Raw genomic sequence first — 112,732 nt, 5'->3', positions numbered from 1 at the left:
TATCTGCTGACCGCGCATGGCCGGCTCGTCGGCGATCCCGTTTCCATCGAGCGAAAATATGCGTTGAGGGAGCTGCCCGACGACAAAGCGTATGTCGCAGTGGTACGAAGCGATTTCCTCGACGAACGGGTCGATCAGGAGCGGCTGGGCTTCAAACTGACGTCGGAACAGCGTGACTTGCTCGAGGCCATTATCCTTGGAGCGACCGAGGAATTTCTGAGAGATCATATCCGGACGTTACGAACGCGCCAGAAAAGGACGGTTGAGCGGCTGATCGCTGAGCATCCGCAGCTCGCAACTCAGTTTGCCGACCTCGATGAATATGTCATCGGCTTGTCGCCGGGAATGGACGACGAGCAGATTGGCCAAAATCTCTTTGTCCTACTGTACCGCGAAGAGGTCGAGTTGCGGAAGCGCATTGAGAAAATCGACCAGATGGCATCGCTGCAGCCCGAGGTTCGCGAGGAAGCCGAGGCAATCCTTGAGGAAATATCGAACCAAGAAAAGCATCGCCTCGCGGAGCTCGTAGTCAAGCGACATCAATTGCTCCAGATGGCGAACGTTCTGCTCAAATATGATGACGATGAGAAGAAGAGCTATCGCTATGAACGAGTCATCCACGAACTGATCTGCCCAATGGGAGAAATCTATCGCAGCGGCGACGGCGCACGCCACAATTTGTGGATGATCGATGACTCGCTGGCCGCCTATGATCTCTTCGCATCGGACAAAACGATCAAGTCGCTGACGAACGAGGCCGACTCCCGCAAGGAGCCCGATCTGATCTTCTTCAATCCGCTCGGCTTCCGTCGCGAGGGGACCGATGATCCGGTCGCGATCATCGAATTTAAACGGCCAGGGGACGAGAAGCCCAGCCAAGACCCCATCGCGCAGGTGCTCGGCTATATCGACGACTTGAGAGGGGCGAAGGTGAAGGACATTGACGGTGGAGTGGTTTCGAACATCGGAGATCACACGCCATTTGAATGTGTCATCGTCTGTGAGCTGACCGGAGCAGCGCGGAAACAGTTCGAGCGGTCAATTGCGCAGAATCCGACCCCCGATGGCGAAGGCTATTATGGCTGGTCGAGCCGTCATAATGCGCGCATCCGCATCATATCTTTCAGGAAAATGCTGCGCGACGCCGAGCTGCGAAATCAGGCTTTTTTTGACCAGTTGAAGCTCGGCAGCCCGTCGGCCGCTGCGCGGAAGCGAGCAGCCAAGCGCCGCGAGAAACAAACAGCTTCGTCTGCCAAGACAGGGGGAGAAAGTTGATTCAGACGTCCGACGGATTGGTATCTGATCCCCTATTGTCCCAGAACTTTTCGTCAACCTAATGAAAGATTGGGCAAATGAGCAAGGTGGTCCGGATATTGCTAGAGCAGGCCGATGCGATCGTACAGATTGTGGCCGAACTCTCGCCCACAATGCGGCGAAATGGCCAAAATCAGTTGCAATCCGTTAGCCGCCCCAAATCGGACTTAGCGAGCGATTGCGCGGCGCCTACCACCACCATACATCCCTTCCGCGCACGCAACGCGAGAATGGAGAAAAGGTATGATCGACCAGCGCGGCGAACTAGCGGAGGCCTATGATGAAGAGGAATGGGTCGACGAGCCTTTCGCCGATCCCGCCATCCGCGCCGAATATCGCGAAGCCCTCGGACGCTTCATTATGGCGCACAATGAGGTAGACTTCTGGATGAGCGGGCTCCTCACCAAGGCCGTCAAAATCCTCGATCCCGACGGTGGCCTTGACGAACTCGCGATGGGAGACTTCTCGCAGCGCGCCGCAAATCTGACGCTATTGATGAAGGTTGCGCCGCATCTCGCGCTCGGCAACGCCGGCGAAGGCCGCCTCGCCGAACTAAACGGCACGCGCAACATACTCGCACACGGCCATTTTGACCAGGATCCCTATGAGGGCACATTCGAGATCGTAAGCCGCCGCTACAAGACCCTGACCATGCGCCGGCTCAGCAATCTCAACAGCAAAACTATCAATGCGCAGGCCGAAGAGCTTGAGGCGATCGCGAGCCATATGTCGTCGGTCTTCGACTTCATCGACTGTCCGGTGCCGACCGAGTACATCACGGATCAGGTGATGCTACGGAGCCGCGAACTCTGGGAGCTGATTGAAGCTGAAAGGAAGGCCAAGCCGCCGACGCCTGCGGCTCCCCCACAGCCCGCGCCTGCGAAAGCCAGCGCGGCAAAAGGGTCCGAATGATGGCGGGTAAGAAGGCCGTGCACGCCCCCAAGCAGACACTCCCAGCGGGGGCCGCCCATTTTAGCCGCGCAGAGGTCAGCCATGGCAAATGAAAAGACTGACCGGCTCACAGAGGCCCTCGCCGAGCCGCGGGAAAACCTCGACACCGAGATCAAGAACTGGCTCGACCTTAAATCAAACGAGGATGACAAGGCAAATTTCGCGAAGGCAGCGCTCGCGATCGCCAACCATGGCGGCGGCCGTATCATATTCGGCCTTACCGAAACGCCGGAAGGGATGGTCCCGGCCCCGGATCGTCCGGCGACGCTCGACGGCTACAGGCCCGATCTCCTGAACGGCATAATCCACAAATATGCCGACCCCGCCTTCCACTGCGACGTTCATATGCGGCCCGGCCCGGGAGGCGAGATCTATCCCGTCGTGGTCATTCCCGGCGGCCACCGCGTTCCGGTCCGCTCCAAGCGCAGCGGGCCGCATGGCCAGATCGTCAAGGACAATAGCATCTATATCCGTCGGCCCGGCCCGAGCAGCGAAGTGCCGCAGAATTCGGGCGACTGGGACTTGCTCCTTGGCCGCTGCCTCTCGCATCGCCGGGATGAGATGTTCGATCAGATTCGCTCCCTTATCACCGGTGCGGTCCCGCCTGCCGAACTGCCCTCGGCTCCCGACCGGCTCGAAAGTTGGGTGGCCGCCTCGCTGGAACGCTGGACGACGCTCGCCGCGACACTTCCTGAGGATGCGCCGGAACGCTGCCCGCATGGCTTCATGTGGTACGCCTTCGAGCTGGGAGGCGACATTCGTAGCCTCTCGGCGTCGCAATTTGCTGAAGTGCTGCGCTCGGCGGAAGTGAACTTCAGCGGCTGGCCGCCCTTCTGGTATCCAACGCGTCGCGGCATTGCCCCCTATCCGTTAGACGGGATGGTGGAATGCTGGATCGGCGGCGATACGGAGGATGGGTTCGGAAATCATGGGTCGGGCAACGCGGACTTCTGGCGTGTTTCGCCCGATGGCCTCGCCTTCTTCCTTCGCGGCTATCGCGAAGACGATCTGGCAGGCGGCAAGAACATGCCGACCGAGCCCGGTTCTTGGATCGAGGTCGAATGGCCCACCGCGATCACAGCGGAAATACTCCTCTACGTGAAGAGCCTAGCTGAGAGACTGATCGAGGGGCCTGCATCGGTGCGGCTGCGGGCCGGCTACACCGGCCTCAATGGACGCACCCTACAAAGCATCACGGGCCGATATTTGCACCCGCGCATTTCCCGCCAAGACACGATCGACCTCGAGTCCAGCTTCGCCACCGAAGCGCTAGAACATAATCTGGCAGAGATCGTCCATCCATTCGTTGCGCCGCTGTACGCGATATTCGACTTTTTTGAGTTGCCAATGTCGGTCGTGACCGACGTGATCGGAAAGCTGCGACAGCGCAGTTACTGAACCACGATCTGAAAGGGAAAAATTGATGGACTGGCCGCAGTTAATGGGGGCGTTGATCGGTCTTGTTGGCGTCCCGCTCGGCATCGTCTTGGGCGAGGTTTTGAGGCGACGGCAGCGAGCCGAGCAATTCGCCGCTGCGATTTTCTCCAAGCGCCTTGAGGCATACGACAAGCTGATGGACATATTGAACGAAAGTCGCAGCGTCGCGAGCCACGTGATAAATAGCTCGACGCTGTCTTCGGACGAGCGTCATGATCTGATCTCGTCGGTTGTTGCCACCATCGCAGACCACGCAGACCGCAATATTCTCTATATTGACGAGGAACTAGGCGCCCATTGCGTCGCCCTTTTCATGGGCTCCGAAGAGGTTCACGACCAGCCCGGAGCGGAGCAGAAGGAGAGCATCAAGCGTCTTGATCGCGAATGGGTCGAAACTCGGAGGATGATTCTAGAGGATTCGGGCGTAGCCACGGTCAACCGTCTGTTCCGTGATATCAATCGTCCCCGGATCGAATCCCCTTTTATTGTTCGCATACGCGAATTGAAGCGCGATCTGAACCTTACAACATATTGAAGAACCGTTCTTTTTCATGGCTTATTGAGCCCGCAACTTGCACGCGCAAAACGGCGTCTGTCGGGACGCATTGTTAACTTCCCGTATGGCTTCACTCGAGGCGCTTCCTTCCGAAATCGACCCGCGAAGAATCCTGCATCCCGATAGCGGACCGACGTATCGCGCGGAAAATTCATAGGAACATCCTCTCCCAAAGGATGACCTCCCTTCGCCACGCCGCTATATAAGAACAGCGGCCCCACTCAGAAGGCTGCCTATGGGGCATGATTGAGCGACCAGGACGATATCATCGCGGCAGCGACGGCGGGGACCCTGCCCGAACTGTTCATCGAGCGGCTACGCGGTCACCGCACTGACGAGCTTGGCAAGGCGTTCCGTGCGACGCTCACTAGACTCCACAATGACGGTACTATTGACGTGCTCGAGCCCGCGCGTACGATCCAGACCTCCCCCATCGACCAGCACGACTTCTTCACGGTGATGCACGTCTATAGCGAGCTGATCCCGGAGCTCGATGCCAGCGTCCCCGATATGCTCGCCGCTGTCAAAGCCCTGTCAAAGCGCGCCGGCGAGGATTTGGCATCTGGCATGGCCAATGGCGGCTATCGGACGTGGGCCGAACAGGGCAGACGCGCCCGCGAGACGTTCGAGACTATCAATCCCGAGGATGGCGATGATGCCACTTTTGTATTTCTGGCGTTGCAGGCACTTGCCAAGGCAGAGCCCGATGCAGCGCTCGACCGGGCGATCCTTTTTGTCGGCGGCAATGCCGGACCGGCGCGCTCGGCTGCTGCCAAAGCGATTGGTACGTTCGATCTGATCGACGCCGTACGGCGCACCCGCGCCATTGAAGCCCTCGCCGCCAATGCCGAGAGCGCCGACGACAACAGCCTCGGTCAAATTCTCGCAGCAATCTGCGAGATCGCCAGAGCCCATCCCGACACCCACACACACGCCGCCGCGCTGATAGAATCCAATATCGATCGCACCGGCGACCATGCGATCCACCAGCTGTCGCTCGAACTGATGTTCCACGCCGACGAACTGCCGCCCGTGATAGTCAGACCCCTGACCGCGATCATGCACCGAGTTCCGATCGGCAATCGCGGTACAATTCGCGACATCGGCGCGGCGGCCGGTAAGCTCGCGGGCAAAAACCGGCTCGACGAAGCGCTGGCGCTGATTACGCCCTTGCTCTCACAGCATGAGGAACTAACCTCGCTGGAGCCGCTCGGCAGCCTCAATTATCATCTGCTGCAATCGCCTCCCGACCAGCTCGCGAAAACGATCGTCGCCTGGCTGCTGGCATGCGACGCCAATCTCGGCCGCGCAGCCATGGCACTGGTCGGCAATCATCATGGTGATAATCCGTTGATCCTCGACCCGGCAATCACCGCCGCCGCCCTCAGCGACCCCGAGCGTGTGCTGCTCGCGCATCGCGCGGTCGGCTGGCTGTTCGTCCACCCGGTTACCGCCGCGTCATTGCTGATCGGGCTGCTCGACGGTGCCGGAGATGCCGCCAAAGACAGCATCGCCGAACTGCTATTCGATCCGCTGCTGATCAATTTTTCCGGGTCCGTCGGCGACTGGATCGCCGATCAATCCAAAAGCCTGAGCCACCCCGCGCAGCCCATCCTCGCGGAGTTGACCACCCGCCTCGAGGCTTACATCGACGGCCTGCGTTCACCGGGCCGGATCAAGGAGCTGCGTCCGTCAGAGCGCGAACGGCTGATCGAAAACCATCGCCAGCACGAGTCGATGCGCCAAGCCTATAAGGCATCGGAGAAAAGCTCGATCCTCGCATCGCTCGCGACGCGGCAGGTGCTGCTCTACGGCGCGCGCTCGATCAGCTATTTCAAGGGGATGGGCGGCAAGCAACAGCGCAGCGAGACCAAGATGCACAGCTTCACACACAGCATCGAATCCCCGCGCCTGGATACCCTCGAGCCATTCGACCTCGACTACATGTTGCGCGTGTTCCGCGCGATGAAGACCGCTCCATGAAGCTCGTCATCCGGGAATATCTGGCGTCCCTGAAGGAGCGCGACGAACTCGACGCGGTGCTGCCCGATCTGCTGACCGAACTCGGCTTCACCGTCTATTCGCGACCGGCCAGGGGCACTAGACAATATGGCGTCGATGTCGCCGCAGTCGGCCCGGGCCAAGACGGTATCAGGCGCGTGCATCTCTTCTCAGTGAAGTCGGGCGATCTCGACCGCAATGAATGGAACACCGCTTCCCCTCAGAGTCTACGCCCCTCCCTCGACGAGATCCTCGACCATTATATCGGCAGCCGCATCCCGCCAGAATATGCTCAACTTCCGATCGCGATCTGTCCTACCTTCGGCGGGGCAATCGATGAGCAGGTTCGCGCCGAAGTGACCGGCTATATGACACGCAACACTACGGCTAGGATCAGCTTCGAGGAATGGAATGGCGACCGGCTGGCGCAGGTCATTCTCGACGGCATCTTGCGCGAGGGGCTGCTGCCGCCATCACAGCGCAGCCATTTGCGTAAAAGCGTGGCGATGGTCGAGGAGCCCGATGTCGCGCTCGACCACTTCCAGAAACTGCTTCGCGCGCTTGCCGACCAGCCGGGTGCGACGCCGCCAGCGCGTCTGAGCCAGGCACGGCTGATCAACATTTGTTTGTGGATCATGTTCGTCTGGGCGCGCGAAGCCGACAATGTCGAGGCGCCCTATAGAGCAAGTGAGCTGGCACTGCTCGAGGTCTGGCAATTGCTCAAGGCCGATATCGCCAGAACTTCAAGGGCTGGTGAAGCCGCGAGCTTCGTCATCAACGAGCTGGCCGAGCTGCATTTCACGATCTGGGACGCGCTGTTCGAGGACAAGATCCTACCCGCGGCCGACACCCGGCACGCCATTTCGAGCGCGGTCGAAAGCCACGCTTCGCTCGACGTCAATCTGAAGTTGTTTGATCTGGTCGGGCGGCTCGCGCTGCGCGGACTTTGGCTGGTGTGGCAACTGTCACCGCCACATGGCCCCACGGTCCTTACCAACGACTACCTCAACACGCTGCCGGCTGTCACATCCGCCACCACCAAAACCACCGTCAAAAAAATCGACACGCTCATCGAAAAGATGATGGCGATCGTCAGCAACAACCGCGCGCTCTTGTCACCAATTGGCGACTGGCAGGCGATAGATATCGGTCTTGCCTTCACTTTGCTTGCCTGCCGCCCGGGGGCACATGGGGCGATCGAGCAATGGGCCGAGGAGCTCGCCGGGCATTCGATATTCGCCTACAAGACGCATGGCCGTTATCCGATCACCAGTCGCTCCTACTGGGATCTGGTCGATCACCCCTCCGAGCGCAGCGACGACTATCGCCTCGCCTCAACGGAAGGCAGCATCCTCTATCCGATGCTCGCGCTATGGGCCGCCGCCCGTCACGAGCAACAGCTGTTCGACGAGCTCGCCAGCTTCAGTAAAGACTCGCTTAGCCACTGCACCTTCCAGACCTGGCTGCCCGACGAGGATAGCGAGGAACATCTCTATCTCGACCGCGAAAATCATGGCGCCGCGCTCGCAGGCATCCCGATCACAGCAGGAACCCAAGACACGCTCGACTTCATCCTTGCCGAAGCGAAGACCAACAAACATTATGGCCAGCTGTCAGCCGTAAAGCTCGGTCACTGGCCGATCGTGCTGACCGCCTGCCGTTCGCGTCGCTTGCCGGTCCCGCCGCAGGTCTGGCGCGAGCTCCTCCCCAGCATCAGCCAGCTAGCCACCCCTGCCACTTCTGACCCCACGGACATTCCGAAGACATGATCACGGATCTGCCGGTTGCCAATGATCTAAACGGCTCGGCGTTGGCCTTGCTCAACGCCAGCGAATAGCGCTCAATCTGGGCTGACCGGTGATGAGGCCACTTCGAGTTCAGCCTTCCCGTCGAAATAGACGCTTTAGTCCGCTCATTGGGAAGCCTCTGACCGGACCCTTTATTTCGACTGGCATCCCCTACTGACCATCCTTTTCCTCCGTTAGACGGACGAGGAGGCGGTCAGATACTTTGTCCGCCTCGTTACACGTAATTGTGACCTCTATCTCGAAAGGCTTCAGGTCCGCGTTGGCTTCGAACCGGACGAACAGCACGTGGGTGGGCTTTGCGCAATCGTGTTTTAGGACCGGAAAATGAAAATCGACAAATTGCCCGTGCCGGGCGATTTGCGCCGCGCCTTCGGCAAAACTATCACTACCCAATGAGATGGCTCGAAATTTCGTAACCACCTCGGGCCGCCTGCCCGGAGTTGGCCTCGCGGGGGCGTCTGGTTCAATTGGTTCAGACGGGACATTCGCTTCATTCATCAGCGTGACATAGCTCGGAAACTCGAGCCGGACGTCGATATTGGATGCCGGCAGGCTCCCCAGATTTGCCAAGGCGAAGGAAAGTTCGATGGTTCGGTCCTCAAGCTCGGCCCAAGCGCGATGCTTGACAAGGAAATCCTGATAGTCCCCGAAAAACGCCTCGAGGGCACGATTATAGTTTGCGACCGGCTCTTCTTCATAGACCCGCGGACCCGAACCACTTCGTTCGTCCGACGCCATATATTCGTCGAAGCCGAGCGGCGGAAACGACGTTCGGATCTCGGCGAGCGACAAAGGCTCCTCGACCGGCTCGGGCGAGACTGTGAGGCTCGCGCCGCCTTCAATAAACTGGAAGACAAGCTTGGGCCGGCGCGCCCGCTCGCGATCGAGCTCCCGGCGAAGCTCCCTGAGTTCGGCACGTTCGGCATCAATAGCATCCGGCAATCGATATTGTTCAGGCAATTGAATGAGCCTGATGGGCCGACCCCGCAGTTTCAGCGCCAAGCCGCTGTCGGCACTCACAATCGCCGCTCCGCCTCCAGATCTTGAAGACCAATCAAGGGCGCTGGCGATCAAATGATCGTCGGCGATGTCACGCGATAGCCGATGCTCGCGAAAATCAATCAGGGGTTCTTGTCCATCGAACACCAGCTTGACGTTCTCGCGAAGAGTAACCGGATCCTCCTCATCTAACTTTGAAGCTATCCAATTTACAGCGTCCTTCGCGCGATCGCGCAGCTTACCATTCGGATTATGGACTTTTGCTCGCTCCAACTCGCGCATCAAGACCGGCGTCACAATGATCGAACAGGAAGGGACGCTTGCAAGCCCGCACCAATCGATCTCGTCCAGTTTGCGGAAGTGAAGTATAATATTTGTGTCGACGAGAATATCCATAGGACGCCGAATATAAGAGAAAACGGGTTTCAGCACGCTAAAGATACGAAACATAGGAACGTTTTGTCCGACTGTGTTGCCGAAGCGACGATCGCTTTTCAGCATCGGCCATTACCGTCTGAACGGCTGGCATCAGACGCTAAGCCGCTACCCATCCATGTGTCGATCGAGCGACCGCTTTCGGGCGGCCGCGGATAGGGGCCGGAATGACTGACACTGGGCGCAATGCGGCCAATCCCGTATTCACACATATCCGCGCCACAGCTAAAGATTCTTCCCCGACTTAACCTGTGATTATTGCCAACGCGCATCGACAGCTTAGGAAGACCGCACTAATGTCTTCGTGCGACCCCGAAGGCAGAGGGGCATCTTTCGGTGGGCCACTTATCCACATCGAGAGAGGGAAGGGCTCTGCTCCGGCAGGGCCCTTTGCTTTGCGGCATCAGCCCGCGTCGCGGGCCGTCGCATCGAGAAGCGCGATACGCTCACGGCAAACAAGCTCGACCGTCTCCGCCAGCTGCGAGACACGCCCGCCGAGCCAATCGAGTTCCTCTTCCGAAATGCTGTAGTGCTTCGAATAGCGTGCCTTGATGTAGGCCTCCTTTAGCTTCTCGAAGCGAGCCCGATCGGCCTTCGTCTCGCGCGGCCAAACTTCGTGCAAGCGATCGTCAATTCGCTCAGCCTGCGTCCGAAGGAATGCGAGATTATGGACGTGCGGTGTGTAGAAATTGCAGACCAGCAAGGCGCAATGGTAAAAGCGCTCGGTGGCCTGATGCAAAGAGAATGCCGCTTCATTGAGACGACCTTTCCCGATGTAGAAGTCGCTACCCTCCTTGAACGCCGCCGCACTCGGCAACCACTCCTCAAAATACTCCCGCGCCATCTCCAGCGCCGCGTGCGGCGTCTTCGGCTGCGGCTCGGCCAGCTCGCTATCCTCGGCCTGATAGAGCGCGATCCCGTCGCGCGCGACGTCCATGAAGAAATAGCGCCCCTCGGAAAGCCCGCGGTTCACCTCGTCGAGGCTATGCACGATGAAGTTCACCGGCGTGCGGAGCGTCTTCGTTACCGATAATTCGCGAATAAGCCGGTCATCAAGCTTCGACCAGTAATCGGCGCGATCGGTCAGGCGCTTGTCGTTGACGATGATGAGCAGGTCGAAATCGGACTGATAGCCTTTGGCGGTGTGCGGCTCGTCGACCCAGCCGCCGCGCGCATAGCTGCCGTAGAGAATGATCTTCGAGATGCGGCCCTTCTTCTTCCAGCCCTGCGTGGCGAGCGCCAGCGCATCCTCGAACTCTTCGAAGACGATCTGCACCACGCGTTCGAGTTCGCGCTGCTTGTGCGGGGGAAGATGGTCTGTGCTGCTTTTCATCGTCGTCACCCTATCAAGGCGGCAGCATCCGCGCACCAGCATATTGCAGCCAATGCGGGGATAAGCCGCGTGAATCCCATGCGCCGGTCAATCCATGGGATTCCAGAGCAGAGCATAGACGTCGGGATTGTCCTGCCCGGCCGCGCGGCCGAGCGTCGCATAGAGGCGCCGCTGCCCGAATTCGGGCGCCTCGAACGCAACCGATACGTAGCGCCGCTCGGACGTCGCTGCGAGGCGGATCCATCCCGCGCCGATCTCGACGTCGCCCGAATAGACGCGGTAATCGGGCTGGACGTCCCTGCCCTTGCCGCGGTTCGTGCGGATTTCGATCGGCACCCGGATCGAGAGGGTGCGAAGTTCGCCGATAAAGCCTTCCTCGATCGTGCCGCTGACGAAGCCTATGGCTCCCATGATCTGTCTCCTGCCTTGTCCCGCGAGCCCGTCCCGCGGCGCAGGAAGGCAGCCGGGGCGCCGCCAGGCGCCGGCGCACCCGAAGGGCCGCAACGCGAGTGGAGGACGGGCGCAGCCCGTTGCGCCGGGGCCGCGCCCCGGCAGGCCCTTCAAGCGCGGGGCGGGACCGCTGTCAGGATCGACAATCAGCGGGGAGCTATGCGCCGCAGAAGATCGAGCGGGCCGACCGGCTAGAGCCGGCCAAGGCTGAACTGTACGTTCGAAAGCGCATCAGGGTGAGGCGCGAGCTAGGCTCGTGTCCGACCCGGCCAATGGCGGGCGCCGCCGTCCCGCCAGCCAAAGCTCGCGCCGACCAGCACGAGCAATGCCGCGATCGCCGTCGCACCGGCAACGAGCACCGACTGCTGCCCGCCGGCGGCATAGATGGCCGCGAGAGCCCAGAGGAAGACCAGCGCGAACGGCGGATTACCCTTCCCGCGCGCCAATGCCGCCGCGGCAAGGACGCCGCCGATGACGACGACCGCGGCGGAGATTAGCGGCGCGCTGTCAGGTCCGGCATCGACCCCGTAGTAGCGCAGGCTCGCGGCGACATTGACGATGGCGGCGGCGGTCAGCCACGCGGCCAGCGCCGATAGCGGCAGGACGGCACCCCAGCGCTCCGCGGCGGTGAAGCCGCCCGTCCAGTCGACGATCCGCCGATAAGCGGTCAAAATCGAAGCCAGCGAGGCGAAGATGATGATCGTCGATACCGCGTCGATGGCACCGAGCTGCACCCATGTGGCCCATAAGGCGTTGCCGAGGAAGGCGCCGGCCGCCGGCCAGCGAAGCGCCGCGAACAGCGAACTGCCGCGACCCGCTGCCGTGAACTGGAGGAGCGCGAAGACCAGGGATCCCAGATAGAGGGCGCCCCAGATCGAGAAGGCCCAGCCCGCCGACGTGATCAGCGTCCGGACAGTGTCGGAGCGATCGCCGACCGGTGTGCCGATCCCCAATGCGGGCAACAAGGCGGCCCCAATCTGCGCCAGCGCGCAAAGGAGGACGACAAGGCGCGACGGATCGGCGGCGCGTGCGGGCGTGGCGATGCTCTGGCTCATGACGGTTCAACCGGCGCAGCGCCGCATCGTTTCACCGCGCAGGTCGTTCGCAGATGGGCGGGATAAAGCCAATTTCTGCCGATCGGCAATGCGCGAACGCGGAACGTCGAACGATCTTTCCGGCTCCGGTCAGTCAGGAGCCGGTCTGCGCGCCTTCACCCGATGCCTCGCCCGCGGGCGCAGCGAGGATTTCGGGGGCGACGCCGTCGACCTCGACGAGACCCTCCTCGACGAGGACGCCGGTAATCCGCACTCGATTTTCGACATGATCGACGGGGGTACGGCGGAGGTCGAGCCGCCAGCGGCCGCCGACATCGCGGCGAAGCGCGAAGCCCCCCGCAACGCGCAGCAGCGTTCCCGTCTCGTCGATGCGTGATCCGATTCCGGCCATGGACGGTGCCTTAGCTCACTCTTCCGTGCCCCGCCAGCATCACCGCGCCACAAGGATCGACACATCTTCCGCCATCAGGCAGGAAAGTCGAGCGTGCAGCAGACGCCTTCGGGACGAAACTCGACCTCCGCGCTCCCGCCCTGCCCGCGCAGCGCCCGCTCGAGCATGCGGGTGCCGAAACCGGTGCGAAGCGGCGCCGCCACCGGTGGGCCGCCCTGCTCCTGCCAGTGGAGGCGCAGCCGGTCGCGGTTGTCGTGGTTCACGATGTCCCACCGGACATCGACCGTGCCGGCATCGCCCGACAAGGCGCCATATTTGACCGCATTGGTGCCGAGCTCGTGGAGCGCCATTGCCACGAGCAGGGCGCGCGAGGCCGGAAGTTCGGCATCGGGTCCCGACGCAGCGATGCGTCCCGGTTTCATCTTGTCGAAAGCGTGGAGCGCGCGCTCGATCATTTCTCCCGCCGAGACATTGCCCCAATGGCGTTCGGTCAGCAGATCGTGCGCTTCGGACAAGGCGCGCACCCGGGCCTCGAACGATTCACGCTCGGCGGGCGGGGCTTCCCTGAAGGTCTGCGCCGCGATCGCCTGCACCATCGCGAGCGTGTTTTTCACCCGGTGGCGCATTTCGGCGAGGGTTAGCTGAAGATGGTCCTCGGCCCGCGCGCGCGCCGCGATCTCGACCCGCGCCGCCTCGTGGAGATGGGCATTGTCCATCGCGACCGCGGCCTGCGCGGCGACCGCCTCGACCAGCTCCTCGACTTCGGCGCTGAACATGCCGGGCTCGTCATGCCCGAAGAAAAGGCCGCCGAGCACGGCGCCCGACCTCGAGACAACGGGAACGGCGAGATAGCTCACGACGGGCAGATGTCCTTTCGGCATGCCGTGATGCGGCTCGCTCCGGCCATAGCGGGGATCGAGACGGATATCGTCGGACCGGATCGTGCCCTCGCCGCGGAAGGTCGGATCGAAGACGGCGGTGTTGCGCGGCGTTCCGAAGCGCTCGAAGGCTTCGCGCGGCGCGCCCGAGAGCGAGAAGAGCTGATAGCTTTCGCCCGTGTCGTCGAGGACATTGTAGAAAAAGGCACCGTAGCGCGCGCCGCTGAGTTCGGTCGCGATGTCGGTCACCGCCTGCACGATGCGCTCGAGGTCGAGATCCTGCGAGACAAGCTGCGCGGCGCGGTTGAGCTGCCTCAGCCGCTCCGCCTGGCGCGCAAGCTGCGCGTCGATGGCCTTGCGCTCGCTAATGTCGCGCGCGATCTTCGAGGCCCCGATGATCGTGCCATCGGGTCGCCGAACCGGCGACACGGTGATCGAGAGATCGACGAGGCTCCCGTCCTTTCGGCGTCGCACCGTCTCGAAAGGCTGGACACGCTCGCCCGCCTTGATGCGCTCGATGATCGCGGTTTCTTCGCTATGCCGCTCTTCGGGGATGAGCGTCAGAATGGATTGGCCGATGATTTCGGCGGCACTATAGCCGAACAGGCGCTCGGCGGCGGGGTTCCAGCTGGTGATGATACCGTCGAGACCCTTGCTGACGATCGCATCGTCGGATCCTTCGACAAGCGCCGCCAGATGCGCGCCGCTTTCGAAACTCGACCCGCCCGGCGCAAGCCGGTCGTCTCCGGTTTGCGGTTCGATCACTTGACTGGCCTGCATCCATTAGCCCCCCGTCCTGGCACTTCCCGAAACGGGAATTTGATTTGCGAAGAAACCCTTGAACGGCCGATGCGTTCCGCAGACACTTCGCCCAGCGCCAAGCCATTCGCTCTGCTTCGCCAAAGTTCATCGATCTCCAGGACCCACGAGAAGAAGTTGCCGGACAATCCCACCCCAGCGGCCTGCACCGCACTCGTTGCCGAGGACGAATGGCTCGTCCGTATGGATATCGTGTCGGCGCTCGAAGACGCGGGCTTTGTCGTCGTGGAAGCCGAGTCGGCCGAGCATGCCCTGCTCCTGATGGGCGAAGTCCAGGCTCAGGTGCTGGTGACCGATATTCGTCTCGCCGGAGCCCTCGATGGCTGGTCGCTCGCCGAAGAATACCGGCGGGGTCACCCCGCGGGCGGCGTCGTCTATGCCTCGGCCAATGTGCCGCTTGCCGACCGGCAGGTCGACGACAGCGTCTTTTTCTCGAAGCCCGTTCTCATGAGCGCGCTCGTCGAAGCATGTCTTGGTTTGTGCGGCGATCAGGATAAGCGGCCGCGCTGATCGCAGTTTTGGAGCCTGGGGAGTTGCCCGGTGCGAGCGCTCGGCGCGACACTCGTTCGCTCTCACCACCTTGGCGGCGCCAGATAAGGCGCGCTTTTCAAGCCGCCGCCGGCCCCGGATGAAATGATGGCGGCGCGTTCGCATGATCGGGCGCGGTGCCGTGCAGCTTCCAGAGATTGGTTTCGCTCTTGCTCATCCGGACCAGCAGCCGGTCGCCCTCCCACAGTTCGACCTCGCTGCTACCACGTTCGTTGAGCGCGGCCTGGAACGCCTGATAAGGATCGTCGGCCCGGTATTCGATGCGGCGCGGGTCTGCTTCGCCGCCTTCGAGCAGCACGAGATGATAGAGGCGCATATCAGCTCCTTCCCGCCGTGAGCGAGCGCGACCCTGCTCCCGGCACAACGCATCGGCACACCGAACGCAAAAATCTGGAGCGCGGCAATTTGCCGAAACCAAAGGATGCGGACCATATCGGCTCCGCCGTCGAGCTTCCCTAGCAGATTTGGGCCGTGCTACCGAGAAATTCGTGTTGATCGAGATCAACCGGCGCGGCTTTCAGCGCTGATCTGCCATGACATGGCCCTCGCCTTCCCGCAGCCAGTTGTGAAGCCGCGTCGCAGCAGCAGCGCCATGGCCCGTCGCGGTGCTGATCTGGTCGAGCCCGGCGAGCACGTCGCCGGCGCCATAGACGCCGGGTATCAGCGGTTCGGCAAAGGCGTCGGCGGGAAGGCAGCGATTGGCATCGCCTTCGAGTCCCAGCCCCACGAGCAACTCGCTGCGCGGCTCGGACCCGAGCGCGGGATAGAGGGTGTCGAAGGTCAGCGGCTCCGCCACGCCGGCCAGCGCGACCTCGATGCGTCCGCCGCGATGTGCCAGACGCAGCAGCTGGCGCTTCTCGATCCGGACGTCGCTCGCCGCAAGCTCGGCATGCTGCCCGGACGTCAAGGCAACGCGCCATTTGGGAATGAGCGTCACATCGTCGCTATATTGCCTCAGGAACATGGCCTCGGCGGCGCCGTGGAGGTCCGAGCCGAGCACCGCAATCCTGCGGCCGCGATGTTCGAACCCGTCGCAGATCGGGCAGTAGCGCAGCGCGCCGGTGCGAACGGCTTCGTCGTGCTCGCCCTCGGCGAGCGCGGCCTCGTTGGTGACGACCCCGGTCGCGAGGATCAGCCCACGCACCGTCAAGCGGCCGCCGTCCGCCAACATCGCTTCGAAGAGATTGCTCTCCGCGCTCCGGGCGAGTCTCTCCACCCGGCCGCGTTCGATGATCGCGCCATAAAGCTCCGCCTGCCGGGTGAGGCGCGCGACGAGCTCGGCCCCCGATATGCCTTCCGGAAAGCCGGGCACATTCCAGGCCATCGGCGCGCCGAGCGCACGCGAGCGACCGTCGTGGAGCACGCGCACGCGGCGGCGGTAGCGCGCCAGATAAAGCGCCGCCGTGAGTCCCGCCGGCCCGGCGCCGATCACGAGCGCGTCGCAATCGGGTGCCCGGTGCGCGCTGCCGCCCTGCCCGTTGCCACCCGCCAGCGTCATCCCTGCTGCGGCCTGATATCGAAGGACGCGATGCGATTATCCTCGGTGAGCGCCGCCGCCAGCGTGTCGGCGCGCGTCTCGCCGTAGCCCGATGCGATCGCGGTGAAGCCGGGCGCGCCGCCGGCGCGGCGCTGCTCGACGGTGATCGCCTTCAGCCCATGTTTCGCAAGCAAGGCCACGACCTCCCCCGAAGCAATGCGCGTCCCCGCCCGATAATCGAGCGTGACATGCGCGATGCGCCGCTGCGGCGCGTGGCGATCGGTCCAGCTGACCGCCGCGAGCACCAGGAAGGTCGCGATGCCGCCGAAGATCGCCAGCTCGTAGAAGCCGACCCCGAACAAGATACCTAGCGTCGCGGTCATCCAGAGCGAGGCCGCCGTGGTGAGCCCGCGGACGTTGAACCCCTCGCGAAAGATCACCCCGCCGCAGAGGAAGCCGATGCCGGTAAGCACGCCATGCGCCATACGGACCGGGTCGATGCGGACGACCTCGGTCGGGGTGTCCGTCAGCCATTCCATCTGGTGGACGGCGGAGAGCATCAGCAGGCAGCAGGACAGTGCGACGAGAATATGGGTGCGAAGCCCCGCGGGGCTTGCGCGATACTCGCGCTCGCCGCCGATGATCGCGCCGGCGAGCACCGCGCCCGCGATCGGCCAGAGGAGGCCGGGGTCGAGCAGGTCGAGTTCAGACACCCCGCATCAGTCCCGGGACCAGCGGCGGAAGTTCGCGTGCAAGATAGCCGAGCGGCCCCATGGTCTCGGAGAGGCGCCGGCCCGCCTCGCCGTGCAGCCAGATGCCCCACGCCGAGGCCTGCAATGGCGAGAGGCCCTGCGCGCCGAGCCCGGCGATGAGCCCCGCCAATATGTCGCCCGACCCGCTCGCCGCGAGGCCGAGCCCGCCGCCGGCATAGGCGAGGCAGCGCCCCTCGGCGATGAGATGGCTCGCCGCGCCCTTCACCATGACCGCGGCGCCGAAGCGCTCGGCGGCCGCGCTCAGCGCGGCAAGCGGATCGGCGGCGACGACCTCCTTGTCGCTGCCCAGCAGCGCGGCGAGTTCGCCCTCGTGCGGCGTGAGCACCATGTGCGCGGCGCGCGCGCGGATCGCATCGCGATGCTCGGCAGCGGCGCGCAGCGCGAGCGCGTCGAGCAGCACGAACATGTCTTCAGGCAGTGACGACAGCAGGGCTCCCAGGAGTGTCCGCACACCCTCGGCATCGCTCATTGCAGGACCAAAGACGATGGCGTCATGGAGTGCCATTTCGGCGAGGAGCAGTTCGGCGCTGTCGGGCGCGATCTCGCCCGCGTCGGTCTCGGGCAGCGCCACCACGGCGCAAGAGGGACAAGCAATGCCGATCGGGATCGCCGCCGAGGCGATCGTCGCGATCGTCACCTTGCCCGCCCCCGCCCGGAAGGCCGCCTCGGCGGTAAGCAGCATGCCGCCCGGAACGCGGCGCCCGCCGCCGATGACGAGCACGCGGCCGCGGCCGTTCTTGTCGACATTGTCCTGGTGATCGGGGAGCGGGGCCGCCTTGAGCCAGGCAGTGTCGAGCGGGACCACATCAGCCACGCGCGGCCACCATCGCATCGGGTTCTCGGGTGACCGGGACATCATCCTCAATCGGCGCGGTGACATTGTAACGCGAAAGAACGAGATTGCCGTCGCGGCCCGCGCGCGGATCGAACCTATATTCGGTGATCGCGCAATTGGCGACGTCGCCCTCGCGGTCGATGGCAAGGATTTCCTTCTCGCCCAGATTCTCGATGATAGTGCGCAGGCATAGAACGACGACCTGGTGCGCGACGATCATCACTCGCCGCCCGCCATAATGAAGCGAGACGGTGTCGAGCAGCGAGCGCAGTCGCAGAATGACGTCGCACCAGCTCTCGCCGCCCGGGGGCCGATGATAAAATTTCCCGAGTGCGAGGCGAAATTCGGCCTGCTCGGGGTGCGCGTGCTCGATCCCGAGCCGCGTGAGGCCGTCGAGAATCCCGAACTCCTTCTCGCGCAGCCGCTCGTCGATGCAGATTTTCTCGTCCGCCGCGCAGCCGCCGGCGCCGCGGAATATCTCTGCCGTCTGCACCGCTCGGACATAGGGCGAGGCGAGCATGATTTCGGGACGGCCATCCTCTTCGCCTGCGGCGAACCAGGCGCCAAGCGCGCGTGCCTGCTCCTCGCCGAGCGGAGACAGCGGCACGTCGACGTCGCGGTGGTCGAGCGCGATGCGAAGCTCGCCCGCCGCATCGGCGGCATCGCGCGCGACATTGCCGGCGCTCTGGCCGTGGCGCACCACCCAGAGGAGCGAAGGCCAGCGCGGTGTCATCGAATTGTCTCCCTGCTCATCGCCGTGCTAACGCCTCGGGCGTCGCACTCGTTGCCTCGCGCATGCCATGCACGGCGCATGCGGTCAGTACAACGCCACAGTCTTGCCGCGCCCGACCATCTCCTCCCGCTCAGCCTTTGCTGTACCAGCGCGGCGCCTCCAAAACCTCCGCCCGGCAAAGCGACGCCGGAACTTCGTGCGGGTTCGGGCGATTGTGTGGCTTTGCCGGCGCCAGGCCGGCGAAAACCGACAGAGGAGATATCGATGAAGAAGCTGGTCGCCTTCGATCTCGACGGAACCCTTGCGGAGAGCAAGCAGCCGCTTGCCCCCGAGATGGGCGCAGCGCTCGCAAGGCTGCTCGGCGTGGCCGAAGTCGCCGTGATCTCGGGAGGCGACTGGCCGCAGTTCGACAAGCAGGTCGCGAGCCGGCTTCCCGCCGATGCGGACCGCGCAAGGCTCTGGCTGATGCCGACAACGGGAACGAAGCTCTACGTCTACCGCGCGGAGGGCTGGACGCCGCTTTACGCCGAGCTCTTCAGCGAAGAGGAAAAGGCACGTATCCTTGCGGCCTTCGACGCGTCGCTCGAGGCGACGGGCTTCGTTCCGCAGGAAGTCTGGGGCGAGCGGATCGAGGACCGCGGCAGCCAGATTACCTTTTCCGCGCTCGGCCAGCAGGCCCCGATCGACGCCAAGGAGGTCTGGGATCCGGATTTCGCGAAGCGCCGCGTCATCCAGGCCGATCTGCGGTCCCGGCTTCCGGGCCTCTCGATCAACATGGGCGGCGCGACCTCGATCGACATCACGCGCGAGGGTGTCGACAAGGGCTATGGACTGAAGAAGCTCAGCGCCGCGAGCGGCATCGCGCTCGGCGAGATGATCTTCATCGGCGATGCGATCTTCCCCGGCGGCAACGACTATCCGGCAAAACAGCTCGGGCTCGACACGGTGCGGGTGCGCGATCCGCAGGAAACGATCGCGGTGATCGAGGGCATCATCGCCTGCCTTGCCTGACAAGGCACAGGACCCGCAAAACCCCGGACTGTCCCGCTACCTCGGGCATGGCCGTCCTCCAGTTCAACTTCCCGCGCGTCGGCGGCGCGACGAGCCGAAGTTGACACGGAGCCGATCCCCAAAAGCGTATAACCTCGATCAATCGGCAGCGCCCCGGCGCAACAAGCATGGTGGGCACGGGGTTTCCCCATCGGCCCGTTCGGGGCCGATGGAAAGGATGCGTCATGGCACAGAATGACAAGAAAGACGGCAAGCAGCAGGGCAGCTCGTCCGGCAAGGGCAGCCAGCAGCAGCAGGACGGCGGCAAGAGCCAGTCGGGCGCGGGCAAGCAATCCGGCAGCAAGGATCAGGGCAAGCAAAGCCGCTGAGGCCTGCCCCTCCCGCGTGAAAGACCGGGCCGCGCCAGTCGCGGTCCGGTCTTACGTGCGGACTTGGGAAACGTGTAAACATCGCCGGGAGTAATCCGGAGAAGATCGAGGAGAGACGAGATGAAGATTTGGATGGGAGCCGCGGCGATCGCCGCGCTCGTCGCCGGATGCGGCGGCCCCGAGAGCAGCGAGGCGGACAGTTCGGCGCCCCCGGCGGACACCGCCACGGCCGCGCCCGAACCGGCGGCCCCCGCCGCCACGCCCGCTGCGAGCACCGCCGACTATATCGCCAAGGCAGGAGCCGGCGATCTCTGGGAAATCGAATCCTCGAAGGCACTGCTCGTAAAATCGAAGGATGCGAAGGTGCGGGCCTTTGCCGAGATGATGATCGATCATCATGGCAAGTCGTCGGCGAAAGTGAAGGCGGCGGCGACTGCCGCGGGTGCCGAGGCGCCGACCCCGAAGCTCGATGCCGACCAGGAGAAGATGCTGGCGGACATCAAGGGCGCCGATGCGGCGACGATCGACAAAATCTATCTCGGTCACCAGAAGACCGCGCATGACGTCGCGCTCGCGCTGCACCAGGGCTATGCCGCCTCGGGCGAAGCGGCGGCGCTCAAGCAGGCCGCCGCGGAGATCGTTCCCGTTGTCGAGGCGCACCGCGCCGAGCTCGGCAAGCTCGCCCCCTGACGCGCGACAGGCCGTTACATACCGGGTGACCGGGCGGGACCTTCCGCCCGGTCGTCTTTTGCATATCCTCGCCCATATTTTGCATACCCCTGCCCATGTAAGGACCCAGAATGACCGAACGGATCAGCCCGCGCAGCGGCGCCGCTTTCAAGCTCGCCAAGGGCGCGACGCTGTGCGTCATCGACCCCGAAGGCGGCCAGGTGAGCGATCTTCTTGCGTTCAGCGCCGCCGATCCGCGCGAGGTTATCTCGAACGGGCGGACTTTCGACTATGAAGAAACGATCCGCCTCACCACCGGAAACCGCCTCTGGTCGAACCGCTCGAACGCGCTGCTCGAGATCGTCGAGGACAGCTGCGGTCTCCATGATTTCCTGCTGACGCCGTGCAGCGAGGCGACCTTTCGCCATTTCTACGCCGACAAGCCCGTTCATCGCGGCTGCTTCGGCAATCTCGCCGAGGCGCTCGCACCCTATGGTATCGATGCCGACGCCATCCCGGTCGCTTTCAACCTGTTCATGAATGTCCCCGTCGACGGCGAAGGCAAAATCAGTGTTCTCCCGCCGACGACAAAGGCCGGCGACTTCATCCGCCTGCGCGCGCTCACCGACCTTGTCGTCGGGCTGACGGCCTGCTCGGCGTACGACAGCTGCGGCGGCAGCTTCAAGCCGATCGATTACCGGATCGAATGACAAGCCATTGGACTGGCCAAGGCCGACGACGCGCGGCGCAACCGCGCGCGGCGCCCTCCCCCTTTCCGGCAAACGGCCTAGCGGCTGCCCCCGACGGGGGCGTCGGCGCCCTTGCCGGGCGGCGGCGTGTCGGGCTCGGCGGCCCGCCCGCCCCCGCCCTGCGGGTCGCTGTCATAATCCTCGGCATTGCCCTTGCCGCCCGCGCCAGCGCCGCTGCCGCTGACCGGACCGCTGCCGGTGCTGCGGCGATGGCCGCGGTTGGCGGCGCCCGAGACGTCGCCCGCCTGCCGCTCGGCGGCGGGGTAGCGATCGGGGGTGGTCGTCCCGACATTTTCGCGCCGCTCGACGGGCTCCTGCGGGAGCGAGCCGTCGCCGACGGACGCGCCGCCTTTGCTGTCCTTCGCATCGGTCATGATCATCTCCTCTTTCGATAAGGGGCCGGACAGGCCCATCAGCCTTCCTTCCCCGACCCCGGTTCGGCGAGCTTGCGGTGCATCTCGGCCGTCGCCGCCTCGCTGAGCACGCCCGAGGCAAGGACCTGCGCCTTGTTCTTGAGGCCGTGGACGACGGCATGCTCGCCTGCGAGCAGCGCGTCCCAGCCCGTCTTCGCGACATCGGCGGGATCGTCCTTCTCCGACTGCCCCACCTTGGTATCGAGCATGCCTGCGCGCTCGAAGAAGCGGGTGTCGGTCGCCCCGGGTTTAAGGCAGGTGATCGTGACGCCGCTGTCCTTGAGTTCATTGCCGATCGCGGCGGCGAAGCTGTCGACGAAGGCCTTGGTGCCGTTGTAGACCGCCTGGAACGATCCCGCGAGATGGCCGGCGATCGAGCCTGTGATCAGCACCTTGCCCTCGCCGCGCGCGACCATTGCTTTCAGGACCGGTTGCAGCAGGAGCAGCGTGCCGGTGATATTGGTGTCGATGACATGGCGCCATTCGGCCACCGGCTGGTCAAGGAAGCCGTGCCCGAGGCCGTGCCCCGCATTGGCGACAAGTATGTCGACCGGCCTTCCGCGCGCCGCCGCGAGCAGCTTTTCGACCCCCGCCGGCGTCGCGAGATCGGCCTCGACCGCCTCGACCTCGATGCCCTCGGCGCGCAGGCCCGCGGCCGCATCGACGAGCGGCTCGTCGGCCGCGACGATCAAGTCGTAACCGTCCTTCGCCGCGAGCATCGCGATCTCGCGGCCGATGCCGCTCGACGCGCCGGTGACGATGGCAAGTTTGCGCTCAGGTATGTGCCATCTCCTGCCGGGCCTCGATGGCGCCCTTCTTCAATCCCGGCTTGAGCACGATCTTGGTGTAGAGGTCCTGCTCGTCGTGCCAGTGCCGGTACATCTCGGCGGCATCCTCGAGCGGCGCGTGGTGCGAGATCAGCGAGACCGTGTCGAACTTGCGCTCACGAATCATGTCGAGCAGCTCGCCCGAATAGCGCTGGACATGCGTCTGCCCGCTCTTGACGGTCAGCCCCTTCTCCATGAGCTGGCCGAGCGGGAATTTGTCGGCGAAACCGCCATAGACTCCCGGGATCGAGAGGCGCCCGCCCTTGCGGCAAGCGAGGATCGCCTGGCGCAGCGCGTGGATGCGTTCGGTCGACGAGAGCATCTTCACCTTCACCTGGTCGAGGATATTGTCGGCGGTAAAGCCGTGGCTCTCCATCCCGACGCAGTCGATGCACGCGTCGGGCCCGATGCCGCCGGTCATCTCGTCGAGCGCCTCACGGACATCGACCTGCGTGTAATCGAGGATCTCGGCGCCATGTTTGCGCGCGAGCGCAAGCCGCGTCGGGAAATGGTCGATCGCAATGACGCGCCCGGCGCCGAGCAACAGCGCCGACTGGATCGTGAACAGGCCGACCGGACCGCATCCCCACACCGCGACGGTATCGCCCGGCTCGATGTCGGCATTGACCGCCGCCTGCCAGCCCGTCGGCAAGATATCGGAGAGAAAGAGCACATCGTCGTCGGCGAGATCGTCCGGGATAACGACTGGACCGACGTCCGAATAAGGCACGCGCACATATTCGGCCTGCCCGCCCGCATAGCCCCCGGTTAGATGGGCATAGCCGAAGGCGGAACCCATCGCATGCCCCATCAGCAGTTCGGAGGCATCGCGTGTCTCGACGGGATTGGCATTGTCGCAGGCGCTAAATTGCTGCTTCTCGCAGAAGAAGCATTGGCCGCAGCTGATCGTGAAGGGCACGACGACGCGCTGGCCGCGCTTCAGCGTCGAGGAGGCGCCGGTTTCGACGACTTCGCCCATAAATTCGTGCCCGACGATATCTCCCGCCCGCATGCCGGGGATGTATCCGTCGTAAAGATGGAGGTCCGATCCGCAGATCGCGGTCGAGGTGATGCGCAGGATCGCGTCGCGCGGGTTGACGATTTCGGGGTCGGGTACGGTCTCGACGCTGATCTTGTGGCGTCCCTGCCAGGTAACGGCGCGCATGGGCTTCTCCTTCGGATGGGTTCGGTTCAGATATGCGGCTGGGTCGCATCTTCGGACGGACGCGCCGAGGGCGAGGCGTTGCTCGTCACCTCGCCGGTTTCCATCAGCTGCTTGAAGCGATGAAGATCGCGCCGCGCCTGCACCTCGGGTTCGCGCTGAAGCAGCTTCGCTGCCAAGCGTCCGACCTTTCCGGCGGGCGGATCATAGGCGAGAATCAGGCTGACATAGGTGCCGCGTCCCGCTGGCGCCTCGGTGAAGCGCACCTCGCCGCTGTTGGCCACGTCGGACTCGGGCGTGCTCTGCCAATAGATCGACGCATTTTCGTCGCGCTCGCTGATGCGGTTGACCAGCGTCACCTCGCGTCCGGCGGGCGCCTTGATCGTCCATCGCGAGACATCGTCTCCGAGATCATCGACCGCGACGACATTCTCCATGAATTCGGGGAAGCGCTCGGGAATCCAGGCGGCGTAGAGCTGGGCGCGCGGCCGGTTGATCAGGACCGATTTGCCGAAAAGCGCGCGCGACGAAGTCTTTTCGAGCGTCCAGTGCGGCGCATCGGTCGCAATAGGCGCGTCAGCCGGCGCCGTGGCCTGCCGGCGGCGCTGCCAGATCGCCGCGCCGGTGGCGAGCACCGCGATGCCGGCGCCCGCGGCGGCGAGCAGCAGTGGGTCGGACAGAGGCTTTTCACTTCGGAACATGGTTCATCTCCCGCCCAGGGTGCGGCCCGGACGTCTCGAGGGGTGCGGCGGCTGCGCCGACGCGAAGCAAGGAGGAGCGGCCCCCGCGGGGGCGACAGTCGACTGACGCTCGCTCCACGCGATTGTTCCGGCCCCCGTGGATTAAATCGGCGAACCGCGCGCCACCGCCGCCGAGCGACCTCTGCACCCCCTCATCCACCGGCCGACCACGCCCACCGCAAACAGCAGCTGCCGGGCGATAGATATTAGCTTCCTGAAACCGCGACATGCGTCCGCTCCCTTGCCGGCCTTCCGCCTCCGCTTGCCGGCGCCATCTCGTGCTGCGATGCGCGCGGCGGGCTCGCGGGCCAGGCCGCTCCGCCCAACGTGTCGCGCTTTTCAAACTCCGCCGCGCTCATGCGGAGCACGAGCCCGTCGGCATGGCAGTCGAAAAGCGTCGCCGGCACTGCGCGCAAGCTCTCGTCGACACCGCCCAGGCTGCCCGACGCCACGACGACATAGGAGAGACGGCCGCTCTCGCATTCGATCATCGCGTCGACCGTCTTTCCGATTTCCTCGCCGCGGATGTCGCTGACCGGCAGCCCCGCTAGCGCGCTCGCGGCGAACAGCGAGGGCGAACCGGCGTCGCGGCTTCGTTCGGCGGCACGACGCGCACCATCCTCATATCCGCGCTGGCGTCCGAGCCAGCGCCAGATACCGACGAGATTGACAAGGGTGAGAAAGAGATTGGTCGCGAGCAGGTTGGTCTGCCCGGAGGTAAATCCCACCGCCGACCAGGCAAGCGAGCCGAGAGTGAAGACAACGAAGCCCCAACCGGTGACACGCGCGCCCAGGTTGGCGGCGGTCATCATGGCGGCGATCATCGTCGCGGCGGGCGCGATCAGTCCGGCAGCATCTTCCAAAGACAGCGTCTCCCTGGCCGTGCGCCGCGCCGGTCGGCGCGGCTGCCAGCAAAACCCGCCGCCGCGGCCCGGCGTTCCCGTGCCGCCTCCCAAAGCAACATCGATCAATGCGATTTGCCGCGGGCGCGGGAAGGCGAAGCGCCGTGGGACAGAGGGCAGCGCCACCCCCCCCCCCGCAAAAAAGCGCGACCGGATGAGCCTCTGTGAAGGCGCCTAGGCTTGTTTGCCGGCGAGCTGTTCTTCGGCCACCGCGGCGGCCTCGATGAGGCTCTGACCGGTCCCGCGCGCAGCGGCGGCGGTCATCGTTGCGGCAATGCCGTCGGGCCCGTCGAGCATCACGACGCCATCCTCGGCGGTCGCAACGCCGGGCTCGGTTTCGGGACGCGGCGGGGTAGGCAGGTCAGTCGTCATCGTCGAAGCCTCTGGTCTTGGGACGTGAAAGTTTTGGAATTGTCGATATAGAGATAGGAAGGATCGAACTGTCCGCGCCGTGCGAGCTTCGCCGGATCGAGGATCTCGACCTTACCGTTGCGGAAGGTGCAAAGTCCCTCCTCGCGAAGATGGCGCACGACGCGGTTCACATGGACCGTTGTCAGCCCGCAGATCTCGGCGACATCGGCTTGTGTCAGCCCGAGATTGAACTGACGCCCGTCGCTGAGCCCCGCCGACTGCAGCCGGACGTCGGTTTCGCAAAAGAAATGGGCTACGCGCCCGACCGCATCGAGGCGGCCGAGCCGGAAAAGCCAGGCGCGGTGTATTGCGGCGTCGAGCAGGGTCGCGAACCAGAGCTTGCGCGTAAGTGCGGGCATTTCTTCGGTAATCGCGTCGAGCGCGACATGCGGGACGATCGCGATTGACACCTGGGTCATCGTCCCGACGTCATGATCAAGCCGCTTGAGCGGATAGGCATGGAGGTCGACGAAGTCGCCCGGAAGATGGATGGCGACGAGCTGGCGAAGGCCGTTCCGGTCGTCGAGGTAGCGCGACATGATGCCTTCGACCAGCAAGGTGCTCTGAGCGAGCCAATCGCCGGCGCGGGCGATGATCCTGCGTGCGTCGACGGTTTTCGTCTCGCTGATGGAAGCTTCGAGGCGCGCGCGCTCGCCGGCTTCGAGGCTTACCCCGCGACGGTCTCTCAAGAAGCGATCGGTTAACATGACTGACGTTCCCTGTGCGTCCGAAATGCATGGGCGGACCTGCCCAACTGCGATCGTCCGAAAGCCCGGCAAGCGCCCTCAAGGGAAGCGGAATCGTGATGATCGAGGTTAACTGCAAGCCCGGTTCAGCAACTTTCAAATCGCGAACTCGTTCCATTTGCGGGTTGGGAGGGCGCTACCTGTGCGCCCGCGAGCCCTTCTCATGCCGCCGCAACAACCCGAAAAGCGAGATCAGACATGGCCAAAGCTTCCGCCCCCGCTCCCACATCCTCCGGCAAAACAAAGCAGAAGCTGCGCCGCGGGCAGGATGCTGCATCGATCGCGGGCAAGGACATGGGCGGAGAATCGCCGCGCAAGGCAGCGCTCTTTCCTGCCGATGCTCCGATCACGCCAGCCTTTGGCGAGGACCGCGGCGATGGCGGCGAGACGCATCAGGCGGGCGGCGGCCATGAGGCGCTGACCACACAGCACGGCGTGCCGGTGGCCGACGATCAGAACAGCCTGAAGCAGGGCGGGCGCGGTCCGACCCTGCTCGAGGATTTCCACTTTCGCGAGAAAATCTTTCATTTCGACCATGAGCGTATCCCCGAGCGCGTCGTTCACGCGCGCGGCTATGGCGCCCACGGCTATTTCGAGCTGACCGACAGCCTCGCCGATGTCAGCCGCGCCGATATCTTCCAGCGCGTCGGCGAGCGCACCCCCGCTTTTGTTCGCTTCTCAACCGTCGCGGGCTCGAAAGGCTCGTTCGACCTTGCGCGCGACGTTCGGGGTTTCGCGGTCAAGCTCTATACGAAGGAAGGCAATTGGGATCTTGTCGGGAACAATATCCCGGTCTTCTTCATCCAGGATGCGATGAAGTTCCCCGACCTTGTCCACTCGGTAAAGCCCGAGCCCGACCGCGCCTTCCCGCAGGCGCAGTCGGCGCACGACAATTTCTGGGACTTCGTCAGCCTGATGCCCGAGAGCTTCCACATGATCATGTGGACGATGTCCGACCGCGCGATCCCGCGCTCATTCCGTACGATGGAGGGCTTCGGGGTCCACACCTTCCGGCTGATCGATGCTAAGGGCAGGTCGACCTTCGTCAAATTCCACTGGAAACCGAAGCAGGGGCTACAATCTGTCGTGTGGAACGAGGCGGTCAAGATCAACGGCGCCGACCCCGATTTCCATCGCCGCGATCTGTGGGATGCCATCCAGAGCGGGGACTTTCCCGAATGGGAACTCGGCGTGCAGCTTTTCGACGAGGAGTTCGCCGACCGCTTCGAGTTCGACGTCCTCGACGCGACCAAGCTCATCCCCGAGGAGCAGGTGCCGATCCGCACGATCGGGCGCCTCGTCCTCGACCGTGTCGTCGACAATTTCTTCGCCGAGACCGAGCAGGTCGCCTTTTGCACTCAGAATATCGTGCCCGGCATCGATTTCTCGAACGACCCGCTGCTACAGGGCCGCAACTTCTCCTATCTCGACACGCAGATCAAAAGACTCGGCGGTCCCAATTTCACCCATATCCCGATCAATGCGCCGAAGTGCCCGATGGCGCATTTCCAGCAGGACGGGCATATGGCGATGCGCAATCCCGTCGGCCGCGCCAATTACGAGCCGAACAGCTGGGGGCCCACCGGCGGCGGCCCGCGCGAGGATTCGGCGCGCGGCTTCTCCAGCTTCGCCGAAGAGGCCGACGGCGCAAAGCGCCGCATCCGCCCCGAGAGCTTCGCCGATCATTACAGCCAGGCCCGGCAATTCTATATCAGCCAGACGCCGATCGAGCAGAAACATATCGGCGACGCGCTGGTGTTCGAACTCTCCAAGGTCGAACGGCCCGATATCCGCTCGCGGACCGTGTCGCATCTCGTCAACATCGACCGCGGGCTTGCGGCAACCGTCGCGGACGGACTCGGGCTGCCGCTGCCCGCCCCCGCCAAGCCCGCGAAAAAGCCGCTGACCGACCTTCCCCCTTCCCGGGCGCTCAGTATCCTGCTCAACGGCCCCGCCAGCTTCGCCGGCCGCAAGCTCGGGATCCTTGCGACCGATGGCGCCGATGCGAAACTGTTCAAGACGCTGACCAAGGCGGTCGATGCCGCGGGCGCGGTCTGGCAGCTCGTCGCGCCGAAGATCGGCGGCATTACCTTGTCCGACGGCACGAGCGTCGCCGGCCGCCACAAGATCGATGGCGGCCCGTCGGTGCTGTTCGATGCGGTAGCGCTGCTTGCGAGCGACGACGGCGCGGGACTCCTCGCCGGCGATGCCGCGGCCAAGGATTTCGTGAGCGACGCCTTCGCACATTGCAAGTTCATCGGCTACACCGCCGAGTCAGCGCCGCTCCTTGCTGCCGCCGGGATCGCCGACAAGCTCGACGAGGCCTGCATCCCGCTGGACAAGCCCGGCGATGTCACCACTTTCCTCGACGCCTGCGCCGCGCTGCGGCACTGGCCGCGCGAGGCCGCGGTCGATCTCGACGCGAAGCCGAACGCGGCGAAGCCAAACGCGGCGAAGCCACCAGCAACGACCGGCAGCGACGCACCCGAGGCGAAACCGGGTTCGAAGGCCTCGCGGTAAAGCGATGCAAGGAGGAGAAGCTTGCCCGGGTTTCGCGGTCGACCGGCTCGTCTTCGGTCCCGATGACGTCGACCTGTCCCGCTCGCCGCTCGCAGGGCAGCTCGGGCGCGAGACCTATGTGCTCGGCGCGTTCAACCCCGGGTTGTTGCGGCTCGATAATGGCAATCTGCTGATGATGGTGCGGGTCGCCGAAGCGCTCCGCCAGCCGGTCGAGAACGGTCATGTCCATTCGATCCGGTGGGAAGCGGGCCGCTACAAGATCGATGCCTGGCCGCTCGAGCTTTGCGATACGGCGGACCCCCGAAAGTTCATGGTGCGCGGCGGCAGCTGGCGCGTCATGGCGCTGACCTCACTATCCTGGCTGCTTCCCGTCGAGCTGTCTCCCGACGGGCTCGGCGTGGTCGCGGTCCATTATGACAAGGCGGTCGATCCGGGCGCGGACTTTCAATGCTATGGCGTCGAGGACGCCCGCATCAGCCGCGTCGGCCAGCGCTGGCTGATGACGACCTGTTCGGTCAGCCCCGAGCGGCACTCGACGACGCTCTACAGCTCGCCCAACGGCCTCGACTGGACATTCGAGGGCATCGTCCTCGATCATCAGAACAAGGACATGCTGATCTTCGAGGGGCTGATCGACGGCCGCTACTGGGCGCAGACGCGGCCGCTCGGCGATCTCTACTTCGCCTATCCGCCGGGATCGGCGTGGCGCGCGGGACCCTCGATCAACCTCGCGACCTCGCCCGATGCCTTGCACTGGAAGCCCTATGAGGCGCCCGGCATCCGTCCGCACGCCGACACGGTCGCGACCGCGCGCATCGGCGGCGGCGCGCCGCCCATCCGCACCGATGCGGGATGGCTCACGCTCTGGCATGGGGTCGAACCCAAGGAGATCGTCGGCATTTACCGCACCTACTGGTCGCTCCTCGATCTCGACGATCCCTCGGTGGTGCTGCGCACCGATCATCGTCCGCTCCTCGAGGCGAACGCAGAGCTCACGCGTCCGCTCGAGGACAAACTCTATATTCGCGACGTGGTCTTCACGACCGGCATCGCCGACGGGGGCGATCACTATATCGTGGCCTCGGGCGAGGCCGACCTCGCCTGCCGTATCACCCATATTCCGAAGGCATGTTTCGGTGACTGACCAGCGCGTGAAGACGCGCCGCGACGTCCCGCTGACGCCCGATCTCGTCCGCGTTCGCAGCGACCTTGCCGCCGCCGCCCCGATCGTCTCGCACCGGCTCGGCGATCTTTCGCTCGATCTTGCGGCAGGCGAGGAAGCCCTCTGGCTCTTCGTCCGGCGCGCCGACGCCGGCGGCATCGCGCTGCGTGCAGCCGCCTGGCCGGGCGAGGCGAAGCTCCGGCGCGCGGAGCGCGCGGGCGGAGAACTCGCCCGTGTCCAAATCGAAAGTGCGCTCGGCGAGCATGAGGTCATTCTCGCGGCGCAAACCGGGCCGCTCCCCTGCCTCCGCCTTGCCTCGACGCTGCGGCCCTCGGCGCCGCTTCTGCTTCCGCAGGGGAAGCGCGATCTCTATCCGTTCGACGCGAACGGGGATCCGCTGGGGACGCGCGGCACCGTCGAGGCGGTGCAGCGCGGTCTCAACGCCGGTCTGCTCTACGGCGAACTTGCCGACCCTGCCTTCGGCACCTTCTTCTACTTCCAAAATTTTACCGCGCTCAATCCCTATTTCCGGGCGACGGGCACCAATCCCGAGGCCGCAGTGGGAGGCATCTGGCCCGAGCTCGGCTTCCGCCTTCCCGGCCGGACACCCCATATCATCGACGACGCCGCGCCGCTGGAGGGGGGCACAAATTATACTTTGAGCGATGCGCGGCTCGTCGTTCGCGGCGGCGCTCCGGCGGACGAGCGCGACAGCGCGCGGCGGTTCCTCCAGATGCTGGGCGCCGCCTATCGATCGATCGCCCTGCCTCCGACCGAATATCGCGACTGGCGGCGGCGAGCCGAGAAAACGGCGCGGGATCTCGGCACCGCACCGGAGGCGACGGTGCGCCATTATGGGCATCGCTACGTGCACCCTTATACGAACGCCGAATATCCCGACGCGATGGTGCAGATGTCGATCGTGCAGGCTCTGCACGAGTGGGGAAAATGGCGGGGCGAGCCTCACCCCCTCGAGGACGAGTTCAAGGCGGGACTCGGCAGGTTCTACGACAGAAAGCTCGAGACGCTTCGCCGCTATCTGCCCAATGTCGGGGACGACAAGGATGCCGACGCCGTCGATAGCTGGTATCTCTACCACCCGCTCTTGAACCTCGGAAAGCTCGCGCTCGACGGCGACGCGAAGGCGCGGCGGCTGTTCCTGAAGTCGCTTCCTTACGCCATCCGCGCCGCGCGGCACTTCGCGTACAAGTGGCCGATCCAGTACAAGATCGCCGATTTCTCGGTCATCACCGAAAGCGCCGGCGCCGATGGCCGGGGGCAGACCGATGTCGGCGGCATCTATGCCTGGGTAATGCTCGAGGCCTTCGAGCTGACCGACGAGAAGCGCTATCTCGACGAGGCATGCGCCGCAATCGATGCGGCGGTCGGCCTCGGTTTCGACATCAACTATCAGGCGAACCTGACCGCCTGGGGCGCCGCCGCCTGCATGCGGCTGTGGCGGGTCACCGGCCGCGATGTCTACCGTGAGCAGAGCTATGTCTATCTCGCGAGCTTCTTCCATCACACCGAGATCTGGGAAAGCGAGATCGGCCTTGCGGTCCACCACCGCAATTTCCTCGGCGCGACCTGCCTGCAGGACGCGCCCTATATGGCGATCTACGAATGTTTCGACAGCTTCGCCGCCTTCGAACATTATCTTGCCGACAGCGGGCCGGACGTCGAGCCCGCGGCCCGCATGCTGATTTCGGAATATTGCCGCTATGCGCTCGACCGGGCCTGCTATTATTATCCCGACGCGCTCCCCGCCGATGCCATCGCGGACGAACAGCGCCCCGGCAACGGTCATGTCGATCCCGCCCTCTCCTTCCCGCTTGAGGATCTCTATGCCGACGGTCAGCCCGCCGGCCAGGTGGGGCAGGAAATTTATGGCGCCGGCGCCGCCTTCATTTTCGCGACCCGCGCCTTTCACCGCATTGAGGAGGCGCCTTTCGACCTCTATTGCGATCATTTCGTCCGCGCCCTCGAACGGATGGGGCCGGCACGGCTGTCGCTTCGCCTCGATGGCGGCGAAAACTGCACCGCGCGGCTCAGTCTCGTCCGGAAGCGCCGGCGCACGCTTCCCGCGGTGCGCATCGCTGCGGCGGACGGCGACGCGATCCGCCCCGATTGCAAAAGCGACGTCCGCCTCGACTTCCTCGTTCCGGCAAGCGGCAGCCTTGTCGTCAGCTGGGATTGAGGCGGCCGCAGCCGGCCCCGGTCGCAAACTGCGCAACATTTGTTAATCGGCGCGATGCGGCGGCAACTTTGGCGCCGCCCCCCCGTTGCCCTGACAGGCTCCCGGATTTTCCCGCGAAGAAGGAGACAGATCATGGCACAGGCAATGACGGCACCCCGCCGTTTGTCGGGGTTTGGAAAACTTCTCGGTATCGGCGTCCTCGGGGCGCTTTTCTGGTTCACGCGCAAGCAGGGGCCCGTGGATACGAAGGCCGACAGCCACTCGGCCGCATTCGCCGACGGGGAAACGCATGCCGAAAATTTCGATCAGACCCGCTCGGCGGGGCCGGATGGCATGCGCGACGAGGTTCGGCGCGATTGGGACCGCGTCGACCAGGCCGCCGACGAATCCTTTCCGCAGCGACCCGCCGGCAACATATTGAGGCGATGACGATGAGCGCCCGCCTCCCGAACGACACCGCAGCGATAGCATCGGGCGCCGGTCCGGCGCCATCGCAAAAGTCGACGCTCATGCTGCACTATGAAGATGATGACATAGGCCTTGAGAAGCGCCTCCTCTTCGAAGCGGCCACCCCGGCGGCGGCGCTCGAAATCGCCGCGGGAGAAGCGGCTGGGCGCCACGCCCGCCTGTTCGTCGACGGCACGCCGCTCTGCAGCCTGCTGAAGGCCGACGAGGACAATCCCTATTGGATCATCGCCACGTCGGCGGGCCCACCGAACTATGCCCTCGACTCAGCATCTCCGTTTCCCGAGGATCTGACATGATCGATGAAGCAGACGCCCATACCGAGGCTCCCGAGATCAAGGGCCGCCGCGCGATCATCACCGGGGGCACGACCGGTATCGGCCGCGCGATCGCGGTTCTCCTCGCGAGCTATGGCGTGAAGGTCTTTATCTGCGGCCGTACGCCCGAACATCTGGACGACGCGTTGCAACGCATCCGCGAAGTGGGCGATGGCGACGGCATCAATGTCGATCTTTCGGTGGCGGAGGATGTCGACCGGTTTTTCGAAAGCGCCAGAAAGTTTCTGGGCGATATCGACATCGCGGTGATCAACGCCGCGGTGCCGGCGGCAGCGCTCGCCGACGCGGGCGAGAGCGAGGCGCGTTATCAGCTCGAGACCGACTTCACCGCCTATCTCGTCTGCGCCCAGGAAGCGGCGCGTTGCATGTCGGCAGGCAGCGACATCATCGTCATCGGATCGATGACGGCGGTTTCGCGCGGTCCCGGCAGTTCGGTCTACGTCGCGGCCAAAAGCGGCATTCAGGGCTTCGTCCAGTCGTTTCGCAAGGAACTCGCCGAGCAGGATATCAAGGTCGGGCTGATCGAGCCGGGGTTTACCGGCGCCGACTTCCAGTATCCCGAATTCCCGCCCGAAAAGCAGAAGGAACTGATCGGCAAGCATCAGATGCTCCGGGCCGAGGACATAGCTGTCGCTGCTCATTTCATGCTCGTCCAGCCGCGACGCACCGCGGTATCGCTCATCCGCGTCGAGACGCGGCTCGACCATCCCTGATATCCCGAAGGAGCCCTCCCATGTCCCTCAACCTATTCAAGAATGCGCGCGGCCCGGTCGATAATCCCGCCCTCCTGCTCGGTGCGGCAGCGGCAGGTTTCGCCATCGGCCTCGTCGCCAACCTCGGCCGAAAGGCAGCGGTGCAGAGCTTGACCGCGCTCAAGGGACAATGGGACGAGGGCCTGAAGGCCGAACACCGGCTGACGATGAAGCTCTTCGATGCGCTCGAAGCCACCGATGAGAGCGAAACGCGTAAGCGCAAGGCGCTCCTCGTCCAGCTCCAGCATGCGCTCGCGAAACATGCGTTCGAAGAAGAGAATGTCGTCTACCCGGCGATGCGCGACCATGGCCAGATCGAGGACGCCGACAAGCTCGTCCACGATCATGGCTATGTGAAGCAATATCTGTTCGACCTTTCCGAAATGGACGCTGCCGATCCCGCGTGGATAACCAAAGTCCTCGAATTTCGCGCCGAGATCGAAGCGCATGTCGAGGAAGAGGAGCAGCGTCTGTTCCCTCGCCTCAGGACGGCGCTGGGCGACGACGGCAACAAACATGTGACGGCAGTGATGAACAAGGCTGGATTTGCCGCAGCCTGAGCGCCATAGGCGGGCCTGAGGCTCGCCGGATCGCCATGTGTCGTGGTGCAGTGACGAAGGTGCGAGGGCCGTAACGAAACCCCAGGCAGACTTGCGAGTTGCCGAAGGTGGGAGAAGTTGGATGCCCCGTTATTATTTCCACAGCAGCAGCGGCCAGCGCGAGCTCGACGATGAAGGCGTCGACCTTCCCGATACGGCCGCGGCGCGGGTCGAGGCGGCACGCTATGCGGGCCATCTCCTCGGTGACAATCCCGAACTGATCAACGATGTCGATACGCTCCGGATCGAAGTGACCGACGAAGATGGCTGCCTTTGCTGCGCGGTGCTGATCGCGTCGGTCGATGCCCGGCGGAAGATCGAGCGTCCCGCGCCACCGAAATAGGCCGCCTCGTCTCCTAACTCATGCTCGCGAGCAGCCGATCGATCGGCGTCGTGGCAAAACCGATCGCGCTGTCCGAAATACCGTAAGGAATGAACAGATCATCGCCGACGCGCATCGCGCCGCAGGTGTAGACCACATTGGGCACATAGCCCTCGCGGTCGCTCTCGGCGGCCGAGAGGATCGGGCATTCGGTGCGCGCCAGCAGCTTGGTCGGATCGTCGCGGTCGAGGAGCGCCGCGCCCAAGCTGTATTTGCGCATCGCGCCGACGCCGTGGGTGAGGAGGATCCACCCCTCGTCGCATTCGATCGGGCTGCCGCAATTGCCCATCTGGACAAGTTCCCAGGCGAAGGCCGGCCGCATGAGGATCTGACCTTCGTCATCCCAGTCGGTGAGGCTGTCGGAGGCGATGATCGTGATATTCTTGCCGTCCTGCCGCGCGATCATCAAATATCGTCCGCCGACCTTGCGGGGGAATAAGGCCATTCCCTTGTGGCGCGCCGCGCGTCCCCGAAGCGGTTCGAGCGAAAAGCGCGAGAAATCGGTGGTCCGCAGCAATTCCGAGCCGATCGCCTGTCCCGAATAAGCGGTATAGGTACCGATATATTCTCTCCGGCCGTCGTCATGGACGAAGGGTAGGAGCCGCAGATCCTCGATACCGCCGCGCTGCGCCTCGGTCATCGGGAACAGGACGCTGTTCGAGATGGCGCTATCGGGTTGGCGGTGGACGGTGACCCGGTCGGCCGCCCCCAGCCGATGCCGGTCGTCGGCAACCGCCGCCATCGCGGGACCCGATTGCGGCCACAAAGTGAAGTCGCCGCCCTCTCCGATGATCCCCTCGCGGAACGCGACCGAGCTGATATGGCCCTCGCCGACCGCGCGCATCGACATGATGAAGCGCTGCTGATCAGGCGCGAGACCGCTCTGGTCGGGGTGCGGTACGACGCTCGGGTTCATGAGCGCGGCCGCGGCATAGCTATATTCGTGGCAGAAATAGGCGCCGATCAACCGGCGCTTGACCGGGGAGACACCCGCGGGCTCGAGCGCGAGATCCTCGGCCACCTCGGCGAAGCGCTCGTCGAAGATGCGCCCGATCTGCCAGTGGCGTTCGGAAAAATCCTTCCACACGAGCCCGAGATGCGCCTCGGCCTCCTCCTCGTCCATCGCGACGATGTCGGCAGCAAGCTGCGCCGCGCGCGAGGGCTCGGAGACGTTCGATTGCCAGGCGAGGTGGAAGGGCCTGAGCACGACCCGCGCGGGGTCGGCAGCAAGCTTCTCATGAAGAATGTGCAGCGGCGTGTGGTTCGGATTGCAGATCAACATCGCTCGCGCCGGTATCCTTCGCTGTCCCCCGCGTCCAGAATGTATCGGCCATCGCGCGGTGCGCAAGGTGAAAAGCCAGCGCGGACTCGGCCCCGACATTCGAGTTGACGCCGTGACGGGTCAGCCCGTCGCAGCAGCGCCCGGTCGCCGAGTTCGCGATCACCGCGCCGCGGTCGTTCGCGCCGAGGAACCAGCCATAGGCCCGCTCGGCGCGGTCGTGCCAGCGCAGCTTGCCCGTCATCCGGTACGCGGTGGCGGCGGCATCGACCGTCGCCCAGGCTTCGAGCGGCTGTTGGTCGAAGGGAAAAAGCTCGCCCTCGGCGCCGAAGCCTTCGCAGCCCATCGGGCGGAAATGTCCTTCGCTGCTCGTCTGGATGTCGCACAGCCAGTCGAGCGCCCCGATACCGGCCTCCTCGAGCGGGACCGAGCCGAGCCGCCGGCCTGCGCGCAGCAGCGCGTCGGCAAGCCGCGCATTATCATAGGCAAGCACGGACTCGAACCACTCCCAGCCGCTCCGCCGCGCGCTCTTCCAGAGCGCATGGAGAAAGGCGCCGCCGCGCTCGACAATCACGCGCGCCTCGCTATGCTCCGGTTCTCGCTCCAGCAGTTCATCGGCGCCGAGCAGCGCGAAGGCGATAGCCCGCGGGCTCTTGAGGCCGGCGGCGAGCGGCGCGGTACGCGTGAACAATTCCGCGCACCAGCTCCTGTGCTCCTGCGAGCGCGCGTGCGCCGCGCCATGGCCGAGCGCCCAAAGCGTGCGGCCGTTGCTGTCCTCGGAGCCTTCGTCCTCGAGCCAGCGCCGGTCATAGCCCATGAAGTTGCGGAAGCGGCCGCGGTCGGGATTCCAGCCGTGGTGGAGGAAGGCGGCGTAACGCGTGAAGAGCAGACCATATTCCTCCTCGCCGAGCGACGGGCTCGCGTTGACAAGCATCAGCGCGCGCGCATTGTCGTCGATGCAATAGCCATGGTTCCGGTCGGGAATGAGCCCCGTGCCATGCTGGAGAATTCCGACATCGTCCGACAGCGCGCGGATCGCGGCGAAGGAGGGAAACATCCGCCGCGGCTCACGCCGGGCAGGCGCCGCCGCCACATCTTCGATCAGCGTTGCGAAGCGCGCCGCGATCGCCGGCCAGGCGGTCAGCCGGCCGCGCGCATAGGCGCGCTCCTGCATGGCGCACCGTTCGCCGGGGTGCGCGAGCAGCAGCAGCACCGCCTCGGCGATCGCGTCGCTGTCGGTGCCGGCAAGCAGGATGCCGACATCCTCGGCGAGCAGCTCGCGCGCATGGACGAAGGGCGTCGAGACGACCGCGCGGCCGAGCGCCACGGCATAGGCGAGCGTGCCCGATGTGATTTGCGCGAGATTGGGATAGGGCGCGAGATAAATGTCGCACAGCTCGATCTGTTCGAGCAGTTCGGGCAGGTCGAGAAAGCGGTTCTCCCAGGCGATATTGTCCGCGACGCCGAGCTCTTCGGCAAGGTCGGCGAGGCTCTGCCGATAGGCCTCGCCCTCGGCAGCGACAAGATTGGGATGCGTCGCGCCGACAATGCGGTAGAGGATGTCCGGATATTGCGCGGCGATCGCCGGCAGCGCGCGGATCGCCGCTTCGAGCCCCTTGCCCGGGCCCAGAAGCCCGAAGGTCGAGACGATCGGACGCTCGCCAAGCCCCAGCCGCTCGCGCAGCGGCGAACGCTCAGAAAAGGCCCGGTCGGGGGTGCCATGCTCGATGAGCTCGATGCGCTCGGCCTTCGCGCCATAGACGCGGATCAGTGTGTCGCGACCGAACGCGCTCATCACGACGAGCTTCGCCGCCTTCGCGACGAGATGCTCCATCACGCGCCGCTGGTCGGCGCCGGGCTCGGCGAGGATGGTGTGGAAGGTGACGATCAGCGGCGCCGCCACCCGGTCGACGAGTCCCAGGACCAGATCGCCTGCCGGCCCGCCGAAGATGCCGAATTCATGCTGGAGCCAGACCGCGTCGGCGCCGCTCGCATTGATCGCCTCGGCGGCGGCGCGATAGGCGTCGGCGTCGCCTTCCCCGATGCCGGCAGCGGCGGCGGCATCGCTCGCATCGCCGGCCCGCACCGCCATCGCATAGACGTCTATCGCCATGTCGGGCCGGGCGGCTTTGAGATGATCGTAGATGTCGGCGGTGAAGGTTGCGATTCCGCACTGGCGCGGGCGGAAGCAGCCGATGAGCGCGAGCCGGCGCGTGCGCGCCGCAATCCCGGCGACGGGACCGGCATGGCGGCTCTCTTCATTGTCGAATGCGGTAAGGAAGCTGGTCTCGCTGTCGAATTTCATCGTCGTGCCTTCTGTCCGGTCCCCCCGAATGAAGATCAGGCGCGCGCATCAACCTATCCTTCATCCCAGCGAACTGGTCGATCAGGGAATGGCCGACCCCGAAGGGCGTGCCCGGTGTGGCAGGAGAAGCGTGTCGCCTGAAAGCCCAACGCGCCCCTCCGCGCACGGTTGCCGCCCCGCCCGCAACAATCGCCATGATCCATGTTAACCCCGGCAACCGGGCGTCAGCCGCTCGCGTTGGCAGCAGGACCCCAGCCAAGGACAAGCATGCCGCGCGCCCTCCTCCTCCCTTCCGGCCTTTCCCCTTCCGGCCCCACCATCTCCCTCCCCGCCGCCGCGTCCGCGATCGCTGTCCGGAGCGCGCTGTCGCTGCGCCATGCAAGGCCGGCGCCTTGACCTCCGCTTCGCTGCGGGTGCTCGAACGCTCGGTCTATGCGGGTCCCCACCTCTACGGCCGGCGTCCGATGATCCGGATCCGCGTCGATCTCGGGATGCTCGACCGCTATCCCAGCGATCGCTTGCCCGGCTTCGCCGAGGCGCTGCAAACGCTGCTGCCGGGCCTTGCCGACCATGGCTGCAGCTATAGCGAGGCCGGCGGCTTCCTCCGCCGGCTGGCCGAAGGTACGTGGCTCGGCCATATCATCGAGCATGTCGCAATCGAGCTGCAAACGTGGGCCGGCGCAGCGATCACCAGGGGCAAGACGCGCCGGGTGCGCGGCAAGCCGGGCCAATATGACATTCTCTACTGCTATGCCGACCAGACGAGCGGCCTTGCCGCCGGGCGCGCCGCGATCGAACTGGTGGACGCGCTACTTCCGTCCGCGCTGCAAGGGGCCGCAGGCCTCGACCGCATCGCCCCTGCGCTGGACGGCTCCCCGACCGACATAGCGACGCGGCTGAGCGCGCTTCGAACGCTCGTCCGCAAGAACAGACTTGGCCCCAGCACCGCTGCGCTCGTCGCCGAAGCGCGGCGGCGGCATATTCCGGTTTTCCGGCTCGACAAGGCAAGCCTCATCCAATTCGGCACCGGCCACCGCCAGCGTCGCATTCGCGCGAGCGTCACCGGCGCGACCTCGCTGATCGGCGCCGAACTTGCCGCCAATAAGCAGGCAGCGAAGGAGATGCTCGCGAGCATCGGCATCCCGGTGCCGCCCGGAGAAGTTGTGCGAACGATATCCGAAGCCGAACGCGCCGCCGCGAAGCTCGGGTGGCCGGTCGTCGTCAAGCCGCTCGACGGCAATCAGGGCCGCGGCGTGACCACGGGCGTCGCCGACGGCGCTGCGCTTCGCGATGCCTTCGTGCGCGCGCAGGCTATCGCACCGCGCGTCATCGTCGAGCGCCAGCTCAACGGCGCCGATCACCGCATTCTCGTCGTCGGAAACGACGTGGTCGCCGTCGCCGAGCGCATCGCCGCGCATGTCATCGGCGACGGCACGACAAGCATCGCGGCGCTGATCGAGGCTGTGAACGACGATCCACGCCGCGGCGCCGGCCATGAAGCGGTTCTCACCCGGATACGCGTCGACGCCGCGCTCGAAGCCTTTCTCGCCGAGGCGAACCACACGCTCGCGAGCGTGCCCGCCGCGGGCGAGACCGTCATGCTGCGCGGCGCCGCCAACCTCTCGACCGGCGGGAGCGCGATCGACCGGACCGATGCCATCCATCCCGACAATGCAGCGATCGCGATCGACGCCGCCGCCGCGCTCGGCCTCGACGTCGCCGGCATCGATATGATCGTCCCCGATATTGCCCGGAGCGTCCGTGCGACGGGGGGCGGTATCGTCGAAGTCAATGCCGCCCCCGGGCTGCGCATGCATCTCGCGCCTTCGGAGGGGACGGCGCGCGACGTCGCGCGGCCGATCATCGCCTCGCTCTTTCCGAAGGGCCGCAAGAGCCGGATACCCGTTTTCGCCATCACCGGGACGAACGGCAAGACGACGACGGTCCGCATGCTTGCGCGGATTCTGGAACGACACGGCCTCACTACCGGCTTCACCTGCACCTCGGGCGTCTACGTCGGCGAGACCCGCAGCGCTGCGGGCGACGCGAGCGGCCCCAAAAGCGCGCGCATGCTGCTGCGCCATCCCCGCGTCGAGGCGGCGGTCCTCGAGACCGCGCGCGGCGGCATGCTGCGCGAAGGCCTTGCCTTCGACGCCTGCGACGTCGGCGCGGTCCTCAATGTCACACCCGATCATCTCGGCCTCAAGGGCATCGACACGCTCGCCGATCTCGCGCGCGTGAAGGCGATCGTCGCCCGCAACGTCAAGAAGAGCGGCGCCTGCGTGCTCAACGCCGCCGACCCGCTCACCGTTCGCATGGCGCGCCGCGCCCGCGGCCGCATCGTCTGGTTCACCGGCGGCGCGGCAGCCGACGCGCTGGCACCGATAGAAGCGCATCGGGCAAACAGCGGACTGGCGGTGAGCTGCGAGCGCGGAACGCTAATGCTCCACCGGGGCGGCGAGACCCTGCCGATCATTTCCGTTGCGGCGATCCCCGCGACGCTGAAGGGCGCCGCCCTCTTCAATGTCGAGAATGCTGCCGCCGCGGCCGCAATGGCGGCCGCCTATGGGATTGCGCCCGCAACGATCGCCGCCGGCCTCGCATCCTTTCGTCCGAGCTTCGAGGATTCGCCGGGGCGTCTTAGCCTCTCCGAGGCGCATGGCGTGCGGATCGTCGTCGATTATGCCCATAACCGCGCCGCGCTCAACGCGCTCGCCGACCTGCTTGCGTCAATGCGCGGTGAGACAGGAGCCCGGGTGATCGGAATGATCGGCATTCCAGGCGATCGGCGCGACTGCGATCTCGTCGAAATCGGCGCCCTCTCGGGCGGGATGTTCGACGTCCTGATGTTGCGCGAGAATGTCGACCTGCGCGGCCGCCCGCCCGGCGAAGCCAATGCCCTGATGCGCCAGGGCGCCCTCGAGGCGGGGCTCGACGCGGACGCGATCGGCCTCCACGACGGCGAGTATGACGCCGCATCGGCATGCCTCGCCGCCGCGCGCCCCGGCGACATCGTCGTGCTCACCCCGACCGACGTCGATGGAATATGGAGGCTCGTCGAAGCCTGGGCTGCGGGCCCCGGTCCGCAGGACGCCCGATTGCGGCAGGCGGCGCATGGCTGAGGACCGCTGGGCGATCGCCGTCCATGGCGGTGCATGCGACATCCCTGCCGACCTGCAGGCGCCGCGCCGCGAAGGATGCGCAGCGGCAGCCAAGGCCGGCGCGATGATCTTGGCAAGCGGCGGCAGCGTGCTCGATGCGGTCAAGGTCGCGGTTTGCCTGCTCGAGGACGATCCTGCGTTCAACGCGGGCGGGGGATCGGTGACAAATGCCGATGGCGAGGTCGAGATGGACGCCGGCATCATGGACGGGGCCACGCTCGATGTAGGCGCCGTCGCATGCGTGCGCTCCCTCTATAATCCCGTCGAAGCCGCGCATGCTATGTTGCGCGAGCCGCCTGTCCTCCTTGTCGGCGCCGGCGCCGAGGCATTCGCAAGATCGCGCGGGATCGCAGAAGCCCGAGCGGGCATGCCCCTGGCGACGCCGGGCGGACGCGGTCACGATACCGTCGGCTGCGTTGCCCGCGACCGCAAGGGCCATGTCGCCGCGGCGACGTCCACCGGCGGGCTGGCGGGCACGCTCGCCGGCCGCGTCGGCGACGCACCGCTTCCTGGCTCGGGCTTCTATGCCGAGGACGGCATTGGCGCGGTATCGCTGTCGGGCGACGGCGAGGCGATCGCGCGGACACTGCTCGCCGCGCGCGTGATGCGCGCGCTCGAAACGGCGGACGCCAGCGCGGCGGCCGAGGCGATCTTCGCCCCTATGGCGCGTCTCGCAGCCGAGGCGGGCGTCATCCTCCTCGACCGCGAAGGCAGGGTCGGGATCGCGCACAACAGTCCGCATTTTGCCGCTGCCTTTGTCCGCGAGGGCATGGAGCCGGTGTCCGGCATCGTGTGGAAGGAAAATAATGGCTGATAGGCCCGGCCCCTTGTTCGTGATCGGCGGCCATGAGGACAAGGATGGCAGCCGCGAGATACTCGGCGCCGTCGCGGCGGAGCTCGGCGAAGGCACGCTCGTCGTCGCGACAATCGCGAGCGCGAAGCGGGATGGATATTTCGAGACCTATTGCGAAGGCTTTGCCCCGCTGGGTGTCGGCAACCTCGTCGAGTTCTATCTCGATGACCGAGACCAAGCCCATGACGCTTCGCGTGCCAAACTGATCGAAAAGGCGGCAGGCATCTTCTTCACCGGCGGCGACCAGTCGCGCCTTATGACCCTCATCAAGGATACGCCGGTCGAAACGGCCGTTCGCGCGCTCCACGAACGCGGCGGGCTTGTGGCAGGGACGTCGGCGGGGGCGTCGGCGCAAGGCGAGACGATGCTCGTCGGCGGCGGCGGCGATGCGACGCCGCGTTTGGGCGACATCGACCTCGCGCCGGGGCTCGGGCTGGTTCCTGCCAGCATCATCGACCAGCATTTCGCCGAGCGTGGTCGCATCGGGCGACTGCTCGCCGCGGTCGGCCAGCGTCCCGATTGTCTCGGCATCGGGATCGACGAGAACACGGCGCTTCGGATTGAGGGCAGCATCGCGCGGGTGATCGGCAGCGGCGGCGTGACGATCGTCGACGCGTCGCGGGCGAGCCACTCCAACGCGGCAGGCGCCCGTGCCGGCGAAATATTGTCGCTTCACGGCGTGACGCTGCACGCACTGGGAAGCGGCGACTGCTTCGATCTGGCCGCGCGCCGTCCCGCAAGTTAGGCTGCGCCGAAGTGCTCAGGGTGCCGGGCTGCGCCCCGAGAAGGGACAACGCCAATCGGGTCCGACGGCCCGCCCCGAATATTGCCGGGCCTCCGACACATCGCCGTGACGCGCGAGCATCGGGTTCGCGCTGCCCGCCAGGGCGACATCGCGCGCTATGATCTTGCCGCGCATCGTCTCGTAGACGTTGGTCTCGCGCAGCTTTTCGAACTGGTCGTGAAGATTGAATACCAGCGCCGGTCGCTCGAACCGCCGCGCGGGACGGCTCGCGCGCGGATGAAGGCCAACGACGAAAAAGGCCTCGCCGCCGAAGCTCAGCGAGAAATGCGGATCCTCGGGACTGTGGCTGACGCGCGGATCGGGGGGCTGGCCAGCCCAGTCGTCTTTGCGGCTCAGCGATTCAAGCCGCTCCCAAAGGCATGTCTCGAACGCTTCCTCGTCGAGCCCGCCATCCTCCTCGAATATCACAACGAGCGAATGGAAGAGGCTTGGCGACCGCGCGTAGCTCCAGGCGAGATCGAGAAGATTGGGGTAGATGCGCAGATCGTCCCAAGCCGAGCGCATGTCGCGGGCGACGACGAAACGGATCTGCTGCCGCGCCAGTGCGGACTTCGCCCCGACGCACGGGAAGTCAGCTGCACGGATGAAGGCCTGAAAGCGTTGCGCGAGCGAGTGGGAACTGTCGTCGGTTGGCGGTAGCATGCTGCAGAAACCGACCCGTCTCGCCGCAGTTGCAGCAAGTTAACCTGGGTTGCGTCGATTTCGCCGTCGTCTCGCAGCGGCCCAATCGGCCAGTTGTCGCCGTCCGGCGGGGAGATCGATTCACAATGGACGAACTTGCACAACACAGGCTTGCCCTGACGCTACGGCGGGCTATGCTTGCTCTGCATCGGGCAAGAAGGCGCACGGTGCCGGGTCGTAAGAAGCCTTGTCGGAAAGCCTTGTGAATATCCCATCCGCTGCCGGGTGGCCGACGCGTATGTCCAGGCCCTCGGGCTAAAGGCGGCGGCGCATATTTCCGAATATGTTCTTACCATTCCGGCAGACTCGCTTTCCGGCTCGACCGGTAGGCGAAATGGAATGGACTTTGACGACGCCCCTTCGGCAGGCCGCGGCCTGCCGTCAGGCACTCCCCTTCCCCCCGACGATTGGGCCGGCCACGGCCACGAAGCGCGAATGGAAGATCTCTATGCTTCACATCACGCCCGGGTCGCAGGCATCTTCCGGCGCAATGTGCCGCCACAGGACGTGCCCGATCTCGTCCAGGAGACCTTTCGGAGGCTGATGTCGGCCAAGGGCTATGGCGCGGGCTTTCTCGAGGCGCCCGCAGCCTATCTTGCGACCGCCGCGCGCAGCATCCTCAAGAACCGTTCGCGCTCGGGTGTGCGCAGCCAAGTCCAATCCCATCACAGTTTCGAGGATCAGCAGCACCCGGGACCCGATCCACACGCGGTTCTTGAGCAGCGCGACCTGCTGCGCCGAGCGGAGGACGCGATCGCTGCGCTCGATGCCGCCACAAGGGATGTTTTCCTGATGCACAGGCTCGATGATCTCAGCTACTCCGAGATTTCCCGAATCAAGGGCATGAGTCTGAAACGCGTGGAAAGACATATCGCCAAGGCCCTGAAAGCGATCCGCAAGGCACGAGACACCCAGCCGTGAGGCGCGGGGACAGCGAGGCGGCCGACTGGGCCGCGAAGATGCACGGTACACCGACCGACAAGGACCGTGCGGCCTTCGATGCGTGGCATGCGCGGCCGGGACATGCCGAAGCCTATGTTATGGCGGAGGAGCATTATATGCTCGGTGCCAGCATGTCGCGCCAGCGGATCGGCGCCAGGGCTCGCGAGAATGCTAGCGCGCCGGGAAGGCTCCGCTGGGCCGTCGCTACGATCGCGGCAGCCGGCATCGCTCTCGGCTTTGCCTGGCATTTCAAGAATGGCAGAGATGTCGAGCAGATTGCCGCCGGGCCGATGCTGCCGAGCCAGCTTCGTCTCGCCGACGGCACGACGGTCACTTTGATGGACGGCGCCTGGGCCGAGCCGCAGTTCAGCGAGACCGAGCGCCGCGTCCGGCTGCACGGCGGCCGCGCGCGCTTCGATGTCGCGCACGATGCCGCGCGGCCGTTCATCGTGGTCGCGGGGCGATCAGAGACACGGGCGATCGGGACCGTTTTCGAGGTCGACGTCCGGTCGGCAACGCCGCAGGTCAGGCTGATCACCGGGTCGGTCGAAGTCCGGCTCGGCGGTTCCGCCAAGGCGATCCGCCTTGCGCCCGGCGAGCGAGCTGAAGTCCCCGACAGCGGACCGCGCCTGCTGCCCGAGATGACGAGCCCGGTCGGAACGACGATGCTCGCGGCCGACAATCTGCCGCTCGGTGCGATTCTCGACGCCGCGAACAAGTTGGCCGGCAAACCGATCCGTCTCGCCGATCCTGCCCTCGCCCAATTGCCCGTCGCCGGCCGCTTCGACGTCGCGGACAGCGAAAGCCTCGCCCGCAAGCTCGCCGCGGCGCTCGACCTCGCCGTCGACGATCGCGGCACCGAAATCATCCTCGGCAAAAAATAATTCCTGCACGCAGGGGGGAATATCGTCCCCCGGTGTTTTGCATCCCCGGACGGCCATCGGAGGCCGCCTTTGGGGAGGAAGAATGAAAGCCAAGCTTTTCGCTGCGATGCTCGCATCGAGCACCGCCGCCATCGCGATTCAGGTGCCGAGCGCGCAGGCGCAGACGCGGGCCGCGCAGCAGACGTACAATATCGCGCCGCAGGATCTGGCCACTGCGCTGCAACGCTATTCACAGGTCTCCGGCCGCGAGGTGATAGCCTCCGGCACGCTCACCGCCGGCAAGCGCAGCGGCCGCGTGACAGGCCGCCTCACGCCGGATGCTGCCCTGTCGCGCCTCCTTTCCGGCACCGGCCTTTTCGCCGAGATCGTCGATGGCGCGCTCGTGATCCGCTCGGGAAACGGCGATGCAGCGGAGCCCGGCTCGACTGACACCCATCGCGAGGAGGCTATCATCGTCACTGGCTCGCGCATTCGCGGGCGCGGGCCAGCGGGCTCTCCGCTGTTAGCGATCGATCGCGACACGCTCGATCGCAGCGGCCGGGCGACCCTCGCCGACTTCATCCAGACAATTCCGCAGAATTTCTCGGGCGGCCCAGCCGAGGCCAATGTCGGAACCTCGGCGCGTGGCAACGCTGCGAGCAATATCGGCTACGGGACCGGCATCAACCTGCGCGGCCTCGGCACCGGATCGACGCTGACCCTGCTCGACGGTACCCGCCCCGCGCTCGGCGGCGCCTCCGGCGCGTTCGCAGACATTTCGACCCTGCCCTCGCTCGCAGTCGAAAGGCTGGAGATCCTGACTGACGGCGCGTCCGCCATTTACGGCTCGGACGCGGTCGCCGGAGTGGTCAATGTCCGTTTCCGCAACCGCTTCGAGGGTGCCGAGACACGCCTGCGGGTGAGCTCCGCGGATGGCGACTATAGCGAATATCAGCTTGGCCAGATCGTCGGTACCGGTTGGGCGACAGGGCATATCGTTGTAGCGGGCGAATATTATCGCCGCGGGAGCCTTGGCTCGGAGGAACGCGCGTTTGCGACCGAGGATCTGCGCCCTTTCGGCGGACCCGACCTTCGGTCCAATCTCGCCAGCCCGGGCACGATCGTCGCCGCGAATGGCCAGCGCTTCCTTATTCCGCGGGGGCAGGATGGCACCGCGCTCACCCCTTCTCAGCTCATTTCGAGCAGCGACTTCCGGCGGAGCGACGCGCGGCGCAATGTCGATATCCTGCCGCGGCAGGAGAGTTTCAGCCTCTATGCGAGCGGCGAGCAGGCGCTCGGCGATCATATCTCCCTGTTTGCGCGCGGCCTCTATGCGGAGCGCCACTTCGAGGCGCGGCGGCGGGTGATCGGCGCCTCTCCGCAGGTCGTGGGTCCCGACAATCCCTATTATGTCGACCCCATCGGAACCGGCGAAGAGATCATCGTCTATTATGATCCAACCGCCAACTTCGGACCCGAGGGCGTGCGCGGAACCGTCAAGGCGCTCAACACGAGCTTCGGCGCACGCGCCGACATCGGCAGCTGGAATATCGAGCTCTCGGGCGGCTATGGGCGCCAACGCGAGGGTTATGACGGGGTCAATATCGTCCACCTCCTCCGTCTGGCCCGCGCCATTGCCGCGAGCGACCCGGCGCAGGCGATCAATCTCTTCGGCGACGGTGCAGTCAACGACCCGGCGCTCATCGACAGTCTGCGCGGTAGCATCTCGGTCCGCACACGCTACGAGAATTGGACCGCGGCGCTGCGCGCCGACGGATCACTCTTCACCCTGCCCGCGGGGGCCGTGAAGCTCGCGATCGGTGCAGAATATCGCCGCGACAGTCTCGACTATCTGCAAAGCTTCGACCTCGTCACCGACGGGCCGCTCAGCTTCGGCATCGACGGGCTGCCCGACAAGAGGATCGTGAAGGCAATCTATGGCGAGCTGGCTATTCCGGTCTTCGACGCAGGAGAGAGTTTTCCGGGATCGCTGACCTTTTCCGCAGCGGGCCGATATGAGCATTATTCGGACGTCGGCGACACCGCCAACCCCAAGCTCGGCGCGCGATGGGAGCCGTTGCCGGGTCTCGCGCTCCGCGCCTCCTACGGTCGCTCGTTCCGGGCGCCCTTCTTCGACGAACTCGTCGGCACGGCGAATGCCTTCTATCAAACTTTCTATCTCAACGATCCTACCTCGCCGACTGGCCAGACGGCGGTCCTGCTGCTGTCGGGTTATCGTCCCGATCTCGGCCCCGAAAAGGCGACGAGTTGGACCGCGGGCATCGATTTCGAACCGCGCTTCCTCCCCGGTGCGAAGCTCAGCCTAACCTATTTCGATATCCGCTATCGCGATCGCATCGCCTCGGCGACCAGCTTTCTCCAGCAGTTTCTCGTCCGCCGCGATATTTATGGCGGTATGATCGACGACACACCCGATCTGGCGGAAGTCGCCGCCTACTTCGCCGATCCCAACTTCTTCAATGCGATCGGGATCCTGCCGGGCGAGGTCAGCGCGATCGTCGATGGCCGGACACGCAACCTGTCGCGTTCGACGGTCCAGGGTCTCGACTTCGACCTCGGCTATGTGAAGCCCCTCGTCGATGGCAGCATCAATCTTTCGCTCGGCGGGACGCGGCTGTTCACGATCGATAATCGGATCACAGATAGCGCGCCGCGCAACAATGTCGCGGGCACCCTCGGCGCTCCGGTCAAGCTGCGGTTGCGCGGCCGTGCGGGCGTGGTTCTTGGTGCCTTCGACGGCGGCATCGCGGTCAATCATGTCGCAAGCTATCGCAATCTCACGGTTACGCCCGCCGAGCGCGTGAAAAGCTGGACGACGGTCGACCTGCAGCTGGGCCTTCGCATCGGCGAAGCGCAAAAGGCAAACAGGGCCCGCTCGTTCCGCCTGGCATTCAGCGTGAACAATCTCTTCGACACGGATCCGCCCTATGCGCAGTTCCGATCGACCGGCGTCACGATCGGCTACGACCCCGAGCAAGCAAGTGCGATCGGGCGGAGCCTTGCCCTGCAGGCGATCATCGGGTGGTGATCGCCGCATCATTGATCGTCTCGGTGGTGCCGGCGGTGGAGGCGCGGGCTCCCACCCGCACCCCCATTACCGCCCGCGACCTGACCGAAGCGGCCGACATCATGGGTCCGAGCCTGTCTCCCGATGCTAGCCGCGTGGTCTTTCGGGTAACGCGTCCATCGGTCAGCGCCAACGACACCCGACTCGACTGGTATGTGGCCAAGGTCGAAGGCGGAGCCGCCATCCATGCCGGGACCGCCGGCACGGTGCGGCACGACGGCGCTGGATCGGTCGCCGAACAGGTGCCGGTTTGGGATCCCGATTCCAAGGGGTTTCGCTTTCTCGCGTTGGTCGATGGCGTGGTAGCGATCTGGCACTGGCGCGAGGGAACCGGAATGGCGCGCGAGGTTGTCGATTCTGCGGATATCACTGGCTTCGAGCTGTCCCCTGACGGGCAATCGCTCCGCTACACGACAGGGGCGACCCGCGCCGAGGTGCTGGCGGCCGAGAAGAGCGCCTATGAGGACGGGGTGCTCGTCGATGACAGCGTCGACCTTGGCCAAGCGGTTGCGGGCGGAAAGATCGAGGACGGACGGCGCATATCGCAGCGGTGGAATCGCAACTGGTTCGACCGCGCGCGCATCCTGTGGGACGCCCCGAAAAAGGAGACGGTCGTCGAGCTCGGTCCCGAAGAATCGGACAGAGCGGCGAAATTCCGAACAGCTTCGGGTCAGGATCGGACGATCCGGCTTCCGGACGGCGGCAAGGCAGAGATTGATGCAAGCGGCGCTGCGCAGCTTGTGAAAGTGACGCTGGCCGATGGCCGGCTCATCGCGTGCAGCGCCCAACCCTGTACGTCGCCAAGGCTCGCCGCCGTCGCGGCGCGACCGGGCCACGACATGCTCATCCTTTTCGAACGAGATGCCGGGTCGCGCGAGAAAATATGGCTGTGGCGCATCGGCGATCGAACCGCCCGCTTCCTTACCGCGACCGAAGGCGCCGAACGAACGCCGATCTGGCAGCCACGATGCGCGGTCGCGAATGAAGCTCTTGTCTGTGTCGAGGCGAGCGCTATCACGCCCCCGCGCCTTGTCCGGATCGCCATGTCCAACGGCAGTCGCAAGGTGATTTTCGATCCCAACGCCAACCTTCGGACGCGGATCCGGGCTGTGGCCATCCCGATGCGCTGGCCGAACGGGCATGACGGCATATTCCTGCGCCCTCAGCAGGCGACCGGACCGCTTCCGCTCGTCATCCAATATTATCGCTGCGCCGGATTCCTCAAGGGTGGCGTCGGCGACGAGATCCCGATGCTGCCGCTCGTCGAGCACGGGATCGCGGTGCTGTGCATCAACGGCCGTCAGCCGCTCGACGGCGAGACGATGGAAGCCGGTTATGCTCTGGCCGTGTCGGCGATCGGCGAGGCTATCGACGACCTCGCGGCGAAGAAGCAGATCGATGCCTCCAAGGTGGGGATCGGCGGTTTGAGTTTCGGGTCGAGCGTCGCGCTCTGGGCGGTCCGCAAGACCAAGCGCTTTGCGGCCGCAACGATCTCGTCGGGACAGGTCGGCGCTCATTATTACTGGTCGAATGCCTTTCCCGATCGCGGGTTTGTAGGCATCTTTCGGCAGTTCTGGCAGGCTGGAGATCCGGACACCGACCCGGGGCGCTGGCGTATTCTATCGGCTGCTGCAGACGCGAAAGCAATCGACACGCCGCTTCTGATGCAGGCGCCAGAGTCCGAGGTTCGCAATCTCGTTGAGCTCAACACCAAGCTCAGGCTGGCAGGCAAGCCAGCCGAACTCTTCGCGTTCGCGGACGAACTTCACATCAAATATCAACCTGTCCACAAGCGGGCTGTCTACGAACGAAACCTCGACTGGTACCGCTTCTGGCTGAAGGGCGAGGAAGATCCCGACCCGGCCAAGCGGGCACAATATATACGCTGGCGCAGTCTTCGCGCGGGGCAATCCTTGCAAGCTCCCGCGCCGTAGGTTCGTGCCGGGCGTCGTTCCCCGGCGCGCGCCCGGCACGGCCTCTGGCTGCCGATTCCCCATGCGCCGAAGCAGTCAATCGTCCAGACGCCCGTCTCCTATAACTGAGCGCGCCCAGCCCTCGATGTCCGCGAACTGGAGGATGCGCAGCATGTCGGGCGTGTCGGCTCGCTGGCGGCCCGACAATATTGCGCCTATTGCATCGACGTCGATTAAGCCTGCGCCCGCAAGCCAACCGTCTAGCAAATAGCCGGACAGCCGGTGCCGGTTTTGCTCGAACGCCGGCAGGAACATCGACAGGATCCGGCCTTTGCTCCGTCTGTTCAGCACGATCTCGGGCAGGTCGGCGCGAAATGCCGCGCGCGCGAGCGCCCGGTTCACCCCGCCTTCTCCCCACTGCCAGCTCGGAACGCCGAGGCCATATTCGATGAGCGGCTGCGCGAGCAGCGGCGCGATCTTGGGCATGATCCGCGATCGATCATAGCCGTCGAGGAAAGGCTGGATGGGCAATATTCCGAGCGCGTAGCGCCTTATGCCGGGCGGATAATATTCAGCATCGTCGAACCAAGGGTGCCAGGGGCGTTCAGCAGCGTGACGGCTCGACAGCAGGTGATCGTCGACAGGCCAGAGTCGTATCCCGCGAAGGTAGCCGCGCAGGCCGAGGCGAAGTGCATTCCAGATATTGTCGTCCATGATCCGCGCCTGGTCACGCGCGGCTCCGATTGCGAAACGCAGCCCCTCATAGTGAAATGCGTCGAGCGCTGGCGCGACCGATGTCTGGTAGCCGAATGCGCCGTCTCCCGCAGTTCCGGAGAATATAGCATCGGCCCCGAACGCGCGCGCCGAAGCCAGAAATGCGGCGTCGGTGGGCCCGATCAATCCGAAACCGCCCGGTCGCACGCGCGGGGTAATGCTGGCGGCAATCGGGTCGGCCGGATCGGGGGAGAGCATCAGCTCGGCGAGCGGCACCCCGACGTTCTCGGCGACGGCCCGGGCATAGGGACGTTCATCTCCGTCAGGTTCGGCGGTGACCATCGTGATAGCGCGCCAGGGATCGGCCCGATCGGCAAGGCAGGCGGCGACTATGCTGCTGTCGATCCCGCCGGAGAGTTCGAGCTGGATGCGCGCGAAGCATCCGCTCCAGGCGCGCACGCATTTGCCGACGATATCGGCTAGTTCCATGGGGTCGGCGCGGTTCGGAGGCTGGATGACATAATTCCATGGCACCCAGCTAGCCGTCCGGCGACCGGGCTGATCCAGCCTCGATATCTCGCCGGGCAGGATTTCGGTGACGTCTTTGATTCCGGCGCTGGGCGCCCGCAGCAGAGGATATCGCAAATAGGCGTCGATCACGCTCGGCTCGGGGGCTCCGAGGGCAAAGCCGAGCGCTCGAGCCAGGGGAAGATCGGTGAAGGCGCAGTGCCATTTCGCACCTCCCTGACCGCCAACCTGTGAATGCGCCTGGAATATTGCAGGCCCCGTCAGAGGCGAGCGCAGGACGAACACGCCCTTGTCCGCATCGGCCCAAGCCATAATGAAGCTGCCCCAGAGGTTGCGTATTGCCCAAGCGCCTTCGCTCCGGACGATTTCCTCGACAGCGTCCGCTGCGAGCGCGGTGATTGGGGCAAATGTATCGCGGGAAAAGGCATGGCCGACCACCACCGCCCGGCCTGCGCCCACGATATGAACGATCGTTCCCGCCATTCCAAAGAGGGTTGCCGGCCCGACGCGGGCAAGCTCGCATATATCGCCGGGCGGGACGTCCATCGGACGCTCACCCTGCACGAGTGCAACGGCGATGGTCACAGTCGGAACACCGGCGTATATTCGCCGACCGTATTCACCGTGTCGGACAGGAGCGTATCGCCTCGCTGGACCCAGGCATGGGCAAGAAAGGGTGCGAGACGAACTCCGAAAAAGACATCGGCGTCGATTCCGCGGCGCCAGAGAATTCGGGCAAGCGCGAGACTGTCTGGGACGCACAGGGTCTTGGCAGGGAGCAATAGGCGGGCGTCGGCAAATCCCTGCGCGATCTCCACTGCGAGCTGCTCGGAAGATGGACTAAGCTTCTTTCGCGCGAAACGCTCGCGAATGCGGTGCCAACGTGCGAGCGTGCGGTGTAAACCCAATAGACGAAGGCAGAGAGCCGCCTCCCCCCGGCTCCACGCAGCCTCGGCCCAGCCCACATGTCCGCGTCTCGCTTCCATCTCGAGCGCCGATCGGACGAGCGGCTCGGCGACGACAGGCGCAATGGCCAAACCCTCTCCCTCGCCGATCAGGCGCCGTCGCACGAGCGCGTCGAGACCGGAAAGCTCTGCCTCCCCGTGCGTCCCCGCACCCGCGGCACGAAGCGCGAGGGCTTCCTCGGCCGCGATCAGGAAATAGCGGTCCGAGCGAAGGTCGAGCGCAACGGCACGGTCGCCCAGGAAACCGAAGCTCACATGAGGAAGGAGATGATGATCCATCGGAAAGAGGGCGCGGCGTTTGCGCGGCGCGCCCTCCGGTCCGTCATTCGGCCGAAATGCCGCCGCCCAGCCCGAACTGGACGCCATCGGCTTCCGGCCGGCGCGGGATCTGGCCGAGCGTCTCGACGCTCGCGACGCCCAGTTCTTCGATGCCGTCTTCGACGATGTCATTGCGGTCCATGGGACCCTCCTTTGATCATGCCGCGGAATTGCGGCAATCCCCAAGCTAAGACAGCCGCGCCAGATAGGAATTTTATACGAAAATATCGGCCGATTATTGTCTGAAGGGCTGCGAACGTGGGCGAAGATGCGCCGCCACGCGGCCCGCAAGCCGCACGCGCTGGCGATGGAAGCGCGTGATTTTGCTGCGCAAAGCGCTCCAACGGCCGAAGCGATAATCGTCCGCCATCGCAGCCAGAGCCTCCTCGGCTCGCTCGTCGATTTTCGCTTCCGCCTCGCGAAAAACAGCAGAGCGTTCGATCGCATTCACGATCGAATATTGCAGTTCTCGATTTGCCGTACCGATCGCGATCGTCCGGAACAGGCGGTCGACCGCATCAGGATAGCGGTCGTGAGCCGCGAGCTCGAGAAGGACGTCGGGGCTTTCCGGACGCGGCCTCGGACCTTTCAGCGCGAGCGAGAGCAAAGTGCCGAGCCAGCCATGGAGATCGGCGATGTCGCCCTCGGCCAGTTGCGGCTGGCGAAACCCGTCCTGATGCCAACTTTCGACCATGCGCTCGCCCGACAGCCGGTTGAGCGCGTCGCGAACGGGCGTCGCGCTCGCCGCGAGCGAGCGCGAAAGCTGCGCGGGATCGAGCCGCGTCCCCGGCGTGAACTCGCCGGCGAGAATACGCGCCTTCAGGGCGAGATAGACGCGCTCCATCGTCGCGCCGGGGCTCATGCCGCCCTCGCCCCGCGCGCCGCCCCACCGGCCTCCCCTTCCGCAGCCCCCTCCATTCCGGCCCGTCGCTGCGCGGCGATATGCTCTGCGAGCAACGCCTCCTGGTCGGGACGCAGCGCATCGATCGCTGCTACAGGTTCCTGCGGATAGCCACCGAACAGGATCGACGGGCATTGCCCTTCGAAATTGCCGAGATTGGGCCGGTGCTGCGCATAGCCTGCGAGCCCAGCAAGCTCGGGCGAGAAGGCCCGCGCGATGTCGGGCGGATAGGCCAGCCACTGGTTTTCATAAGGTTTGAGCCACCCGAGGCAGTAGCTGATGATGATACCCTGCCGGGCGCCGTCGCTCGCATTGGCCCCGGCGCCGTGCAGCGTCGAGCCCAGGAAGACGATCGCATCGCCGGGATCGGCGGACGCGACGACCGGCGCCTCGCGCGGCTCCTCGACCAGCGCCTCGGCGCCATGGCTCGAGGGCCAGATGATCGTCGCGCCATTCTCCGCCGTGAACGGCGTCAGCGGCCACATGACGTTGATCAGATATTCGACCTCGCCGAGCGAGCCCCGCCACATGTCCTGATCGCGGTGTGGAAACTGCGCAGGTGCGCCCGGATGGAGCTCGATCGCCTGCGCGAGATTGAGCTGGATGCGCTCGCACCAGGGGCCGAGCGCCGCCTCGGCGATCGCCAAGATACCGGGGTGGAGCACCAGGCCTTCAACGAGCGGCGAGCGGATGAGCAGCCGCCCGAAGCGCTTGGTGCGCGGGCCGTAAAAGCCGCCTTGGCAGAAGGGTGTCGCCGCATAGCGCGGCGCAAAGTCGGCGGCAATTGCCGCGATCTTGTCGGCGGGCGCGGCGCCGCGGAGGATCACATAGCCTTCCTCCATCAGACGCGCGGCTGCCGGTGAGCGGAGGGCCTGCGGTTCGAGCGTGGCGGGATTGATCATCATCGCGCGTCTCCTTCAGGCTGCGGCGGCGGCGAACGCCGCGCGCTCGCCGACGATCCCAGCGGCGGCAAGTTTCGAGACTGTCGTCTCGTCGATCTCGATCGCGAGACCGACGAGCGCCCGGCCCGCGTGCAGGCGCGTCTCGCCGAGCGCGCGGCAATCCCAGCCGAAGGTGCAGATCTGCCGGAACCAGGGGAGTTCGGCGACGCCGGTAAAGGTGGTGAGGTCGTTCGCTATCGCGAACTCGGCAAGCGCCACGAGCAGCGTGTCGCGTGCGATCCGTCGGCGCTCGGCGCCGATGCCCGGCGAAAGGCAGAAGCGCGTGATCTCGAAGATCGCCTCGCCGCTCGGTACCGGTCCGTCGCAAAGATCGAGGTAAAGGCCGTCGAGCAGCGCCGGCCGCGTCGTCGGGAGCAGCCGCGCCGAGGCGAGATGCGCGCCCGCCGTATCGGTCACGATCAGATAATGGGCGTGGATATCATCGAACTGGTCGATCTCGAAACGATCGGCGAGCGCGGGAATGTCCCATTTCAAGAGGTCGATGAAGACGCGCTTGCGCGCCTCGAACATCGAGCGGAGCACCGCATGCTCGCGGGTCCGGTTCACAGCGTCGACGGTAATCAGCATTGGATGTGCCTCCTTTTTGAAGAGGCGATCCAATTGAAGCGCTTTTGGCTTGCGCACCATAGCATGATCGGGGGGTGTCCCTCGATTTATCGGTACCGGGCGATGTCCGCGAAACTGATGTCGCCATCATAGAGCGCCCGCACCGTCAGCGTGATGCCGCCATTGGCATCGTAGCGCAGCCGCGCGTTGCGCAGATGCTCGCGGACCGTATCGGGACTGAGGCCGAGAATGCGCGCGATCTTCCAGATCGGCTTGCCCTTGGCGGCCCAGATCAGACACTCGCGCTGGCGATCGGTCAGCCGCGGCCCGGTTCGGGCAAGCTCAGGATGCGCGAGCAGCCGCGCCGCCTCGAAGGCGGGTCCGCCGATCATGCGCGCGAACAGGAGCGCCTCCTGGCTCGCCTCCCCTCCCGGCTCCCATGCGAAAGACACCGACCCATGGGCGTCGCCCGGCAGATGCGCCGGGACCGTAAGTCCATCGCCGATCCCGTGATGCCGCGCCGCCGCGAGCACTTCCTCATCGCTCGCACGGCGCGCGTCGAAGCGCGTCATGTCGTGCCACAGGAAACCGGCCATGCAGCGCTGGCTCGCCCGGTGTACGGGATCGGTGACGCCAAGCCGTCGCTCGTCGAACCAGCGCGCCCATTCCTCCGGATAATTATGGATGCGGATCCCGCGCTCGGGCGCGGCGAGGAAATCGACATGATGGCTGAGTGCGAACCAGGAGCAGCCCATCGCGAGGCAGGCCTCGGCGAGCAGGTCGGCCAGCCCCCTCCTGTCCTTCACCCGGGTGACGTCGAGCGCGAATTCCTGCGCGGCGTCGATTGTTGGCATTGCGACCCATGGCGCACCGACCGGCGTTTCCGACCCGGCCCGGTCAGCGTGCCCCTCGTCATTGCGGGCAGCCGCGCCGTCTTACCCGGCCGGGCCACCCGCGACAGTCGATCGCCGCTGGTCAAGGCGATCTTGGGAGAATCTGAAAGTGCGGGCCAACATATTATATTTCAAATATATTCGGCCGATAGAACCAGAGCGGGGACATCTCCCCAAATGGTCATGATTCTGCCATTTACTGGCCTCGCCTCCGAAAGTCCCAGAGGGCGATTCCCATTTTCTTCGCCTTGTCGGCGAGATTGTCCTGGATGCCGGTGCCTGGGAAGATGATGATTCCCGCCGGGAGGGCCTCGAGCATCCGGTCGTTGCGCTTGAACGGCGCGGCCTTGCCGTGGCGCTTCCAGTCGGGACGAAAGGCGACCTGCGTGACACCGCGGGTGTCAGCCCAGCATGCCGCGATGCGTTCGGCGCCGGTCGGCGTCGCACCGTGTAGGAGGATCATGTCGGGATGCCGCGCACGCGCCTTGTCGAGCGCGTCCCAGATCGCGCGATGATCGTCCGAGTCCGCCCCCCCGGTAAAGCCGATGCGGGTTCCCGCCGGGAGCAATGCCGCCGCTTTCTCGCGCAGCCGGCGGTCGAGAAAATCGCGGCTGTCGACCACGGCGGCAGTCAGGGTGCGCTGCGAGGTGCGCGAACCCGACCGCGGTGTCCATGCCCGCCGCATACGCAGGCGATACTGATCCGCGGCGGCTTCGCGGAAGAATTCCATCGTGTCGCGCCGCTCGATCAGGCTGATCCCCTCGGCGATCTTGCGTTCGAGTTCGACCGAGCGGATCTCGCTTCCATCCTGCTCGCGCTGGAGCGTCCTTTGTGCCTGCTCATTGTCGTCGAGCGTCCGCTCGACGCGTTCGCCGGCCCGGTGAAAGATATTGACGAGGTTCCAGAGCAGGCCGTCGAGATCGGGTTCGATCCGCGTCCCCTCGAGACTGGCGGCAAGGCCATTGAACATGTCGGCGATTGCCCCGCCGGCGATCCGGGCATCGGGAAGGGGCCGTGGGTCGGGGTCGTCTTCGAACGGCCGATATCCGTAGAGCTGCATTTCTTGGAGGAGATGTTCGGTGGGTCCGGGTTCGCCGGGCGTTTCTTCGGTAAGATGGGCGGCATCGTGCATTGTCGATCTCCGTCTGTCCGAGCCGCGCCTCGCGCGGCCTTCGCGGCGACGACCGGCGGCAGCCGAGGCGGCGGCGCACCGCGGCTTGCCGCGGCCGGAGCGCAGCGGAGGACGGCCGGCTAAGGCTATTTTGCCTCGCGATGCAAAGGGGCCCTAAGGCCCCGGCGGAAAATAGCCGCCCGCCGGCCGTTGCGCCGCCGGCTCGGCTGCCGCAGGCGCCCTCTTGCGAAGGCCGGAGCGCGCCCGGCGGATGGAGGCCGAGTACGCCGCGCCCCCTTCCCGAGCCCATTCCGGCGAATCCCGGATTTCAAAGAAACTCCGATCGGTCCGCGCTGGCGAATTGCGCCCGCAACGCGCGGACCAGCGCATCGCGCCCGTGCGCGACGAGATCGTCGTTGAAATCTCCGAGGCGCGGTTCGAGCGCGAGAACCGCGATGCCGGCATCGGCTGCCCGCTCGGCAAGCGAGGCGAGCGCCGCCGTGCCGGCAGGATCGGCATCGCAAGCCACATAGAGGCGCTGCAGGACGGGCGGAAATTCAAGCGCTGCGAGGTGCGCCCCCGAGAGGCCGGCGATCATCGGCATCGCCGGCACAGCCTCGCGGAGCGACAGGATGGTTTCGAGCCCCTCGCCCGCCGCCATCACAGGCGCGACGGCGCCAAATCGGACACCGTTCCCGAGCAAGTTTCCCATCGCGCGTCGCGGGCAAGCGACGGGCGCCTTGGCCATCGTCTCGGGATCGAACCAGGTGCGATGAACGCCGGTGATGCCGCCCGCAAGATCGGTGACGGCAGCGATGATCGCGGGCCAGGCTGGCCGGCCGCCCGGCGGATCGTCGCGCGAAGGCCGGTAGAAACATTGCGGATGATAGCGCAGGGGATCGGCGGCATCGACAGACACGATCAACCGCTTCGCCAGGCAAGCGGCGCCGGGGCTGCCGGCGATGGTCTTCGATGCCGCCCACAGACGCCGGGCCGCTTCTGCCGTGCCCCTTCGCGCTTTGGTCGGCGACGGATTCCGCTTTTCCTCCTGCGGAAGCGGCAGGCTCAGGAACCGGCGCGCCTCGGCGAGCGTCTCGCGAAAGCTTGCATGGCCGCAGGCGGCGGCGATCACGTCGAGGAGATCGCCATGCTCGCCGCTTGCCGCGTCGGTCCATTTGCCCGCAGGTCCGCGTCCGTCGGATTGCTCGCCGAGCCGGACGAAGAGGCTCCGTCCCGGCGTGTTATGGACATCGCCGACCAGCCAGTAATGACCCTCGCGGCGTCCATTGGAAAGATAGCGGCGGCACACCGCCTCGGCATTGTCGCCAAGACGGCGTGCGATTTCGGAAGCTGGGCTTTCCATGCGGGGCTCCTTCAGGCGGCCTTGCGTTCCGCGACACGCTGGATCGGAAACCGGTCCACCAGCCGCGCAAACACATCGGCGCCAGCAGCCCCTGCCGGCACGTAGAGCTTCAATTTCCACGAAACGATCTCGGAGATCAAGCCCATCGCCTTCAGGCGGGCAACGCCAAGATCGTTGAAGCCCGAGAGTTCGATGCGCCAATCGTTCATGGCGCGGACCCGCGCGACGCGATGACCTTCCGCGAGATGCAAGACCGACTCGCCCGAGGCCAACATTGCCCATGCGCCCGCTGCCGTGAGCTTCGGCGGTCCATCGTCGACGACGCGCGCGACCCAGGCGGGCGACACCTTGCGACCGATGACTCGCTCGCCCGCGTCGGTCTGGAGCCGGTAGACGCGCGTCGATTCATTCGGAAGGCTCCGCCAGATCGGCAGCAACAGACCGGCGACTATGTGCAGCGTTCCCGTCTCATATTCGGGGAGTTCGGCGAGTTCGGCCGTCCACGCGGCACCGAACATTGCCGGGTCCGCCTCTTTCCAGTGACTTGCATGATATTGTTCCGAGAGCATCTTCATCGTTTCCATCGGCCGGACGAGCCGGACGCGCCGATGAACATTGCCCTCGTCGTCGACGATGCTCCGCGCCCTTGCGCGCACCGCGGCGCGTCCCGATCGCGCATTGACGAGAAGCGCCGCTTCGGTGGTACGAGCGAGGTCGATCGCGGCGTCGAGCGTGACAGGCATCAACCGGTCCTTGCGCTCGATCGTCAGGAGCTGGGTTTCGGCGCCGGTACCGGGATGGGTATAGATTGTCCGCCGATCCGAGATGACGAAACTTTCGGCTCGCAGCGTCTCAAGACCGATCTCGTAGGTTCCGGCCGTCATCGCCGCCTCGATCCGCGCCGACAGCAATCCCTCGAACGCTTCGAAAAGGATGTTCTGCAAGTCGATCGTGAGCGCGAGCATCCGGTTGAGGAAGGTCGTGATCGGCTGCAGTTCGTCGCGAAGTCCACCATCGGCGTCAAGAAGCGACAGCCCGGTCGCGCTCTCGAAAGTTAAGAGCGAACATCCCTTCACCTTCCCGCCAACGATCAGCACATAGAGCTGGCGGAGCGCATCGCGGGCGTAGAAGCTCTCGAGGTTATCCTCGGGCCGAAACATGTTCTGGCCGCCGGTCTGGCGCTGGCCGCGCGTGATCGCGCCCATCGAGTCGAGGCGGCGCGCGATGGTCGAGATGAAGCGCTTCTGCGCCTTCACGTCGGTCGATACCGGTTTGAACAGGGGCGGCTGCTTCTGGTTCGTGCGGTTGGTGCGCCCGAAACCCTGGATCGCGGCATCGGCTTTCCAGCCAGCCTCGAGCAGATAGTGGATGCGCCGCCGCTGGTTCTTCACGCCGAGATCGGCATGATAGGATCGTCCCGTTCCGCCAGCCTCGGAGAAGATGAGGATGCGCTTGGCATCGTCCATGAAGGCATGGGTCTCGCCGACGCTTGCGCTTGCAGGGCGGTTCTCGACTGCGAAGCGGACTTCGCCGCCCTCTCCCGGCATGGGAACGATCCGGCGCGAGCGACCCGTCACCTCGGCGACCGCTTCCGATCCGAAATGCTGGACGATCTGGTCGAGCGCGCCCGGCACCGGCGGCAGCGCCGCAAGCTTCTCGATCATCGCGTCGCGGCGGCGGCAGGCCTCGCGGCTGACGATCGGATTGCCGTCCTCATCATGCACGGCACGCGAGGAGAGATTGCCGTCACCATCGGTGTAGGGCTCGAAAAGCTGGACCGGAAATCCGTGCGCGAGATAGTCGAGCACATATTCGCGCGGCGTGATGTCGACCGACACATCGCCCCACTCCTCGGCGGGAATTTCCGCCAGCCGCCGCTCCTGCAGCGCTTCGCCGGTCGAAACGATCTGCACTACCGCCGCATGCCCGTCTTCGAGGTCGGCCGCGATACTGGCAATTGCAGACGGCGTCTGCATTGCGGTGATCAGATGATTGAAAAAGCGCTGCTTCACACTCTCGAAGGCCGAGCGCGCCGCCGACTTTGCCTGCGCGTTGAGCGTGCCATGCTCCGCGCTCGTGACGCCTGCCGCTTCCATCGCGGCAGCGAGGTTGTTGTGGATGACCTGGAAGGCGCCCGCATAGCTGTCGTAGATGCGCCGCTGCTCGTCCGTCAGCCGGTGCTCGAGCAGCTCATATTCGACGCCGTCGAAGGAGAGCGAACGCGCGGCATAGAGCCCGAGCGCTTTCAGATCGCGCGCGAGAACTTCCATTGCCGCGACCCCGCCCTCTTCGATCGCTGCCACGAATTCGGATCGTCCGGCGAAAGGAAAATCGGTGCCGCCCCAGAGCCCGAGCCGCTGCGCATAGGCGAGATTCTGCACCGTCGTGGCGCCCGTCGCCGAGACATAGACGATGCGCGCATTGGGGAGCATGTGCTGGAGGCGCAGGCCCGCGCGGCCCTGCTGCGAGGGCTTCTGGTCGCCGCGTTCGCCCTTCCCGCCCGCGGCGTTGGCCATCGCGTGCGCCTCGTCGAAGATGATCGCACCATCGAACTCGCTGCCCAGCCATTCGGCAATCTGCTCGATCCGGCTCGCCTTGCCATCGCGCGCCTGCGAGCGGAGCGTCGCATAGGTGGTGAACAGGATGCCTTCGGCGAGTTTCACCGGCGTCCCCTGCCGGTATCGCGAGAGCGGCGTAACGAGCAACCGCTCCTGCCCGAGCGCCGACCAGTCGCGCTGCGCATCCTCGAGCAGCTTGTCCGATTTCGAGATCCAGAGCGCGCGGCGGCGGCCCTTGAGCCAATTGTCGAGGATGATCCCCGCAACCTGCCGGCCCTTCCCGGCCCCGGTGCCGTCGCCGAGAAACCAGCCGCGCCGGAACCTCACCGCCCCTTCACCATCCTCGCTCGCGGCGGCAGCGACGTCGGCGGTCTCGTCGACGCTCCATGCGCCGTTCAGATAGCCGCTGTGCGCCTCACCGGCATAAATGACCGATTCGAGCTGGGCATCCGACAGGAGACCTTCTTCCACGAGCCGCCGCGGCAGGTGCGGGCGGTAAGAGGGCTTCGGCGGCGCCACCGAGGCCATCGCTGCGGACTGGACCAGCGCCGTCGGGTGCGGCAGCGCGCCGGGGATGCGGAGCGACTGGAGCGTATAGGGCTCATAGATGTCCTCTTCGAGTTGCCCCGCCGTGGGCGCCCGATCGACAATTTCATAGTCGAGCAAGGGCGCGGGATCCGGATGCGCATCGACGACGGCGACGCCGACATCGCTCCTGCCCGCCTGAGCTGCCGTGCGGAGGGTGGTCGCGATCGGTAGGGCGGCACGCCGCGATACCGGCGGCACGGGCGGAATTTCCGTCGGTGTGCGCGGCGGCACATGCGCGAGCACCCATTGCAGCAGCGTCGCAAGGTCGGGCGCCAGGCCGACGGATTCTTTCAGCGTCTGCGCACCGGGCCCAGAAACCTTGTCGAAGATCGTGAGGCGGGTCTCGATCGTCGTTCCGTGCTTCGCGAAAGCCTTGCCCGAAACCGCCGCCGAGAAGACCATCGTCGCCGCCTCCTGCAGCCGCGCAAAGGCGGGGCGCCACGCCGGAGCATCGGGGGAGAGCCCGGCGCCGGTAATCGCAACGAGGCGCCCGCCCGGCGCGAGCCGGGCCAGCGCCGAGGAAAGGTGGCGGAGAGCTGCGTCCTTCATCCTGCCTTCGACATTGGCGAGCGCGGAAAAAGGCGGGTTCATCAGAACGACGGAAGGCGCCACGTCGTCGGCAAGCCGATCGTCGATCGTCGCGGCGTCGTGGCGGCTCACCGGGACCCCCGGGAACAGCTGATCGAGAAGCGCCGCCCGCCAAGGGTCAAGCTCGTTGAGCATCAACCGCGCGCCGGCAAGCTCGGCGTGCACCGCGAGCATTCCGGTTCCGGCCGACGGTTCGAGGAAGAACTCCTCCTTGCAGGTCCCGGCGGCGAGCGCGGCAACATAGGCGTAAGGCAGCGGGGTCGAGAATTGCTGCAGTGCCTGTCCAGTTTCCGAACGGCGCGTTTGCGTCGGAACGCGGGCCGCAATGCGTTCGAGCGCGAGCAGCATTTTCTGCGGCGCCGGGTTGCGGCTCGCGAGCGCCGCCCCGTACCGACGAAGCAACATGATGCTCGCTGCCTCGCAGGCTTCATATGCGGCCTTCCAGTCCCATCCGCCCTCGGCGTCGGTTGCGCCAAAGGCGTCCGTCATCGCGAGCCTCAGCGGGGCAGTGTCGAAGGGCTCGCCGCTTTCGAAGGAGGGAAGGAGTGCTTCGGCAGCGGACAGCAGACACGCCGCGCGCTTCGCTGGGCTGAGGTCGAGTGAAGGCGGGGCGGCGCAGCGCGCTGCAGGAGGGAATGTAGTCATGAGCAATCTCCAGCGGTTGAGGAAGCGTGCCGGCCGCCTCTCTCTCGGCTGGCCGCGGCACGCCCCTTCCCGGCTGCCTCTCGCTCGTGCGCAGCGGCTCTCGGGCGCGCGCAAAAAAGGGTGCGCAACGACCGCCGTCGAAGCGCACCCCGAGTTCAGCCCTTGCGAAGTTCCTCGTGACGATCGAGGTCGATGACGAAGCCGTGGCGACCCGGCGCATATTCCTCGTCCGGGACAAGGAAGCACCGCGTTGCGCTATTGTCGCGCACGCCGCCAAGCTTCGCACCGACTTCGATCATGTGCTGATGATCCTTTGACCGGCTCGCAGCGATGACCACCCAGTCGGCAGCGTGATCGGCGAGAAACTGGCGGCGTTCCTTCTCGAAGGATTTCGCAGGATCGAGCACATGACCGTAATAGGCCTCCCACGCGTCGGGCAGCGAGTTGCGCAGCGTCTTCTCGGCGAGACGTCGTTCATAGGCTGTGAAGAGCTCGATGAAGGCGGTCGCGACTTTCGACCATTCGCAGTCTTCCTCGTACCAGCCGTCGTCGTTCCGAAGAGCGCTTTGCATCCCGCGATTTCGCGCCGGGTCGAGGAAGAAGCCTCCGTGGCTCGCGGTGGAGTGAAAGACCACGCCCTCCGAATAGATCTCGCTCGATTGCGCAGGGCCCCACGGCGTCTGGGCGTCGGCCTTCTCGGACCATCGCCCGAGGTCTCGAAGCTCGCGCCGATGCTGCGCGATTTCCTCGACATGCGCGCGGAACGCCGACTCGTCCGTGACGATTCCATCCGCACCCGAAAAATCCCCTTTTGTCCATGCGGCCATTGCGGCGCGAAGACGCCAACCCGTCAGGACGCGAAGCCCCGCCTCCACCGGCACGGCGAGGAACGCGAGATCCTGCACCCGGCCAGCGAGCAGGCCGGCATGCGTTTCCGCGAACTCGGCCTCGATGATCGCCTCGCCGATCATGCCGCCAGCTCCCCGTCGAGGCCCGAAACGGTTTCGAGCCGGACTTTCGCGAGATGGTTGCGAGCCAGTCAGATGTCGGCGGCGGCCGCATCGGGCGCCAGATATTCGAGTTCCTCGCTGTCGCCATAAGGCCGGAGGATGCGAATGCTGCCCGGAGGGGGCAACGTTTCAATCTCGAACTCCAGTGCGCTGGTCGCTTGGAAGAAGCGGTGGAACTTGATCAGGATGATGCCGTTCGAGCCGAAATCGCCGATGTGAAGCAGGAATCCACCCGGCCGCGGCCCGCTCGGCGTATCGGTAGGCAGTTCCTTGCGCACGAGCCTCCCCCTGTCGTTCCGCGTCCTCCAAGCGGACAGCTTGCGCTTGAACCTGTCGGGCGGTCGCGGCGTGCCGTCGGAGAAGCGGATAATGGCGCCAAGCGGGGCTTCTTCGATGATGCGATATGCAGACATTTCAAATCTCCAGAAACGCCGAAGCCCCGCACGATGGCGGGGCTTCGGGGGTTGAACGATGGAAAGACTTAGGGCTGATCATTCGGGGCCGTGTCTGAGCTCGAGCCTCCCGATTTCCTCCTCGAGAAACTGGCCTGTGGACATGACCGCAATCCGGTCGGCCGAGATCAGCGACGCTGCCCCGCCGAAACCGTCGGGCCGCATCTTCGAGCAGGTCCACGCTGACATGATCTCGACGAAATCGAGCGCCGATCGCCGGACAACGTCCTGCAGAATTGTCTCATATTCGAGATCCGAGAAATCGAGCTCGATCTCGATTTCCGCATCGTCGAGTTCGGCGAGCGCCGTCTCGACCTGCTCGGTGATGCGGCTCGCGATTCCTGCATCTTCGGCAATCAGTGCCTTGGCTTCATCGATGCCGATAAATACCAAGTTGCTAGGCCCCATGCTGGAGAAGAAATAAACATCCTCGCCGCTCATCTCATGCTCGAACATCTCACACATCAGTTTGAATTCGAGCGCTGTGAACGCTGCCTTCGGAATGTCGGGCTGGACCACGGTGTGCGAGTAATAGTCAGCCATGACTGGCCTTCTCCCCAAGCGACGGATCTCCAGCGACAGTTTCCCTGTCCGCGGAAACGTCAGGATCGCCTGCGAGCACGAGCGGCGGAACGTCGAATCCCGCACCCTCGAAGTAGGAAAGCAGCGCGTCAACGGAGCCGATTTGCTCGACATGGTACCGGTCGATGACCACCCGGTCGCTCTCGTCGACCATGTAGCTCGCGGGCTCGCCGGAGCCGCGGTAGACGATCCGCTCGGGAGACCATTGCCCTGGACAGCCGCCGGCCCATCGTACGAACGGCAGACCATGCGCAACGCAGAAGGGCTCGAGAGCGTCGAAGCGGCCCCAGGCAACATTTTCGGCGTAGAGCGTCAGCGGCTCGGCAATTTGCCGGTGTTCGGGTTCGAACGGCTCGCCGCCCCAATCGAGCGACAGCCCCTCGGCCTGGACGGTCTCGACCAGCTCGGAAAAGAGCGCGGCATCGAGCCGGCCGCCAATTGCGATGAAAGCGGGAACGCGGTCAGCCATGACGCCCTCCCCTGCATGCGTTTGCACAAGGCAGCAGGTCGCTGCGGCGAACATAGGTCATTGCTTGTCTCCTTGGAAAAGGACGGCCCGGCAATTCGCCGGGCCAAGGGATCGAAATTTACTGGAAGTTGCCGATCACTCGGCGGCGACGGCCAACCGATCGTCATCGTCGTCGAGGTACGGCGGCAAATGCGCCTCGACCGCACCCGCTGGCTCGGCTTCCGCAGCCGGGCTGCCTGTCTCGCCATCGACCACCGGCGTGCGCAGCGGTTCGGGGAGCCAGTCGCACTCCTCGAGCAGCCGCTCGGCTTCGCGGGCCATGTCCGCTTTCTTGAGATGGTCGATCATCTGGGCAAAATTCTCGCCCTTCGCTTCTGCGACGTCGGCAAGAATCCGCGGCTTTGTGACCGCGCCGAAATAGCCGGCAGCGGTCGGTTTCCAGCCCGCCTGCACGACATCGAGTCCGACGGCGCGCGCAAGGACATGGCTGTGCGCGATGCGCCGCTCGACCTTGCGTTTCGAGATGCGTCCATTGTCATATTTGGGGACGATCTCGGCCTGCGCGTTGACCGCGACCGAGGCGCAGTGCGCGAAAAGCTGCGATTGGTCGTCGGGATCGAGCCCGAGCAGAAAGTCCCAGACCTCCTTGTCCAACTTGGGCAGCCGATCGCGCCACATGGCCGCACGCTCGGCGATCGCCTGTCCCGGCGCGCAATCGCGCAGCTTCGGTGGTTCGTTGCTGAAATAGACTGCATTCGACGAGACCTGCACGCAGCTGTCTTCGCTGAGCCGGAAGAAGCAGTCGAGCACGAACGCGTGAAGCACCGAAAGGAAGGCGAGCGCCGGATCGCCAGCGATCGCATTCTGCAACGCCAGCGTTCGCCAGGCGGTCAGGTCCGAGACGAGACGGTCGGACAGCGGCTTCAACACCTCGCCCTCGTCCTCCTCTCCGGACGGCGGCGCAGCGTTTGCGGCGACAGGCTCCGAACTCCCGCCGCCTCCGGCAGCTCCGGTCGCGGCATTCGCTTCACCATCGGCTCCGGAGCTCTCGAGCTCACCCGCGTCCGCGGCGGGCTCGTCCTCGGGCCGGACGAAGCCGCGTTCGACGCTGGTCGTGCCATTATGGTCGATCGAGACAAAGGCACCGCCGATCGGCACTTCGGTCGGGTCGAAGAGCAGCGGCCGATCGCTGATTGCGCCGATCTGGATTTCGATCGCATCGAGCCGGTCGTGCACCTCCTCGGGGACGTCGCGCTCCTCGGCCCAGCGCTCGTTGAGATCGTCGGCCTCGGCCTCGAGCGCGGCCAGCGCCTTATCGTCCTCTTCGGTCATCGCGACCTCTTCGCTCGCGAGCCGCCGCAGTCCCGACGTAGCGCTCCAGGGAAGATCGATCGCGGTCACGACCCACTTCCACCCCTCGCCCGCGATCCGCTCGCCCTCGGCGGTGAGCTTCTCGTCGACCAGCCGGTCGAGCAGCGCCGGATCGGTCAGCCAGCCGCCGGCATCGGCTTCGAACAGGTCGCGCACGATGCCGCCGCCCGCCGCGAGATAGGCCTCGATGCCGACGAAACGCGCACGCTTGTCCGCCGCCCGAACACTGTTCTCGGTGAGGCGCTGGCGGATGTAGGACGGCGACTTGTTGAAGCTGTGTTCGAGTTGGTCCCACACGGCGCACTGGCGGTCATGATCGTCCGACACAGTGAACGCCATGAGCACATCGAGGCTCATTTCGTCCTCGCCGTAAAGGTCGAGCAGCCGGGGCGAAACGGTCGCGAGCTTCAGCCGCTGGCGGACCACGGCGGGCGTGGTGTGGAAATGGGCCGCGATCGCCTCGGCGCCGTTGCCCTTCTCGACCATCGCCTGCATCGCGCGGAACTCGTCGAGCGGATGCAGATTCTCGCGGAAGGCATTTTCGGCGTAGCTGTCTTCCTCGGCGAGTATGTCGCCTCCAGCCGGACGGATCATGCAGGGGATCGGCACATCCTTCGCGAGCCGATTCTGTTTCACGAGCAGCTCGAGCGCGCGGTAGCGGCGGCCGCCGAACGGCACCTCGTAGCGGCCGGTCTCTTGGCCTGCTCCATCGAGCATCGGCCGAACGCCTAGGCTCTGAAGCAGCCCTCGCCGGGCAATGTCGGCCGCGAGCGTGTCGATAGACACGCCAGCCTTCACGCGCCTGACATTGGACTGGGAAAGCTCAAGCCGGTCGAGCGGAATCTCGCGCGCCTGATTGAGGGTGAGTTTCGGAACCGGTTTTGCCATGTGGTTTCTCCATCGCGGTCGCCGCGAGACTCTCTCTCGGCTTTCTGACCGCCACGAAGGCGGTCTCCCTTCTCTCCCTCCAGTGATCGGACGGGCGCAGCCCGGCCGATTGGGGCGGCAAGGTAAGTGGTCAGCGCTCCGCGGCGCAGTAGGCGGACCAAGCCGCCATAAGTTCATGGCGCTTCTCTAGAAGCGCTCCACGTCGGTATGCGGCTTCGGTCTTGTCCTTTACCGCATGAGCGAGCGCCGCCTCGACGACGCGATCCGGAAAGTCGGTTGTCTCGCTCGCCCAGTCGCGGAACGACGATCGGAAGCCATGCGGCGTGACGCCAAGGTCCATATCGCGCAGCACCTTGATTATTGTCATGTCGGAGAGCGGCCCCCCGCGTCCGGTGCCCGGGAATACGATATCGGTGCAGCTGCGGCGATAAAGCTCGCAGCGATCGAGGATGCGGCATGCATGGTCGCTGAGCGGCACGACATGCTCGCGCGCCGCCTTCATCCGCTCCGGGGGAATGGTCCAGAGCCGTGCGTCGAGATCGAATTCCGACCAGGTGGCGCCGCGGATTTCTCCCGACCGTCCTGCGGTCGCGATTACGAACTCGAGCGCCAGGCGTCCGATGGTTTCTGTCTCGCGAAGCCTCTTGAGGAATGCGGGCACGTCTGCGTAGGGCATCGCCGCGTGATGCTCGATCGCCTTGGGCTGGCGCGGCAGGCCGCGCGTCACCGACTGCATCGTCAACTCGTGCTCCCGATAACCCTTCGAGAAGGACCAGTCGAGGATCACCCCTACCCGCTGGCGCACTCGCCGCGCGGTTTCAGGCTTGGTCAGCCAAATCTCGCTGAGCAGTTCGTGAACCATCGGACCGGTAATGTCGCTGACCCGTTTGTCGCCGATGCGAGGGAAGGCAAACATCTCGAGAGTGCGCATCCATTGCCAATTATGCTTCGCGTTCCGCCAGTTCTTGCTGTGGGTTGCGAACACCGAAGCCGCAGCCTCGCGAAAGGTCGGGATGCCTCCTGCCTTCAGGCGCTCGTGGCGGGGATCGAGCCCTGCTTCAGTCCAAGCCCTCACCTGTCGGTTCAGTTCGCGCGCCCGCGCGAGGCTTACCTTGCCGGTCCCGCCTAGCCCAAAGTCCCTCCTTCGCCCGTCTTTCTGAACACGCGACACCCAGCTCTTTGAACCGTTGGGCCAGACCACTAAATAGAGGCCGTCGCCATCGGGGTGGCGGCCGGCTCGGCACTCGGATTTTACACGGGCTGCAGTCAGGCTTGGCATGCGCCTGTTCTCCCACATTTTCTCCCACGGGAGAAATTGGCTACGGGTGAACTGGCGTGGACGCCCTTGGACGCGAATCAGGTCGCAAGCCTCGGATTTACTTGGCTTTTTTGACGGGAGTTCGCGCTGCGGATTTTGGAGTTTGGTGGACAGGGCTGGATTCGAACCAGCGTACGGAAACCCGGGCAGATTTACAGTCTGCTGCCTTTAACCACTCGGCCACCTGTCCTTGGGGCCCGCTTTGGGAAGCGGTCCAATGGCGAAACGAGGCTTGCCTGTCAATGCCAGTCATGGGAAAGGCGCGCCATCATGCGTCAATTTTCTCGCCATCGCCGTCCCGCCGGCCAAAACCAGCGCGGACAGGCCATCCGCTTCTGGGGCCGCCACGCCGTCCTCGCCGCGCTCGCCAACCCCGAGCGCACCGTCAAGCGCATCTGGGGCACGCGCGAAGCGCTGGGGCAGCTCGATCTGCCGCCGGTGATTCCCATCTCTTACGCCGACGTCGCCGACCTCGCGCGACTCGTCGCGCGCGACGCGCCGCATCAGGGCCTGGTGATCGAGGTCGACCCGCTCGAAAGCATCTATCTCGGCGATTTGCTGCAGCAAGAGGTCGATACTGAGAGCAAGCGCCCGCTGATCATCCTCGACCAGGTCACGGACCCGCATAATATCGGCGCGGTGCTGCGCTCGGCGGCGGCGTTCGATGCCGCGGCGATCATCACGCAGGACCGCCACAGCCCGCCCGAAAGCGGCGTCATCGCGCGTTCGGCATCGGGCGCGCTCGAAACCGTGCCGTGGGTGCGCGTCGTCAACCTGTCGCGCGCGCTGGAAGAAATCGCCGAGGCGCAATATTGGCGCATCGGCCTGATGGGCGACACCGAAACGACGCTCGGGTCGACACTCGACGGCAGCAAGGTCGCCCTGGTGCTGGGGTCCGAGGGCGACGGCATGCGTCACAATGTCATGGAACATTGCGACGTGCTGGCCAAGCTCCCCATCTCGCCGCGGATGGAGAGTCTCAATATCTCGAACGCCGCCGCGATCGCGCTCTACGCGGTGGCGACGGCGGGCGACTGAGTTTTCCAAACGCCGTCATTGCGAGGAGCCGAAGGCGACGCGGCAATCCAGAGTCGCGCAAGGCCGCCCTGGATTGCTTCGCTACGCTCGCAATGACGAGCCTTAGGAGGTCAATCCTCCGCCGCGATCCGTACCTTCAGGCCGTCGAGCGCGTCGCTGAACGGGATCTGGCATGACAGGCGCGAATTATCGTCGCGGTCGGTGGTCGAATCGAGCAGGTCGTTCTCGTCCTCGCTCATCGCCGGCATGGCGCCCTTGTCGCCGGCCTCGACATGGACATGACAGGTCGCGCACGAACAGCAACCGCCGCACAGCGCGAGCAGTTCGTCGAAACCGGCGTCGCGGATATTTTCCATCACGGTCAGGCTGGTGTCGCCTTCGATCTCATGTTCGGTCCCGTCGCGCGTCACGACAATCAGCTTGGCCATGCTCGTCCCCATAGGTTTCTTGTCGCAGGCGCTATGTCGCGCGTTGCGCGCCAAATCAAGCGTTGCTATCAGCTTCCTCCAGAACAAAAGGAGAATATGCGATGGGCCTCAGCCAGCAGCAGCTGAACGCGGGGATCGACGCGCTGGCGGAGCGCGACACCAATTTCGCGCGCGCGCTCGGCAACGCCGGCTACCCCGAACCGCGCATCCGCGCGCCGGGCTATACGACGCTGCTGCGCACCATCGTCGGCCAGCAGGTCAGCGTCGCCGCAGCGACGTCGATCTGGAACAAGCTGGAGACGCAATTTGGCGAGGGCTGCCCCGCCGAAGTGATCGCCGCCGCCGATTTCGACACGCTGCGCGCCTGCGGCCTCTCGGGCCAGAAACAGGGCTATGCGAAAAGCCTCGCGCAGCTGATCCTCGACGGCGAGCTGACCTTCGACGCGCTCCCCGCCGACGATGAGGAAGCGATCGCGCTGCTCACCAAGGTCAAGGGCATCGGGCGCTGGTCGGCCGAAATCTACCTGCTCTTTGCCGAGGGCCGCCCCGACATCTGGCCCGCGGGCGACCTCGCCGTGCAGGAAGCCGTCGGCCGCATCCTGCAATTGGGCGCACGGCCGAGCGAGAAGCAGGCGCGCGAGCTCGCCGAAGCCTGGCGCCCCCACCGCGGCGCGGCAGCGATCTTCAGCTGGCATTGTTATAATATGGATGTGATTTAGTTTGCGGTGGATAGACGTCCCCACCTTCGTCATTCCCGCGAAAGCGGGAACCCCATAGCAACGGTGGGCGCAAAAAAAGGCCGGGCGGAGCATCCTCCACCCGGCCTTTTATTCGATCGTCAGCCGAAGCTTATTTCTTCGCCGCAGCCTTCTTGGCCGGGGCCTTCTTCGCGGGCTCGGCCTTCTCGGCCGCGGCCTTTGCCGGAGCAGCCTTCTTCGCCGCTGCGGGCTTTTCCTCGGCCTTCTTGGCGGGGGCGGCTTCGGCCTTCTTCGCCGGTGCCTTCTTGGCGGGCGCTTCCTCGGCCTTGGCCTCTTCCTTCACCGCATCCTTCTTGGCGGCCGGCTTTTTGGCGGCAGCTTTCTTGGCGGGCTTATGGTCATGGTCATGGTCGTGGCCGCAGCCCGGGCCATGGACGTGGCCGTCGTCGTCGGCTTCGATCGCGGCTTCGATTTCTTCGCGCGTCACTTCGCGATCGCTGATCTCGGCCTTTTCGAACAGGAAGTCGACGACCTTGTCCTCATAGAGCGGGGCGCGGAGCTGCGCGGCCGCGAGCGCGTCCTGCTGGACATATTCGACGAAACGCTGGCGGTCTTCGGGGCGATACTGCTGCGCCGCCTGCATGACCAGGCGCTGCATTTCCTGGCTGCTGACCTGAACGCCATGCGCCTGGCCGATTTCCGACAGGAGCAGGCCGAGGCGGACGCGGCGGACCGCGATCGAGCGATATTCCTCGCGGTCATTCTCGAGCTCGGCCTTCGCCGCCTCGGGATCTTCCTCGTGGCTCGCTTCATGCTCGAGCTGCTGCCAGATCTGGTTGAACTCGGCCTCGACCATCGTCGGCGGCACGTCGAAGTCATGGCTCGCGGCGAGCTGGTCGAGCAGCTTGCGCTTCATATAGGTGCGGGTCAGGCCGTTCAGTTCCTGCTCGACCTGGTCCTTCATCAGCTCCTTGAGCTTGTCGAGGCTTTCGAGGCCGAGCGACTTCGCGAACTCGTCGTCGATCTTTGACGCCGCCGGGACCTTCACTTCCTTCACCGTGACGGCGAATTCGGCGGGCTTGCCCTTCAGGTTTTCGACCGGATATTCATCGGGGAAGCTGACCTTCAGCACCTTCTCGTCGCCCGCCTTCACGCCGACGAGCTGGTCCTCGAAACCGGGGATCAGCTGCCCCGAACCGATTTCGACCGCCATATCCTCGCCCGTGCCGCCGTCGAAGGCGACGCCCTCGACGCTGCCGGCAAAGTCGATGATGACCTGATCGCCCTCGGCGGCCTTCTTGGTCTTCGGCGCATCTTCGAAGCGCTTCATCTGCGCGGCGAATTCCTCGATCTTCGCCATCACCGCCTTGTCGTCGGCGGGAACGGTCAGACGCTCGAGCTTCAGCCCGTCGATCGACGGCGCCTCGATGTCGGGCAGCACTTCCAGCGCGACGGTGACTTCGGCATCCCTGCCTGCTTCATAACCGTCGGCCAGCGACACGGCGGGCTGCAGCGCGGGGCGGAGCTTTTCCTTCGCCATCAGGTCGCGCACGCCGGCGTCGATCGCCTTGTTCAGCGCATCGGCCGACAGCGCGGGGCCGTGCATCTTGCGGATCAGGTTCGGCGGCACCTTGCCGGGACGGAAACCGGGCATGCGGACGGTCGGGGCGATGCTCTTCACCTCGTCGTCGACGCGCGCGTCGATATCCTTGGCGGTGATGGTGACGCGATATTCGCGCTTCAGGCCTTCGTTCAGCGTTTCGACGGTCTTCATTGCCTTGGTCTTATCCTTGCTCAAAATCTCGTATCCGAACCCCGCCAATATGGCGAAGTTCCCCTATCCCGGCCTCTGCTCGCGAAGTTGGTGCGGGCGAAGGGACTCGAACCCCCACATCTTGCGATACTGGTACCTAAAACCAGCGCGTCTACCAATTCCGCCACGCCCGCTAGAGAGCTTTCGGCCGGGTGCACGACATCGCGCGCTGCCGCGCACGCCCGTGCGGGCCGCGCGGGGCTATAGCAGACACGCGGCCAAGGGCAAGGGCGCAAAGCCCCCTGTTCCGCGGGCGGAACATGCTTGGCGTCTCCGCGGGCGGAACATGCTTCGCGCCCGTTCGTTGGTCAAGCCAAGGAGAATGAACATGGCCAGCAGCCCCGACCCGCTTCCGAAACCCAAGCCCGACACGATCGAACCGCAATCGCCGCCCGAAACGCCCGTGCAGCCCACCCCGCTCGAAGACCCCGCGGGCCAACCGTCCGAAATTCCGGGCCGTCCCGGCGGCGGCGATATCGACGAACCCGGTCGCGGACCCGATGAAATGCCGCCGCAGCAGATTTAACCTTGCTCCGTCATTGCGAGCGCAGCGAAGCAATCCAGAGGATGCGTAAACCGCTCTGGATTGCTCGCTGCGCTCGCAATGACGATCAGTTGCAAATGTGGACTTGACCCACCCCCTTCCCCCCAGCCACGATGGCCGCAGGGGAGAGAATATGAAAATCACCGCCGCCATCGCGCTGCTCCTGGCAACGACTACGCCGGCCATCGCGCAGGACACCACAATCTACCGCGGCGGCCCGATCATCACGATGGACGGCGACACGCCGCAAACGGTCGAGGCCGTCGTGGCCCGTGATGGCCGCATCGCCTTTGCCGGCTCCGAAAAGCAGGCGCGCAAGGCAGCGGGCAAAGATCCCGTGGTTCGCGACCTCAAGGGCGCCACGCTGCTCCCCGGCTTCATCGACGCCCATTCGCATTTCACCGTCGCCACGATGAGCGCGGGCGGGCTCGACCTGCGCGAAACCGGCGGCGCCCCGATCAGCGACATCGCCGGCGTTTCGGCCGCTATCCGCGAATATGTCGCTCGCGCGTCAGGGCCCGGGGGCTGGATTACCGTATGGCAGTTCGATCAGGAAAATCTGGCCGAAAAACGCTATATCACCCGCGCCGAGCTCGACGCCATCGCGCCCGACCGCCCGCTCGTCGTGCTCCACGTCTCGCTTCACGGCGCGGTCGCCAACAGCGCCGCGCTGAAGGCCGCCGGGATCGACGAGGTCACCCCCGTCCCGCCGGGGGGCATGATCCTCCGCGACGACGCCGGCAGGCTCAATGGCGTGCTCCTCGAAAAGGCGATGTTCCTGCTGCTCGCAAAAATGCCGCAACCGACGGCGGAGCAAAGGCTCGCCGCGCTCGACGCCGCGCAAAACGCCTATTTCGCCGAGGGCTATACCCATGCACAGGACGGCGCGACCCAGCCGCCCGACCTCGCCTTCCTTACCTCTCCACAGGCGCGCGAACGCCTCAAGATCGACCTCGCGCTCCTCCCCTTCTCTCCCGGTCTCGACGCGCTGCTGGCCAAACCCGACCTGAAATTCGGCAGCTATCAGGATCATGTGAAGTTGCAGGGGATCAAGTTCGTCCTCGACGGATCGGTTCAGGCACGCACCGGATATTTCACCCGCGATTACAAGCGCGGCAGCCCCGAGGGCCATCATCCCTGGCACGGCGAGCCCGTCCTTTCCGAAACCGACTTCGTCGCGCAGGCAAAAAAGGTCGACGACCGCGGCTGGCAGCTTTTCGTCCACGCCAATGGCGACGCCGCGATCGATATGGCGATCCGCGGCTTCGACGCGCTCGGGATCAAGGCCGCCGACGACCGCCGCCCCATCGTCATCCACTCGCAATTCCAGCGCCGCGACCAGCTCGCCGCCTACAAGCGCATCGGCGTCGGCCCCGCCTATTTCTCGAACCACGCCTGGTACTGGGCCGATGTCCACCGCACCAACTTCCCGGCCGAAGTCGTCGATTTCATCAGCCCCTTCGCCTCGGCGCGCGCTGCGGGCCTGACGCCGTCGAACCACAGCGACTACAGCGTCACCCCGCTCGATACGCGCTTCATGCTGTGGACCGCCATGGCGCGCGTCTCGCCCACCGGCGTCGTGAGCGGCCCGGACGAGCGAGTCGGAGCCTATGAGGCGCTACAGGCGCTCACCACCGGCCCCGCCTGGCAAATCTTCGAGGAAGATCGCAAGGGCCGCATCAAAGCGGGCCTCCTCGCCGATTTCGTCATCCTCGACAGAAACCCACTGACCACGCCGGTCACCGACATCAAGGCGATCAAGGTTCTGGAAACCATCAAGGACGGCCGCAGCGTCTGGAAACATCCGACCGAAGCCGTTTCGCCCTGATTCTTTTCTCCGGAACGCTCCGGGACAACCTTGGCGGCCGCGCCGCGGTGCGATAGGATGGCGATGCTGCAAGCAACGGGAGTCATCGCCATGCGTCGCGCTCTGCCTTTATCGCTTCTTGCCTCCGCCGCCCTTTCGGTCCCCGCACTCGCGCAATCGGCGCCTGACGTCGCCGACCTTGTCGGCGCGCGCGGCGCCGGCGGCGAAACGCAGCTGCTCGCGCGCGGATATGAATCGCGCCATTCGAACACGGTCGGCGGCCAACGCTACACCTTCTGGTGGAACCAGCGCACCGGACGCTGCATCTCGGTCGCGACGACGGACGGGCGCTATTCGGCGATCATCGGCGTGCCGGCCGAAAATTGCCAGGGCGACGCACCGCGCGGCGGCTATGCGCCGCCCGCCGACCATCACGCGCCGCCCACCGAACCGGGATATCGCGACGCCAGTTCGCTCGTCCTCGTCTGTTACGGCGCCGGCAACCGGCCCAGCGTCACCACCACCCCGCGCTACGACTGGAACCGGTCGAAGCATAAATGGGAATGGAGCAACGATGTCGTCGGCACGACCCAGGGCTTCAACAGCGACGTCCAGATCGAGCTTTATGGCGATCAGGGCCGCATCCATCTTGGCCCCAGCCTCGTTCCGCCGATCCATTCGGGCGGGCATGAAGGCTGGTGGGATCTCGAAAATCTCGTCGTAACGCCCGACCGCATCACCGCGACCTATCGCCTCAACGGCCTCAACAAGCCCAAGGTCGATATCGACCGCCGCTCGGGCCGCATCCAGCTCAAGGCGCAGACCAATTTTTCGGGCCAGTGCGATGTCGGCAAGTGGGGTGCCGGGCAGCGGCGCTTCTAGGGAACGACGCGCTTCGCCGCGACCTCGGCCAGCATCGCCTTGAGCGCCGCCGCGTCGAACCAGCGCCCCCCCGCCATCACGCCGAGCGGCGTTCGCAACGTCGCCGGCCTTTCGAGCGGATTTTCGGCGACGAGCAACAGGTCGGCGCGATAGCCCGGCGCCACGACGCCGAACTTCGCCGCGCCCGGCACTGTTTTCGCGATGAACTCGCTTGGCGTGCGCGTTGCCGCCGACAGCGCCTGCCACGGCGTCAGCCCCGCCTCCAGCATCGCGTCGATTTCGCCGTGCAGCGCAAAACCCGGCACCTGCCCTGGGATCGTCGGCGCGTCGCCGCCGGTGATCAACGGCACGCCCGCGTCGGCCATCGTCTTCACGAAGCGCGCCTCGAACGCCACCCGCCGCGACAGGTCGATCGCCTTCTTCTGATAGCCCGACTGCGCCCAGCCGATCCGGTCGGCGGGCGACAGGTAGCGCGCCTCTGGCGCCGCGAGATAGGCTTTCACCACCTCCGGCTTGCCGAATTGCGCCGCGATCGTGCGGTAATTGAACAGGTCCGACGTGACGAACGCCCCATGCGCCTTGACCAGCGCGATCGCGTCGGCAATCCGCGCATCGGCGGGCGGCGCCTGCTGGTCGTCCGCAGGGGGTTCGGGGAAGACGCCGTAGAAAAATTCCTCGATATGCGCAACCATCGCCTGCCCGGCGGCAAGCTGCCGCGCGAGGCCGACCGCCTTCACATTATGCCCGACGACGCCGATACGCTGCGCCTTCGCTTCGTCGGCAAGCGCCGCAAAAGCCTCGGCCGACAGGTTCGTATAGGCCTTGATAAAGCTGTAGCCGTTGGCCTTCGCAATCCCGACGATCGCGCGCGCATCCTCCGCCCTCTCGATGACCAGATGCCCATATTGCGGGTCGCCATCGACCGCGAGCGCGGTGAATATCTGCGGCCCCGGCACCTTGCCCTCGTTCACCGCGATCCGCGTCCGCCCGGCAAAGCTGTTCGTCGCCTCGCCCATGTTGAGCATTGTCGTGACGCCGTTCGCGAGCAGCAGCGACAGGTCCTCGCGGCTCGTCACATGATTGTGCATGTCGGCGAGCCCCGGGAAGAGCCACGCCCCCTTGCCGTCGATCACCGGCGTCCCCGCGGGCAATTTCGCCTTGATCCCGATGGTCGAAATCACGCCGTCGGTGACGATGACCGTCGTGCGCGGGATCACGCGCTCGCCGTCCATCGGCACGACGTTGACGTCGGTGAACACGATCGTCTCGGCGCGCGCGAGCGCCGCGCCGGCGACCAGCAGCCAAAGGGTCAGGAGCGCGCGAACCGTCGCGCGCATCCTCAGCCCAGCGCCTTCTTCAACAGCTCGTTGACGACCTGCGGGTTTGCCTTGCCCTGCATCGCCTTCATCGTCTGTCCGACGAAGAAGCCGAACAACGCCTCCTTGCCGCCCTTATACTGCTCGACCTTATCGGCATTGGCGGCGAGAACCTTGGCGATCTCGGCCTCGATCGCGCCGGTGTCGCTCGTCTGCTTGAGCCCTTCGCGATCGACGATGACACCCGCGGGATCACCGCTTTCGAGCATCTTTTCGAACACCTGCTTGGCGATCGTCCCCGAAATTGTGCCGTCGGCAACGAGTCCGAGCAGTTCGGCGGCGTGTTCGGGCGACACCGGCGAATCCGAAATATCGCGGCCCATGCGGTTGAGCGCACCGAACAATTCGCTCGTCACCCAGTTGGCGGCGGCGACCGGCTTGGCGCCCGCGTCGAGCAACGTGTCGAACCAGCGCGCCGCCTCGACCTCGGCGGTCAGGACATCGGCGTTGTAGGCGCTGATCCCCGCCGCGAGATAGCGCGCGCGCTTGGCATCGGGCAGCTCGGGCAGGCTGTCGCGGCACTCAGCCAGAAACGCATCGTCGAGTTCGAGCGGCAGCAGGTCGGGATCGGGGAAGTAGCGGTAATCATGCGCATCTTCCTTCGACCGCATCGACCGCGTCTCGTTGCGGTCGGGATCGTAAAGGCGCGTTTCCTGCACCACCGTGCCGCCGCTTTCGATCAGTTCGACCTGCCGTTTCGCCTCGCCCTCGATCACCGCCATCACGAAGCGCACCGAATTGACGTTCTTCGTCTCGGTGCGCGTCCCGAATTCGTCGCCGGGTTTGCGCACGCTGACGTTGACGTCGGCGCGCATCGAGCCCTCTTCCATATTGCCGTCGCACGAGCCGACGTAGCGCAGGATCGAACGCAGCTTGCGCACATAGGCCCCCGCTTCGGCGGGCGAGCGCATGTCGGGGCGCGAGACGATCTCCATCAGCGCGACGCCGCTGCGATTCAAATCGACATAGGACATCGTCGGATGCTGGTCGTGCATCAGCTTGCCGGCGTCCTGCTCGACATGGATACGCTCGATTCCGATCACCTTGTCTGCGGGAATGCCGGCCTTCTCATCGGCGGCGATCGTCAGCGAACCTTCGCCGACAAGCGGATGATAAAGCTGCGAAATCTGGTAGCCCTGCGGCAAATCGGCATAGAAATAATTCTTGCGGTCGAACCGCGACCATGTGTTGATCTGCGCCTCGATCGCCATGCCGGTGCGCACCGCCTGGCGGATGCACTCGCGGTTCGGCACCGGCAGCATCCCCGGCATCGCGGCGTCGACCAGCGACACCTGCGTGTTCGGCTCAGCCCCGAACGCCGTCGCGGCGCCCGAGAACAGCTTGGCGTTGGTCGTGATCTGGGCGTGGACCTCAAGGCCGATCACGACCTCCCACTCGCCAGTTTCGCCCTTGATGCGATAGTCAGTCATCGGTAATCTGCTTTCCGGTCTTACTGTCGAAGCGCGCCTCGCTGTGGACCTCATCACCCCAGCCTAACTTCCGAAGAAGGGGCTCAAGCCCTAGCCAGCATAGCAGGTCGATCAACAGGCTGCTCACCACCACTTCTCGGCGCGCGCCGTAAATCCGGCCCGTTCCTCGATCGCCAACCCGGCATTCAGCACGCCCTGCTCGTCGAATGCCTTGCCGATAATCTGTAGCCCCAGCGGCAGCCCCTCGCGGTTCAGCGCCGCGGGCACCGACATCGCGGGCAGCCCGGCGAGACTCGCGGGCACCGCAAACACGTCGTTCAGGTACATCGCCAGCGGATCGGCCATCTTCTCGCCCAGCCCGAACGCCGCCGACGGCGCGGTCGGCGCCAGGATCACGTCGCACACCCCGAACGCTGCCTCGAAATCGCGCGCGATCAGCGTCCGCACCTTCTGCGCCTGCGTATAATAGGCATCGTAAAAGCCCGCCGACAGCACATAGGTGCCGATCATGATGCGGCGCTTGACCTCCGCCCCGAAGCCGTCGGCGCGCGTTGCGGCATACATATCCTGCAACCCCGCCCCGTCCGGCAGGTCGCGCAAACCATAACGCACGCCGTCATAGCGCGCGAGGTTCGACGACGCCTCGGCGGGCGCGATGATATAATAGGCCGGCAGCGCATATTTGGTGTGCGGCAAGCTGATCTCGACCACGTCAGCGCCCGCATCCTTCAGCATCGCAATCCCGGCGTCCCACATCGCGTCGATGTCGGGGTCGATACCCTCCAGTCGATATTCCTTGGGAATACCGACCTTCTTGCCCTTGAGATCGCTCGACAAAGCCGCTTCCCAATTCGGAACTGCCATATCAAGGCTCGTCGCGTCCTTCGGATCGAAGCCCGCCATATTCTCGAGCATGATCGCGCAGTCCTTGACGTCGCGCGCCATCGGCCCTGCCTGATCAAGCGAGCTGGCGAACGCCACGATACCCCAGCGCGAGCAGCGGCCATAGGTCGGCTTGATCCCCGAAATGCCCGTGAACGCCGCGGGCTGGCGGATCGAGCCGCCGGTGTCGGTCCCCGTCGCCGCCGGGCACAGCCGCGCCGCGATCGCGGTCGAACTTCCGCCCGACGAACCGCCCGGCGCCAGCGCGGCATTGCCGCCATCCTTGCGCCGCCACGGCGAAATCACATTGCCAAAATAGCTCGTCTCGTTCGACGACCCCATCGCGAACTGGTCGAGGTTGAGCTTGCCGAGCATCCCGCAACCCGCGTCCCACAATTTCTGCGAAACGGTCGATTCATAACGCGGCACAAAGCCTTCGAGCATGTGGCTTGCCGCGGTCGTCTGGACGCCGTGCGTCGCGAACAGGTCCTTCATCCCGATCGGCACGCCCGACAAGGGCTTCAGCGTCCCCGCCGCACGATCCGCATCGGCGGCCTTCGCCGCCGCAATCGCATGATCGGGCGTCTCGACGATAAACGCGTTGAGCGCCTTCGCGCCCGCGACCTTGGCGTTGAACGCCTCTGCGACCTCGACGGCGCTGAAATCGCCCGCGCGGTGCCCGTCGCGGATCTGCGCGACGGTCAGGTTGGTCAACTCGGTCATTATTCGATCACCTTGGGAACGCCAAAGAATCCGTGCATCGCCGCCGGCGCATTCGCCAGCACATCGTCGCGGCGCCCACCGCCGGTCAGCGGGTCGGCATCGACGACATCGTCGCGCAGCCGCAGCGTGTTCGGGATCACCGCGGTCATCGGTTCGACCCCGGTCACATCGACCTCGCCGAGTTGCTCGACCCAGCCCAAAATGCCGTTCAATTCGCCTTCCATCGCGGCCGCTTCGGCATCGCTGATCGCGATGCGCGCCAGCGACGCGATTTTCCTCACTGTTGCCTGATCGATTGCCATGATCGCCCTAACCTTAACGAAGCCGCGCCGCTAGCATCCCCGCCGGATCGCTTCAACCTTCGCGAACATCGCAATGCCTTCCCCCTTGATGGGCGAAGTTAGATGGGGGGGTGATGGTGCGACATGCGACCGTAGTTTGCGCGCGCAACCGCACCCCCACCGCTGCGACTAGCCAGCAAGCTGGCAAGTCTCGCTGCCTCCCCCATCAAGGGGGAGGACAATCATTCGAACGTCGCCGATTCCGGCACCCCATTCACCAGCACGCGCCGTTGCTGCACCGCCTCGATCTCGATCCGCGCGGTCGACAAGTCAACCTCGGCCTTGTTGCGCGGCGCCGCCTTCGCCCAATCGCCCTGCACCCACTGGCCGGCGTCATTCTGCGTCACGAAATCGAAATTCAGCGTCTCGCCCGGCTCATTCTGCCCCAGCACGCCGATCCTCTTGTCGTCGAGCCACAGCGCGACGCACGCCTTCGCGCGGCTGCACATATAGCTCCCCGCGATCCGGTCGAGCGCCGCGGCGGGCAAGGCGCGTCCCTCGGGAATGACTCGTACCCGCTCGGCCAACGGGGGCAGCAGCAGCGCGCCGCGCGGCCCGTTCAGGTCCCAGCGATTCTTCGCCGCCAGCGCCGACTTCGCCGCATTTGCGCGCACCTTCTGCGGCGACTTCGCCAGTTCCGCCAGCGCTGCACGGCCGCTGGGCCCGAAATCGAACGCCATCGCCGCCCAGTCGAACTTTTCGGCCGGCGTTGCCCCCGATTTCAGCCGCGCGAGCTGGTCGCGCGTCGAAATCGCCCCGAAATCGAGGATCGGCAGCGCGAGGAAGAGCGCGAGCAGCGCGAGCCCGATCGCGAGCTTCTGTTGCAAGGGCCGCAGCCAGTCGTCGAAATCGCGCCGTCCCCTCGCCACCGCCCACAGGCCCGCGATGCCATAAGCGAGCGCGATCATCGCCGCGATCACGCCCCAGATGCGCTCGGGGGTCCAGCCGTACTGGATCACGCGCAGGTGCATCGAGTAAAAGGCGATCCCCGCGAGCGGCAGCACCGCGACCGCCAGCACCGGCGCGGCCCAGCGCAACGCCGGGTTCGTCGCGCGATCGTCGCCGCCATTGCCGATCACCGCATTGGCGAGCAGCACCGCAAACGCCGCCACCCCCATCATCACCGCCGCGGTCGAAAAGCCCGAATCCCAAAGCTTCTGCAGCCCCGTCCCGGCGAGCGACAGCAGGAACAGCACCAGCGCGACCGCGAGCACCGGCGCGAGCACCGCGAGCACGATCATCACCAGCCGCTGCAACGTCGAAACCAGTCTGTCGCGCTCGCGCAGCAGGCCGACGGCCCCGCCGAACGCAGCGCCCGCGAGCATCCAGCCGAACCATTCGTCATTGAGCAGGTCAAAGATCAGGTTGATCCCGATCAGCTTGAACATCTGCCCGATCAGCACGACGAGCAGGAAGGTGATCCCGACGAACGCCAGGCTCGCCGCGCCGATCACCGCGTCGGTCCACGCATGGCTGTGCAGCCGCTCATACGGCATCGCCCACAGTTTCCAGAAGCGCCAGTCGGGCGCGACGTCGCGCCGCGTCTGGAACAACGGCGTCGCGACGAGCACCGCGAGAATGCCCGACCAGAAGGGCCATTCGACCGGATTGCCCTGGATATTATACGCCGCCGTCTGCCACGCGATCAGCCCGAGGATCACGCCCCAGACCAGCGCGAACCCCAGCGCCCAATGCCAGCGCCGCAATTCGACACCCAGCGCGAACACCACCGTCGCCGCCGCGATCCCCGCCGCCAGCGCGCTCCGCCAGTGTGCCAGCGCATCCTCATAATGATGGTCGATCAGCAGGTGGAAGGAGAGCCCGGCCGCGGCGCAGATCGCCGCCATGATCCACGGACGCAGCGGCCACGGCGGATCACTATCGTCGAGGCGCGCCGAAACGCGCGGCGACCTGGCGTGCGAATCGGGGGCGGCGGATGCGGTCGTATCGGTCATGGCCCAATCTGGGCTTGTTTCGCGTGCGCGGGCAAGCCAAAGCTGCGCGCGATTTTACTGGAACCAACCCCCGTTGCCGTTCGTGTCGAGCGAAGTCGAGACACCCACCGGGACAAAGCAAGACCAAGGGGCGTCTCGACTTCGCTTGATGCGAACGGGTAAAGACGCCCGAAACCACCTCCTCCCTCTCCCCGATGGAGCCCAAATGGCCCGCAAATTTCTCTACGTCATTGCCGCGATCATCATCCTCATCCTCGCTGCCGGGGTCGTGTACCAGCTTTTCCCGGGCTGGATCGCGCGCACCGCCTTCGTCCCCAGCACCGAGTTCAAGCCGCAGGCCGCGGTCGCGCCCAACGCCTATGACGATCCGAAAATGTGGTTCGCGCGCCCGGATATGGAAAAAAATCCCTCGGCATGGCGCCCTGCCGCCGACGGCAGCGAAACCCCCGGCACCGACACGCTCGAAGCGGAAAACAAGGCTGCCGAGCCGCTGATCCCGCCCGCCAAGGCGGCCCCGACGACCGCCGATGCGCCCTTCCCCCAGGGCGACGCCGCGATCTTCTTTGTCCACCCGACCAGCTATTACAGCCGTTCGAGCTGGAACGCGCCGCTCGAAGACCGCGATTCGGACCACCGCGCCAACCTCTTCGTGCAGGGCATGGCGAGCGCCTTCGCCGACGCCGGAGAAATCTGGGCGCCGCGTTACCGTCAGGCGACGCTCGGCGCCTTCCTCGCCGAGGACCGCGTCACCGCGGGCAAGGCGATCGATTCGGCCTATCGCGACGTCGAGGAGGCTTTCGACGCATTTCTCGCGGCACAGCCGAAGGACAAGCCGATCATCCTCGCCGGCCACAGCCAGGGCGCGCTGCACCTCACCACATTGCTGCGCACGAAAATCGCGGGCACCCCGCTCGCGAAACGCATCGTCGCCGCCTACGTGGTCGGCTGGCCGGTGAGCATCGACACCGACATCGCCGGTCTCGGCCTTCCCGCCTGCCAGACCCCCGAACAGAAGGGGTGCATCGTCAGCTGGGCCACCTTCGCCGATCCCGCCGATCCGGTGATGGTCACCGACGCCTATGACGGCACGATCGGTTTCGACGGTCGCCCGCGCGCGGGCACGCGAATGCTGTGCACCAACCCGCTCACCGGCATCCCCGACACCGGGGCGCCGCCCGAGGCGAATATCGGCACGCTCAAACCCACCGAGGGCTTCAAGTCGGGCGCGCTGATCGCGGGCAAGATCGGCGCCAGATGCGACGACACGCGCGGCTTGCTGATGATCGGCGACGCCGACATCGCGAAAAACTACGTCGTCGCGGGCTACGTGCTCCCCGGCAACAATTATCACGTCTACGACATCACGCTCTTCTGGGCGAACGTCCGCGCCGACGCGCTGCGGCGGCTCGCGACCTATGAGGGCAAGCCGTCGCCGGTGCCGCCGGCCGCGGTGCCCGTCACGGCCCCTGCTGTGCAAACCCCCGCACCAAAATCCTGAATCGTCATTGCGAGCGAAGCGAAGCAATCCAGAGCGGGTTACGCGAACTCTGGATTGCCGCGTCGCTTCGCTCCTCGCAATGACGGGATTTGCGCGGTAATGACAGCGACATGATCACCGCCGCCGCCCCCGACTTCGCCGCACACTTCCCCAACGGCGGCCGCCTCGCGGGGCTCGATGTCGGCACCAAAACAATCGGCGTCGCTTTCTGCGACACGAACTGGAGCTTCGCGACCCCCGACAAGACGATCGTCCGCAAGAAATTCTCGGTCGACCTTGAAACGCTCAAGGCGCTCATCGCGCAGCACAACATCGTCGGCCTCGTCGTCGGCCTGCCGCTCAATATGGACGGCACCGACAGCCCGCGCACGCAAAGCACCCGCGCCTTCGCGCGCAACCTCGCCCCGCTCGGCCTCCCCCTGCTCCTTTGGGACGAACGCTGGTCGACCGCCGCGGTCGAGCGCGCGATGATCGCCGCCGACGTCAGCCGCGCCAAACGCGCCGAACGCGTCGACAGCGCCGCCGCGGCGTTCATTCTCCAGGGCGCGATCGACGCGATGACGCGCGCTTGACCGCTTATATCGTCTATTGGCTGGCGGCGGCGAACGTGACCGCCTTCGCGCTGATGGTCCTCGACAAGCAGTTCGCCGAACATGGCGCGCGCCGCATTTCGGAGGGCGCGCTGCTTCTCTGGGCATTTCTCGGCGGAGCTCCGGGCACCTACGCCGCCTCTCGCATTGTCCGCCACAAGACGCGCAAGCAACCCTTCGCGACGTGGATGATGATCTGGCTCGGGCTCGACCTGATGCTGGTCGCGCTCTGGGTTCTCGGAATATTGGAGCCGCTGTTCGCCTCGGCGCTTGCGATTTTCAGAGTTCCTGCGTAGACGCTCGGCTTTAATGACAAGCTCCACAACCCGACCCGCCAGCGACTATCCGCCCGGCGGCGATGCGTTTCGCCATCGCCACCTCACCGGCATCGCCCCGCTCACCCCGTGGGAGATTAGCTACGTCCTCGACGCCGCCGAAGAGTGGGTCGAGCTGAACCGCAGCGGCGCCGCCAAGCATGACGACCGGCTCGCGGGTCTCACGATCATCAACGCCTTTTTCGAGAACTCGACGCGCACTTTGCTCTCGTTCGAAATCGCCGGAAAACGCCTCGGCGCCGACGTCGTCAACATGCACGCCGCGCAGTCGAGCGTGAAAAAGGGCGAAACGCTGATCGACACCGCGATGACGCTCAATGCGATGCGCGCCGACGCGATCGTCATTCGTCATGCCTCGTCGGGCGCGGTGCAGCTTATCGCCGACAAGGTCGATTGTCCCGTGCTCAACGCCGGCGACGGGCGCCATGAACATCCGACGCAGGCGCTGCTCGACGCACTCACCATCCGCCGCCGCCTCGGCCGCGTCGAGGGGCTCACCATTGCCATATGCGGAGACGTCCTCCACAGCCGCGTCGCGCGCTCGAACATCCTCGCGCTGACCCTGCTCGGCAACGAGGTGCGCGTCGTCGCGCCGCCGACGCTCACCCCGGCCGCGATGGAGCGGATGCACGTCGCGACCTTCACCGACATGGACGAGGGGCTGAAAGACGCCGACGTCGTGATGATGCTCCGCCTCCAGAACGAGCGCATGGACGGCGCCTACCTGCCCTCGGCGCGTGAATATCATGCGCTCTACGGCCTCACGCCGAAACGGCTCGAAAAGGCGAAACCCGATGCGATCGTCATGCATCCCGGTCCGATGAACCGCGGGGTGGAGATCGACAGCAGCATCGCCGACGATCCCGCCCGCTCGACGATCACCGAACAGGTCGAGATGGGGGTCGCGGTCCGCATGGCGTGCCTCGACATTTTGACGCGCCGCCAGCGGGGAGTGCCGGGATGGAACTGAAACCGCTCCATATCACCGGCGCGCTGCTGATCGACGGCGATACGCCGCGCCCGGGCAGCCTGCTCGCGGTGGACGGCCGCATCGCCGCGATCGACCCTACCGAAATCCCCGACGGCGCCGAAACCGTCGATGCCAAGGGCCAGTGGCTCGCCCCCGGCATCATCGACCTCGGCGTCTTTGCGACCGACAAGCCCGCCTTTCACTTCGGCGGCATCACGCGCGCCGCGCTGATGCCCGACAGCGGCCCGCTCGACGGCGCCGGGCTTGTCGAGCGCGCCGCGAAGGGCGGCAAGCCCGACCTCTGGGTCCACCCGCTCGCCGCCGCGACCAAGGGCCTCGAAGGCCGGGAGCTTGCCGAAATCGGCCTGATGAAGCAGGCCGGCGCGCGCGCCGTCGCCACCGGCCGCGCGCGCATCGCCGACAGCGGCGTGATGCGTCGCGTCCTCGGCTATGCCGCCTCGCTCGGCCTCGTCACGATCATCCATGCCGAGGATGAGGGGCTTACCGCCGGCGCGGTCGCGACCGACGGCGAGATGGCGACGCGCCTCGGCCTCGCCTCGGCGCCCGCCGTCGCCGAGGCGATGGCGATCGCGCGCGACCTCGCGCTCGTCGAGGAAACCGGCGCGCCCGTCCATTTCCGCCAGGTCACCACCGCGCACGGGCTCGCGCTTGTTCGCGAAGCCAAGGCGAAGGGGCTGCCCGTGCTCTGCGGCATCACCCCCGCGCACCTGCTGCTCTCCGACACCGCAATCGGCGATTTCCGCACCTTCGCACGCCTCTCGCCGCCGCTCCGCAGCGAAGACGATCGCCACGCATGCCTCGCCGCGATCAAGGACGGCACGATCGACATATTGTCGTCGGGCCACGATCCGCGCGGTCCCGAGGACAAGCGCCTGCCCTTCGCCGAGGCACAACCCGGCATGGCCGGCGCCGAAACCCTGCTCGCGCTCGGCCTTGGCCTTGTCCGCGATGGCCATATCGCGCCGGGCCGCCTGTTCGAGCTGCTCGCGGCCACCCCCGCCTGCCTGCTCGGCGTCGATGCGGGCAGCCTCGCGGTGGGCAAGGAAGCCGACCTCATCCTGGTCGACGACGGCACACCGTGGCAGGTCGATGCGAAGAAGATGGCGGCCTGGGCTGGCAACACCCCCTTTGACGGCATGCCCGTCCAGGGCCGCGCGACGATGATGTGGAAGGGCGGCCAGCGCATTCGCTGATATGGGCTTTATATCGCTGATTTAGTTCGATACTTATGGAAAGGGAGTCGACGACAGCGAGGATGACCCGATGCGCTTTTTTGCCGTAACAGCTATTCCCGCCGCCCTGCTTGCCCCCGCCGCGGCGGCACAAATGGCGCCGGTTCAGGGCATTCCCTGCGCGCAGGGGCTTCCCTGCAACGCGCCGCCGCCCCAGGTGCTGCAACAAATGTATGGCGGCACCGACGCGGCACCACCGGGACAGGTCATCCCGTTCGCCGAGGAAAAACAGGAATATGTCGGCGGCTATATGGTCAACAGCTTCGCCGCGATCGCCTTCTGGCGCTCGGCGACCGGTCAGCCCGGCTATTCCTATGGCGCGCTGCGCGGCGACAGTCGCGAGCAGGCCGAAAAATATGCGATGACGGCGTGCCAAGAGGCGGGCGGCCGCGACTGCGTCGTCGGCCTGTGGGGCGCAAACGGCCATTTCGCGATCGCGCGCGACAAGGAAGGACAATATTACGCCGGCTTCGCTGCCACCCCCGGCGGCGCGAAACGTTCGGTGATGGGCAGTTGCAAGAGTGCGGGCGCCAAATGCAAGGTGGTCGAGACGCTCGAAAGCATGCCCTATTTCTTTCGTTTCTGAGCCTCCACTACCGCGACTCCACACATAGGCGAGGTGGATCGGACCGTTCGACAGAAGCGGTCGACGGGCGATCCTTGTCCCGAACAAAAGAGGCGCGGCCTCGCGGCCACGCCCCTCCCCCTTATCTCTGGAAAGTCGGGCCTAGCGCGATGCGAGCCGCATCGAACCGGCCTTCGCCGCCCACTGGATCGTCTCGCCGCCACCCATCGCGCGGATGAAGCAGGTCTGGCCCTGCTTCTTAAGCTCGTTGCAGAGGCTGGTCGCGTCGGTGCGCGAGGCGAGGCCGTTGACCGTCAGGCGATAGAATGTGCGCCCCTTCAACGTCGCGGCGTGACTCGACGCCGGGAAATTCCCGAGCACGCCGTTGCGCTTTTTCAGCGTGCCCCATTTTTCCTTCGCGATCGCCAGGCTGTCATAGGCGCCAAGCTGCACCGCCCAGCCATTCGGCTTCTTCGCGTCGAAACCCATCGCTCTGGGGACGAGCACCGTCGCGAGTTCGAGCGCCTGCTGCTGCGCGGGGCGGATGCGCCCTTCGCCAGCGACGCGCGGCGCGGCGCGATAGGGCGCGGCATCGGCAAGGATGATTTCGCCGGCGGGCTGCGGCTGCGGCAATTCGGTGACGGGCACGACACCATCGGCCCCGCGCACCGGCATCGGCAGTTCGACGCTGCGGATCGCGCTGCCCGCGTCGGCGAGGACCGGGGCAAGCACCGGCGGCGGCGGCGCATAGTCGGCGACCGGCGCCGGATCGGCACTGGCGAGTTCGACGGCGGGTTCGTTCGCGGGTTCGGCCACGGCCATCTGCGTATCGGCGAAATTGGCAAGCGCGAGGCGCACGGGCATACCCGCATCCTGCTGCGCGGACGTGCCGATCAGGCTCGCGACGCGGACCTGCGCGATCGGCTGTTCGGCGAGCTTCGACCATTCGGCCATCCGGCCTTCGAGCTTGTCGAGCGACAGATCCTGCGACGCCACGATGCGCGCCTGCGCCCAGCGGCCCGACAGCGCGAGCGCGAGCGCGAAATTCTGCCGCGTCCGCGCCTCGGCACCTTCGGCGCGCGCGGCTTCGCTCAGCACATAGATCGACCCTTCGGCGTCGCCGGCCAGCGCGAGCGCCAGCCCGAGGTCGGACGCGGGAACCGTGTCGCGGTGCCGCGTCAGCAACGCGACCGCCTCGGCATTCTTGCCTTGCGCGATCTGCGACAGCGTCAGCGACAGGATCGTATTGCTGTCCGTGGCGCCAAGCTCCATCGCCTCCGCCAGGGCCGCGCTCGCCGATGCGAAGCGGCCGTCATTGAGATAGGCTTGCCCCAGCAGCGCGCGGAAACCCGCGTCGCGCGGACTGCCCGCGACCGCGGCCTCGGCCAGGCCGACCGCCTTGCTTGCCTTGCCCGCTTCAAGCGCGGCGCGTGCCTTTTCGGCCGATTTGGCGGCGACAGCGGGCGTGCCGGCGGCGCGCGACGGCGCGTCGGCCATCTTGCCCATGCCGCTGCATCCGGTGACGACGCCCAGGACGAATCCCGAAACGGCCAGGTTCTTCAGCAACTTGCGGTTCATGTCGGGTCCCCCTCTTATGTCTGTCAGCGCCGCCCGCGCGCCGGACGGGCGGCCGGCAGGCGGCTCGCCATCGCGTCGATTTCGGGCAACGACGACAGATATTCGTCGAGCAGGTCGGTCAGGATCACCTGCGACGACCGGTTCGTCACCGCGCTTGCGAGGCGAAGGCGCAAATGGCGCTCGGCGTCGAGGCGCAGCGTGAACGCCGCCTTTTCGCGGGCGCGCAGCGCGCGCGGCGCCTTTTCCTTTTTCGCCGCCGGTGAGGGACGGGCCTCGACCTTGCGCGCCACCGCGGCGACGCGTTCGATCAGCGATTCCTGCTGGCGGACGATCTCGGGGACTTCGTGCGTTTCGGCCTCGAACTGGTCGGCGCCATAACCGTCGACAGCGAAATCATCGGCGGGAGCGGCAAAATCCGCAGCCATGTCGTGGCCGGCGCTCTCGTCGACCGCCTGTTCGGCCTCGACATTATGCGCAAGCACCGATCCGGTGAGCAAAGGCTTGAGGTCGAGCATCCGCGCGGGCTCGCTCGACTGGTCGGGATCGACATCATAACCCATGTCGTTCCAGCCAAGATCGTCATAGCCGCCACTGTTGAGCGGTGCCGGACCGCTGCCGAGCGGCTGGCGGCGCATCGCGGGACGCGCCCCGCCCTTGCGGGCCAGAAGTCCGGCGCTCAGCGATGCGAGGGGTTTCGGTTCGCCCATGGTTCCCGCTCCCGTCACTGACCGGCGATGCGGCGGCCGAAGCCACCGCCCATCGGGCGAACCGCACCATAATTGCCCTGCGTGGGCAAAGGCGCGGCAAATACGGTCCGGCGGAAATTCTTTTCGAGGCGATCGTTCATATAGGTCCACAGCTGGCGGATTTCGTCGGCGGAGCGCCCGTTGGGGTCGACCTCCATCACGGTGCGGCCGTCGATCATCGACGCGGCATAATCGGTGCGGTGATGCAGCGTGATCGGGGCGACGGTGCCGTGCTGCGACAGCGCCACCGCGGCTTCGCTGGTAATCTTGGCCTTGGGCGTCGCGCCGTTGACGACGAACACCAGCGGTTTGCCGGCGCGTTCGCACAGATCGACGGTGGCACCGACGGCGCGCAGGTCGTGCGGGCTCGGCCGCGTCGGGACGACGATCAGTTCGGCCACCGAAATCACGCTCTGGATCGCCATGGTGATCGCCGGCGGCGTATCGATGACCGCTAGTTTAAAGCCCTGCTGGCGCAGGATTTCGAGGTCGGAGGCGAGCCTTGCGACCGTCGTCTGGGCAAAGGCCGGAAGGTCGGTTTCGCGCTCGTTCCACCAGTCGGCGAGCGAGCCCTGCGGATCGATGTCGATCAGGACGACCGGGCCGGCGCCGGCAAGCTGCGCCTGCACCGCGAGGTGCCCCGACAGCGTCGTCTTGCCCGACCCGCCTTTCTGTGAAGCCAATGCCAATACGCGCACTGCGTTACCCCCTCGGAAATCCAAAAATCGGCGAAGGGATGCCATGCGGGGCGCTAAAATTGGGTTAACGATGATAAAATGAGGGTGAACGACTTGCTCGCACTTATGGTAAACAACCCCTCAAGACCAACTTGTCCCAGAACGGATCAAGTTCGGTGCGCGGCATTTTGTCGCTAACGCGGTGTTAGCCAATTGGCGCTATAAAGCATCCGGGGACTGCAGCCGCTGTCATGCCGCGCAAGTCATTGGAGAATAAGATGCGTTCGTTCCGCACCGCCCTTTTATTGGCCCTGCCGCTCGCCCTCGCGGCGATGCCGGCGTCGCCCGCCCTTGCCGACGTCAAGGACGGCGTCGATGCGTGGCAGGCGGGCAATTACCAGGCGGCCGTCGCCGAATGGCGACCGCTCGCGATCGCCGGCGACGCCGATGCGCAGTTCAACCTCGGCCAGGCTTACAAGCTCGGCCGCGGCGTCCCGACCGATCTCGCGCAGGCCGAGGCATGGTATCGCCGCGCCGCGAAACAGGGCCATCTTCAGGCGGAGGACAATCTCGGCCTCGTTCTGTTCACCGCGAACCGCCGCGAAGAGGCGATGCCCTTCATCACCCGCTCGGCCGCGCGCGGCGAACCGCGCGCGCAATATGTGCTCGGCACCGCGCACTTCAACGGCGACCTCGCGGCCGAGGACTGGCCGCGCGCCTATGCGCTCACCAAGCGCGCGAGCGACGCGGGGCTCGCCATCGCGTCGGCGCGCCTCGTCCAGCTCGACAATCTGATCCCGCTCGAGCAGCGCCAGCGCGGCCTCGCGATGCTCCCCGACATCGAACGTGGCGAACAGCAGGCGCGCCTCGCCGCGGTCAGCGCCGCAGCGCCGCCCGCACCGAAGCCCGCGCCCGCCTCGCCGATCAAGACCGCGAGCTTGCCCGCCTCGACCCCCGGCACCAACTACACGCCGCCGCCGGTGATCAAGGCCCAGTCCGCGCCCGCGCCGAAAACCCCCGAACCGATCCGCAGCGTCGCCGTGCCACCCTCACCCGTCGCCAGCGCCGCTGCCGCGGCGGCCGCCGAAGCGACCGCGGACGCCGTCGCGGCGACCAGCCAGCCCGGCACCACTTACGCCCCGCCGCCCGAAAGCGGTACGCTGCCGCCCAAGCCAGAAACGGTGCAGCCGGCCAAAACCGCACCCGCCCCCGCCAAGCCGGCTCCGGTCAAGGCCGAACCCGCCAAGACCGCGCCGGCCCCCGTGCTGGCCCGCGTTCACAATGGTACCGCCAGCCCGTGGCGCGCGCAGCTCGGCGCCTTCGGGGTCGAGGCGAACGCGCGCAATCTCTGGGCCGCGCTTGAAAAGAAGAATGGCGCCTTCGCCGGCCGCACACCCCATCTGGTCAAGACCGGCAAGCTCACCCGCCTCCAGGCCGGCGGCTTCGCGAACAAGGGTGAGGCCGACAGCTTCTGCGCCTCGCTGCGCAAGAGCGGCCAGGCCTGCCTCGTCGTCGATAAATAGGCGCCGCGGCGATCAGTCGACCACCGGCGGCTCATCCTCGTCGTCGGTCCGATCGCGCTCGGGCATCAGGAAGTTCACCGTCTCGACGCAGCCCGACGCGCCTTGCGCCGAGGGCGCGACGCGGCCGCTGCGCACGATGGAGATCGCCTGCCCGCCGAAATCGTCCGATGGCTGCGCGGCGAGCAGCTTGACATTTCCGACCTCGCCCCATGGCGCGACGTCGAACGACACTACCGCCCAGCCCTCAATCGCGCGCTTGCGATAGGCGGGCGGATAATAGGTCGTAGGTCGGCTCACCCACTGGATCTTTGCCGGGCAGACGGCATCCGCCGGACGCAACACCCGCTTGGTGGGCCGCTCAGGCGCCGCGACTTTCCCCGCGCCAAGCCAATAGGGATAGAGGCAGCCCGTCCGCGCGCCGCCGGTGAAGCGCGACGCGCGTATCGCCTCGACCGCGGCGGCATCGAGCTCCTCATTGCCCGTTCCGTGCGCGACCTGCACATTGAGCGGGCGCCCGTCGGCATCGGTGTCATAGGCGACCAGCGACCAGTCGCGCGCGCCGGGCGTTGTCATCAGCTTCGAAAAATCGGGTCGCGCGCGCATCAGCGCGACCGGCCGCGGCTTGTCGCGGCAGTTGCCGACGGCGGCGAAGCGTCCCCACCCCGCCTTGGGCAGCCTCGCCCCGGTCGGGAAAATCGAATAGGCGGCGAGGTCGGCGAGCGGCGCCTGCGCCAGCGACGCGAATTGCGGCGTATAGCTGATCTCGCAATTTGCGCGCGGCATACCGGCTGCGAAACGGCTCGCCGCCAGCGCCGGGCCGATGTCCTGACCGAAGGAGGAAATATTGCCGGTCGCGCGCGCGATCGAGTGCGTCCGGCCCGTGCCGTCGATCGCAAAGCGATAGATTATCGGCTTGACCCGCTGAGGATCTACCGTCGCCACATCGACCGCGGGTCGCTGCACCTCGCCCGCGATCGCCGCGCCATCGCAGCGGATTTCGCCGGGGCTCCACGACAGCATCTGCTGCGAATAGGCGGAAGGGCTGCTGACGGGAGGTGCGGGCAGCGCGGCGGGCAGGAAAGCGAACAGCAATGCAGCATCGAACATCAGGCAATCCCCCGCGAACTCGCCGTCAGACTAGCGCGAGCGCGGGGGCTTACAAGATTGAAAAGCAACGCGATCGATGGCTATTGCGCGCCCGCGCGCTCCTCCTCCAGCCGTTTCTCGAGCCGCTTGCGTGAGCTGTCGGCATAGGTCCGGCACGCGCCCGGCGCGTCGCTATACCGCCCCGGCCCCGCATTGTCGGGATGCGCCGAGATCAATATGTCGCACGGCATCGCGTCCATCTTGCGATAGCTTGCGGCAAACCCCTCGACAAAGGGCTCGCCGGCTTTCGAGGTGAAGCGATAGCCGTCGGCCGACACCGGATTGAGGCTCGACGCAAAGACCACTGCCTTGCAGACGCGGCCCTCGCACGCCGGCCAGCGCCAGCTCATGCTGCCCATCGTGTGCCCCGGCGTCGCGACCGCAGTGATCGCTGTTGTGCCCAGCTTCAGCACTTCGCCATCCTTCACCGCGCGCACCTCGGCCACCGCCGGCCAGCTGCCGCCATAGCCGAGCTGCGGATCGTCGTCGGCGTGCTTGCCCATGCGAAGCCCCTCGGCGCCGCGCTCGCTCGCGACCACTGTCGCGCCGGTATCGCGCGCGAGCGCGGCGAGCCCGCCCGCATGATCGAAATGCGGTTCGGTGCTCAGAATAAATTTGATGTCTTTGGGGTCGAACCCCAGCTTGCGGACATTGGCGAGGATCGCCGGCGCCGCCTGCGGCAGCGCGCCGTCGACCAGCACAAGGCCGGCACCGGTATCGATCAGCGCGACGCTCATCCCGCCGAAGCCGACCAGATAGGTCTTCCCGAAGATTTCCTCCGGTTCCGCGGGCGTCAGCCATTCGGCGGAGCGCGACGTGGTGATCGGCTGCGTCAGCGGATCGACCGCCGGAACCGGCGCCCCGCTCACCCCGGCGAGCCAGGCCAACATGCTGATTGCTTCGATCATCTTCATCTCCCTTCGGCGCCGGAATGCCAAGAGGCGCGCCGCGCGACAAAGCATCATTTCTCGACAAAGACATGAGAATAATTGATGGCTGATCGATGGATCGCGCCCAACTCCCGCTCAACGCCCTTCGCGCCTTCGAGGCGGCGGCACGCCACCTCAACTTCACCCGTGCGGGGATCGAGCTCCACGTCAGCCAGGGCGCGGTCAGCCATCAGGTGGCGGAGCTCGAACGCCGCCTCGGCACGCGCCTCTTCCACCGCCTGCCGCGCGGCCTCGCGCTCACCGACGAAGGCCATGCGCTCGTCCCCGTCGTCGCCGATGCGTTCGACCGCGTCGCCGCGACGCTCGACCAATATGCGGACGGCCGCTTCCGCGAGGCGCTCAAGGTCGGCGTCGTCGGCACCTTTGCGACCGGCTGGTTGCTCCCGCGCCTAAATGCCTTCGCACGCCTTCACCCGTCGATCGATCTCCGCATCTCGACCAACAACAACCGCGTCGACCTCGCGGGCGAGGCGCTCGACTATGCGATCCGCTTCGGCGACGGCGCGTGGCACGGCACCCACGCCGAACCCTTGCTCGCCGCGCCGCTGGCGCCGCTATGCGCGCCCGCGATCGCCGCGCGCCTCAAGACCCCCGCCGACCTGATCCACGAACGCCTGCTCCGCTCGTACCGCGCCGACGAATGGGCGCTGTGGTTCGCCGCCGCGGGGGTTCCGATCCCCGTCCTCCGCGGCCCGGTTTTCGACAGTTCGGCCCTGATGGCCGCCGCCGCCGCCGCGGGCCAGGGTGTCGCACTCGCACCGCCGTCGATGTTCACCCGCGAACTCGCGGCCGAGCTGCTCGTCCAGCCCTTCGCGACCACGATCGACGCCGGCCGCTACTGGCTCACCCGCTTGATGTCGCGCCCCGAAAGCGAGGCGATGCAGCGTTTTCGGGCATGGTTGGTCGATGAAATCGCGCGCGACGGCCCGCTTTCCTGAGAGAGCTTCAAAAAAATCACACCTCCTTGTTGACATCGTAAACATTGATCCCATTTGGATATCTCCAATGTTTACATCGTTAACACAGTTTCAGGAGACGCATCATGTATCACGCCATTGTCCGCCGTCAGGTCCGCAAGATCTTCGCCGGCCTCAGCCGCGGCGACTGGGAGTCGGCGCTCGCCGGCATGGCCGACCGCTTCGAGCATATCTTCCCCGGCGACCACGCCCTCGGCGGCACGCGCCACAGCAAGGCGGGCCTGCGCGCCTGGTTCCAGCGCCTTTTCGCGGTCCACCCGGTGCTGAAGTTCGAGATCAAGCATATCGCGTCGAGCGGCACGCCATGGGACACGACGGCCGTGATCGAATGGCGCGACCGCGCGGTGATGGCCGACGGCGATACATCTTACGTCAACGACGGCGTCCACATCATCCGCCTGCGCTGGGGCAAGATCGTCAGCCTCCACCCCTATCTCGACACCGCAAAATATGCCGCGGCGCTGAAGCGCCTCGCCGACACCGGCTTCGCACCGGCGGCCGCCCCGCCGATCGAGGATTAGGGACAGCTTCGGGGCGGTGAGCTGACCCACCCAATATTGTCATCCCCGCGAAAGCGGACACCCGGAGCGCGCGTAGGCTGATCCCATTCCGGGTTCCCGCTTTCGCGGGGATGACGAAATAGAAAAGCGCGCGGCACCTATCGCTCGAAACCAGCCCTTACCCGCGAAGGATCTTCACCATCGCCTTGCCCCTGGCGAGTTCGTCGATCAGCTTGTCGAGATAGCGGATCTCCTTCATCAACGGGTCCTCGATAGTCTCGACCCGGATGCCGCAGATCACGCCCGTGATCAGTTCGCGCGCCGGATTGAGCGCGGGCGCGGCGTCAAAGAAATCCTCGAAACTCGTCCCTTTCGCCAGCTCCGCCTCGAGCGCCGTCTGGCTATATCCGGTCAACCACCGGAAAATCTCGTCGACCTCGGCCTTCGTCCGCCCCTTCTTCTCCGCCTTGGCGATATAATGCGGATACACGCTCGCGACGCTGATCGAATAGATGCGGTGTTTGGTCATACGGCCTCTACATTCGGCAGATATCGGGACATCTTCACCTTCAAAAGCTGGACCAGTGCCCCGTCCATAAACTCATAATCGTCCGGGATGTCGAGGCAGATGACACGCGCGTCCTTCAGCGCGGCCCGGTACCGCGTCCGAAGCTTGTTTCGATGCGCCTTTTCCATCACGAAGATAATATCGGCCCAGCGCACAAGTTCGGACGTCAGCGGGTTCTCCGCATCATTGTTGGTTCCCGCCGAGTCCGTTTCGATTCCCGGATAGTTGGCGAATATTTGCTCGGCCGTCGGGCTGCGCAGCTTGTTCTGGCTGCACACGAACAGGATGTTGATCACCTTCGCCAAACGGCGCGGCCCTACCCCAGCACCCAGCTCCGCCGCGGATAGCCCTGCGCCCAGAGCAGCGCCGTCAAATCATGGTGCCGGATCACCGCCGCCGCGGCTTCGCCCGCCGAGGGATGCGGATAATAGCCCACCCCGAGCCCCGCGCTCGTGATCATCGGGATATCGTTCGCGCCGTCACCCACCGCCAGCGTGTCGGCAAGCGGCAGGCCGTGCTTCGCCGCCTCGGCCTTCAGCGTCTCCAATTTGGTGCTGCTGTCGACGATCGGCTCGCGCACCCTGCCGGTCAGCTTGCCGCCCGCGATCTCCAGCTCGTTCGCAACCACCTTGTCGAACCCGATCGCCTCGCCCACCGGCCCGGCAAAGGCGGTAAAGCCGCCCGACACCAGCACCGACCAGGCGCCATGTGCCTTCATCGTCTGGATCAGCGTGCGCGCGCCGCGCGTCAGCCGCACCCGCTCCATCCGGCAATCGGCGAGCGTCGATTCGGGCATCCCCGCGAGCAGCCCGACCCGTTCCTCCAGCGCGGCGCGGAAATCGAGTTCGCCGCGCATCGCGCGCTCGGTGATCGCCGCGATTTCGGGCTTCAGCCCCGCATAGTCGGCGAGTTCGTCGATGCACTCGACGGTGATCATCGTCGAATCCATGTCGGCGATGATCAGCTTCTTGGTGCGGTCGCCCAGCGGCTGGACGACGATATCGAGCGAACCATGGTCCATATGCGCCAGTTCCTTGCGCGCGCTGACCAGGCTGCCGTGAAAGACGATGTCGGCCGCGTCATGCTCGTCGATCCAGTGCGGCGCGCCGACATCGTGCCCCGTCGCAGCCAGCCGGTCGATCCCTTCGCGAACCACCTCGTCGGTCAGCTTTCCGGCTGCTATCAGCGTCGCGACGAACATGGCATCTCCTTCTTTCTCGACCGCCAGAGCGCGGCAGCCTGTGGCACTTATCGCCGGACCCACCGCCAGCGGCAAGAGCGCTTTGGCGGTCGCGCTCGCAAAATCGCTCGGCAACGGGACGCCCGGAAACGCGATGGTGGTCAATGCCGACGCAAGCCAGGTCTATGCCGACCTCGCCATCCTCTCGGCACGCCCCACGGACGAAGAGATGGCGGGCGTGCCGCATCGCCTGTTCGGCCATGTCGACGCCGCCGAGGCGCATAACGCCGCGCGCTGGGCGGGTGAAGCGCGCGCCGAGATTGCTGCGGCGCACGAAGCGGGCATCGTCCCGATCCTCGTCGGCGGCACCGGGCTGTACCTGCGCACCCTGCTCGCCGGCATCGCCCCCGTGCCCGAAATCGACCCCGAAATCCGCGCCGCCGTCCGCGCGCTCCCGGTGGCCGAGGCGCATGCGGCGCTGGCCGATGCCGACCCCGACGCCGCCGCGCGCCTTGCGCCCGCCGACATTACGCGCGTCGCGCGCGCGCTCGAGGTTGTGCGTTCGACCGGCAGCACATTGGCCGACTGGCAGCAGGCGCGCGAAGGAGGCATCGCCGGCGACATCGCCCTCGCCCCGCTGATCCTCCTGCCCCCGCGCGACTGGCTCCGCGAGCGCTGCGATGCCCGTCTCGTCCAGATGTTCGACGGCGGCGCGATCGAAGAGGTGGAAGCCCTACTCGCGCGCCACCTCGACCCCGCCCTTCCCGCGATGCGCGCGATCGGCGTGCCGCAGATCGCGGCCTATCTCGGCGGCGAGATCGGCCGGGCCGATGCGCTCGAGCAGGCGCAAGCGGCGACGCGCCAATATGCGAAGCGCCAATTCACGTGGTTCAGGCACCAGCCCCCGTCCGACTGGCCGCGCCATCCGGAGTCATTAAACATCGATTCTATTGACCAATTAGCAATTATATTACGCGATAAGCTGTTGACAGGATAGAATCATACACCTATTGCCCGCAACCCTGTCGCAGCGCACAAGCGCCGCGTTTTTGGTTGGAAGGAGTTTCGTCGTGACGGAAATGAGCGGTGCCGACATGGTGGTTCAGGCGCTGGTCGACCTTGGGGTCGATACGGTGTTCGGCTATCCGGGCGGCGCGGTCCTTCCGATCTATGACGCGCTCTACAAGCACCCGACGATCCAGCACATCCTCGTCCGCCACGAACAGGCGGCGACGCACGCGGCCGAGGGTTATGCGCGTTCGACCGGCAAGCCCGGCGTCGTGCTCGTCACCTCGGGCCCCGGCGCGACCAATGCGGTCACCGGCATCACCGACGCTTTGCTCGATTCGATTCCGATGGTCGTGCTCACGGGACAGGTCCCGACGACGTTGATCGGCACCGATGCCTTCCAGGAATGCGACACGGTCGGCATCACGCGCCACTGCACCAAGCATAATTATCTCGTCATGGACCCCGACCGGCTCGGCCCGGTGATCCACGAGGCGTTCCATATTGCGACGCACGGCCGCCCCGGCCCGGTGGTGATCGACATTCCAAAGAATGTACAGGTCGCGACCGGCACCTACAGCGTGCCCGAATTCATCCAGCACAACAGCTATCGCCCGCAGGTCGAACCCGACGCCGATGCCATTGCGCAAGCGATCGACATGATCGCCGCGGCCGAACGCCCGGTCTTCTACACCGGCGGCGGCGTCATCAACGCCGGCCCCGATGCCAGCGCCGCCTTGCGCCAGCTCGCGTCGCTGACCGGCGCGCCGGTCACCTCGACGCTGATGGGCCTCGGCGCCTTCCCCGCCGACGATCCGAAATGGCTCGGCATGCTCGGCATGCACGGCACCTACGAAGCCAATATGGCGATGAACCGCGCCGACCTGATCATCGCGGTCGGCGCGCGCTTCGACGACCGCGTCACCGGCCGCCTCGACGCCTTCTCGCCCGATTCGAAGAAGATCCACATCGATATCGACAGGAGCTCGATCAACAAGATCGTCCCCGTCGACCTGGCGGTGGTGGGTGACGCGGGCCGCGCGCTCGATGCGCTGATCGCGGCGTGGGCCGACAAGGGGCACAAGGCGCGCGACCTTGGCGAATGGTGGCGCCGCGTCGATGGCTGGCGCGCGACGCGCTGCCTCGACTTCCCCGAAAAGCAGGACCCCGGCGCCGACATCATGCCGCAGCGCGCGGTGAAGGCACTGTTCGACGCAACGCGCGGCATGGACCCGATCATCACGACCGAGGTCGGCCAGCACCAGATGTGGGCGGCGCAGCATTTCGGCTTCTCGGCCCCGAACCGCTGGCTCACCAGCGGCGGGCTCGGCACGATGGGCTATGGCTTCCCCGCCGCGGTCGGCGCGCAGATCGCCAACCCGAACCGCCTCGTCATCTGCATCGCGGGCGAAGCCAGCCTCCAGATGAACATCCAGGAAATGGGCACGGTCGCGCAATACCGGCTGCCGGTGAAGATCTTCATCCTCAACAATGAATGGATGGGGATGGTCCGCCAGTGGCAGGAGCTGACCTACGAAAGCCGCTATTCGAACAGCTATTCGGACAGCCTGCCCGATTTCGTGAAGCTCGCCGATGCCTATGGCTGGACCGGCCTGCGGATCGACACGCTGGGTCAGCTCGAGGACGGCATCGCGACGATGATCGACACGCCCGGCCCGGTGATCGTCGACTGCCGCGTCGCACAGCTCGCCAACTGCTTCCCGATGATCCCGAGCGGAGCGGCGCACACCGACATGATCCTCCAGCCGAATGACATCACCGGCACGATGGACGACGAAGCCAAGGCACTGGTGTAAAACATATGAAAATCAAGACCGAAGCCGGCGAGCGCCATGTGCTCGCCATAACCGTCGATAACGAGGCCGGGGTGCTCGCCAAGATCACCGGGCTGTTCACCGCGCGCGGCTATAATATCGAAAGCCTGACCGTGGCCGACATCAGCTCGGACCACGCGCTGTCGCGCATCACGATCGTCACCAACGGCCCGCCGCCGATCATCGACCAGATCATCGCGCAGCTCGACCGGCTCGTCCCCGTGCACAAGGTCATCGACCTCAACGACGCGGGCGAGGCGCATGTCGAGCGCGAGATCGCGCTCGTGAAGGTCGCGGGCACCGGCGACAAGCGCATCGAGGCGCTACGCATGGCCGACGTCTTCCGCGCCAAGGTCGTCGATACGACGCTCACCAGCTTCATCTTCGAAATCACCGGGAACAGCGACAAGGTCGACCGCTTCATCGCGCTGATGCGCGAATGCGGGCTGGTCGAGGTCGGCCGCACCGGCGTCGTCGCCATCGCCCGCGGGTCGGAGGCGCTGTAAACACCGTTAACATCGGGTTCCGGCATCAGGTTGGCGCCCACTCTCCCACATCAAATCACCCCCTAGCGGGGCCACAGGACTAGAAGGGGTTTTCCAATGCAGGTTTATTACGATCGCGACGCCGACCAGGATCTGATCAAGGGCAAGAAGGTCGCCGTCGTCGGCTATGGCAGCCAGGGCCACGCCCACGCGCAGAACATGCGCGACAGCGGCGTGAAGGAGGTCGCGATCGCGCTCCGCACCGGTTCGGCCACCGCCAAAAAGGCCGAAGCCGCGGGCTTTAAGGTCCTGTCGAACAAGGAAGCCGCCGAATGGGCCGACGTGATCATGATCGCCGCCCCCGACGAGCATCAGGCGAAAATCTATGCCGACGACATCGGCCCCAACATGAAGCCCGGCGCCGCGCTCGCCTTCGCGCACGGCCTCAACATCCACTTCGGCCTGATCGACGCGCGCCCCGACATCGATGTCTTCATGGTCGCGCCGAAGGGCCCCGGCCATACGGTGCGCAGCGAATATCAGAAGGGCGGCGGCGTCCCCTGCCTGATCGCGGTCGCGCAGGAAGCACAGGGCGCGGGTTCGTCGGGCAACGGCTATGCCAAGGCGCTCGCCCTCTCCTACGCCTCGGCGGTCGGCGGCGGCCGCAGCGGCATCATCGAAACCACGTTCAAGGAAGAGTGCGAAACCGACCTGTTCGGCGAACAGGCGGTGCTCTGCGGCGGCATCACCCATTTGATCCAGGCCGGGTTCGAAACGCTCGTCGAGGCGGGCTATGCCCCCGAAATGGCCTATTTCGAATGCCTCCACGAAACCAAGCTGATCGTCGACCTCCTCTATGAAGGCGGCATCGCGAACATGCGCTATTCGATCTCGAACACCGCCGAATATGGCGACATCAAAACCGGCCCGCGCATCATCACCGACGAAACCAAGGCCGAAATGAAGCGCGTCCTCGCCGACATCCAGTCGGGCCGCTTCGTCAAGGACTTCGTGCTCGACAACCAGGCCGGCCAGCCCGAACTGAAGGCGAGCCGCAAAGCCGCCGCCGCGCATCAGCTCGAAAAGACCGGCGCTGAACTGCGCGCGATGATGCCGTGGATCGCCAAGAACCAGCTCGTCGACAAGGCGAAAAACTAAACCGCCAACAAACCTCGTCATTGCGAGGAGCGTAGCGACGAAGCAATCTCCAGGCATCGGCCTCGTGCAATTTCGCGGGCTGGAGATTGCTTCGCTCCGCTCGCCATGACGAATTGAGGAAGCGATGCCGAATTCTCCCTTCGACACCCACCGCCGCGACCTCGACGCGCTCGCGGCCCAAAGCCGCCGCCGCGCCCTCGCGCCGCGCGCCGGCCGCGATTTCGCGTCGAACGACTATCTCGGCCTCGCCGACAGCGAAGCACTCCGCACCGCCCTCGCCGCCGGCATCGAACGCGGCCTCCCTGCCGGATCGGGCGGCTCGCGTCTGCTGCGCGGAAATCACGCAGAGCATGAGGCGCTGGAAGCGCATGCCGCGCGCCATTATGGCAGCGAGGCTGCGCTCTTTTTCGCGACCGGTTTCGCCGCCAACGCCGCGCTGTTCGCGACGCTGCCGCAGCGCGGCGACCTCGTCGTCCATGATGAGCTGATCCACGCGAGCGCGCACGACGGGATGAAGCTCGGCCGCGCGGGAACCGTCGCCGCCGCGCACAATGACGCGCAGGCGTTCGACGACATCATCACCCGCTGGCGCGCCGGTGGCGGCGCCGGAACGCCGTGGATCGCAGTCGAAAGCCTCTACTCGATGGACGGCGACCGCGCCCCGCTCACCGCGCTCGCCGAAGTCGCCGACCGCCACGACGCCATATTTGTGGTCGACGAAGCGCACGCAACAGGGGTGTTTGGCCCTGGCGGCGCCGGCCTCGCGCACGGCCTGCCGCGCCGCGACAACCTTATCACGCTTCACACCTGCGGAAAGGCGCTCGGCGCCGAAGGCGCGCTGCTGTGCGCCCCCGCGGTCGCTTGCGACTTCCTCGTCAACCGCGGCCGCCCCTTTATCTTCTCGACCGCGCCCTCGCCGCTTAGCGCGTGGCTCGTCCGCCAGGCGATCGAGATCGTCGCCAACGAGCCCGAACGCCAGGCGCGCCTCCACGCGCTCGTCCGCTACGCCGCCGAACGCCTCGTTCCGCTCGGCATTCCCGCCAGCGGAACGCAGATCCTGCCCGTGATCATCGGCGACAACGACCGCACGATGCGCATCGCGGCAAGCCTGCGCGATGCGGGCTTCGACATTCGCGGGATCCGTCCGCCGACGGTGGCGGAAGGCACGGCCCGCCTCCGCATCGCGATCACGCTCAATGTTGACGAGGTTAATATCGACGAGATGGCCGACGCGCTCGCCGATGCAATGGCGGCCGCATGACGCGCTTCGTCGTCACGGGCACCGACACGGGCATCGGAAAAACCATATTTTCCGTAGGCTTGGCGCAGGCCACCGGCGCTTCCTACTGGAAACCGATCCAGTCGGGTCTCGAAGACGAGACCGACAGCGAGGTCGTCGCGCGCCTCGCCGGGGTGCCGATCATCCCCGAGGCCCACCGCCTCGTCACCCCCGCCTCGCCGCATATCGCCGCCGAAATTGACGGCGTTAACATTGACGTCGAAAGCGTCACGCCGCCGCCCGGCGACCTTATCGTCGAGGGCGCCGGCGGCGCGCTCGTCCCGGTCACGCGCACGACCCTCTACGCCGACCTCTTTGCGGCATGGCAGATCCCCGTCATCGTCTGCGCGCGCACCGCGCTCGGCACGATCAACCACAGCCTGCTGACGATCGAAGCTTTGCGAGCGCGCGGCGTGCCGATCCACGGCCTCGCCTTCCTTGGCCACGCGGTGGAGGACAGCGAGGCGATCATCGCGGAAATCAGCGGCGTGCGCAGGCTGGGCCGGTTACCGATCATCGATTCGCTGACGAGCGAAGCCTTGACGAAAGCATTCGACGCGAACTTCGACCTCGCCGATTTCCGCTAGCTCATTCATGTTCCCCGGCGAAAGCCGGGGCCCACGGAAACGTCTCGCTGGCCCCCGGCTTTCGCCGGGGAGCACGGGGTTTCGTCTTTCGCGGGGATGACGAAGGAGTATAGGAACGCGCGATGACAACGCCCCCCTCCCCCATCTGGCACCCCTTCACCCAGCACGGCCTCGGCGACCCCATCCCGCTGATTTCGCACGCCAAAGACGCCAAACTCCACGCCGCCGACGGCCAAAGTTGGATCGACGCCATCTCGAGCTGGTGGGTCACCACCCATGGCCATGCACACCCGCGCATCATGGCCGCGATCCGCGACCAATCCGAAAAGCTCGACCAGCTCATCTTCGCCGGCTGGACGCACGAGCCCGCCGAAACGCTCGCCGCCGAACTGATCCGCATCACGCCCGATCCGCTCACGCGCGTCTTCTTCTCGGACTCGGGTTCGACCAGCGTCGAGGTCGCCTTGAAGATGGCGCTCGGATACTGGTTCAACATCGGCGAGGCGCGCAGCCGGATCCTCGTCCTCGAACACAGCTATCATGGTGACACGATCGGCACGATGTCGGTCGGCGAGCGCGGGGTCTACAACCGCGCATGGCAGCCCCTGCTCTTCGACGTCGATACCATCCCCTTTCCGCACGAAGGGCTGGAACAAGCCACGCTCGACGTGCTCGAAGCCGCGTGCGTGCAAAAGCCCGCCGCCTTCATCGTCGAACCCCTGATCCTCGGCGCCGGCGGCATGCTCGTCTATCCCGCGTGGGTGCTCGCCGAAATGCGGAGCATCTGCGCGCGCCACGGCGTCCTGTTCATCGCCGACGAGGTGATGACCGGCTGGGGGCGCACCGGCACGCGCTTCGCCTGCGACCAGGCGGGGGTCATCCCCGACATCGTCTGTCTGTCGAAGGGGCTCACCGGCGGCGCGCTGCCGCTCGCGGTCACGCTCTGCATCGAGCCGATCTTTCAGGCGCATTATTCGGAAGACCGCGGCAGGGCCTTCTACCATTCGTCGAGCTACACCGCGAACCCGATCGCCTGCGCCGCCGCGAACGCGAACCTCGCTATCTGGCGCGAGGAGCCCGTCCAGGCGCGCATCGACGCGCTCGCCGAGGCACAAGCCGCGCATCTTTCGCTGCTGTCACACGATCCCCGGCTGGAGAAACCCCGCCGCGTCGGCACGATCGCCGCGCTCGACATGGTGGTGGCCGATGGCGGCTATCTGTCGAACCTCGCGCCGCGCCTCATCGCTTATTATCGCGACCGCGGCGTCCTGCTCCGCCCGCTCGGCAACACGCTCTATGTGATGCCGCCCTATTGCATCACGCCGGACGAGCTGGCGCAGGTGTGGGATGCAATCGCGGCGTCGCTCGAGCTTCTCGGGGACTGAAGCCCATGTAATAAGGGGTGGGCAAAGCCCACCCCGCACATCCTACATGCCGTCGAGGCCCTTGCTGACCATGATATTCACCGCGACACGGCGGTTCTGCGCCTTGCCTTCGGGGGTGGTGTTGTCCGCCGCCGGGTCGGCTTCGGCCATGCCCGTCGGGGTCAGCATGCGATAGGGCTTCCATCCGCATGCCTGCTGCAGGTGATTGACCACGCGGCCGGCGCGCTTTTCGCTGAGCACCTGGTTGAGTTCCTGGCTGCCCGTCGAATCGGTGTAGCCGACGACGAGCAACAATGCGTTGTCCATGCTTTCGGCCTGCGTCGCGGCGGCGCAAAGGTCGGCCTTCGCCTGTTCGGTCAGCACCGCCTTGCCGGTGTCGAAGTTCACGTTCGTCGTGCCCTTGACGTTATACTGGTCGATGTCGCCGACGCGGCCGCGCAGCGCTTCGGTCGCCGCTGTCTGCTCGGCAAAGCGCTGGTCGGTGCCGGTGTGGATCATCGACGCGGTGCGCAGGTCCTTGCTCTTGAGGTTGACCTCGTTCGCCACCAAGCCGCCGTCCCATTGCAGGGTGTCGACCTCGACCGGAAGGCCGTTGAGCAGCGAATTCGCCGGGAGCTTGTCGCGGTCGAGGCCCAGGAAGCCGCCGCTGCTCTTGATCTTGGTGTATTCGGCGATCGCGATCGCCGTGTTGTTGCCGTCGGCGGTCGTGACCTGCATCCGGCCGTCGCTGCGCGAGGAGATAATGCCTTCGACCTTCGGCCCCTTGGTCATCTCTTCGGGCGACGGCAGCTGCCCGTAAACGGTCGTCATGACTTCGCTGTCGGACGCCTCTTGCGCCTGCTCCTGCGCCTGCGCCGTCAGGCCGCCCATGGCCGGTGCGGCGAGCATCGCCAGCATCAGCATTGCGCCTGAACTTTTCGAAACGGCACCCATACCCTACTCCTTCAATTGAACCTGCTGCCCCCGCAGCATGGGCCCGCCCGTTGACGTGACCCTTTCTGGCACATGAATACTCGCGGAAATGGGGAAAGTTGCGCAGGTCATCGGCCGTTTTGCACGGCAAACCGATAAGCCCGTGTGGCGCAATCGGAATTTTTTATGCGCAAACCCGGTTTTTATGGAACCAAAGCGGATTGGCTCGGGCAGGGGGGCCGGCTCCCCGGCCCCGCCATCTCATCCGCCGAATTTGGCGTCGTCGGGCATCGCCACCCAATTTTTCTCCGCCGACGCGATATAGCCCGCGCGGTCCTTGTCCCACTTAGCCTTCACCTCCTGGTTGAAATTCAGGTAAAGCTTGCCGTCGACCATCGCATAGGCCAGCGGATCGCCGGGCGCGAGATAGCCGCGCGACATCGCCCACGCGCAATGCCCGCCATATTGCGGCACGAACGCCGCCGGATCGGCCTGGAATTTCGCCGCATGGCCGGCGCTCGCGAAATGATAGACCGCGCCGTCATGCTCGACGGCAAAGGCGGCGTCGCCCTTCACCGGCACGCCGTCGCCCTCGAAATAGCTCACCGCGTCATAGCCGCTCACCGCGATGTTGCCACCGTCAACACCGACGTAAACCGGCTTGGCATAGGCCTGCGGCGTAAAGGCGGCGACCGACAGCGGCGCGAGCACCGCGGCGAGCAGCGCGAAAAGGGCTTGGTTTTTCATGATGTATCTCCATCTGGAAGGCATCGGCCCCGCGCCGGCCTTCGTCGTCACCCAGTTCGCGCCAAAAGCGCAAAGCGTTACGAGCGGGCAGTTCGGCTTAGGTTCATCTGCGCCCTTCCATCCGGGATCGCGGGGATACGGGGTCTGGGAACGCGATTTGTGACGAAGAAAAAGACCGGCCTCCTTTCCCTCCTCGCGGCGCTCGCCCTCGCCGCGCCCGCGCTCGCGCAGGACGACGACAGCCTCGCGCAGTCGGGCTCGCCGCCCGAGCGGACCTCGGTGCTCTACACCTATGGCGACGAACCCTGCCCCGAACCGCAGGAGGGCGAGATCGTCGTCTGCGCGCAGGAGCCTGAAACCGAACGCTACCGCGTGCCCAAGGCATTACGCGAGGAATTGAAGGAGGACGAGGTCGTCGGGGGCGGCAGCTGGACCTCGGCGGTCGAAGGCTATGAAAATGTCGCGCGCGCCAGCCGCCCGAACAGCTGCTCGCCGGTCGGCAGCTACGGCTTCACCGGCTGCGCCGCCGCGGCGCTGCGCAACTGGTTCGAGGCCCGTCGCGCGCGCTGACGCCGAACCGAAACGCTGCGTTTCTCCGCCGCTTGTTGACGCCAACCCATGCCGTCGCCTAGCTTTCGCCTCCCCAACAGGAGATCGTTCATGCGCCGCATTGCCCCCCTTGCCGCTATCGCCCTTCTCGCCGCCGTCGCGACCCCGATCGTCGTCGCGCAGGGCGGCTCCGCCCCCGGCGCGCCCGACAAGTCGCGCGTCACCGCGGGCACCTATGCCGCCGACCCCGGCCACACGATGGTCGTCTGGGAAGTCGATCACCTCGGCTTCAGCAAATATACCGGCATCTTCGGCGATGTGACCGGCACGCTCGTCATCGATCCCGCCAACCCCGCCGCCGCCAAGGTCGACGTGACGATCCCCGTCGCCAAGGTCACCACCGCCAGCGCCGGCCTGACCAGCCACCTGCTCCGCGCCGGCAAGGACGGCGGCAAGCCCGACTTCTTCGGCGCCAATCCCGCCGACGCCAAATTCGTGTCGACCAGCGTCGTCGTCGATGCCGAGGGCGACGAGGCCAAGGTCATGGGCAACCTGACCCTCAACGGCGTGACCAAGCCCGTCACGCTCGACGTCGATTTCCACGGCGCGGGCGTCGGCATGAACAAGAAGGAAACCGTGGGTTTCGAAGCCGAAACGACGATCAAGCGCAGCGATTTCGGCGTCTCGATGGGCATTCCGATGGTCAGCGACGAGGTCGAGCTCGAAATCCACGCCGCCTTCGAAAAGCAGTAAGTCGCGCGCACCCCAATCTGTCACACGCGCCGCGTATCAGGGGGCGGGACCAGCGATGGCCCCGCCCCTTTTCGCACAAGGAGCCGTGTGATGAGCGAACTGGTACGTGAAATCGTCGAAGTGAACGCCGGAATCGACGGCGACGAGGACAATCCGGTGCTGGTCGTCGAGGTCGAAGGCCTTGCGCCCACCGCGGGCTGGACCAATGTCCGGCTCGACCCGCATGCCTATATCACTCCGCCCGACGACGGCGTGCAGGATTTCGACCTCGTCGGCGACCGCCCGGCAGAGGCCGCCGAAGTGCTGAGCGAAGTCGAGGCCGGATGGGAAGGCCCGCTGCAGGACTGGTGCATCGGCGTGCGCGTCCACGCGGTCGACAATCTGATCGAGGACGAGCTTTTCGAACCGTGGGACGAGGACGACGAGAGCGAAGCCGCTTAAGTCCTTCGTGATTTTCCTTCATCGTTTGAGATTTCAAGCCCCTGCACTGCGCCGGGCCGCGAGGCCCCTTGCGGCCCGGCGACATTTTCGGTTCATCACACAGCCAGCAAGCCCGGCCTAGCCTCCTCCAATCAAGGGAGGATCCTCATGCGCCCGCTGCTTCTCGCCCTCGCCCCCATCTTCGTCCCCATCTTCGTCGGCGCCGCCGCCCCCGCGCTGGCGCAGGCCAATCCCCAGATCGACTATCCCGCCTTCCAGGCGCTCACCGCCTCCGTCGCCGCCGAACGCGCCGCCCGCCTCATCGCCTTCGACGCTTTCAAGGCCGAAGCCGCGAAGCCGGGCACCCTCCTCCTCGACGCGCGCTCGCAGGACGCCTTCGCGCGCGGCCACATCAAGGGCGCGGTCAACCTTCCCCTCACCGATTTCACCGCGGAGAGCCTCGCCGCAGTGATCGGCGCGAATCCCGACCGCGCCATCCTCATCTATTGCAACAATAATTTCTCGAACCACCGAAGCCCCGTGCCGCTGAAACGCGCCGCGCTCGCGCTCAATATCCAGACCTTCATCAACCTCGTCGGCTATGGCTATCCCAACGTCCGCGAACTCGCCGACGTCGTCGATTTCACCGATCCGCAGGTGGAGTGGGTGACGGGATAACCGCTCGACCCACTTCGTCATTGCGAGCGTAGCGAAGCAATCCAGGAGCGGCCTTGTACCGCTCTGGATTGCCGCGCGGCTGCGCCGCTCGCAATGACGAACGGAGGCAACCCGCGCAATTTTCACACTCCCCCCTTGCCAAACGCGACATTTTGAACCAATAGCCTGCCCATGCGCGGTAACGCCCTTCTTCTTCTGCGACTTACACGCCCTTGGGCGTGACACTGGCTGCGCGCTAGTCGCGGCCACCCGCTCAAGGGTCCGATCGACAAAGCACCGCAACCACCCGAAGAAGAAGCCAACACCATGACCATGCTCCGCGACCCCTCGGTCAAATATAGCGCCTTTCCGCAGATTCCCCTGGGAACCCGCGAATGGCCCGGCCGCACGATCACCCAGGCCCCGATCTGGCTCTCCACCGACATGCGCGACGGCAATCAGGCGCTGATCGACCCGATGGATGCCGAGAAAAAGGCGCGCTTCTTCGACCTGCTCGTCCGCATCGGCCTCAAAGAGATCGAAGTCGGCTTCCCCAGCGCCGGCGCGACCGAATTCGACTTCATCTCCGGCCTCGTCCGCGACGGCCGCATCCCCGACGACGTCACCCCGCAGGTGCTGACGCAAAGCCGCGCCGACCTCATCCGCACCAGCTTCGACAGCCTCGCGGGCGCGAAAACCGCGATCGTCCACGTCTACAACGCCGTCGCCCCCGCGTGGCGCAAGATCGTCTTCGGCATGGACAAGACCGACATCAAACAGATCGCGATCGACGGCGCCAAGCAGCTGCGCGACAATGCCGCGCGTCTGCCCGATACCAACTGGCGTTTCCAGTACAGCCCCGAATGCTTCTCGACGACCGAGATCGATTTCAGCATCGAGGTTTGCGAAGCGGTGATGCAGATCCTTGCACCCACCACCGACAATCCGATCATCCTCAACCTGCCCGCTACAGTCGAGGCGGCGACGGCGAACATCTACGCCGACCAGATCGAATATTTCGGCAAGAATCTGCCCAACCGCGACGCCGCGATCATCAGCCTCCACACCCACAACGACCGCGGCACCGGCGTCGCGGCGGCCGAGCTCGGCCTGCTCGCGGGCGCCGACCGCGTCGAGGGCTGCCTGTTCGGCAATGGCGAGCGCACCGGCAACACCTGCCTCGTCACCATCGCGCTCAACATGTACACGCAGGGCGTCGATCCCGAACTCGACTTCTCGAACATCGACGAGGTCATCCAGACGGTCGAATATTGCAACAATCTGCCCGTCCACCCGCGCCACCCCTATGGCGGCGAACTCGTCTACACCGCCTTCTCGGGCAGCCATCAGGACGCGATCAAAAAGGGCTTCGCCGCGCGCGAACGCCAGAATGACGAGCGCTGGGAAGTCCCCTACCTGCCCATCGACCCCGCCGACCTCGGCCGCAGCTATGAAGCGGTGATCCGCGTCAACAGCCAGTCGGGCAAGGGCGGCGTCGCCTGGGTGCTCGAACAGGACAAGGGCCTGAAACTCCCCAAGAAGATGCAGGCGAGCTTCAGCCATGTCGTGCAGGCACTCGCCGACGAAACCAGCCGCGAACTCGGGGCCGAGGATATCTGGGGCGCCTTCGACCACGCCTATCTGGTCACCGAGGGCAAGCGCTTCCAGCTCGTCGACTGGTCCGAGAGCCATGCGGGCACCGACCGCATCTTCGCCGGCAAGCTCACCATCGACGGCGCGACGCGCAGCGTCAGCGGCCGCGGCAACGGCCTGATGAGCAGCGTCATTGCCGCGCTCGCCGAGAGCGGCGGCCCGATCATGGACATCGTCGATTACAGCGAGCACGCGATCGGCCAGGGCAGCAATGTGCAGGCCGCGGCTTATGTGGAATGCCGCACCGCGGACGGCAAAAGCCTGTTCGGCTGCGGGCTGGACACCGACGTCGCGACGGCCAGCGTGCGGGCGATCCTCAGCGCGGCGAACGGAGCGTAACGCCCCGCTCGCCGCCCGAGCGTCACCGGGCGGGCATCATCGGGCGGGCACTGCACCCTTCGCCTTGGCGACGGCCGCCGCGAACTGCTTGCCCGACAAATTGGCGGCCAACCCGGTCTTGGTGG

The 112,732-nt window shown here is 65.6% G+C and carries 107 protein-coding genes, 2 tRNA genes and 2 pseudogenes (2 of these 111 cut by a window edge); 53 read left to right on the top strand and 58 right to left on the bottom strand.

The window, feature by feature from the left end:
* The 6 genes from HDC29_RS16315 to HDC29_RS16290 all read left to right on the top strand — a co-directional run.
* Positions 1-1,275, top strand: partial view of an ATP-binding protein gene (locus tag HDC29_RS16315; protein ID WP_179499331.1) — the 3' portion only. It extends 747 nt beyond the left edge of the window; only the last 1,275 of its 2,022 coding nucleotides appear in the window; its start codon lies beyond the left edge, outside the window; the stop codon is at positions 1,273-1,275.
* Between the two features lie 282 nt (positions 1,276-1,557).
* Positions 1,558-2,226 (top strand): hypothetical protein, encoded by a 669-nt coding sequence (locus HDC29_RS16310; protein ID WP_179499330.1) that lies wholly within the window; start codon positions 1,558-1,560, stop codon positions 2,224-2,226.
* A gap of 81 nt (positions 2,227-2,307) precedes the next feature.
* Positions 2,308-3,663, top strand: coding sequence for a helix-turn-helix domain-containing protein (locus HDC29_RS16305; RefSeq protein ID WP_179499329.1), 1,356 nt, complete (start codon positions 2,308-2,310; stop codon positions 3,661-3,663).
* A 25-nt stretch (positions 3,664-3,688) separates the two neighbouring features.
* A complete protein-coding gene (locus tag HDC29_RS16300; RefSeq protein ID WP_179499328.1) occupies positions 3,689-4,237 on the top strand; it encodes a hypothetical protein in 549 nt (182 codons plus the stop codon).
* A 267-nt stretch (positions 4,238-4,504) separates the two neighbouring features.
* Positions 4,505-6,241, top strand: a complete 1,737-nt coding sequence (locus HDC29_RS16295; RefSeq protein ID WP_179499327.1) for a hypothetical protein — start codon at positions 4,505-4,507, stop codon at positions 6,239-6,241.
* On the top strand, positions 6,238-8,028 hold the full coding sequence (locus HDC29_RS16290; protein ID WP_179499326.1) for a chemotaxis protein: 1,791 nt from the start codon (positions 6,238-6,240) through the stop codon (positions 8,026-8,028). The genes HDC29_RS16295 and HDC29_RS16290 overlap by 4 nt, the downstream gene beginning before the upstream one ends.
* Positions 8,029-8,217: 189 nt before the next feature.
* Here the strand turns inward: HDC29_RS16290 and HDC29_RS16285 are convergent, their stop codons facing one another.
* From HDC29_RS16285 to HDC29_RS16260, 6 genes are all read right to left on the bottom strand, one after another.
* The gene (locus HDC29_RS16285) at positions 8,218-9,567 is read right to left on the bottom strand and encodes a PIN domain-containing protein (RefSeq protein ID WP_179499325.1); all 1,350 of its coding nucleotides are present in this window, start codon (positions 9,565-9,567) and stop codon (positions 8,218-8,220) included.
* A 337-nt stretch (positions 9,568-9,904) separates the two neighbouring features.
* Positions 9,905-10,834, bottom strand: a complete 930-nt coding sequence (locus HDC29_RS16280; RefSeq protein WP_179499324.1) for a HEPN domain-containing protein — start codon at positions 10,832-10,834, stop codon at positions 9,905-9,907.
* A gap of 87 nt (positions 10,835-10,921) precedes the next feature.
* Positions 10,922-11,245: a DUF736 family protein gene (locus HDC29_RS16275; protein WP_179499323.1), complete on the bottom strand. Its 324-nt coding sequence runs from the start codon at positions 11,243-11,245 to the stop codon at positions 10,922-10,924.
* A 287-nt stretch (positions 11,246-11,532) separates the two neighbouring features.
* Positions 11,533-12,339, bottom strand: a complete 807-nt coding sequence (locus tag HDC29_RS16270) for a hypothetical protein (RefSeq protein WP_179499322.1) — start codon at positions 12,337-12,339, stop codon at positions 11,533-11,535.
* A gap of 133 nt (positions 12,340-12,472) precedes the next feature.
* The gene (locus tag HDC29_RS16265) at positions 12,473-12,730 is read right to left on the bottom strand and encodes a DUF5818 domain-containing protein (RefSeq protein ID WP_179499321.1); all 258 of its coding nucleotides are present in this window, start codon (positions 12,728-12,730) and stop codon (positions 12,473-12,475) included.
* A 74-nt stretch (positions 12,731-12,804) separates the two neighbouring features.
* Complete coding sequence (locus HDC29_RS16260; protein WP_179499320.1) at positions 12,805-14,388, bottom strand: PAS domain S-box protein; 1,584 nt, start codon at positions 14,386-14,388, stop codon at positions 12,805-12,807.
* A 69-nt stretch (positions 14,389-14,457) separates the two neighbouring features.
* Between HDC29_RS16260 and HDC29_RS16255 the strand changes: the two genes are divergently transcribed.
* Positions 14,458-14,937: a response regulator gene (locus HDC29_RS16255; protein ID WP_179499319.1), complete on the top strand. Its 480-nt coding sequence runs from the start codon at positions 14,458-14,460 to the stop codon at positions 14,935-14,937.
* Positions 14,938-15,034: 97 nt separating this feature from the next.
* Here HDC29_RS16255 and HDC29_RS16250 read toward each other — a convergent pair whose 3' ends face one another.
* The 5 genes from HDC29_RS16250 to HDC29_RS16230 all read right to left on the bottom strand — a co-directional run bounded on the left by HDC29_RS16250 (position 15,035) and on the right by HDC29_RS16230 (position 18,794).
* Positions 15,035-15,292 carry a hypothetical protein gene (locus HDC29_RS16250; RefSeq protein ID WP_179499318.1) on the bottom strand — a complete coding sequence of 86 codons (258 nt, stop codon included), beginning with the start codon at positions 15,290-15,292 and terminating at the stop codon, positions 15,035-15,037.
* A gap of 201 nt (positions 15,293-15,493) precedes the next feature.
* Positions 15,494-16,474 carry an NAD(P)/FAD-dependent oxidoreductase gene (locus HDC29_RS16245; RefSeq protein WP_179499317.1) on the bottom strand — a complete coding sequence of 327 codons (981 nt, stop codon included), beginning with the start codon at positions 16,472-16,474 and terminating at the stop codon, positions 15,494-15,496.
* Positions 16,471-17,166 carry an MgtC/SapB family protein gene (locus tag HDC29_RS16240; RefSeq protein ID WP_179499316.1) on the bottom strand — a complete coding sequence of 232 codons (696 nt, stop codon included), beginning with the start codon at positions 17,164-17,166 and terminating at the stop codon, positions 16,471-16,473. The genes HDC29_RS16245 and HDC29_RS16240 overlap by 4 nt, the downstream gene beginning before the upstream one ends.
* On the bottom strand, positions 17,159-18,040 hold the full coding sequence (locus HDC29_RS16235) for an NAD(P)H-hydrate dehydratase (protein ID WP_373562823.1): 882 nt from the start codon (positions 18,038-18,040) through the stop codon (positions 17,159-17,161). Before HDC29_RS16235 ends, HDC29_RS16240 begins: the two co-directional genes overlap by 8 nt.
* Entirely contained in the window at positions 18,033-18,794 is a 762-nt protein-coding gene (locus HDC29_RS16230) for a histidine phosphatase family protein (RefSeq protein WP_179499315.1), read from the bottom strand. The genes HDC29_RS16235 and HDC29_RS16230 overlap by 8 nt, the downstream gene beginning before the upstream one ends.
* Positions 18,795-19,058: 264 nt before the next feature.
* On the opposite strand from HDC29_RS16230, the gene HDC29_RS16225 reads away from it, so the two are divergent.
* From HDC29_RS16225 to HDC29_RS16210, 4 genes are all read left to right on the top strand, one after another.
* Positions 19,059-19,805: an HAD-IIB family hydrolase gene (locus HDC29_RS16225; protein WP_179499314.1), complete on the top strand. Its 747-nt coding sequence runs from the start codon at positions 19,059-19,061 to the stop codon at positions 19,803-19,805.
* A 224-nt stretch (positions 19,806-20,029) separates the two neighbouring features.
* A complete protein-coding gene (locus HDC29_RS16220; protein ID WP_179499313.1) occupies positions 20,030-20,173 on the top strand; it encodes a hypothetical protein in 144 nt (47 codons plus the stop codon).
* A 120-nt stretch (positions 20,174-20,293) separates the two neighbouring features.
* Positions 20,294-20,863 carry a DUF4142 domain-containing protein gene (locus HDC29_RS16215; protein ID WP_257018332.1) on the top strand — a complete coding sequence of 190 codons (570 nt, stop codon included), beginning with the start codon at positions 20,294-20,296 and terminating at the stop codon, positions 20,861-20,863.
* 110 nt (positions 20,864-20,973) lie between these two features.
* Positions 20,974-21,552 (top strand): DUF1989 domain-containing protein, encoded by a 579-nt coding sequence (locus tag HDC29_RS16210; protein ID WP_179499312.1) that lies wholly within the window; start codon positions 20,974-20,976, stop codon positions 21,550-21,552.
* Between the two features lie 77 nt (positions 21,553-21,629).
* On the opposite strand, the gene HDC29_RS16205 is transcribed toward HDC29_RS16210, so the two are convergent.
* The 7 genes from HDC29_RS16205 to HDC29_RS16175 all read right to left on the bottom strand — a co-directional run bounded on the left by HDC29_RS16205 (position 21,630) and on the right by HDC29_RS16175 (position 26,753).
* Entirely contained in the window at positions 21,630-21,965 is a 336-nt protein-coding gene (locus HDC29_RS16205) for a hypothetical protein (protein WP_179499311.1), read from the bottom strand.
* 38 nt (positions 21,966-22,003) lie between these two features.
* Positions 22,004-22,786, bottom strand: coding sequence for an SDR family NAD(P)-dependent oxidoreductase (locus tag HDC29_RS16200; RefSeq protein ID WP_179499357.1), 783 nt, complete (start codon positions 22,784-22,786; stop codon positions 22,004-22,006).
* The gene (locus HDC29_RS16195; protein WP_179499310.1) at positions 22,779-23,996 is read right to left on the bottom strand and encodes a zinc-dependent alcohol dehydrogenase; all 1,218 of its coding nucleotides are present in this window, start codon (positions 23,994-23,996) and stop codon (positions 22,779-22,781) included. The genes HDC29_RS16200 and HDC29_RS16195 overlap by 8 nt, the downstream gene beginning before the upstream one ends.
* A gap of 26 nt (positions 23,997-24,022) precedes the next feature.
* Positions 24,023-24,694 carry an SRPBCC family protein gene (locus tag HDC29_RS16190; RefSeq protein WP_179499309.1) on the bottom strand — a complete coding sequence of 224 codons (672 nt, stop codon included), beginning with the start codon at positions 24,692-24,694 and terminating at the stop codon, positions 24,023-24,025.
* A gap of 245 nt (positions 24,695-24,939) precedes the next feature.
* Entirely contained in the window at positions 24,940-25,596 is a 657-nt protein-coding gene (locus tag HDC29_RS16185) for a PRC-barrel domain-containing protein (RefSeq protein ID WP_306455594.1), read from the bottom strand.
* A gap of 213 nt (positions 25,597-25,809) precedes the next feature.
* A complete protein-coding gene (locus HDC29_RS16180; protein ID WP_179499308.1) occupies positions 25,810-26,007 on the bottom strand; it encodes a hypothetical protein in 198 nt (65 codons plus the stop codon).
* Positions 26,004-26,753, bottom strand: coding sequence for a Crp/Fnr family transcriptional regulator (locus tag HDC29_RS16175; RefSeq protein ID WP_179499307.1), 750 nt, complete (start codon positions 26,751-26,753; stop codon positions 26,004-26,006). The genes HDC29_RS16180 and HDC29_RS16175 overlap by 4 nt, the downstream gene beginning before the upstream one ends.
* A 333-nt stretch (positions 26,754-27,086) precedes the next feature.
* On the opposite strand from HDC29_RS16175, the pseudogene HDC29_RS16170 reads away from it, so the two are divergent.
* From HDC29_RS16170 to HDC29_RS16135, 8 genes and pseudogenes are all read left to right on the top strand, one after another.
* Positions 27,087-29,210 (top strand): annotated as a pseudogene (locus tag HDC29_RS16170) (catalase); the annotation flags it as partial.
* A gap of 106 nt (positions 29,211-29,316) precedes the next feature.
* Positions 29,317-30,456 carry a glycosidase gene (locus tag HDC29_RS16165; protein ID WP_179499306.1) on the top strand — a complete coding sequence of 380 codons (1,140 nt, stop codon included), beginning with the start codon at positions 29,317-29,319 and terminating at the stop codon, positions 30,454-30,456.
* Positions 30,449-32,671, top strand: a complete 2,223-nt coding sequence (locus HDC29_RS16160; RefSeq protein ID WP_373562822.1) for a hypothetical protein — start codon at positions 30,449-30,451, stop codon at positions 32,669-32,671. The genes HDC29_RS16165 and HDC29_RS16160 overlap by 8 nt, the downstream gene beginning before the upstream one ends.
* Positions 32,672-32,803: 132 nt before the next feature.
* On the top strand, positions 32,804-33,100 hold the full coding sequence (locus HDC29_RS16155; protein ID WP_179499305.1) for a hypothetical protein: 297 nt from the start codon (positions 32,804-32,806) through the stop codon (positions 33,098-33,100).
* A gap of 2 nt (positions 33,101-33,102) precedes the next feature.
* Complete coding sequence (locus HDC29_RS16150; RefSeq protein WP_179499304.1) at positions 33,103-33,435, top strand: hypothetical protein; 333 nt, start codon at positions 33,103-33,105, stop codon at positions 33,433-33,435.
* The gene (locus tag HDC29_RS16145) at positions 33,432-34,187 is read left to right on the top strand and encodes an SDR family oxidoreductase (protein WP_179499303.1); all 756 of its coding nucleotides are present in this window, start codon (positions 33,432-33,434) and stop codon (positions 34,185-34,187) included. Before HDC29_RS16150 ends, HDC29_RS16145 begins: the two co-directional genes overlap by 4 nt.
* 20 nt (positions 34,188-34,207) lie before the next feature.
* On the top strand, positions 34,208-34,786 hold the full coding sequence (locus tag HDC29_RS16140; protein ID WP_179499302.1) for a hemerythrin domain-containing protein: 579 nt from the start codon (positions 34,208-34,210) through the stop codon (positions 34,784-34,786).
* 121 nt (positions 34,787-34,907) lie between these two features.
* Complete coding sequence (locus HDC29_RS16135) at positions 34,908-35,168, top strand: hypothetical protein (protein WP_179499301.1); 261 nt, start codon at positions 34,908-34,910, stop codon at positions 35,166-35,168.
* A 13-nt stretch (positions 35,169-35,181) separates the two neighbouring features.
* Here HDC29_RS16135 and HDC29_RS16130 read toward each other — a convergent pair whose 3' ends face one another.
* Together HDC29_RS16130 and HDC29_RS16125 are read right to left on the bottom strand one after the other, a co-directional pair.
* Positions 35,182-36,489: a glycoside hydrolase family 130 protein gene (locus HDC29_RS16130; RefSeq protein ID WP_179499300.1), complete on the bottom strand. Its 1,308-nt coding sequence runs from the start codon at positions 36,487-36,489 to the stop codon at positions 35,182-35,184.
* Positions 36,443-38,791 carry a glycosyltransferase family 4 protein gene (locus HDC29_RS16125; RefSeq protein WP_179499299.1) on the bottom strand — a complete coding sequence of 783 codons (2,349 nt, stop codon included), beginning with the start codon at positions 38,789-38,791 and terminating at the stop codon, positions 36,443-36,445. Before HDC29_RS16125 ends, HDC29_RS16130 begins: the two co-directional genes overlap by 47 nt.
* A gap of 392 nt (positions 38,792-39,183) precedes the next feature.
* Here HDC29_RS16125 and cphA point away from each other — a divergent pair, with 392 nt between their 5' ends.
* Genes cphA through HDC29_RS16110 form a run of 3 tightly spaced genes read left to right on the top strand, consistent with a single transcriptional unit; the run spans position 39,184 to position 43,550 of the window.
* Entirely contained in the window at positions 39,184-41,913 is a 2,730-nt protein-coding gene (gene cphA, locus HDC29_RS16120) for a cyanophycin synthetase (protein WP_257018331.1), read from the top strand.
* The gene (locus HDC29_RS16115; protein ID WP_179499297.1) at positions 41,906-42,766 is read left to right on the top strand and encodes an isoaspartyl peptidase/L-asparaginase family protein; all 861 of its coding nucleotides are present in this window, start codon (positions 41,906-41,908) and stop codon (positions 42,764-42,766) included. Before cphA ends, HDC29_RS16115 begins: the two co-directional genes overlap by 8 nt.
* Positions 42,759-43,550 carry a cyanophycinase gene (locus HDC29_RS16110; protein ID WP_179499296.1) on the top strand — a complete coding sequence of 264 codons (792 nt, stop codon included), beginning with the start codon at positions 42,759-42,761 and terminating at the stop codon, positions 43,548-43,550. Before HDC29_RS16115 ends, HDC29_RS16110 begins: the two co-directional genes overlap by 8 nt.
* Positions 43,551-43,565: 15 nt before the next feature.
* On the opposite strand, the gene gntA is transcribed toward HDC29_RS16110, so the two are convergent.
* On the bottom strand, positions 43,566-44,252 hold the full coding sequence (gene gntA, locus HDC29_RS16105; protein WP_179499295.1) for a guanitoxin biosynthesis heme-dependent pre-guanitoxin N-hydroxylase GntA: 687 nt from the start codon (positions 44,250-44,252) through the stop codon (positions 43,566-43,568).
* Between the two features lie 378 nt (positions 44,253-44,630).
* Here gntA and HDC29_RS16100 point away from each other — a divergent pair, with 378 nt between their 5' ends.
* The 4 genes from HDC29_RS16100 to HDC29_RS16085 all read left to right on the top strand — a co-directional run bounded on the left by HDC29_RS16100 (position 44,631) and on the right by HDC29_RS16085 (position 51,118).
* Positions 44,631-45,212, top strand: a complete 582-nt coding sequence (locus HDC29_RS16100) for an RNA polymerase sigma factor (protein ID WP_179499294.1) — start codon at positions 44,631-44,633, stop codon at positions 45,210-45,212.
* The gene (locus tag HDC29_RS16095; RefSeq protein WP_179499293.1) at positions 45,209-46,117 is read left to right on the top strand and encodes a FecR domain-containing protein; all 909 of its coding nucleotides are present in this window, start codon (positions 45,209-45,211) and stop codon (positions 46,115-46,117) included. The genes HDC29_RS16100 and HDC29_RS16095 overlap by 4 nt, the downstream gene beginning before the upstream one ends.
* 82 nt (positions 46,118-46,199) lie before the next feature.
* Positions 46,200-49,145 (top strand): TonB-dependent receptor, encoded by a 2,946-nt coding sequence (locus HDC29_RS16090; protein WP_179499292.1) that lies wholly within the window; start codon positions 46,200-46,202, stop codon positions 49,143-49,145.
* Complete coding sequence (locus tag HDC29_RS16085; RefSeq protein WP_179499291.1) at positions 49,142-51,118, top strand: Atxe2 family lasso peptide isopeptidase; 1,977 nt, start codon at positions 49,142-49,144, stop codon at positions 51,116-51,118. Before HDC29_RS16090 ends, HDC29_RS16085 begins: the two co-directional genes overlap by 4 nt.
* 75 nt (positions 51,119-51,193) lie before the next feature.
* On the opposite strand, the gene HDC29_RS19460 is transcribed toward HDC29_RS16085, so the two are convergent.
* The 17 genes from HDC29_RS19460 to HDC29_RS16000 form a co-directional block, all read right to left on the bottom strand.
* Positions 51,194-52,924, bottom strand: a complete 1,731-nt coding sequence (locus tag HDC29_RS19460) for an asparagine synthase C-terminal domain-containing protein (RefSeq protein ID WP_179499290.1) — start codon at positions 52,922-52,924, stop codon at positions 51,194-51,196.
* Complete coding sequence (locus tag HDC29_RS16075) at positions 52,921-53,583, bottom strand: lasso peptide biosynthesis B2 protein (RefSeq protein WP_179499289.1); 663 nt, start codon at positions 53,581-53,583, stop codon at positions 52,921-52,923. The genes HDC29_RS19460 and HDC29_RS16075 overlap by 4 nt, the downstream gene beginning before the upstream one ends.
* Before the next feature lie 43 nt (positions 53,584-53,626).
* On the bottom strand, positions 53,627-53,764 hold the full coding sequence (locus HDC29_RS16070) for a hypothetical protein (protein ID WP_179499288.1): 138 nt from the start codon (positions 53,762-53,764) through the stop codon (positions 53,627-53,629).
* 93 nt (positions 53,765-53,857) lie between these two features.
* Positions 53,858-54,484: a GntR family transcriptional regulator gene (locus HDC29_RS16065; RefSeq protein ID WP_179499287.1), complete on the bottom strand. Its 627-nt coding sequence runs from the start codon at positions 54,482-54,484 to the stop codon at positions 53,858-53,860.
* Positions 54,481-55,428, bottom strand: coding sequence for a phytanoyl-CoA dioxygenase family protein (locus HDC29_RS16060; RefSeq protein WP_373562821.1), 948 nt, complete (start codon positions 55,426-55,428; stop codon positions 54,481-54,483). Before HDC29_RS16060 ends, HDC29_RS16065 begins: the two co-directional genes overlap by 4 nt.
* 12 nt (positions 55,429-55,440) lie before the next feature.
* Complete coding sequence (locus HDC29_RS16055; protein ID WP_179499286.1) at positions 55,441-56,052, bottom strand: acyl-homoserine-lactone synthase; 612 nt, start codon at positions 56,050-56,052, stop codon at positions 55,441-55,443.
* A gap of 86 nt (positions 56,053-56,138) precedes the next feature.
* A complete protein-coding gene (locus HDC29_RS16050) occupies positions 56,139-56,885 on the bottom strand; it encodes a LuxR family transcriptional regulator (protein ID WP_179499285.1) in 747 nt (248 codons plus the stop codon).
* 235 nt (positions 56,886-57,120) lie between these two features.
* Positions 57,121-58,056: a DUF2493 domain-containing protein gene (locus HDC29_RS16045; RefSeq protein ID WP_179499284.1), complete on the bottom strand. Its 936-nt coding sequence runs from the start codon at positions 58,054-58,056 to the stop codon at positions 57,121-57,123.
* A 307-nt stretch (positions 58,057-58,363) separates the two neighbouring features.
* A complete protein-coding gene (locus tag HDC29_RS16040; RefSeq protein ID WP_179499283.1) occupies positions 58,364-59,398 on the bottom strand; it encodes a toprim domain-containing protein in 1,035 nt (344 codons plus the stop codon).
* Between the two features lie 11 nt (positions 59,399-59,409).
* Positions 59,410-63,777, bottom strand: coding sequence for a strawberry notch-like NTP hydrolase domain-containing protein (locus HDC29_RS16035; protein ID WP_179499282.1), 4,368 nt, complete (start codon positions 63,775-63,777; stop codon positions 59,410-59,412).
* A gap of 155 nt (positions 63,778-63,932) precedes the next feature.
* On the bottom strand, positions 63,933-64,748 hold the full coding sequence (locus tag HDC29_RS16030) for a hypothetical protein (protein ID WP_179499281.1): 816 nt from the start codon (positions 64,746-64,748) through the stop codon (positions 63,933-63,935).
* A 68-nt stretch (positions 64,749-64,816) separates the two neighbouring features.
* Entirely contained in the window at positions 64,817-65,200 is a 384-nt protein-coding gene (locus HDC29_RS16025) for a hypothetical protein (protein WP_179499280.1), read from the bottom strand.
* Positions 65,201-65,278: 78 nt separating this feature from the next.
* Entirely contained in the window at positions 65,279-65,782 is a 504-nt protein-coding gene (locus HDC29_RS16020) for a hypothetical protein (RefSeq protein WP_179499279.1), read from the bottom strand.
* Positions 65,775-66,290: a hypothetical protein gene (locus HDC29_RS16015; RefSeq protein WP_179499278.1), complete on the bottom strand. Its 516-nt coding sequence runs from the start codon at positions 66,288-66,290 to the stop codon at positions 65,775-65,777. The genes HDC29_RS16020 and HDC29_RS16015 overlap by 8 nt, the downstream gene beginning before the upstream one ends.
* A 135-nt stretch (positions 66,291-66,425) precedes the next feature.
* The gene (locus tag HDC29_RS16010) at positions 66,426-68,549 is read right to left on the bottom strand and encodes a ParB/RepB/Spo0J family partition protein (protein ID WP_179499277.1); all 2,124 of its coding nucleotides are present in this window, start codon (positions 68,547-68,549) and stop codon (positions 66,426-66,428) included.
* Positions 68,550-68,679: 130 nt separating this feature from the next.
* A complete protein-coding gene (locus tag HDC29_RS16005) occupies positions 68,680-69,828 on the bottom strand; it encodes a site-specific integrase (RefSeq protein WP_179499276.1) in 1,149 nt (382 codons plus the stop codon).
* A 143-nt stretch (positions 69,829-69,971) separates the two neighbouring features.
* Positions 69,972-70,057, bottom strand: a tRNA-Tyr gene (locus HDC29_RS16000).
* 80 nt (positions 70,058-70,137) lie between these two features.
* Between HDC29_RS16000 and rlmB the strand changes: the two genes are divergently transcribed.
* Positions 70,138-70,905: a 23S rRNA (guanosine(2251)-2'-O)-methyltransferase RlmB gene (rlmB, locus tag HDC29_RS15995; protein WP_179499275.1), complete on the top strand. Its 768-nt coding sequence runs from the start codon at positions 70,138-70,140 to the stop codon at positions 70,903-70,905.
* Between the two features lie 110 nt (positions 70,906-71,015).
* On the opposite strand, the gene HDC29_RS15990 is transcribed toward rlmB, so the two are convergent.
* A complete protein-coding gene (locus HDC29_RS15990; protein ID WP_179499274.1) occupies positions 71,016-71,333 on the bottom strand; it encodes a 2Fe-2S iron-sulfur cluster-binding protein in 318 nt (105 codons plus the stop codon).
* Positions 71,334-71,434: 101 nt separating this feature from the next.
* Between HDC29_RS15990 and HDC29_RS15985 the strand changes: the two genes are divergently transcribed.
* Positions 71,435-72,052, top strand: coding sequence for a DNA-3-methyladenine glycosylase (locus HDC29_RS15985; RefSeq protein ID WP_179499273.1), 618 nt, complete (start codon positions 71,435-71,437; stop codon positions 72,050-72,052).
* A gap of 130 nt (positions 72,053-72,182) precedes the next feature.
* Here the strand turns inward: HDC29_RS15985 and tig are convergent, their stop codons facing one another.
* Together tig and HDC29_RS15975 are read right to left on the bottom strand one after the other, a co-directional pair.
* The gene (gene tig, locus HDC29_RS15980; RefSeq protein ID WP_179499272.1) at positions 72,183-73,805 is read right to left on the bottom strand and encodes a trigger factor; all 1,623 of its coding nucleotides are present in this window, start codon (positions 73,803-73,805) and stop codon (positions 72,183-72,185) included.
* 88 nt (positions 73,806-73,893) lie between these two features.
* Positions 73,894-73,978, bottom strand: a tRNA-Leu gene (locus HDC29_RS15975).
* Positions 73,979-74,172: 194 nt separating this feature from the next.
* Between HDC29_RS15975 and HDC29_RS15970 the strand changes: the two genes are divergently transcribed.
* The 3 genes from HDC29_RS15970 to HDC29_RS15960 all read left to right on the top strand — a co-directional run bounded on the left by HDC29_RS15970 (position 74,173) and on the right by HDC29_RS15960 (position 77,077).
* Positions 74,173-74,370, top strand: a complete 198-nt coding sequence (locus HDC29_RS15970; protein WP_179499271.1) for a hypothetical protein — start codon at positions 74,173-74,175, stop codon at positions 74,368-74,370.
* A gap of 151 nt (positions 74,371-74,521) precedes the next feature.
* Entirely contained in the window at positions 74,522-76,216 is a 1,695-nt protein-coding gene (locus tag HDC29_RS15965; RefSeq protein ID WP_179499270.1) for an amidohydrolase, read from the top strand.
* Between the two features lie 90 nt (positions 76,217-76,306).
* Entirely contained in the window at positions 76,307-77,077 is a 771-nt protein-coding gene (locus tag HDC29_RS15960) for a hypothetical protein (protein WP_257018330.1), read from the top strand.
* Here HDC29_RS15960 and HDC29_RS15955 read toward each other — a convergent pair.
* The 5 genes from HDC29_RS15955 to HDC29_RS15935 form a co-directional block, all read right to left on the bottom strand.
* Entirely contained in the window at positions 77,074-78,414 is a 1,341-nt protein-coding gene (locus tag HDC29_RS15955) for an amidohydrolase family protein (RefSeq protein ID WP_179499268.1), read from the bottom strand. The genes HDC29_RS15960 and HDC29_RS15955 overlap by 4 nt on opposite strands.
* Positions 78,415-78,416: 2 nt before the next feature.
* Complete coding sequence (gene gatB / locus HDC29_RS15950; RefSeq protein WP_179499267.1) at positions 78,417-79,883, bottom strand: Asp-tRNA(Asn)/Glu-tRNA(Gln) amidotransferase subunit GatB; 1,467 nt, start codon at positions 79,881-79,883, stop codon at positions 78,417-78,419.
* Between the two features lie 123 nt (positions 79,884-80,006).
* Positions 80,007-81,488: an Asp-tRNA(Asn)/Glu-tRNA(Gln) amidotransferase subunit GatA gene (gene gatA, locus HDC29_RS15945; RefSeq protein ID WP_179499266.1), complete on the bottom strand. Its 1,482-nt coding sequence runs from the start codon at positions 81,486-81,488 to the stop codon at positions 80,007-80,009.
* Entirely contained in the window at positions 81,488-81,790 is a 303-nt protein-coding gene (gatC, locus tag HDC29_RS15940) for an Asp-tRNA(Asn)/Glu-tRNA(Gln) amidotransferase subunit GatC (RefSeq protein ID WP_179499265.1), read from the bottom strand. The genes gatA and gatC overlap by 1 nt, the downstream gene beginning before the upstream one ends.
* A gap of 221 nt (positions 81,791-82,011) precedes the next feature.
* A complete protein-coding gene (locus HDC29_RS15935; RefSeq protein WP_179499264.1) occupies positions 82,012-83,784 on the bottom strand; it encodes a DUF4153 domain-containing protein in 1,773 nt (590 codons plus the stop codon).
* A gap of 205 nt (positions 83,785-83,989) precedes the next feature.
* Here HDC29_RS15935 and HDC29_RS15930 point away from each other — a divergent pair, with 205 nt between their 5' ends.
* The 6 genes from HDC29_RS15930 (at position 83,990) to HDC29_RS15905 (ending at position 89,016) form a co-directional block, all read left to right on the top strand.
* Positions 83,990-85,282: a DUF3089 domain-containing protein gene (locus HDC29_RS15930; protein WP_179499263.1), complete on the top strand. Its 1,293-nt coding sequence runs from the start codon at positions 83,990-83,992 to the stop codon at positions 85,280-85,282.
* A gap of 110 nt (positions 85,283-85,392) precedes the next feature.
* Positions 85,393-85,854, top strand: coding sequence for a Holliday junction resolvase RuvX (gene ruvX, locus HDC29_RS15925; protein WP_179499262.1), 462 nt, complete (start codon positions 85,393-85,395; stop codon positions 85,852-85,854).
* Positions 85,851-86,168 (top strand): DUF1294 domain-containing protein, encoded by a 318-nt coding sequence (locus HDC29_RS15920; protein WP_257018329.1) that lies wholly within the window; start codon positions 85,851-85,853, stop codon positions 86,166-86,168. Before ruvX ends, HDC29_RS15920 begins: the two co-directional genes overlap by 4 nt.
* 13 nt (positions 86,169-86,181) lie before the next feature.
* On the top strand, positions 86,182-87,177 hold the full coding sequence (locus tag HDC29_RS15915) for an aspartate carbamoyltransferase catalytic subunit (RefSeq protein ID WP_179499261.1): 996 nt from the start codon (positions 86,182-86,184) through the stop codon (positions 87,175-87,177).
* Complete coding sequence (locus tag HDC29_RS15910; protein WP_179499260.1) at positions 87,168-88,391, top strand: dihydroorotase family protein; 1,224 nt, start codon at positions 87,168-87,170, stop codon at positions 88,389-88,391. Before HDC29_RS15915 ends, HDC29_RS15910 begins: the two co-directional genes overlap by 10 nt.
* Before the next feature lie 70 nt (positions 88,392-88,461).
* Positions 88,462-89,016, top strand: a complete 555-nt coding sequence (locus HDC29_RS15905) for a DUF4189 domain-containing protein (RefSeq protein ID WP_179499259.1) — start codon at positions 88,462-88,464, stop codon at positions 89,014-89,016.
* Positions 89,017-89,157: 141 nt separating this feature from the next.
* Here the strand turns inward: HDC29_RS15905 and HDC29_RS15900 are convergent, their stop codons facing one another.
* From HDC29_RS15900 to HDC29_RS15890, 3 genes are read right to left on the bottom strand one after another with little or no spacing between them, the layout of a single operon-like run.
* Positions 89,158-90,573, bottom strand: a complete 1,416-nt coding sequence (locus HDC29_RS15900; protein ID WP_179499258.1) for an SPOR domain-containing protein — start codon at positions 90,571-90,573, stop codon at positions 89,158-89,160.
* A 23-nt stretch (positions 90,574-90,596) separates the two neighbouring features.
* The gene (locus HDC29_RS15895; RefSeq protein WP_179499257.1) at positions 90,597-91,280 is read right to left on the bottom strand and encodes a hypothetical protein; all 684 of its coding nucleotides are present in this window, start codon (positions 91,278-91,280) and stop codon (positions 90,597-90,599) included.
* Between the two features lie 14 nt (positions 91,281-91,294).
* Positions 91,295-92,017, bottom strand: coding sequence for a ParA family protein (locus HDC29_RS15890; protein ID WP_037518907.1), 723 nt, complete (start codon positions 92,015-92,017; stop codon positions 91,295-91,297).
* Between the two features lie 257 nt (positions 92,018-92,274).
* On the opposite strand from HDC29_RS15890, the gene HDC29_RS15885 reads away from it, so the two are divergent.
* Complete coding sequence (locus HDC29_RS15885) at positions 92,275-93,519, top strand: SPOR domain-containing protein (protein WP_257018328.1); 1,245 nt, start codon at positions 92,275-92,277, stop codon at positions 93,517-93,519.
* A 12-nt stretch (positions 93,520-93,531) separates the two neighbouring features.
* Here HDC29_RS15885 and HDC29_RS19455 read toward each other — a convergent pair whose 3' ends face one another.
* From HDC29_RS19455 to bla, 3 genes and pseudogenes are all read right to left on the bottom strand, one after another.
* Positions 93,532-93,750: a hypothetical protein gene (locus HDC29_RS19455; RefSeq protein ID WP_373562825.1), complete on the bottom strand. Its 219-nt coding sequence runs from the start codon at positions 93,748-93,750 to the stop codon at positions 93,532-93,534.
* A 192-nt stretch (positions 93,751-93,942) separates the two neighbouring features.
* A pseudogene (locus HDC29_RS19450) lies at positions 93,943-94,092 on the bottom strand (energy transducer TonB); the annotation flags it as partial.
* Between the two features lie 614 nt (positions 94,093-94,706).
* Positions 94,707-95,573, bottom strand: coding sequence for a subclass B3 metallo-beta-lactamase (gene bla, locus HDC29_RS15875; protein ID WP_179499254.1), 867 nt, complete (start codon positions 95,571-95,573; stop codon positions 94,707-94,709).
* Positions 95,574-95,668: 95 nt separating this feature from the next.
* On the opposite strand from bla, the gene HDC29_RS15870 reads away from it, so the two are divergent.
* Positions 95,669-96,553: a LysR family transcriptional regulator gene (locus HDC29_RS15870; RefSeq protein ID WP_179499253.1), complete on the top strand. Its 885-nt coding sequence runs from the start codon at positions 95,669-95,671 to the stop codon at positions 96,551-96,553.
* 104 nt (positions 96,554-96,657) lie between these two features.
* Positions 96,658-97,113, top strand: coding sequence for a nuclear transport factor 2 family protein (locus tag HDC29_RS15865; protein ID WP_179499252.1), 456 nt, complete (start codon positions 96,658-96,660; stop codon positions 97,111-97,113).
* Between the two features lie 157 nt (positions 97,114-97,270).
* Here the strand turns inward: HDC29_RS15865 and HDC29_RS15860 are convergent, their stop codons facing one another.
* The 3 genes from HDC29_RS15860 to serB are packed head-to-tail and all read right to left on the bottom strand — an operon-like array spanning position 97,271 to position 98,861.
* The gene (locus HDC29_RS15860) at positions 97,271-97,621 is read right to left on the bottom strand and encodes a DUF2200 domain-containing protein (protein ID WP_179499251.1); all 351 of its coding nucleotides are present in this window, start codon (positions 97,619-97,621) and stop codon (positions 97,271-97,273) included.
* A complete protein-coding gene (locus HDC29_RS15855) occupies positions 97,618-97,956 on the bottom strand; it encodes a low molecular weight protein tyrosine phosphatase family protein (protein ID WP_179499351.1) in 339 nt (112 codons plus the stop codon). Before HDC29_RS15855 ends, HDC29_RS15860 begins: the two co-directional genes overlap by 4 nt.
* 20 nt (positions 97,957-97,976) lie before the next feature.
* Positions 97,977-98,861 (bottom strand): phosphoserine phosphatase SerB, encoded by an 885-nt coding sequence (gene serB / locus HDC29_RS15850; RefSeq protein WP_179499250.1) that lies wholly within the window; start codon positions 98,859-98,861, stop codon positions 97,977-97,979.
* Here serB and miaA point away from each other — a divergent pair.
* The 7 genes from miaA (at position 98,860) to HDC29_RS15815 (ending at position 106,577) form a co-directional block, all read left to right on the top strand.
* Positions 98,860-99,837, top strand: a complete 978-nt coding sequence (miaA, locus tag HDC29_RS15845) for a tRNA (adenosine(37)-N6)-dimethylallyltransferase MiaA (RefSeq protein WP_179499249.1) — start codon at positions 98,860-98,862, stop codon at positions 99,835-99,837. The genes serB and miaA overlap by 2 nt on opposite strands.
* A 73-nt stretch (positions 99,838-99,910) precedes the next feature.
* Positions 99,911-101,665 (top strand): biosynthetic-type acetolactate synthase large subunit, encoded by a 1,755-nt coding sequence (ilvB, locus tag HDC29_RS15840; protein WP_179499248.1) that lies wholly within the window; start codon positions 99,911-99,913, stop codon positions 101,663-101,665.
* A 5-nt stretch (positions 101,666-101,670) separates the two neighbouring features.
* Positions 101,671-102,189: an acetolactate synthase small subunit gene (ilvN, locus tag HDC29_RS15835; RefSeq protein WP_179499247.1), complete on the top strand. Its 519-nt coding sequence runs from the start codon at positions 101,671-101,673 to the stop codon at positions 102,187-102,189.
* 96 nt (positions 102,190-102,285) lie between these two features.
* Positions 102,286-103,326 carry a ketol-acid reductoisomerase gene (gene ilvC / locus HDC29_RS15830; protein ID WP_179499246.1) on the top strand — a complete coding sequence of 347 codons (1,041 nt, stop codon included), beginning with the start codon at positions 102,286-102,288 and terminating at the stop codon, positions 103,324-103,326.
* Between the two features lie 124 nt (positions 103,327-103,450).
* Entirely contained in the window at positions 103,451-104,587 is a 1,137-nt protein-coding gene (locus HDC29_RS15825) for an 8-amino-7-oxononanoate synthase (protein WP_179499245.1), read from the top strand.
* Positions 104,584-105,192 (top strand): dethiobiotin synthase, encoded by a 609-nt coding sequence (bioD, locus tag HDC29_RS15820; RefSeq protein ID WP_179499244.1) that lies wholly within the window; start codon positions 104,584-104,586, stop codon positions 105,190-105,192. Before HDC29_RS15825 ends, bioD begins: the two co-directional genes overlap by 4 nt.
* A 122-nt stretch (positions 105,193-105,314) precedes the next feature.
* Complete coding sequence (locus tag HDC29_RS15815; protein ID WP_179499243.1) at positions 105,315-106,577, top strand: adenosylmethionine--8-amino-7-oxononanoate transaminase; 1,263 nt, start codon at positions 105,315-105,317, stop codon at positions 106,575-106,577.
* A gap of 42 nt (positions 106,578-106,619) precedes the next feature.
* On the opposite strand, the gene HDC29_RS15810 is transcribed toward HDC29_RS15815, so the two are convergent.
* Complete coding sequence (locus HDC29_RS15810) at positions 106,620-107,510, bottom strand: OmpA family protein (protein WP_179499242.1); 891 nt, start codon at positions 107,508-107,510, stop codon at positions 106,620-106,622.
* Positions 107,511-107,750: 240 nt separating this feature from the next.
* Positions 107,751-108,236, bottom strand: a complete 486-nt coding sequence (locus HDC29_RS15805) for a YHS domain-containing (seleno)protein (protein WP_179499241.1) — start codon at positions 108,234-108,236, stop codon at positions 107,751-107,753.
* Between HDC29_RS15805 and HDC29_RS15800 the strand changes: the two genes are divergently transcribed.
* The 6 genes from HDC29_RS15800 (at position 108,235) to leuA (ending at position 112,607) form a co-directional block, all read left to right on the top strand.
* Positions 108,235-108,399, top strand: coding sequence for a hypothetical protein (locus HDC29_RS15800; RefSeq protein ID WP_179499240.1), 165 nt, complete (start codon positions 108,235-108,237; stop codon positions 108,397-108,399). The two genes, HDC29_RS15805 and HDC29_RS15800, sit on opposite strands and share 2 nt — an antisense overlap.
* On the top strand, positions 108,396-108,806 hold the full coding sequence (locus tag HDC29_RS15795; protein WP_179499239.1) for a hypothetical protein: 411 nt from the start codon (positions 108,396-108,398) through the stop codon (positions 108,804-108,806). The genes HDC29_RS15800 and HDC29_RS15795 overlap by 4 nt, the downstream gene beginning before the upstream one ends.
* A 90-nt stretch (positions 108,807-108,896) precedes the next feature.
* A complete protein-coding gene (locus HDC29_RS15790) occupies positions 108,897-109,538 on the top strand; it encodes a YceI family protein (RefSeq protein ID WP_179499238.1) in 642 nt (213 codons plus the stop codon).
* A 90-nt stretch (positions 109,539-109,628) separates the two neighbouring features.
* The gene (locus tag HDC29_RS15785; RefSeq protein WP_179499237.1) at positions 109,629-109,979 is read left to right on the top strand and encodes a hypothetical protein; all 351 of its coding nucleotides are present in this window, start codon (positions 109,629-109,631) and stop codon (positions 109,977-109,979) included.
* Positions 109,980-110,126: 147 nt separating this feature from the next.
* Positions 110,127-110,636: a rhodanese-like domain-containing protein gene (locus tag HDC29_RS15780; protein ID WP_179499236.1), complete on the top strand. Its 510-nt coding sequence runs from the start codon at positions 110,127-110,129 to the stop codon at positions 110,634-110,636.
* A 306-nt stretch (positions 110,637-110,942) separates the two neighbouring features.
* Positions 110,943-112,607, top strand: coding sequence for a 2-isopropylmalate synthase (leuA, locus tag HDC29_RS15775; RefSeq protein WP_179499235.1), 1,665 nt, complete (start codon positions 110,943-110,945; stop codon positions 112,605-112,607).
* Positions 112,608-112,643: 36 nt separating this feature from the next.
* Here the strand turns inward: leuA and HDC29_RS15770 are convergent, their stop codons facing one another.
* A protein-coding gene (locus tag HDC29_RS15770; RefSeq protein ID WP_179499234.1) for a hypothetical protein crosses the window boundary here: on the bottom strand, positions 112,644-112,732 show its final stretch. Its footprint extends 478 nt past the window's final position; only the last 89 of its 567 coding nucleotides appear in the window; its start codon lies beyond the right edge, outside the window — the gene reads right to left on this strand; the stop codon is at positions 112,644-112,646.

The sequence above is a fragment of the Sphingopyxis sp. JAI108 genome, assembly GCF_013410105.1.
In the GTDB taxonomy this organism is placed as follows: Bacteria; Pseudomonadota; Alphaproteobacteria; order Sphingomonadales; family Sphingomonadaceae; genus Sphingopyxis; species Sphingopyxis chilensis.
This window is presented reverse-complemented; position numbering and strand designations above follow the sequence as displayed.

Excerpts from the sequence above, each read along its gene's own strand:
- HDC29_RS16030 (WP_179499281.1), bottom strand. The coding sequence starts at position 64,748 with ATGATCGGCGAGGCGATCATCGAGGCCGAGTTCGCGGAAACGCATGCC.
- HDC29_RS16065 (WP_179499287.1), bottom strand. The coding sequence starts at position 54,484 with ATGAGCCCCGGCGCGACGATGGAGCGCGTCTATCTCGCCCTGAAGGCG.
- HDC29_RS15785 (WP_179499237.1), top strand. The coding sequence starts at position 109,629 with ATGAGCGAACTGGTACGTGAAATCGTCGAAGTGAACGCCGGAATCGAC.
- HDC29_RS16265 (WP_179499321.1), bottom strand. The coding sequence starts at position 12,730 with ATGGCCGGAATCGGATCACGCATCGACGAGACGGGAACGCTGCTGCGC.
- ruvX (WP_179499262.1), top strand. The coding sequence starts at position 85,393 with ATGATCACCGCCGCCGCCCCCGACTTCGCCGCACACTTCCCCAACGGC.
- HDC29_RS16175 (WP_179499307.1), bottom strand. The coding sequence starts at position 26,753 with ATGTTAACCGATCGCTTCTTGAGAGACCGTCGCGGGGTAAGCCTCGAA.
- gatC (WP_179499265.1), bottom strand. The coding sequence starts at position 81,790 with ATGGCAATCGATCAGGCAACAGTGAGGAAAATCGCGTCGCTGGCGCGC.
- miaA (WP_179499249.1), top strand. The coding sequence starts at position 98,860 with ATGGCATCTCCTTCTTTCTCGACCGCCAGAGCGCGGCAGCCTGTGGCA.
- HDC29_RS16135 (WP_179499301.1), top strand. The coding sequence starts at position 34,908 with ATGCCCCGTTATTATTTCCACAGCAGCAGCGGCCAGCGCGAGCTCGAC.
- bla (WP_179499254.1), bottom strand. The coding sequence starts at position 95,573 with ATGATCGAAGCAATCAGCATGTTGGCCTGGCTCGCCGGGGTGAGCGGG.
- HDC29_RS15990 (WP_179499274.1), bottom strand. The coding sequence starts at position 71,333 with ATGGCCAAGCTGATTGTCGTGACGCGCGACGGGACCGAACATGAGATC.
- HDC29_RS15930 (WP_179499263.1), top strand. The coding sequence starts at position 83,990 with ATGGCCCGCAAATTTCTCTACGTCATTGCCGCGATCATCATCCTCATC.
- HDC29_RS16010 (WP_179499277.1), bottom strand. The coding sequence starts at position 68,549 with ATGGCAAAACCGGTTCCGAAACTCACCCTCAATCAGGCGCGCGAGATT.
- HDC29_RS15905 (WP_179499259.1), top strand. The coding sequence starts at position 88,462 with ATGCGCTTTTTTGCCGTAACAGCTATTCCCGCCGCCCTGCTTGCCCCC.
- HDC29_RS16055 (WP_179499286.1), bottom strand. The coding sequence starts at position 56,052 with ATGCTGATTACCGTCGACGCTGTGAACCGGACCCGCGAGCATGCGGTG.
- HDC29_RS16150 (WP_179499304.1), top strand. The coding sequence starts at position 33,103 with ATGAGCGCCCGCCTCCCGAACGACACCGCAGCGATAGCATCGGGCGCC.
- HDC29_RS15960 (WP_257018330.1), top strand. The coding sequence starts at position 76,307 with ATGCGTCGCGCTCTGCCTTTATCGCTTCTTGCCTCCGCCGCCCTTTCG.
- HDC29_RS15970 (WP_179499271.1), top strand. The coding sequence starts at position 74,173 with ATGGCCAGCAGCCCCGACCCGCTTCCGAAACCCAAGCCCGACACGATC.
- gatA (WP_179499266.1), bottom strand. The coding sequence starts at position 81,488 with ATGACCGAGTTGACCAACCTGACCGTCGCGCAGATCCGCGACGGGCAC.
- HDC29_RS16205 (WP_179499311.1), bottom strand. The coding sequence starts at position 21,965 with ATGACCGATGCGAAGGACAGCAAAGGCGGCGCGTCCGTCGGCGACGGC.
- leuA (WP_179499235.1), top strand. The coding sequence starts at position 110,943 with ATGACCATGCTCCGCGACCCCTCGGTCAAATATAGCGCCTTTCCGCAG.
- HDC29_RS16210 (WP_179499312.1), top strand. The coding sequence starts at position 20,974 with ATGACCGAACGGATCAGCCCGCGCAGCGGCGCCGCTTTCAAGCTCGCC.
- HDC29_RS16280 (WP_179499324.1), bottom strand. The coding sequence starts at position 10,834 with ATGAAAAGCAGCACAGACCATCTTCCCCCGCACAAGCAGCGCGAACTC.
- HDC29_RS16225 (WP_179499314.1), top strand. The coding sequence starts at position 19,059 with ATGAAGAAGCTGGTCGCCTTCGATCTCGACGGAACCCTTGCGGAGAGC.
- HDC29_RS16220 (WP_179499313.1), top strand. The coding sequence starts at position 20,030 with ATGGCACAGAATGACAAGAAAGACGGCAAGCAGCAGGGCAGCTCGTCC.
- HDC29_RS16140 (WP_179499302.1), top strand. The coding sequence starts at position 34,208 with ATGTCCCTCAACCTATTCAAGAATGCGCGCGGCCCGGTCGATAATCCC.
- HDC29_RS16070 (WP_179499288.1), bottom strand. The coding sequence starts at position 53,764 with ATGGACCGCAATGACATCGTCGAAGACGGCATCGAAGAACTGGGCGTC.
- HDC29_RS16255 (WP_179499319.1), top strand. The coding sequence starts at position 14,458 with ATGCGTTCCGCAGACACTTCGCCCAGCGCCAAGCCATTCGCTCTGCTT.
- HDC29_RS15915 (WP_179499261.1), top strand. The coding sequence starts at position 86,182 with ATGACAAGCTCCACAACCCGACCCGCCAGCGACTATCCGCCCGGCGGC.
- HDC29_RS15805 (WP_179499241.1), bottom strand. The coding sequence starts at position 108,236 with ATGAAAAACCAAGCCCTTTTCGCGCTGCTCGCCGCGGTGCTCGCGCCG.
- HDC29_RS15790 (WP_179499238.1), top strand. The coding sequence starts at position 108,897 with ATGCGCCGCATTGCCCCCCTTGCCGCTATCGCCCTTCTCGCCGCCGTC.
- HDC29_RS16155 (WP_179499305.1), top strand. The coding sequence starts at position 32,804 with ATGGCACAGGCAATGACGGCACCCCGCCGTTTGTCGGGGTTTGGAAAA.
- HDC29_RS16215 (WP_257018332.1), top strand. The coding sequence starts at position 20,294 with ATGAAGATTTGGATGGGAGCCGCGGCGATCGCCGCGCTCGTCGCCGGA.
- HDC29_RS15810 (WP_179499242.1), bottom strand. The coding sequence starts at position 107,510 with ATGGGTGCCGTTTCGAAAAGTTCAGGCGCAATGCTGATGCTGGCGATG.
- HDC29_RS16020 (WP_179499279.1), bottom strand. The coding sequence starts at position 65,782 with ATGGCTGACTATTACTCGCACACCGTGGTCCAGCCCGACATTCCGAAG.
- HDC29_RS15870 (WP_179499253.1), top strand. The coding sequence starts at position 95,669 with ATGGATCGCGCCCAACTCCCGCTCAACGCCCTTCGCGCCTTCGAGGCG.
- HDC29_RS16250 (WP_179499318.1), bottom strand. The coding sequence starts at position 15,292 with ATGCGCCTCTATCATCTCGTGCTGCTCGAAGGCGGCGAAGCAGACCCG.
- HDC29_RS16115 (WP_179499297.1), top strand. The coding sequence starts at position 41,906 with ATGGCTGAGGACCGCTGGGCGATCGCCGTCCATGGCGGTGCATGCGAC.
- serB (WP_179499250.1), bottom strand. The coding sequence starts at position 98,861 with ATGTTCGTCGCGACGCTGATAGCAGCCGGAAAGCTGACCGACGAGGTG.
- HDC29_RS15895 (WP_179499257.1), bottom strand. The coding sequence starts at position 91,280 with ATGGGCGAACCGAAACCCCTCGCATCGCTGAGCGCCGGACTTCTGGCC.
- HDC29_RS16130 (WP_179499300.1), bottom strand. The coding sequence starts at position 36,489 with ATGTTGATCTGCAATCCGAACCACACGCCGCTGCACATTCTTCATGAG.
- HDC29_RS15780 (WP_179499236.1), top strand. The coding sequence starts at position 110,127 with ATGCGCCCGCTGCTTCTCGCCCTCGCCCCCATCTTCGTCCCCATCTTC.
- HDC29_RS16230 (WP_179499315.1), bottom strand. The coding sequence starts at position 18,794 with ATGACACCGCGCTGGCCTTCGCTCCTCTGGGTGGTGCGCCACGGCCAG.
- rlmB (WP_179499275.1), top strand. The coding sequence starts at position 70,138 with ATGCGTCAATTTTCTCGCCATCGCCGTCCCGCCGGCCAAAACCAGCGC.
- HDC29_RS15985 (WP_179499273.1), top strand. The coding sequence starts at position 71,435 with ATGGGCCTCAGCCAGCAGCAGCTGAACGCGGGGATCGACGCGCTGGCG.
- HDC29_RS15885 (WP_257018328.1), top strand. The coding sequence starts at position 92,275 with ATGCGTTCGTTCCGCACCGCCCTTTTATTGGCCCTGCCGCTCGCCCTC.
- HDC29_RS15865 (WP_179499252.1), top strand. The coding sequence starts at position 96,658 with ATGTATCACGCCATTGTCCGCCGTCAGGTCCGCAAGATCTTCGCCGGC.
- HDC29_RS16110 (WP_179499296.1), top strand. The coding sequence starts at position 42,759 with ATGGCTGATAGGCCCGGCCCCTTGTTCGTGATCGGCGGCCATGAGGAC.
- HDC29_RS16300 (WP_179499328.1), top strand. The coding sequence starts at position 3,689 with ATGGACTGGCCGCAGTTAATGGGGGCGTTGATCGGTCTTGTTGGCGTC.
- HDC29_RS16100 (WP_179499294.1), top strand. The coding sequence starts at position 44,631 with ATGGACTTTGACGACGCCCCTTCGGCAGGCCGCGGCCTGCCGTCAGGC.
- HDC29_RS16285 (WP_179499325.1), bottom strand. The coding sequence starts at position 9,567 with ATGCTGAAAAGCGATCGTCGCTTCGGCAACACAGTCGGACAAAACGTT.
- HDC29_RS16275 (WP_179499323.1), bottom strand. The coding sequence starts at position 11,245 with ATGGGAGCCATAGGCTTCGTCAGCGGCACGATCGAGGAAGGCTTTATC.
- gatB (WP_179499267.1), bottom strand. The coding sequence starts at position 79,883 with ATGACTGACTATCGCATCAAGGGCGAAACTGGCGAGTGGGAGGTCGTG.
- HDC29_RS16035 (WP_179499282.1), bottom strand. The coding sequence starts at position 63,777 with ATGACTACATTCCCTCCTGCAGCGCGCTGCGCCGCCCCGCCTTCACTC.
- HDC29_RS16290 (WP_179499326.1), top strand. The coding sequence starts at position 6,238 with ATGAAGCTCGTCATCCGGGAATATCTGGCGTCCCTGAAGGAGCGCGAC.
- gntA (WP_179499295.1), bottom strand. The coding sequence starts at position 44,252 with ATGCTACCGCCAACCGACGACAGTTCCCACTCGCTCGCGCAACGCTTT.
- bioD (WP_179499244.1), top strand. The coding sequence starts at position 104,584 with ATGACGCGCTTCGTCGTCACGGGCACCGACACGGGCATCGGAAAAACC.
- HDC29_RS16310 (WP_179499330.1), top strand. The coding sequence starts at position 1,558 with ATGATCGACCAGCGCGGCGAACTAGCGGAGGCCTATGATGAAGAGGAA.
- HDC29_RS15860 (WP_179499251.1), bottom strand. The coding sequence starts at position 97,621 with ATGACCAAACACCGCATCTATTCGATCAGCGTCGCGAGCGTGTATCCG.
- HDC29_RS16245 (WP_179499317.1), bottom strand. The coding sequence starts at position 16,474 with ATGACGCTGGCGGGTGGCAACGGGCAGGGCGGCAGCGCGCACCGGGCA.
- HDC29_RS16090 (WP_179499292.1), top strand. The coding sequence starts at position 46,200 with ATGAAAGCCAAGCTTTTCGCTGCGATGCTCGCATCGAGCACCGCCGCC.
- HDC29_RS16145 (WP_179499303.1), top strand. The coding sequence starts at position 33,432 with ATGATCGATGAAGCAGACGCCCATACCGAGGCTCCCGAGATCAAGGGC.
- HDC29_RS15815 (WP_179499243.1), top strand. The coding sequence starts at position 105,315 with ATGACAACGCCCCCCTCCCCCATCTGGCACCCCTTCACCCAGCACGGC.
- HDC29_RS16125 (WP_179499299.1), bottom strand. The coding sequence starts at position 38,791 with ATGAAATTCGACAGCGAGACCAGCTTCCTTACCGCATTCGACAATGAA.
- HDC29_RS16180 (WP_179499308.1), bottom strand. The coding sequence starts at position 26,007 with ATGACGACTGACCTGCCTACCCCGCCGCGTCCCGAAACCGAGCCCGGC.
- HDC29_RS15965 (WP_179499270.1), top strand. The coding sequence starts at position 74,522 with ATGAAAATCACCGCCGCCATCGCGCTGCTCCTGGCAACGACTACGCCG.
- HDC29_RS16305 (WP_179499329.1), top strand. The coding sequence starts at position 2,308 with ATGGCAAATGAAAAGACTGACCGGCTCACAGAGGCCCTCGCCGAGCCG.
- HDC29_RS16045 (WP_179499284.1), bottom strand. The coding sequence starts at position 58,056 with ATGCACGATGCCGCCCATCTTACCGAAGAAACGCCCGGCGAACCCGGA.
- HDC29_RS16005 (WP_179499276.1), bottom strand. The coding sequence starts at position 69,828 with ATGCCAAGCCTGACTGCAGCCCGTGTAAAATCCGAGTGCCGAGCCGGC.
- HDC29_RS16050 (WP_179499285.1), bottom strand. The coding sequence starts at position 56,885 with ATGCCAACAATCGACGCCGCGCAGGAATTCGCGCTCGACGTCACCCGG.
- tig (WP_179499272.1), bottom strand. The coding sequence starts at position 73,805 with ATGAAGACCGTCGAAACGCTGAACGAAGGCCTGAAGCGCGAATATCGC.
- HDC29_RS16075 (WP_179499289.1), bottom strand. The coding sequence starts at position 53,583 with ATGGATCATCATCTCCTTCCTCATGTGAGCTTCGGTTTCCTGGGCGAC.
- HDC29_RS15800 (WP_179499240.1), top strand. The coding sequence starts at position 108,235 with ATGATGTATCTCCATCTGGAAGGCATCGGCCCCGCGCCGGCCTTCGTC.
- HDC29_RS15935 (WP_179499264.1), bottom strand. The coding sequence starts at position 83,784 with ATGACCGATACGACCGCATCCGCCGCCCCCGATTCGCACGCCAGGTCG.
- HDC29_RS15910 (WP_179499260.1), top strand. The coding sequence starts at position 87,168 with ATGGAACTGAAACCGCTCCATATCACCGGCGCGCTGCTGATCGACGGC.
- HDC29_RS15825 (WP_179499245.1), top strand. The coding sequence starts at position 103,451 with ATGCCGAATTCTCCCTTCGACACCCACCGCCGCGACCTCGACGCGCTC.
- ilvC (WP_179499246.1), top strand. The coding sequence starts at position 102,286 with ATGCAGGTTTATTACGATCGCGACGCCGACCAGGATCTGATCAAGGGC.
- HDC29_RS16025 (WP_179499280.1), bottom strand. The coding sequence starts at position 65,200 with ATGTCTGCATATCGCATCATCGAAGAAGCCCCGCTTGGCGCCATTATC.
- HDC29_RS15955 (WP_179499268.1), bottom strand. The coding sequence starts at position 78,414 with ATGCGCGCGACGGTTCGCGCGCTCCTGACCCTTTGGCTGCTGGTCGCC.
- HDC29_RS16195 (WP_179499310.1), bottom strand. The coding sequence starts at position 23,996 with ATGCGCGCCGTTACCTGGCAGGGACGCCACAAGATCAGCGTCGAGACC.
- HDC29_RS16165 (WP_179499306.1), top strand. The coding sequence starts at position 29,317 with ATGCAAGGAGGAGAAGCTTGCCCGGGTTTCGCGGTCGACCGGCTCGTC.
- HDC29_RS16270 (WP_179499322.1), bottom strand. The coding sequence starts at position 12,339 with ATGAGCCAGAGCATCGCCACGCCCGCACGCGCCGCCGATCCGTCGCGC.
- HDC29_RS16060 (WP_373562821.1), bottom strand. The coding sequence starts at position 55,428 with ATGATGATCAATCCCGCCACGCTCGAACCGCAGGCCCTCCGCTCACCG.
- HDC29_RS16015 (WP_179499278.1), bottom strand. The coding sequence starts at position 66,290 with ATGGCTGACCGCGTTCCCGCTTTCATCGCAATTGGCGGCCGGCTCGAT.
- HDC29_RS15900 (WP_179499258.1), bottom strand. The coding sequence starts at position 90,573 with ATGAACCGCAAGTTGCTGAAGAACCTGGCCGTTTCGGGATTCGTCCTG.
- HDC29_RS16190 (WP_179499309.1), bottom strand. The coding sequence starts at position 24,694 with ATGTTCCGAAGTGAAAAGCCTCTGTCCGACCCACTGCTGCTCGCCGCC.
- ilvN (WP_179499247.1), top strand. The coding sequence starts at position 101,671 with ATGAAAATCAAGACCGAAGCCGGCGAGCGCCATGTGCTCGCCATAACC.
- HDC29_RS16260 (WP_179499320.1), bottom strand. The coding sequence starts at position 14,388 with ATGCAGGCCAGTCAAGTGATCGAACCGCAAACCGGAGACGACCGGCTT.
- HDC29_RS16040 (WP_179499283.1), bottom strand. The coding sequence starts at position 59,398 with ATGGAAAGCCCAGCTTCCGAAATCGCACGCCGTCTTGGCGACAATGCC.